Below are 115343 nucleotides of genomic sequence, written 5' to 3' on the forward strand. Positions count from 1 at the left end.
CTACACGGTTCGGAAACAGGAAACCCCCCGCGTCTGCCTACGCCGGCTACAACCCCGTCCTTGCCTGGCACGGCGGCATGGGTGGAATGGTTCCCGGGTTCGTCGGCGGCCTTTTCTGGGATGGAAGGGCCACCGGATGGACACTGGGCGACCCCTTGGCGGAACAGGCGATGGGCCCATTCCTCAACCCCCTGGAAATGAACAACCCGAACGAGCGTCTCGTATGCAATAAAGTTCAGGGATCTGAGTACGCAGGCCTCTTCATCGGAGTCTGGGGTAACGGTTCGCTCAACTGCGCCAAAGACCCGAAAGGGGTATACAGGCGCATAGCGGAGTCGATTGCAGCTTACGAGAGGTCCACCGAGGTCAACCCCTTCAGCTCCAAGTTCGACCGGTTCTGGGACGCTGCTAAATCGGTGCGCCCGCCTGTGACGATGATCAACATGATGAACAAAAACAGGTTCAGGAACCTTGGCCTGGACGACATGGAACTGATGGGGCTTGCGGTATTCAACAGCAAAGGGAACTGCTCCAGGTGCCACCTGCTGCAACCGATGCATGGCAGCCCCTATCCACTTTTCACCGACTTCAGATACCACAACCTTGGAATCCCCAAGAACCCGCAGAACCCCTTCTACGACATGCCCAGGAAATGGAATCCCGACGGCGATGCGTGGGTGGATCCGGGTCTTGCGGGTTTCCTCGCAAAAGTGCCCCAGTATGCGGACAAGGCGGAAGAAAGTCTCGGAAAGCATCGAACGCCATCACTCAGAAACGTGGACAAGCGGCCGGAGGAGGGTTTTGTCAAAGCCTATGCACATAACGGATACTTCAAGAGCCTGATGCATATCATCCACTTCTACAACGTGCGTGACGTCGATCAGGACTGCAGCATCAGCACCAGCATGGGAATGCCCTGTGTCGATCCTCCCGAGGTGCCTCAGAACGTCAACACACAGGACCTCGGGAACCTGCAGCTGACCCAGCAGGAGGGAATGGCCCTGCTGCGCTTCCTGAAGACACTCTCCGACGAATGACAGTAACAAAGGGGGCCCCTGCGGGTCCCCTTTTTCACCTCTCCCCCGCGCTCAACTCGATCGTTCACCCCTTGCAAAACGAAGTTTTTACGGGAGAATTATAATTAACACAAAGCCCGTATCGCCGGTTTCCTGCCGTTGGCGGCAGTGTTCATTGATGCTACGGCACCAACAACAGAGAGGAGGTATGTCATGAAGAGGATTGCAATCGGAATAGCACTGAGCCTGGCTATGTCGGGAGCGGCGTTCGCGGCCGGGGAAGCGGCCAAGAACACCGGTTGCGGGTTCGGCACGTTGCTCTGGGAAAACAAGGCTGATAATTCGTCCCTGTTTCAGGCTTTCCAGGCGACAACCAACGGCAGCTCAGGCAGCCAGACCTTCGGCATTTCGTCGGGCACCCTCAACTGCGATCAACCGTCGAAGTTCGTCCGGAACGAGAAGCTGATGCACTTCGTCCAGGCGAACATGGACAATCTTGCGAAGGATGTGGCGATGGGCAGAGGGGAGACGCTGGATGCCTTCGCTGAACTGCTTGGGGTCGCTCCCGGGGAAGCTGAGGCTTTCAAGGCGAAGCTCCAGTCAAATTTCGGGAAGGTTTTCACTTCCGAACAGGTGGTACTGGCAGATGTAATCGACAACGCCGTTACCATATCCCGTAACTGACGCGAACAGGGGCGGAAGGGGGCGCAGATTTTCCTTCCGCCTTTCCTTCCTTGCCGGCACCTCCCGTCACCAGAAAATCGATGATGAAAGTATTTCGCCATTCGAACAAGCTCCCCCTGGCATTCGGGACAATCCGCCTCCTATTCATCCTGCTGCTTACGGCAATGTTTCCCCAACCTGCCTGGCCGCAGCAGGACGCACTCCTGGAACATCTCGAACAGAAGGCCGGGCAGCTCAAACTGCATGAGGAGAGGGAATGGACGGTGCTCCTGCATTACAGGAAGACCTGGTCAGGCGGCTACGTCAGCAGGATAGACGACCCGAAATTCTTCCTTTCTCCCACAGGCAGAACCGATCCTGAGGCGGAACTGCGGAGGACGTTGAGAGCTTTCTTCACCCCAAGTCCCGAAGAGGGCATGCACGCGTCATGCAGATTCCCGGCACGCTTCGATTGGCTGATTGCCCGGCTCGGCATCGACACATCGCAGTTACCCCTGTTTTCCTGCTCGGAAAGGGACAAGATACTGTCCGACGTGGAGGGCAACTCCGCCGTGATGGTATTCCCGGTCGGCCACATCAACAGCCCCGCTTCGATGTTCGGCCACACGCTGCTGCGCTTTGATGGCGAAGGTAAAAGCAGCCTCGTCTCCTTCGCCGCCAACTACGCCGCCGCCACAACCGACACCAACGGTTTCATTTACGCATACAGAGGGCTCTTCGGGAGATACAAGGGGTACTATTCGCTCCTTCCCTACTACCTCAAGGTCAAGGAATACAGCGACCTGGAACACCGGGATATGTGGGAATACCGTCTCAAACTCTCCCCTGAAGAGGTTCGGAAGATGCTCAATCACCTCTGGGAGCTGCAGAACATCCATTCCCCCTACTACTTCCTCGATGAAAACTGTTCTTTCAATCTCCTTTACCTCATCGAAGCGGCAAGGCCGGACCTGCACCTGACGGACCGGACAGGGATACTCGTCCTGCCGACCGATACGATCCGCATTCTCCGCGAAAGCGGGTTGTTGGAAGAAGCACGCTACCGTCCTTCACAAGGGTCCAGGATCCGGCGTATGCTCTCCCTGCTCGGGCCGGAGAAACAGCAGGCCGCATTCGATCTCTCCAGGCCGGGCCAGAGCATGGAAATCATCCATAATATGGATCTTCCTGATCGTGAGAGAATGGCTATTCTCGACCTGGCAGCGGAATATGTGCAGATGAAGTTTGCGCGGAAGGAACTGGAAAAGGAGGAGTACACGAAGCACTACCTGAAGCTTCTGGAGGAAAGGAGCAGCCTGGGGAAGCTACCCGAAGGGCTTTACAATGTGGAGGAGCCCTCCAGACCCGAAGAGGGGCACGAAACCTCAAGGCTGGCAGTCGGCGGGGGTGTGCGGAGGGGGAGGCCGTTCGGGGAGGTGGAAGTGCAGCCGGAGTTCCACGGGCTCCTCGATCCGGACCGGGGATATCTGAAAGGCGCACAGATCAAGTTTCTCGACACCGCCGTCAGGTACTATTTCTCCGACGAAAAGTTTGAGCTGAAGCGACTGCATATCCTCGACATCCTCAGCCTCTCCCCCCGGAACATTTTTTTTCGCCCCCTCTCCTGGAAGGTCAACACCGGACTGGATACCGAACCGCTCCGGGAAGGGAGGGACCGTCTCATATACCGGCTCAATACCGGCGGCGGCTATTCCTACTCGTCCCCCTGGAACGGGATCTGGTACGCGATGGCTGAAGTCGATGTGAATGCGGGTGAGGGCATTCGCGGAGGGATCACTGCCGGACCGGGTATCGGTATAGGGGGGCTGGAACAGCTGACGGAATGGTGGAAAGCGCATCTTTCCGCACGAGGTTTCATCTACAAGGTCGGGGATGACCGCTGGTCGCTGAAACTCTCCCTGGCCCAGAGCCTGAGCTTCGGCCGAAACGACAGCCTGAACATCCTGCTGGGACAGGAAATAGTCAACAACCACTCCATTTTCGAGGCGGGAATGCTATGGAACCACTACTTCTGATACCGTGCATGAAGCCCCTTCTCAGGAAGCATGCCGGTCCCCGAGCATTCTGTTGAGATTGAAGGCGGCGCTTATCAGGGCGAGGTGGGTAAAAGCCTGGGGGAAGTTTCCCAACGCCTCCCCCCGGTGCCCCGTTTCTTCGGCATAAAGCCCCAGGTGATTGGCATATCCCAACATCTGCTCGAATATGAGCCGAGCCTTGTTTACCCACTGCGGGTTAGCCTGTCTCCCCCGAATCAGGGCCTCCACGAGCCAGAAGGTGCACATGTTGAAGGTCCCTTCCTCCCCCGTCAGGCCGTCGAACGACTTCTCCGGATCATACCGGTAAACCAGATTGTTGGCTAGAAGGCCTCCGTTGCGCGGGCTTTTCATGACAGCCTCGATGGTTCTGATCATCCGGGGGTCCGTGGGAGACATGAAAAAGACCAGCGGCATGATCAGGTTGGAGGAATCCAGGTGGTCGCTGCCATAGTACTGGACGAATGCCTGCCGCTCCTGATTCCACCCGCGGCTCATGATGTCTTCGTAGATACGGTCGCGTATTTCCAGCCATCTCCCGCGCTGGGGGGCGGGAAATGACCGCTTCTCCGCAAGACGCAACCCCCGGTCCAGCGCCACCCAGCACATGAGCTTGGAGTAGACGAAATGCTGCCTCCCGGAGCGAACCTCCCATAGCCCCTCGTCCTCCCGATGCCAGTTTTCGCACACCCAGTCCAGGAGGACCCTCAGATGTCCCCATAACTCGTAGGAGATCGGCGTCCCGTGCTTGTTGAAGATATAAACCGAATCCATCAGCTCGCCGTATATGTCCAGCTGTAGCTGCCGGTATGCGCCGTTTCCTACCCGTACCGGCCCAGCACCCCGGTACCCCTCCAGGTGATCTAGGGTAACTTCAGTAAGGTCGTGACGGCCGTCAATCCCGTAAACTATCTGGAGAGACCCGTCCGGCTCGATCTCGTGGCAGCGATGTTCGAGCCACTCCATGAACCTTTCCGCCTCTTCCGTCAGTCCGATTCGCATCAGTCCGTAAAAGGTGAAGGCTGCATCCCTGATCCATGTGTACCGGTAATCCCAGTTGCGAACGCCTCCGAGCATCTCAGGCAGCGAGCAGGTCGGGGCGGCGACTATGGCTCCGGTGGGCTCGAAGGTCAGAAGTTTCAGGGCAAGAGCGGAACGATGCACCATGTGGCTCCACCGTCCGGAATAGGTGCATTTGGAGATCCATCGTAGCCAATAGTTAACCACCTCCGAAAGAATGGCGCCCGACTCCTCCTCCGACGGGAAAGCCCCCGCACCCGATCCCGGCTCGGTTTCCCCGAACAGGAAAGTGGCTGACTCCCCCTCCCTGATCGTGAAGTCGGCGGCAACCCCTGTCCCGAAAGCTGCAAGCGGAACGGCCGCGGCAAGTCCCATATGCGTACCGGGAGCACTGAACGACGCACCCCCGGGAGTGATGGTTACCTGATGCATGTCACGGGCGTAATTGAAGGCGGGAAGGCATTCCGCAAAGAGAGGAACTTCCCCCAGAACCCCCTGGACCCGCCTGACGAGCTTCCGGCCATACTTCCGGGCCCCGGGAGTCTGTGAGGGAAGCATGAAGTCGTATATTTCGGCGACACCGTCGGCAGAGAGGAAGCGTGTGATGAGGACGTTGGTCTCAGGCCAGTAGAGCTGCTTTTCGGTGAGGCACTCACAGGAAGGGTATATTCTGAACCGCCCACCCTTCCTGTCATCGAGAATGGCGCCGAAAACGCTCGGGGAATCGAAAAAGGGAAAGCAGAACCAGTCGATGGACCCGTTCTTACCCACCAGGGCGACCGTGTGCATGTCGCCGACTATGCCGTAATCTTCAATTGGAAGATATGCCATGGCCTCCATCCTGTCCGGTCATTTTCGAGACTTCCACCACGAGCTTGACTGCCTCACCCGCCGCGAACAGCTGCGTAATTCTCTCGAACTTTTCCAACCCTTCTATCCGGTGGGTCAGGAGCCGGGAAAGCCAACCAGGCCACTGCAACTCGCACTGGGCCAGGTCCTTCACCCCGGCCTCGAAATCTCCCCTGCCCGCGTTCACCGTTCCCACGACCACCTTGTTCCCCAGCACGATTCCACGATTGATCCTGTCCGCGGGAACAGTAACGGTTCGTCCTCCTGCGGTCAGACTTGCGAGAATCAGGACGCCGTTCTTGCCGAGGATGTTCATGGCCTCGAAAGCTACGGGAGAATATCCGGTCGCCTCGAAAATGATGTCGAACGGGCCATGCTCTCGCGAAGCCTCCTCCAGAGAAACATCTTCGGTGCTGAAATAGCGTCCGCCCAAGGCATGGATGAGGTCGGAGTTGTAGTAGGGGGGCCTTTGAAGGCCGAATGTGCAGACCTGCAGGCCACGGAGCCGGAGCGCCATGGTCGCCAGCAGCCCGATGGACCCGGCACCGAGGACGGCAGCTCTCGCGGGACGCCACACCCGCATCCGGCGCTGGATTTCGTACGCCTGCCCGACCCCTTTTTCAATCACGCCCGCCGGCTCAAGCAGCACCCCGACATGCTTCAGCCCGGAAGGCACCTTTACGAGGAACTCCGGGGCCTCGACGTAGTATTCCACCAGGTAACCATGGAGGAGGTTGATCCCGCGTTCCCGGTAGTCGTCGTCCGTCGTCATGTCGTACATGCCCAGTGCGTCGTAGACCGATCCTCCCGGCCGCCGCACCGTTGCCACCACATAATCTCCCGGGGCAAACTCGTCGACATCGGATGCAACCGCCTCGACGACTCCCAGCGACTCATGCCCGAATATCAGGTAATCGTCACCGGGAGGAGGGTTCCCATAGAGAGCGGAAATGATCTCACGGTCGGTCCCGTCGAGGCCTACCTGGAGAACCTTCACCAGCACCTGCCGGTTCGAGGAGAGGGAGGGCCGTTCGACATCCCGCAGGTGAACGGAATTTTTCCTTCCGGGAAAAACGGCGACCGCTTTCATATTCTCGCCTCCGCATGTTACGCCAGCGGCCCGGTCTGTTGCGGCGTCACTGTCACCGCACTGCCGATGGTCCCGGTCCCGCTGACGGCAATGACTCGCCGCCATGCAATCAACGGATGGTGCACATGGAAAAAAGTGTAGCAGAGGATCGGCTCAGGGAAAGAGAGCCCGTCGATCCTTGCGAGCGATTGTATTGATGAGAGATATGCAGTAAACTGAATATCGGGAAGGACAAAAAAATGCGAGTACTAGTCGTTGAAGATGAAGAACGGATCCTGAACTTCCTCCGCAAAGGTTTGAAGGAGTACGGGTACACCGTCGATACGGCGACGCTGGGGAATGAGGGGCTGCAGATGGCCCTCAACAAAGAGTACGACCTGATCATCCTCGACATCATGCTTCCTGGAATGGATGGTTACAAGGTCATGGAACGCTTGCGTGACGCCAGAAACGACACCCCTGTTCTGTTCCTCACAGCACGGGATGCCGTCCAGGACCGTATAAAGGGGCTTGAGCTGGGGGCAGATGATTACGTCATCAAGCCGTTCGCTTTTTCCGAGCTGGTCACTCGAATGAGAACAATTCTCCGGCGCGGGCCCATCAAGAGTTCAGAAATAATCCGTGTAGGGGACCTGGAAATGGATGTCACGGCACACCGGGCCACCAGAGAAGGGAAGCGCCTCGATCTCACCCCCAAGGAATTTTCCCTCCTCTCCCTGCTCGCACGCCGGTCGGGAGAGGTGCTGACCCGCATGAGGATTGCCGAGCGGATTTGGGATGTGGACCTGGACAGCGATACCAACGTGGTCGATGTGCACATGAGGCGCCTGCGGTCGAAGGTCGATGATCCGTTCCCCAGAAAGCTGATCCATACGGTAAGAGGTGTCGGATACGTCCTGGAGGAGCGGTAACTCCTGCAGAGATGTGACTTCTTCTTTTCTCCGATCATTACCGTATCGCAATGTTCCCGTAATGTTTCCGAGATGCCGGCTCACCTTTTTTGCGAAGTAACCCTGCCTTTTAACACCCACTGCCCCCTGAAGATGATCATGAACCCGTTGTATCTGCTCACGCTGCATCTCCGAAAGATGACGAGACGCGCCTCTTCGACTTTATTGCAGCCAATCACGCATTAAGAGCAGGTCTTGGCATTCTCCATGCTCCTGTAAGGGAAGGATCGAAAGGAGAAGATAGTATGTTTGCCAAGGAATTCTCATCAGACCTGGCTTTCGAAGCAGACGGAACAATGCTCGTTCTGCTCAGCAGCAAAAACGAATGTGCCGGGTACTCTCTTACCCGCTGCAGCCGGCGCGGTGATCCGATGGAGCGTCTTGAAATAAAGGATTCTCCTCCTGAATTCGAGGAGTTCCATCCAGACTCCCTGACATGCGGCCATGGCCAGATCTACCTGATAGACAGAGCGGGGATGAAGGCAGTAGTCACCGATGCGAAGGGTGGTTTCAAGGCAGGCTACTTCATCACCGCCGACAAAAAAGGAAGCAGTGAAAAATCTGCGGTAGAAAGTTTCCTCATCGACGACGATGGTAATATCTCGTTCAACCTCTCCTGCAATTCCGAGCCTGTGGTGATTTCCTTCAAAGAGGATGAACCGAGCACCGTCACCTGCGTCACCCAGCGCCCCCGGGACGGCCTGACCCTGGGTCTCATCGCATTCGTCGGCTTCTTTGTCGGCTGCTACCTCGTCGCGTAGGAGCAGAATGACTGCGGCTGAAATTTCTGCCTCGCTTTCACCTCCAGCACGCCCTTATCAGTCCCTGGGATGGCACTTGTTGCAGAGGCTCCTCTGGAACGGGGCGAAGGCACCGGGACGCCTGTCATAGTAACCCGCCCTTGTCTCCAGGGTGGTCCGCCCCTGCGCAAACCGGGAAGACTCCGGATCGTCGGTACCCGGGTACCTGCCGTTCGCGACGATGAAAGTCGCGCCAGTATTCCACCTCGTCATGCTGTCCCACCCCGAGGCGTGAGCCCGGTGACAGGTGAGGCACATGACGTTAGCCGTCGTGCCGGGGTCGGGGCCGGAGGAGGCCGCCCCGGAAGCATGCGCAGCACCCTCCATAACGGCATGTTCATCCGTTACCATCTCATAGGGGACCAGTGACGAGTAGGAAGAACTCCACGATCCGCTAAGGTCCCCGGACGCGACGTACGAGTTGTAGTTGGCGGCTATGCGTCCCCCGAGTACGGCCTCCGCTCCCGCAGGATGGCCGAATCCTGCGCCTGAATGTACGGACGTGTGGCAATTGCGACACCACTCGGACATGCCTCGGCCGTAGGCGACCCTCGTGTCCCCCGCCGCCTCGCTTCGGTTGTACACCCGAGGTGCGATCGCAGCAGGAGCATCGGCAGTGAATGCAGGGATAGACGGATCGTTTTTAGGCCGGTACCCTGCGCCCCCCAGCATACGATACGAGCCCGACGGCTGCCGTACGGACGTGAAGCCCTCCACAGCCCGACTCGCACCGTGGGGATTGTGGCAACTTACGCAGGAGAGGGCATCGACGGGGAATATACCGCCCGGAGCATGGAGATGTGTCCTGTCGCCGACATAGCCGAAGTCCCGGGCGACGATATTATGGCCGTGGCGTTCTCCGGGGCTCGCCTCCTCGCCACCAGACGCTCCATTCTCCCTGTCGGTCCACCAGTAGCTCTTTTTCAGCCAGCCGAAATCTCCACCCGGCGTCAGCTGCCTGGGCGGAATTCCCGGCCCCATGACCGCGGGGGGTGTAGAGACATGGTACTGCTCACCCGGTCCCGCAGCCGGTCCCTCGTGGCACAGGAGGCATGTTGATCCTGCATCGGAACCAATCAACATACTTCCCGTGGCAGCCTGGCCGGCACCGGTCTGCCTGCCGTGGCAACCATCGCAACTGCCCGTGCCCGTGTGAAACAGAGCCGCGCCATGACCTGCGGAAACCATGGCCGTAACTATCAGAAAGACCACCGCCCCGGCTGTCCGCACCCCATTAGACACGTGTCCCTGCTCAATCCAACCCATAAGCACCCCCCGAGCGACAACAATCTTCATAGCAAATGTGAAACCAGCGCCAATGCGCGACAAGACCTTGATATTTTTAGGTTAGATCATTGGAAACAGCTGATCGCATGATCAACGGCTGCGCAGCACTGTAATAAAAATGAATCGCTACAGCTTCATGATCGGCACATGTTCATTACAATTGAATGACATTTACAGCAGAAGACTCTAATCTTCAAGGGTTAAATGGGAGCGGCTTGTTTTACAGGTAGAATGACTTGCAGGGAGGAAAATGTTTATCGCCGGAAAAACAGGGGAGAGGATGCAAATATTATAGTGCACTTGTGGTGGCCGGGAGGACGGCACTTTACACTGCGAAGGCTTTCTGGTGGAGAGACGTAGCTGCCAGGTTACCGGGAGCTGCGGGAATTCGAGCCCCCGATGGAATCGCATCCGGAGGAGCCGTTGATGTTTGCAGGCGCTTTGCGGGGGTAGCTGCCTGATTCTGTTTCAACTGGTGCAAAGGTAGCCCTGGAGTGGCACCCGCCACAGTTGCCCGTGCCGTCGTCAGGCAGGAATGCTCCGCCGCTGCATATCCCGGCACCCAGGAAGGTGGCCATCACCAGGATGACCACCTTCCGCCGGTTTTTTGCCGCGCGTGCAGCTGCGTTGAGCCGATTGAAGTATGCGTCGTCTAGAAATTTCTCTTTCATGATGTAACTGTGCCGTTCAACCGCCGTACCTGATGTCCGGCGGCTATCGTATCATCTTGAACATCTGGACACGGCTGTTGTCGCGGTCCGTCAGAAAGAAGTCCCCATTGTCGCCGATGCATGCCTGGGAAGGGTAGTGTACGAGGCCGGACTTCCTTCCCATGGCGAGCTGGCGCCCTTGGAAGGAACCATCCTGCCCGAGGATGATGATGGCGCTGCCATTCTGGTCGGTAACGTAGATACGCCCCTGGTTGTCGGTGGTGATCGCCGCAGCAAAATCGAGGTACTCCCTCAGGGATCCGCCGAGAGGCTTGAATTCCTTCGCCTCGCGTCCTGCGACATAAAGCACCGATTTGGTGCTGTCGAGCAGCAGGATGTTTCCTTTGGAATCAACGGCTATATCGGACAGAAAGCCGTAACCTCCAGGAAAAGGAATTTCCCCTGTCTTCTTCCCAGCCGGATCCAGGACGGTTACCCGCTCCTGGCGGACGTCCAGGATATAGATCGCATCGTTTCCATCGATGGCGAAGCTCTTGGGAGCTGCGTTAGCCCCCGCATCGACATACCCTGCGAAAGCACCATCCGGGCTGATCCGTCCCACCCGGCGCTGCTTTCCGTCCAGCACAAGTATCTCCCCCTTGCTGCTCAGGTGCACCCGTGTGGGATAGGGGAGTTGGGAAACCTTAAGCTCGGCTCCCGGCTTCAGGCTATCGTTCTGTACTGAATAGCGGACAAGTCGGCCATTGCCGGTGTCGGCTACTACGATCCCCCCTTTGGAGCAGGCGACCCCTTCAGGGAACTTCAGGTAGCGCCCCTTGTCGTCGAGGAACTCGCTCGCCGCCGGCTTCAGCTTCAGATTCTCGGCCGCTTTTGCCGCAACGGGACAGGATACGGCGGCAATTCCCGCTATAGCCAGGCAAAGGAGTTGTTTCCGTGTCATTTTGTCACCTCTTGAAGTTGTCATGGCATTGCGTGCAAAGTTCCGTCGTAGTCGGAGCGGTGAGCATCTTCTTGTATTCGGTGCCATGGGACTTGTGGCAGCTGAGGCAGCTCAGGGAAGTGCTCTTGTTCCTCGGGTCCTTGAACTTCTCGCCGATGGGGTGCGTCGAGTGCTTGCCCCAGTCGTGGCACGACGCGCTGCACATATCGAAGTCGGCAGGTTTCACCGTCAGGAAAACGTTATCGGACGCATGAGGATTGTGGCAGTCCGTGCACCTGCCGCCCGCTACCGGTTCATGCTTCGACATCAGTTTCCCCTGCCGCTTCATGGTGTCCTGGTGGCAGCTGCCGCAAAGGTTCTGCATGGAATCCTTGAGTATCCCCTTCTGCTTTCCGGCATGGGGGTTGTGACAGGAGAGGCACCCCTCCTTCCCGATCAGGGGCGCATGGACCCGGTTTTTACCGAAGGTGACATTGACCATGTCGTTATGGCAGCCCCTGCACAGCTCGGACCCGCTCTTCTTGGTCTTCAGCGGGTTGGCGGAGGTCGCTTCCTCATGACACTGGTTGCACATCTTGTTCGCAATCGGCTTGTGCACGTTGTTGTAGAGGATTCCCGGCATGTTGGAGCCGTGAGGGTCATGACAGCCGGTGCAGCGGGCCGAAGCTACGGGATAATTCATGTGCTTCTTCACGAAGAGGGGCTTGTCGGTCTTATGGCACCCGATACAGAGCCCGTTGATGTCGTTCTTGAGAAGATACGGGAACTTTCCCGAAGCATGCGGATCATGACAGGTAAGACAGCTCTTCGCCACGGGGCTATGCTTGAACTTCATCTTTCCAGCCGCTTCCCCCATCTCCTTGTGGCAGGCGAAGCAGAGCTGATTCCCTGCGCCGAGAAGATTGAATTTATTGGCGGCTGCATGGGGGTCATGGCACTTCATGCACTCCCCATCCGCTACCACCTTGTGGGTGCTGGCCGCCTTTGCAGGAATGACGGTGTCGTGGCAGGTAAGACATACCAGCTTCACATCTGCTGCGAGCATCTTGCCGTGATTGGAGGTGTGGGGGTTATGGCAGCCGTTGCACTCCCCGTTTTTAAGGGGTGTATGGACGAAAGGCCGGGCCATGGTGTCCTGGAACGTCGGGTGGCATCCGAGGCACAGCTTCCCCTTCGATCCGGGCTTCAGTTTGTACACAAGGTCGTTGTCCCTGGCGTGGACCGGCTGTACCAGGAACATCCCGGCTGCGGCCAATATTAACATCACTGCTCTCTTACGTATCTTCATGGTGATGGCTCCCTGTTTACTTTGCCACGATATGGCATTCATCACACGACCGTCCGGCGAACGGCGCATGCACCTTGCTCTTGAAGAACTTCGGGTCGTTGGAGGCATGCGGGTCGTGGCAGTTCATACAGCGAAGCTCGGCCGGTGAGATGTCGAGATGTGCTTTGCCGAAAGAAGGTTTCCCGTAGTCGTGGCACTGCTCGCACAGCCCCGAAAGCGGCTGCGCCGCCAGAGAGGGCTCAGCCGAAAAATGGGGCTTGTGGCACGTCTGGCAATCCTGCTGTGCCGGTGAATGAGGCTTCTCCTTGGTAACCTTCTCGTTCACGTTCTTATGGCAGGTGAAGCAGAGGTCCGGACTCTGGGCAAAGAGCAGTTTGTTCAGCTTCGCCTTATGCGGGTTGTGGCACTTGGTGCATTCCCCGCCGGTGAAGGGCCCATGGCTGCTTTTTGCCTCCTTCATCCCTTTCTGTACGTCGGTATGGCAGGTTGCACACAGGACATCCTGAGGCGATTCAAGCATCCCCTTGACGCTGCTCCCGTGGGAAGCGTGGCAGGTAAGGCAGTCCCCATCCATAAAGGGCTTGTGGTTCGTCCCCGGCTTCTCTTCCTTCATGAGGTCTGCATGGCAGGGAGTGCACAGCTCGGGCACCTTCGCCTTGAGCAGTTTTCCCATATCGGAGCCATGGGCCTTGTGGCATGAGGCACAGTCGGCGGTCATCACCGGCTGGTGCGTGTAGGTCTTCTTGAACTTGGTTTCCGCATCGGAGTGGCAACTGTAGCATACGGTGTCCATGCGGTCCTTCAACATCCCGCTGAAGTTCGATCCGTGCGGATTGTGGCAGTTGCCGCATTGCCCGGAACCGAAGGGGAAATGCACGTTCTTGCTCTTCTCACCCTCCTTCGTCTTCGCATGGCATGGGTAGCAGAGATCGGCGCCTTCCGCGACAAGGAGACGTTTAAAGGGAGCCGCATGGGGTTTGTGGCAGGAAAGGCAGCCTTTACCGGTGGTGACAGCACCGTGTCCTGCGACCATCTTCCCCGACTTGTCCTGATGGCAGCTGAAACAGAGCTGGTTTCCTTCCTCCAGCTGCAGTTTCACATGCTCCGACGCATGAGGATTGTGGCAGGAGAGACATTCAGCCGCCTTGAACGGAGAATGCTCCACAGTGCCGTTCCCTTTCATGGTCTTGGCGTCATGGCAGTTGGCGCAGAGCTCCCCCCCCTTCTGCGTGACGCCGAAAGGCTTGGCATCGGTAGGAGCGTTGTGGCATCCATCGCACCCAGCAGTGGCAACAGGGTTGTGGACGCTCTGCTTCAGAAGCTTTCCCTGGACCGAGGAATGTGGATTGTGGCATCCGGTACAGCGCTGGCCTTCGACAGGGTAGTTCCCGTGGGCCTTTTTGAAGGAGGCTTTGGAGCTGTCGTGACAGCCCAGGCAAAGCGCGGGCTCGGCCTTCTTCAGGAGCCTTTTTTCATCGGAGCTGTGGGAAGCATGGCACGCTCCGCATCCCTCCTTCAGCAGGACCTGATGGACATTTTTCTTTTCGTAGTCCTCTTTCTTGTGGCACTGGTAACAGACTGCGCTCCCCTCTGCTTTCAGGAGGTGAGGGTATTGCGAGGCGTGCGAATTGTGGCAGGTGGAACATTTTCCGACCTTGAGGGGAGCATGCACGTTTGCCTTGTTCAGGCCGATCTTCTCTTTGGCATGGCAGGTATAGCAGACCTGGTTCCCCTCCTTCTTGAGGAGAAGCTTGGCCACGATACCATGGCGCAGGTGGCACTCCTCGCATTTCTTCTCCTTCACGCTGGTATGGATGTACTTCATCGAGGAGTACTTGTCCGCAAACTTCGTATGACAGTCCATGCAGTCTTTGCGCGCGAATTTCTTCGCGGCATGGGCATCGGTTCCCGTCACAAAAAGAAGGCCGATCAGCACAGCCAGTGACCAGACACTCCTCTGCAGGTAGTTATGAATACGCATGAATCTCTCCTAGCTGTTGAAGACTGAGGTTGTTCACTTTCAACAACCTCCCTAGTTCTTGAGGTCGACGTAGATCTCGATGTCCGACGCTTCCCGCAGTTTCGCCGCCCACCCCTCGACGATCTTGTTCAATTTCTGGAAGTACAGCGTCTTCTTGATGTCTTCCTCCACGTCCTGCAGCGGCTGCTCCCTGGCCGGGACCATATCTAGAATATTCAGCACGTAATACTCGCGCTCTTCGTCGTAACGCCGGTATTCGCCCGCCTTGACACCCGTCAGCGCCTTCTGGACCCCTTCAGGCAACTGTGTCTTGACGATGAGGCTTCCATCGAAGTTGAGCTTGGGTGCGGTCAGGAGACGGCCTTCGGCATTGGACTTGAACCATTTGAAGTCCATCCCTTTTCTCAGCTTCTCGACGGCCGCTTCGGCATCCTTGGCCGATGAAAAAACCATCGCGTCGATCTTGAACATCTCGGGATATGTGTACTCCGCCAGGTGCTCCTTGTAATAGGCCTGCACGTCGTCGGCATTCAACCTGACCTCCGGCCGGGCAACCTTCTCCACGAAGGCGCCGAAAAGAACGGAAGCCTCGAAGTCGGCCACCTTCTTCACAACATCCGGGCTCTTGTCCAGCCCCTGCTGGAGTGCCTCTTTCTCAAGGACCCTGTCGGAATAGATCTTCAGCAGCAGTTCCTGCTTCGCTTTGTTCACCTTCTTTTCAGTGACGGCGGATTCAACTCCGTGAAAGAACTTCTCCTGGATGGCAGCGGCTAGATCACTCACCGTCACTGCTTTCATCCCCTCTATCTCCGCTATGGTGCGGGTATCCTTCAGAAGCATCTCGAAGCCCGGCTCCTTCGCCTCGAAATCAAGACCGTCCAGAAGTTTCCTGTCCTCCTTGACGTGCTTTTTAATCAACTCCTCACGATAGGCTTTGAGGGACTTTAGCCGTGCTTCCGTGAGGACCTGGCTCCGTGCCTTCTCCTTCATCTGCGGGTCCTCTTTGGAACGGACATCGTCGATCTTGAAGATCAGGTAACCCGCCTCCAGTGGAATCACGGGGGTAACCTTACCCGACTTCATGCCGAGCAGCACCTTCAGGATGCCGGGGGAGAAGCTGGCGCGGGTGACGTACGTCGGGTCCTTGGTCCCCTCGGCATGCTTCCCGTTTACCGCCTTATCGTAAACGGCTCCGAAATCCTTGCCCGCCTTCAGCTCTTTCGCCGCTTTCTTCGCCTGGGCCTCATCCTTGAATACTAGCGACCTCAGCTTCCACTCTATGATGCTCGCCTTGTATTCCTTTTCAATTTCCGCTTCATCAGCCTTCACGTCCTTGACCCGCTCCGCCATCAGTTTTTCACGGATGGTCTTCCGGGTATTCTTATCAATAAGCTCCTGTATCTCCGGGAGCTGGTCCAGTCCCATGTTCCTGGCTTCCTGGATGATCACCCTGGAATTGATGAGCCGGTTGAGGACCTCGGAGAAATCCTGCTTCTTCATGGAGCTCCCTGCGCCCTTGGCCATTCCTTCGTGGAGCATCGAGAGAGACTCGTTCAGCTCTGCGCCGGTTATGACCTCGTCGTTGACTTTTGCAACGGCAGAGGCTGCAAACTCAGGCGCGAAGAGCATATCCGCTATATTACCCTTACCCGTCTCCGCGGCACTTCTTTCCCCCACCGGCGCTGTCTCGGCCGCAAAAGCCGTGACTCCCGACAGAATACCTACGCATACGACCACTTTTGCCAGCAATCCGTTACTTTTCATGGTGCCCCGCTTTCTCGTTCGGGTTTTCGGATACTTTCGACCCGTCCCGTCTCCATTCACCTTTAAGCATGCCGTTCACGACGGCCTGCGTCATCTTCTCCGTCAGCGCTGCTGCTGTGTAAGTCCTGCCCCAGTCATAGAAGAAAACACCGTCGTCCCCTGCGTTATAGCTCTTGGAAGCCCATACGATCTTCTTCCCCGCCCCGTCAAAAAGCTGGACGGAAAAATCGACCTTCGGCTTACCCACGCCGCCGATGTAATCCTGATACTCGAATACTTTTCCGGTCAGGATGAGGTCCGCCTTCATGTCGAGGGCGATCAGGTCAACCTGGGGGAGCGCGACTCCCTCTTCCATGATGATCCTCATCCTGAGCATCTTGTTCCTGACGATCCCCGGCTCCACTACCCGGAAAGCCCCGGTGTCCACAAGCTGTTTCACGAAATGGAGGACCTGTATCTCTCCGGCATTCTTCCGCATACTCTGGTTGACGAAGGGAAGAACCACTATGACCGGCTTTTGATTCCCGGATTCATCTATGGCATTGAAAGCTACTTTCGGCAGGAATCGCCCGGATACCCCCGGTTGCTCCTTCTTTGCCGCCAGCCCCCCCGCCATCGATTGCACCAGCGCAGTCAGCGCTTTATCTCTGAGTTTTGCGGGTTCGATTATGTACCCGAGATTGAGAATGCCCGGCTCCTCGTCACCTGTCATCGGAACGCTTTTCATCCAGAGGATCTCGTTGCTTTCCCCGGTAGCCACGAGCCGCGACAGCAGGCCGATCTTGGGAGGAACATCCTCGGTGTACAGCTCCAGCGACGTCACAAGGACTGCATCGACCCCCAACTGCTCCTTCAAAGCCCGCGACATCTCTTCGTCGATCCCGCCCGTATAGCGCACCCGCTGCGAGGCGAGGAATTTCAAAAAAGAATCTTCGTTGCAGAGCGTAATGCCGCTTCGCGACATCTTGTCGAGCAATTCGCTCCGGATCTGCGGCAGCGGTACGGCAGTGCCGCTGAGGTTTTCCACGGGAAGAACCGCGACCCGCAGTGTCCCCGGAAATTCAGAAGAGCTTCCCCTCGCTCCTGCACATCCGGAAACCAGACAGATGACCGATAAAAGCAGGGTGAGGCTGAATGCCCTATTCGAAAAGTTTAGTGATAATCTCATTGAGACACTTCTCGGTCAGGTCGTTCAGTGGCCGCCCCCCCCCGCCCAGAAGGCGGTCGCTGAAACCTATTCCTCCCTTGGTGCACGATGCCGTCCAGACTACCCTCCCTGTCTGTGCTTCGATCATCTGCATGCTGACCGAAATCACGTCGGACGATGCGGTCCCCGACCGCACCTCGCCATATTCGCGTATTACCCCCGTTATCACCGCATCGACCTTGGTCATCTTCGCAAACTTGACGACTTCTTCCGGCGTGGGCGTGGCCGCGTAGGCAATGCTGGAGGCTGTGATGCCCCGCGCCACTTCGCCTTGCGGCACGACATAGAGCGCACCCGTTCCGAGAAGAAGCGTGGTGAAAACATCACGAACTCTCTCGTTGGCAAGCTGGTCCTTGGAAAGGTTCACAAAAGGCATCACCGCAACGGTCTGCACCGAACCGAAATCCATGTTGGGGTCACGGTACGTATCGGGCGATGCGGCACATCCCGCCGTGACGGCCAGAACGAGGATTAGTCCTCCCCTCCTCAGTGCCGCACCCGCTGATCGTGCGAATCGTCTTCCTGCTTCGAACATCGGTTCCTCTCGTTTCTAATGAGTGTGTTGCATATGATACCGCACTTTCAATGAAACGGTAGTGCGCCCCATCACAATGTGGGTCAGAAAGTGAATCGCGCAGCCGCATTAAGGCTGTACGAGTCGATCTGCTGCGTCGTGGAGCTGCTCCTCGTAATCAGGTACGACAGGTCGAAATAGGAGCTGCTGCGGAAATACCACCGGAGGCTGTTCACCAGCGACCGCGTTTCCTGCGAGCCTTGCGAAGCGGCACTCTCGTTGTACGAAATGTTGTACAGAAGGTTCCCTTCGCGAAATGGCGCCCATGATCCCCCCAGTGTCCTTATCAGCTGTGTCTTCTTGTCGGTTTCCGTGGTCACGGCGAGCGACCCGAAGAGATAGGCGCTCCTGAAGGGGGTCAGGGTGAAGGATATTTCGTTGTCCTGCTTGTAGGAAGTCGTATCGGGGAGGCCTCCTCCTGCCGACCACTCCTTCTTCCCGGAAACGCTGAGGTTGATGTTCGCCTTCGGATGCGGAACAAGATTCGCGCCTGCGATGAAAATGGCATTGTCCGATCTCCTGTCGATGGCTGAGATCCCCCGGCTCACCCCACCGTTGAGAAAGACATTTATCCCCCGGTATAGCTCCGCCGTGTTGTTGAGAAACAGCGAATAACTGCTGGTGGTCGCCCCCTCCGAGTCTTCGTTTCGACCGCTGAACAGGAGAGAACTCGTAAGTGCCGGGACGGGTACGGCCGTCAGCGAGGCGCTGTATACCCAAGCCGACCGTACTGCGGACGGGTCGAAAGAGTCTTCCCGGGTGATCCGCCCGCTCGTCGAATAGATACTGCTGAACTGGTGAGTGAGCGATAGTGAGTTCGTCACGAAGTATCTCTGGGAAGAGCCGGTATCGGCATTGAAATGATCCAGTGTGAAGTTCAGATCGTAGAAAACCGAAGGCTTGTCGAAGATCCTCACCCTGCTGTTCATCTCGTAGTGCCCGGAAATGCTGCTGTTCTCTCTCGCAGACGCGGGAGCAAAAGCCTGCAGCCGAACTACGTTGGCGGCAGCCACGCCGGGGCTGCCGGCAAGAGGCTCCGGAAGCGATACCGGGGTAGTCACTATCTTCAGGAAAAGCCTGCCGCTCCCAGGGGTCGTTATGGTGGGAAACCTGAACTCGAATCCCCTCGTACCGTCACCGAAATCCTTGTTGAAAACTCCGGGAACCACCCGCTCGAAGGTCCAGTCGATCCCGTTTTCGCTGGTGTACAGGCTCCAGGTGAAGCCGGCGGGGATGTTCTGCCCCGAGATATCCTGGTCCACCAGCAACCTGATGACGTTAACCGAAGATCGCGGAGGAAGCTCGATGCCGAAGTTGCGGGTTCTCGTGTCGGGTAGCCCCGCCACGTTGAAGAAGGCGATAGGGGTGTTGGCGCTCCCTGAGACGAGGGGATCGAAGAGATCGAGGGCACCCGAGTTTAAGGGATCTACGGACGATACGACACTCGTATCGATTATCTTGAAATATCCATGCACCGGGACCACGGGAATCATTACCTGGGCAAGGTCGGCGGCGTGAATGCGGGTCGACTGTGATGAAATGTTGTAGGTGGAGTATAGTGAGACCCTGCTTCTCCAGAACGTGTCGTTGTAAGCGATCCGTGCGTTCTGGTTCAGCGAGGTGATCTCCTGATCCCGCAGCTTGTCCTGCAGGTTGCTGAAAAGCACCTGGTAGGTGAGGTCCAGGTTCTTCAACAGGCTGTATCGGGCCGTAACGGTGACGGAATCGTTGGCCGAGTTCTGGAACGATCTGTCGGCATCATAGAGGTCGATATGTGTGTAGAAGGTGTCGATGGCCGGAAGGCCCTGCGGCCTGAAACCGAGCTGCGCATTGTAGGTGTCGTTGATGGAGGTGAAGGATGGAGCCCCTGCCGTCCTCGTTATTTCCTGCCTCCTGGAATACCCCGTCCCCGCCGAGACAATCCCGTTGTTGAAACGAAGGTTGGCGAAGGGAGAAAGCCTGGTCTGCCTGCTCGCGAGGGAGTTGGAAAGGCTGCCTGTCTCCATCTCGAAGTCGCTCCTGTTAAGCTCGATGTTTCCTCCGGCGGAAAAGGTGAGGTGGGGATAGAGCGTGCGGTCCAGCGAAAGGTTGTACCGCTGCATGAGCGCCGTTCCTGCCGTCTTCCCCGAAGTCCCCGCCGCATCCTCGGTTTTCGATTCTGACTGGGAGAAGCTGTACTCCATGAAGCCGGAAATCCCGTCCGCCTGCACGAGCCGCGGCAGCGACAGACACATGAGCTGAAGCAGGATTCCCCGGATCAGGTGCAAAAGCTTTTTTTTCGCAGCCATACCCATCCCGCCCTACTTCTCTCCGAAGAGAGCCGCCAAATACGGCTCCTCTCCCACGTCTATCTGCCCTACCACTTTCTTGCTCACCAGGTTCACCAACTGCACCGTCGCCGAGCCAAGGCGCACCCCGACCAGGTTGTTTTCGTCACCATCGATGGTGAGATATGAAATACCCTCCTCGGCCGGAATTGAATCCACAGGTATGTAGGAATAGGAATCGAAGATCTCCGTCTTCCCGCCGATCCGGTAACCAGCGTAGATAAAATCGGTGGAAGGATTGATCTTCAGTGCGGCAATACCCATCCCTGCATAAACCCTTTTCTCTGCGGAAAAGGAGGCCGGGTTGATCACAAGGAGGTAGGGAGACATGCTGTGGCTGACCACCAGCCTGTCCCCTTTCCGGTTGAACTGTCCCCGCATCGGTCCCGACTCGGTGGGGATGGTCGCGGAAACCAACCTGGTCGCCACGTCGATCACGGAAATGCTGTTGGAGAGAGTGTTGAAGACGTAGATCTTGCGCCCTTCTCTGTCCATCACGAGCGTAGAGGGACGGTTTCCGACATTGACCCTGGCAGCTTCGGTTTGAGAGAGGGGATCGAGAAAGCTGACGGTATTGGAACCTGAATTGACAGTAATCAGAATACGGCCGTCGGAGGCCAGGGCGATTTCGCGGGGAGCGTCACCGGGGTGCAGGCGGATCCTGGAAATGACCTCGTTTGTGTTAGTATCGATAACCTCTACGGCATCGTCACCGGAAACGGCCACATATGCCTTTCGCTGAAGCTGGTCTATGGCGATTCCAGCGGGAGCCCTCCCCGTCCCGATAACACGGGCGACCCTGGCAGCACGTTTGTCGAACACCGTGACGGTGTCGGACCCTTCGTTGGACACGTAGCCTGTAACGGAGGGGAGCGGATTTTCAGGAATGGAGAGACTGAAAACCGGATCGAATCCTATCCCCCCTTTCAGCGATTCCCGCCCCTTCAAGACTGCGGATACGACCGTCGCTTCCCGCTTTTCGACCTGAAAGGCAAGCTCCTTCCTTGCCGGTTTTTCGGGGAGAAGAAGTGCCGCGTCCCCATCCTCGTTGTGCAGATGTGCCTTGGCGATCTTGAAAATAAAGCCGGAATATTCCCCCGCCGGGAGTTCACCCACTGCAAGCAGGCGCTGCCTCCGTACCGCACCCCCCTGAAGCTCCGACATCCTCAGGGCTAGCGGCACCTCCACCCCGTCGGCCTTCACTGCGGAAATCCCGGCGAGGGAGAAAGTTATCCGGTCGGCATCCTGTGGAAGCGGCTCCATGTACAGGTAGAGCGCACCGCTCTGCGGGTCGGAAAATGGTTTCCTGATCGTCCCGGTACTTCCGGCACATCCGGCGACCATGATGACGGCTATCCCTGCTGCCAGCATCCTGACCACTCCCGCCATTCCGGGCATACGTTTTTCAGCTGATGTCTTAGTCATTGCGGCACCGTCGAATGGCATTTCTCACACAGCCCGGGCTGCATGGGGGAGAATCTGGTAACGGGTGTATTGTAATTTGCGGCGGCAGCTTCAAGTTCCGTTCTCCCCTGCCCGTATGGCTGGAACGGCTCCCCCGCCTGTGAATACTTACCGTCGTACACGATGTAGCTGCTCCTGGTGTTCCACCTGGTCGCGCCACCCCACCCCGACGCATGGGCGCGGTGGCAGGTGAGACACATTACCTGCGGAGTTCCGTTGCCGGTATTCGGCCCGGCGGTGGGCGTACCGGTCACAGCCTGCTTCAGGGCAGAGTAATTTGCACTTCCGATCTCGAAGGGAACAAGGGAAGAGTAGGAAGAGCCCTCGATGCCGGTCAGATCCCCCTGCTTCACATACTGATTGTAGTAGGAGACTATCTGCGAACCGAGAATACCTGAACCGCTTCCGGATGGATGCCGCAGACCGGCGGCACTGCCGTTATGAATGTTCGGATGGCAGTTCCTGCACCACTCGGACATTCCGGCCCCGTAGGCCACCCGGGTAATGCCTGTCTCTTCGGAACGATTGTAGTTGGTCGGTGCTACGGCAGCCGGTGGGTTACTCGTGAAGGCAAATCCGGCGGTGACGGGTTTAGGGTGATAGCCGGCACCCCCCAGCAGCCGGTAGACACCAACCGAAGCTGCAGAGTCAGGGTTGGGACTGCTTTCATAGGAGCCTGAGCTTTTGATCGGTTTACCGGTCCTGGAAATGGACCCGTCGGAGTCTCTGCGGTATATGCCGTGTGGATCGTGACAGCTGATGCAGGAAAGATTTGCCGCGGGATAGCTCCCGCCTGGAGCCGTGGTCTTTGTGCTGTCGGCGAAGTAGCCGTAGTCGCCGGCTACGATATTGTGGCCGTGGCTGTCGCCGTTGCTGGAACCGAGCGGGGCTCCGAAGGAAGGAATCCAGGTGTAGGTTTTTTTCAGCCACCCGAAATCGCCGCCGGGGGTGAACTGCTGCGGGGGAACACCGGCCGGCATATCTGTGGGCGCAGTGCTTATTTGGTGCGGGGTTGTGCCGGCGGCAAATGAGCGTTGATGGCAGTTGAGGCAGACTGAGCTGGAGTCGCTCCCCTTGAGCAGGTATTGCCCCGACTGAAACTGCGGCAACGTGCTTACGACTGGCATTCCTTCGGAGGAATTATGTATGGTGTGGCACCCCTCGCATTCGCCGGCGCCACCGTCGTGAAAGGCGCTTGCCTTCTCCATGGCCAGCACGGAGGCAAAGGCAGACAAAGCTATGATGAACACAGATGATGCTTTCAAAAGCGGTCCCTTTGGCGTCCAGCACACGGACACCTCAACCTCCTCGGACATCACATTACATTTCCACTCCGTTATTCATCTCATATTTGCTGCCGAATAGCTGTGCCTCCGGTCACAACTGGCGGCTGGATTTGGTCGGAAAAGAAGATCCGGGGCCGGCTTAAGCCGGCCCCGGAGATGGCATTGCACTTCAGCAATTAGTCTTTAGCATGGCACTTGTTGCATAGCGCTCTCTGGTAGGGAGCGAACTTGTCTGCCGTACGGTCGTACAGTGCTGCGGACTGCTCAGCAGGAGTACGGCCAAGGGCGGACTTGTCATTCGGATCGCTGGAGAAAATCGGGTTTCCGCTCGCATCGGCAACGGTGAAGTATTCGCCATTCTCGAGTGCGCCGAACCTGGTCATGCTGTCGAAGCCGGAAGCATGGGCGCGATGGCAGGAGAGGCAGTTGACGTTGGCGGTTGCTTCAGGACCATTGAGGTATGCGTCGGTGTTGCTGGCGTGCGCCTTGAGGGTAGCGTAGTCGGCAGTCCCCTCCTCGAACGGAACAAGCGAGCTGAAGGACTTGGTGTTGTCGGTGTTGGTCAGGTCGCCGGACTTGACATACTTGTTGTAGTTACCAGCAATTGTGGCACCGAGCTTGGCGCCGTTACCGGCAGGGTGGGAAAGCGAGCCCATGCCGCTGGTGAAGGAAGAACGGATGATGCCGGTGTGGCAGTTGGCGCACCACTCGGACATACCCTGGCCGTAGGCTACACGGACCTGCTTGGCAGCTTCGGACTGGTTGTAGGTGCTCGGTGCGACAGCCGCGGGAACCGTGTTGGCGAAGCCGAAGGAACCCTGGAGCGACTTCGGCTGGTAGCCTTCGCCGCCGAGGATGCGGAACACGCCTACAGCACCTTTACCTGCGACCGGATCCTTGCTGTTGTGGTAAGAACCGCTGTTGAAGATCGGAAGACCGGTCTGGGTGATGGCGCCGGTCGCATCACGACGGTAGGTTCCGTGCGGATCGTGGCAGCTGGAGCAGGCGAGGTTGGCGGCAGGGTACTCACCACCAGGTGCCTTGGTCAGTTTGCTGTCGGCGCTGTAGCCGTAATCTGCAGCAACTATGTTGTGGCCTTTGCGCTCGCCGAGGCTGGTACCGGGCTCACCCCTCATGACCCAGTTGTAGGTCTTCTTGAGCCAGCCGAAGTCGCCGCCCGGAGTCCTCTGGAGCGGGGCGGTGCCTGTGGGCATGTCGGCCGGAGCGGTCGAGATGTGGTAGCTGCTGGGGCCGGTGTCGCCTGCATGCTGGTGACAGTTGAGACATGCGGAGCTCTGGTCGGAACCCTTCAGCAGGTAGGGTCCGGTCTGGAACTGCGAGAAGGAGGTAGTGACCTGCTTCCCTTCGAGAGAGTTATGCATCGTGTGACAGCCTTCGCACTCGGCGACGCCGCCGGCGTGGAATGCCATTGCAGGGGTACTGAGCAGCAATGCGGTGGCAGCTGCAGCGAGTGATACGTTAAGAGCTTTCATTCGGGTAAATCCTCCCAGATTTTCTTTCTCCGGCAGCCCAGCCATCCTGTTCTTCGGAAACGCAGGATCTGTGGCTTTGTGTCCCCGCCTTACAGCGGGTTTACGTTCGGAGGATGGTGTGTGATAGCTTCTGTTCAATACAATAACGGTGCTGCCTCTGGTCCTTCCTTTTCCGCTCGTCCACCTCCTTTTCCTCCCTGTACTTGTTCAGCCATTGCTGATTTGAAAAACACTGACCCCCCTGTTGCGGATCTGGCTCACGTACACCTTGTTAGTTGTGTCTACTGCTATTTCGCTGGGGCCAATCAGGTTCCCCGGCTTGAACCCCCGGAACCCGAATTCTTTCAGAAGCTTGAAGTCCTTGTCGAAAACCATCACCAGGCAGCGCAGGGTATCGGTAACAAGCAGATTGCCCTCCTTGTCCGCTGCGACACCGGTTACGACCCCGAATTTGCCGGGACCGCTGCCGCGCTTGCCGAAGGAGCTGATCTGGCCATCCTTCGCCATGCGGTAAACTTTTGCCATCGTAGGCATGGTGAAATAGAAGTTCCCCTGCCGGTCGAGAGTTATGCTGCCGATGCCCGAATCGAGACGCTCCTGCTCCAGGAGTCCGATCTTGGTCGCAAGATCGATGGTATCCAGATAATTCCCATATTGATCCACCATCACGAATCGCATCGAATTCAGGCTTGCCAGGTAGAGAGTGCCGTCGACAAGGAAAATACGATCCGGTAGAAACTGGGCCAGCTCCTCCGGCAGATTTTTCAACTCCACCGGCGAAATCGGCTCAGCCCTGAAGTTGCAGCGGACAACCTGCGCCTTCCTCTCCTTCAGGGTAAGAAGAAAAAGATCTCCGCCCGGATCGATCGCTACGTCATACACGACTCCCATGGTGGGGTCATAATCGACCCGGAAAATCTCCATGCCACTGCTGTTGAAAATAGCTACCGACTCACCTGAGAGGGCGTAAATTTCGTTCTTTGTGTCGTCCAGCTTGATCTTTGCCGATGAATAGGGCTTCGAACCTGTGAAATCCGAGAGATTGTAGAGGTAGGAAGCCTTCAGCTCCCCTGCCCTCGATGGGTCAGCCAGGATCATCAGAAGCAAGGCTGCAATCATCATATGTCGTACGGTCTTCACCTTCATAACCTGCGCTCTGTCTTAATAAGAGTAATTTGCCCGTCCGTTATTATTACCGCCGCTATTTGACTCTCTATTGAGCATAACCAGTGCCATGCCAGAAACTTTTTTGTTACCCGGTTGTAACATGTTGTTATTGCAAGCCTTGCATATTTCTTGAAAACCGCAGGTACTTCCCTCCCAACGCAAATTAGCGGCACATGCCGATGAATACCCACATTTACACTTTCGCTCCGGTTACAGCAGCATTACGATTTCGTCATCTTAAAAACTGCGGTCAGAGCGGCAGGAGTTTGGTGCCGGTCGCCTCGGCAAGCAAGCGCCAAGAGAGGTTCCGTATGTGATATAGTTGTAGCGGAAGGAGATAACTGCGGTGCGAGGAGGAAGGTATGATCAATGGCACAAAACTGGCGGCTCTCCTGCTAACAGCGACACTCGCCTCACCGGCCTGGGGTGATTTCGATGCTGGCCTGAAAGCGTACAAGGCGGGGAATTACAAAAAGGCGCTAAAGGAGTTCAAGGCGGATGGAAAAGGGGCTGCATCTTTCAATGTGGGGATAATGTACCTGAAGGGACAGGGGGTAAGCCGGGACGGCAACGAGGCTGCGAAATGGATGAAGAAAGGAGCTGAGCAGGGGGATATGAATGCCCAGTTTTCGCTGGGAGCCATGTACGACAAAGGGGAATTCCTGCCCAAGGATCTATCGGAGGCCGCTAAATGGTACCGGAAAGCGGCAGAACAGGGCCACGTTCAGGCTCAGTACAACCTCGGACTCATGTATACGAATGGCGAGGGGGTGGAGAAGAGCCAGGACGAAGCGGTGAACTGGCTGCGTAAGGCCGCCGGGAAAGGACACCCAAATGCGAAAAAGCTCCTGAAGGTGATGGGGCGGGAATAAGTCCGTTCATCGCAACCCCTCCAGGGGTTCTTCCCCTGCACAGAAAAAAGGCCCCGCAGTCGCGAGGCCTTTGCCGGTCGTCGCTCTACCGAATGGCAGAATCAGGTCGGAAAACATAGCTCCCCCGCATCGTCACATCGGCTTGGAGAGGCCATAGCGCTCAGTTCATGCTGCATCTGGGCCACCAGAGCAAGGGCGGCAAGGATAAGCCCTTCCGTGGTTGCCTGCCGGCATTCCACAAGCGCAAGCTGTAAGGCTTCGACGGCATTTTCCGTCAGGTCGTGCAGCTTGGGTGCTTTCTGCATATTGTATCCTCCTCGTTCGGATTAGTAAGTTATGGAGATGTTGGATCTACTGCTAGTGCGGATTCGGCCAAACATCATTCAGCAAAAACAAAAGGCCCCGGGGCAGCCCGGAGCCTGCAATGTGTATGACCAGCTGCCGGTTAAAGCTTGGAGACGCTCGTTGCCTGCAACCCTTTAGGCCCCCGGGTTATCTCGAAGCTGACCCGCTCGCCTTCCGCAAGGGTCTTGAATCCCTGACCGTTTATCGCTGAGAAGTGCACGAAGACGTCTTCTCCCGATTCCTGCTCCAGAAATCCGAACCCCTTGGTGTCGTTGAACCATTTTACCGTACCAGTAATCATTGTAACTCTCCCTCAAGATCAGTTGATTTTGCCGGACCTGCCCGACAAGTAAAAAATTCTAACAGAGAAGGGAGACGAGTCAAGTGCAGTGGAAAATTTTGGAGCTTGCTCTTGGGTAAGAATTTCATATTCCATAGGAGCTGAGGAGAGTATGCTTTATGCCGACCCCGCTTCGAAGCGTTGACATGCCTACTCCAGCCCATCTGGTATAATCGCTCTGATGAACGATCAATGCTGAAAAAGGAGGAGTGGTGAGGCTTCTCTATTTCACTCTTGCATTTGTCATGGCTGCAACAGGCGCTTTTGCCTCTAGCCCTGATAACATACTGGGAGTATGGCTCACCGCGGGAGGAGACTCCAAGGTGGAGTTGTTCCGTTGTGGAGACAATGACAATATCTGCGGAAGGATCGTCTGGCTTAAGGAGCCCAGATACCGTGACAACAGGATAGGACCCATCGGGACCGTCAAGACGGACCGCAGGAATCCAGAGCAGGACTTACGGAACCGCTCTTTATTGGGGCTACAGGTGATGAACGGACTTGTCCAGACCGGGGAGAAACAGTGGGAACACGGATCCTGCTATGATCCGCATAGCGGGAAAACATACAACTGCAAGATGAAGCTCACAGCCCCGGACATGCTGGAGTTGCGGGGGTATGTCGGCATTTCGCTATTCGGGCGCACCTTTCAGCTGACACGGTCGGGAAAAGATGGATGACACTATGCTATGGCCGTGAGGTACTGGAGTCCATCTCTTTTATCACGCCATCGGTAACATCCTCGGAAACAACCCCCGCCCCCGTATAAAGGATATCCTTTTCCGTTATGATGGCGGCATAGTCGTGAGCCTCGCCGTATGCGGCAGCGGCAGCTTTTATGTCCTTCAGGAATGAGCGGACGGCTTCTTCCTGGAGAGGCTTCATCTCGTTGTCAGCCTTCTGCAACAGCTTGCGGTATTCCTCTACCTTTTTCTCGAACTCCTTTGCCTTCGCTACCCGTTCTTGCTGGGACATTGTCGACAGCTTCGCCTGTAAAGCCGCCTGTTGCTTCTCAAGCTGCTTCTGTTTGGATTCGAGCTGTGACTTGAGTTTGTCCGCCTTCCCTTTCACTCGTGTCTGGGCAGCCTTCCCCTGCTTTGACTCACGGCTGACCCGTGAAATATCCACGTATCCGATTCTTCCCCCAGGAGAGACAGATTCAGCAGGGACGGGGCTGGAAGCAGCCGACGGCGTTTCAATAGCGGGTTCGGTGGCAGCAACTGATGTTGGAAGTGTAAGGATCGCTGCGAGAACACCCGCAATATATTTGGTGGAAATCTGCATGTAACCTCCGAGATGGAATTGGCCTAGAAAACATCTGTCATGAGAATAGCGTGTCTTGATTACTCCACAAGATGTGAGCGAAAAGCCTTGGCTGAGGCTGAAGTGTATTCGCATGTACAGATCGGAGTCAAGCACCAGAGTTCACTTTAAATATCGTTTGACAGCCACCTCGGCCTGTGCTAAAAGATACAGGTCTTGCACCATGGGGGTATTTCCCTGTTGCCGCGTAACGACCGGCTTCGCGAGGCTTACCAACTTTTCCCCAGTAGCTCAGTCGGTAGAGCGGGTGGCTGTTAACCACCATGTCCGTGGTTCGAGTCCGCGCTGGGGAGCCAACCAATTATAGGTCGCTAATTTTATTAGCGACCTTTTTCTTTTGTGACGGGTGACTCTGTTTTTTGTAGAGGGTGAGGTTGAGGAGACAGCAAACACTCTGTCTCCTCGTGATAAACTTTACTTACCCTTCGTGCCGGAATTACATCCACATCCACAAGATCCTTTTGCGTCCTTCTTTTCGGAAGGCTGTTCTGCCTTGACCGAGCCTTTGATTTCTTCGGCGACTTTTACCATGGTGTCACCTCCTTTCCTTTTCAGAATATGCGCAGTAACTTAAATACTGGGCAAAAAATATATTACCCTTTCGTCGAGCAGTCTCCGTGGCTTTTCACGGCAGTCTGCCCGCCTGAACATCCACAGGTGCATATGCGATTCAGCCGCTTTCGGCACTCTTCCAAAGCCTCCTTGTTCAAGGAGTAATATATCCAGTACCCTTGTCTCTCGTCCCTTACAAGATCCGCGGACTTTAGTACCCGAAGATGCTGCGATACCGCTGACTGGGTTATCCCCAGCTTCTCTGCAATTGCATTGACACTCATCGCTTCTTTTTTCAAAAGTTCAATTATTTCGATACGTTTGTCAACAGCGAGTAGTTTGAAAAGTTCTGCTGAGTTCTTCAAGGCGGTTCCTTATAAGTAGTTGCTAAAATACTTATAGGTGCTTCTTGCTCCGCTGTCAACGAAATTTTTTAAAGCGACAGTTTTTTGTAAAAGTATTTGAACAATAGCAGGAGATGGTATTCGAATATTCGAATATGAATCCGTGGGGGGAGCTATGGATATCGAAACAGCGAATGAGTGGGCAAAGGCAATGAAGGCCCTTGCGCATCAGACCCGTCTCCAGATCGTGGGCGAGCTGCTGAAGGAGACTAAATGTGTGACCGATATCCAAGATATTTTCCCGGCATCTCAGGCGAACATCTCCCAGCACTTGACTGTCCTTCGTAAAGCAAACCTGGTGGATTTTGTACAGGAAGGTTCACAGCGTTGCTACTACCTGTGCCGCCCGAGACTGGTGAAAGAAATCATTGCCCTGCTGGGCGAGAATGAGGCCGTGGCCAGGAAGAGTAAGAAGGATATTGATCGGGAGAAGCAGTCGACCGTGGTGTCCTGCTGCGTCGGAAAGTGATGAAACGAAGTGCCAAAAGACAAAAGGAGGAATGGTTGAAAGTTCGTGATAGCGGCATGCCTGAAGAAGAAATGTGGCAAGATTTTTTCGAGCCGGAAAAGATGCTCAGGACGTTCGGTCTGGACAAAGGAGTGCAAGACATAGCGGAGTTCGGCTGCGGTTATGGGACCTTTACCCTGGCGGCAGCAAAGCTTGTGACGGGAGTCGTACACACCTTCGATATCGAACCTGAGATGGTTGATGCGGTAAATCAGAAATGTCGGGAATCTGGAGTTGAAAACATTCGCGCGATCATTCGCGATTTTGTTGCAGAGGGGACAGGACTCCCGTCCGATTCCATCGATGCGACGCTGCTTTTCAATATTCTGCATCATGAAGAGCCGGTAGCGTTGATGCAGGAATCGCTGCGCATTCTGAAGCCGGGAGGACGCCTGGCGGTCACTGGAACTATGACCCGGCGACGCCACGAGGCCCGGCCATGGACATCCGTCCTCGACCGGAACAGTGTATAACATGGGCGCAATCGGCAGGCTTTACGGGGCGGGGGCGCTTTGATCTGCCCCCCTATCACTACGGGCTCCTTTTCAGAAAGCCTTTTACCTGAGGGCCCGCTTTTAACTGTCCGTGAGACAGCGAGATTTGCAGTTCCAGCGTTACCAGAATAGGAGTGACAGGAATGAAGGTAGGAATAATAAGATGCCAGTTGACTGAAGATATGTGCCCCGGCACTACCGATTTCAATGCAGCCAAAGAAGGTTCCAGTAGATTTATTTAAAAAATTTTTTAAATACATTGACCGGGCCACTATAACCCTGATAAGGTGGGCCAATGTCCGGTTGTTACCGGAAAAAAAACAGAAGAATCGGAAAAGGAAAGTAAATGGTAAACGGAACAGTGAAGTGGTTTAATGACGCAAAAGGTTTTGGTTTTCTAGAGCAGGAGAATGGTGAAGATGTCTTCTGCCACTTCTCTGCCATCAGCGGCGACGGGTTCAAGTCACTGGCTGAAGGAGACAGCGTCAGATTCGAGGTAACCAAAGGGCCGAAAGGGCTTCAGGCAGCAAACGTAACGAGAATCTAACAGAGTACGAAAAACACAAGGTATAGAAACTGAAAGCCTCGGAGGAATCCGCGGCTTTCTTTTTTGAAAAAGGAATATGGGTTAAGGTTATCAATTTTTATTCAATGCCGCGAAGTATAACCTCCTCCTTCTTAACCTCAACCTCCTTCACTAACAACTTCTAGTAATATTCCTCTGGTGGGGTTTCTGCCGACGTCCCCCACCTTCCACCGCAGGTACATCTCTTCGACCTTGTCCCGAGCCCACGGGTACGCCGCACAAATTTCAGGCTGGAGGAGATGTCGGGATCATGGGTAAAGCAGTCATGCATGGTCCCTGATGCTCCTTTTCCACCGCACCACCGCTCATCGGACATCTTCAGTACTTTTGTGACCTGCCTCGGATTCGTGCTATATTGAACCGCCCGGTAATGGGCAGCCTTCCGGGAAGCATCCAACAAGGTGAGGAGAAAAGGTATGGGGAACCGACTGTACGTCAGCAATATCCAATTCAATGCATCGGAAGAAGGTATCAGAGCGCTCTTCTCGGAAATCGGTGCAGTAGAATCATTGAATCTGGTAAAGGATTCGCGCACGGGGAAGCCGAAAGGTTTCGCATTTGTCGTAATGGCTTCCGAAGGAGAGGCTGAAAAGGCGATAGAAGCGCTGAACGGAACCCTGTTTCTCGGCAGGCCCTTGAGCGTGAGCGTGGCCAATACGCAGCAACCCAGAGAGAGGCGCGACCTAGAGCCTGATGGAAACAAAAAGCGGAATAAATAAATCCCAGGGAAGACATAAACATGACGATAGAATGGTACCCCGGGCACATGGGGAAAGCCAAACAACAGATTTCCGAACTCATCCGGGATGTTAACGTGGTTATCGAAGTACTCGACGCCCGACTCCCCTCCTCCAGCTCAAACAGGCTCCTGCAGGAACTGCGCAGGAGCAAGCCGTGCATCAAGGTTCTGAATAAGAGCGATCTCGCCGACCCCTCCGTGACCAAAGCATGGGTGCGAACCCTGGAGAAGCAAAGCGGCGTCCGCGCACTCCCACTGTCGGCAAAACATTATCGCGAAACGAGCCAGATAACCAAACTCTGCAAGCTCCTCGCTCCCAACCGCGGGAAGCCGGGCAACTCGTTACGTATCATGGTGGTCGGAATTCCCAATGTGGGCAAATCAACGCTCATCAACACTCTTGCAGGAAAATCCATGGCGAAGGTCGGAGACAGGCCTGCCATCACCACCTGTCCGCAGCGGATCGATCTGGGAAACAATATCATCCTTTCAGACACGCCGGGGCTGCTCTGGCCCGACATGAAGGACCAGACTGCCGCATACCGCCTGGCCAGCAGCGGGGCCATCGGAGAAGGTGCCTTCGACTACACCGATGTCGGTCTCTTCGCCGCACTGTTCATGATGCAGCGCTATCGGGAACTCCTTATGACACGGTACCGCTTTACGGAGGTGCCCGACAACCCCACAGGCCTTCTGGAGCACATCGGCCGCCGCCTCGGTTGCCTCGTCTCCGGCGGGCAGGTGGATCTTAACCGTGCAGCCGAAGCTTTTCTCCGCGAACTGCGGGCGGGGAAAATAGGCAGGATCAGCTTTGAAGAACCCACAGAATTTCCCGATGCGGCAGATACCATTGCATCCCCATCCTCTGCGCTCACTTCAACGAACCCACAATGATTGCCTGGAAGCTTCTCGACAGTGCCAGGATCCCCGGTGGCAACACCGACCTGCATTTCTATAAACGGGGCGGAGAATACTCCATCCGGATTAACGGCAACGAACTCATGAACAGTCGCGCCCATGCCTCGGAAGATGCCCTCGCAAAGTATGCCTGTGCCCGAACCGGCAACCGCCTCTCCCGTCGGATTCTTATTGGCGGCTTGGGGATGGGATTTACCACCGCGGCGGCGTTGCAGCAATTGGATGGGGAAAGCAGAGTCGTAGTGGCCGAACTCGTGCCGTCGGTCGTAGAGTGGAACCGGAGGTTCCTCGGGGAACTGAATGGTCATCCCCTTGAAGACTCCCGCGTAACTGTAGTTGTGACGGACGTTGCCAATATTATGCGGCAAGAACAGCAGGCGTTCGATGCCGTCCTGCTTGACGTGGACAACGGCCCGGAGGGCATGACATCCAAAGGGAACAACTGGCTCTACTCGGAGGCGGGAATCAAGGCTGCCTTCGCAGCGCTTCACCCCGGAGGGGTTTTGGCGGTATGGTCCGCAGGGGCAGACCCGGCATTTGTTAGGCGATTGGGAGGAGCAGGGTTTGCAGTGGAGGAAGTACAAGTCCGGGCACGCGGCCCGGCAGGTGGGGGCCGGCACACGATCTGGCTCGCCAGGCGACCAAGATGAGCTAGAAGCAACACAGGATAATCAGTATCATCTCCTCCTACCGCTCACCCCGGCACAATTGAGGTTTGAATCAGACGACACGCTGAAAAATGTCTAAAGATCGTCCGCGCTGGGAGCCATAATATCAGGGCACTTGCAAACTTCTTGCGAGTGCCTTTTTTGTGGCTAGCACTGGATCCAAAGATTAGCCGGGACAACATTCATAAAAAAACATCATAATGTGCTGCTATCAGGCACGGGCATTTGTTTAAAATGCTTGACAGAGCGGTTTGGAGAAGATAGTTTAATATCAAACAATATGATGTTGAACCAAGGGCCTGGAAATGAAACCTAAAACCAACGAAAAAACAGCCAGGGCTTTAAGCACCTATACGAAGCTCATGCGCGCTGCTGAAAGCGTAACGGCCGGGGTTACCCGCAATCTTGCAGCCAGTGGACTGACCATAAGCCAGTTTGGGGTGCTTGAGGCCCTCCTCCACAAGGGGCCACTGTTTCAACGAGACCTTGCGAAAAAGATACTCAAAAGTACAGGCAACATCACCATGGTCATAGACAACCTTGAGAAGAATGGGCTGGTTCGGCGGGAACGTTCGGAAGAAGACCGGAGGTACTTTGCCATACACCTGACGGACCAGGGAAGGGAATTGGTGTCACAGGTTTTTCCGGATGTAGCACGATCAATCGTGGAAGACATGTCCTTCCTCCTCGATTCTGAGCAGGAAGAACTTGGTCGTCTGTGCCGGATACTTGGCCTGAAAGAAAGGAGACCGAAAGCTTAGTAAAAAAATTTCGAACAATAGCTTAATGTCAAACTACTTGAACCAAGCAACCAAAAGGAGAATGAAAAATGAAAACGATAGCAACTGCCGCAGCGCTACTTGCCCTCACTATTCCGGGGCTGGCTTCCGCCAGTTTGTGGAACATCGACCCTGACCACTCGAATATAGGCTTCCAGGTCAAGCATATGATGGTGGCGAATGTTCGAGGTACTTTTGAGAAACCGGCAGGGACGCTGGAACTGAACGATAAGGACATTACCAAGTCAAAGGTACAGGTCACCATACCCACCGCCTCGATTAATACCAACGTGGCAAAGCGTGATGAACACCTCCGGAGCGCTGACTTCTTCGACGTGGAGAAGTACCCGACAATGACCTTCGTTTCTACAAAGGTGGCCAAGGCCGGGAATGACAAACTCAAGGTCACCGGCCTTCTGACGTTGCACGGCATCACGAAGGAGGTTGTGCTTCTCGTTGAAGGACCAACGAAAGAGAGCAGGGACCCGTGGGGGAACATCCGCCGTGGAGCAACAGCTACGACCAAGATCAACCGGAAAGATTTCGGGCTGGTATGGAATGCCGCACTTGAGACTGGCGGAGTTGCCGTAGGGGAAGAAGTGACCATCACGCTGGACATCTCACTCATAAGGAAAGTGTAACTGTATTATAGCCAAGGGCGGTGGAGAGGTGCACTTCTCCACCGCTTTCAACTAGTGGGTCAGGTATCAAACGGAAGGACAGGTTGCCGAAAAGGGGATGGAGCGACGGAGACCGGTATTGGTGTTACAGCGAGAGAGAAAGCCGGGTAGACTTTCTATTTGGGGTGGTGTGTCAGCATCAGCAACTGGCTCCAAAATGGCACCTAATAGGCTGAACCCGGGGGAATGATGTGCAAAATAGATCAACTAGAGGCAGCTCTGACGCAACGAGAAGTACGGATTGCAGCACCGATGGGCCGCGCACATGCAGCGGTTGCCCTGATGGTGACCGAAGGCGCCGACGGCGACTTGAACGTTCTGCTTATAGAGCGCGCCACTAACGAGGATGATTTCTGGTCCGGTCAAATTGGATTGCCGGGAGGGAGAATGGAAACAAGCGACAATAATTCCAAGCATACCGCTGAGCGGGAAGTCAGAGAGGAACTGGGGGTAGATCTTTCCTGCGCACGTCATCTTGGGCGTCTCAGCGACCTTGTTCCGGACGGCCTGAACATAATCATTTCCCCTTTCGTTTATGCAGTACCGGAGGATATGAACATGGCGCCGGACAGGGAAGAAGTGGCAGATATCTTATGGTTTCCGCTGGAGGAGCTAAAAAACCCGAGGCGCTGTTCAAACGTAATGTTCCATTCACACGGGAGGGTGAAAAAGTTCCCCTCCTTACTGATAAAGGATGAGAAAGAGCGTCACTTGTGGGGGATCACCTACCGGCTGCTGCGCAATCTGAACAAGATCATTCCAAAAGTCCTAATGTAACTCCTCGAACCCTAACAGCTTCTCCAGTGTCTTTTGCAAGACGACATTATTAACCCCCATTCCAAGGTAGCCCGTTTGGCCGTAGGTATCATACATAATGACCTTTTCGACCAGCTCATTCAGTTCATTTTCCCGCCCCTCAAATTCTTTCTGCCGTAGCAAAATAGCTGAAATATCCCGCGCCAGGCAGTCCGGCAAATCCTGTTCGGCCTGTGCTGTTTCCATTGCTTCCCGCAGACGATCGAAAACTGTCATTATTCCTCCAGCCACCGTAATGTTCTGGCGATGTCCTCGTGGTCATATGCCCATTTGCAGCACCCGGCCTCGGCATACACATCATATTCCCTGACCTGCGCCAGAAGGATTTCAACCAGATACTCCTTTTCCTGAAACAGCTCCGGAGACCGGGCAACGGAGAGAACCGGGTCCGCAAGCCATTTCGGCAGATCGCCATGAAAGTACTGCAGCGTGGTAGCCTCTTCGAGTTCCTTGAACAGATCCATGATCAACTCCCTTTAGTCAGCGCAGTTTCTGTAACACCTCAACAACCGACTCCCAGTCGACATCGGGCGTCATATGGCACCAGGAAAGCCGCAGGGAACTCTCGACCTGTGAGGAAGATAGTCCCATAGCGTTCAGGACATGGCTCGGAGTACGGGTATGGGAGGTGCAGGCAGATGTGCTCGATACGGCAATCACGTTTTTCAGCGCACGTATCGCCTGATCTGAAGAAATACCTGGAATGGAAACGTTGATGCAATGCGGCAGGGTCCAGGTTTCGTCACCGTTCTGCTCAGCACCAAGTGTGGCGAGCGCTTCACGTACGTCATGCCGAAAGGCCTGGCACTTCGCTTGGCGCTCCCTGTTGTCCCGCAATGCCAATTTTGCCGCCTCTCCAAATCCCGCTATTAAAGGCACCGGTAGAGTCCCCGGTCTTAGCCCCTGCTCCTGCCCGCCCCCGAAGATAAGCGGCTGCAATGGGGGGAACCGGCCATCACGCTTCCTGACGATGAGCGCCCCAATTCCTTTGGGTCCATATATCTTGTGCCCGCTGACGGATATCATGTCGATGCGTCGGCTGGAGAGTCGATCAAGATCCTTTCCATACCCCTGTGCAGCATCGACATGCCACAGCGCGTCATGCTCTTTGAGGAGGTCCGCGACTTCAACCAGCGGTTGCAGGACTCCGGTTTCGTTGTTGACATGCATGGTCGAAACAAGCAGCGTATCGGGCCGGAGAGCTTCGGCCAGCCGTTCCAGGCTGAAGCGTCCGTCGGGTAGGGCAGGCAGAAGCTCCACCTCGAATCCCTTGCGTGAAAGTTCCTCGAAAGGTTCAAGAACCGCCTTATGTTCGATGGCAGTCGTGATCACATGTCGCCGACCGCTGTTAAGTCCTGCGTCAATCAAACCAAGAATCGCCATATTGTTGCTTTCAGTGGCGCCGCTGGAAAAGATGACTTCATCCGGCCGTGCCCCGACGACCTTTCCCACCAACATCCGCGCATGCTCCACGGCAGCACGGGCGAACAAGCCATAGTCGTGTATAGGGCTGGCGGCGTTACCGAAGTCCTTCTCAAGAAATCTCAGCACCAGAGAAGCCACGGATGGCTCGGCAGGCGTGGTCGCATTGCAATCCAGATAAACTGCCATCACCTCTCCTCCATAGTTTCGAGGCAACTATACCAGAGCAGCTTCAATATATAAAATATATTGTTTTTATTGCCTCTATCACTATTATAGATGGATAGGGGGTCGGAATGGATCTGAAGCAATTGAACTTTTTCCTTGAAGTGGCAGATTCCGGAGGTTTCACCAAGGCGGCGGAAAAGCTTAACATAGCCCAATCCGCGCTCAGCATCGCCATCAAGAAGCTTGAGGAGGAACTGGAGGTTAAGCTCTTCGTCCGACGAGACCGAAAGGTCACCCTCACCGCCGAAGGAGAATCTCTGGCGCTGAACGCAAAGGACATTTTCAAGGTAGTTGCCAGAGCACGGCAGGAAGTCGCAGACCTGAGGGGCCTTGTAAGGGGCGAGGTACGAGTCGGACTGACGCCAATGCTGAGCAGTTTCTTCTTTCCAAAGATTCTCTCGGCGTTCAAGCGGCGGTATCCGGCGCTACAGATATCCATCTACGGTGACAGCGCATGGAACATTCAGCGGAAGATTGAATCCGGCGACATCGACATGGGCATCATCACCGGCAGGGTCCCGGACGGGCTCGATTCGCATCACATGCTTCGGGAAGAGGTGGTAGCGTGCGTGCATCGTTTTCATCCATTTGCCGTGAAGAAGAAGTGCAAGATTAGCGATTTGCTGGCCGAACCACTGGTGCAGTTCAAAAAGGGTTATTATCTTCGGGAATTAATAGACGAAATCGCTGCCAGGGAAGGAATCCTCCCTGTAGTAATGGCGGAATCCAACCTTTTCTCTCTCGTCAGAAGCCTCGTGAAGGAGGAACTAGGGGTGGCATTCCTGCTGAAGATGGCCGTTGACAAAGATCCGGGCGTAGCGACTATTTCGTGCGATCCGCCGCTCTTCCTGGACCTTGCAATAGCCTGGAAAAAAGATGTTCCCCTGTCACCGGCAAACAGGGCATTCGTAAATTTCCTGATCCAGGAAGTTGATGACTATTACATGCTGACGCAGGCGGCAACAACGTTCCCACTGCCATGAACAGATAGCGGCTGAAGAGCTGTCTCTTAGACCCCTGTCCGGTTACTCGGCTTTGAGTGACGCCATATCGATGGAGAACCTGTACTTGACGTCCGATTTCGCCAGCCGCTCGTAGGCCTCATTCACCTTCTGGATCGGGATGACTTCTACGTCAGCGGTAATGTTGTGCTGACTGCAGAAATCCAGCATCTCCTGAGTCTCGGCAATGCCGCCGATGAGAGAGCCGGAAAGGCTGCGGCGCCCGAATATCAGTGCGAAGGCAGATACCGCCAGCGGTTTCTCCGGTGCGCCGACCAGCGTAATAGTACCGTCCCGGCCGAGCATTTTGATGTAGGCGTCGATGTCATGATCGGCGGCGATGGTGTCGAGGATGAAGTCGAAGCTCCAGGCATGCTTTTTCATATCTTCAGCGTTGGTCGAGATGATGACTTCATCGGCACCCAACCGAAGTGCGTCCTCCCTTTTCGCCGGCGAGGTGGTGAAGACGGCCACGTGGGCACCGAAGGCGCGGGCAAATTTCACCCCCATGTGACCCAGACCACCGAGACCGACAATGCCTATTTTCTTACCCTCGATGTCCCCCCAGCGGCGGATGGGAGAGTAGGTAGTGATCCCGGCGCAGAGCAGAGGTGCGACACCGGCAGGATCAAGATTGGCGGGAACACGCAATACGAAGTGTTCATCCACTACGATGCTCTCGGAGTACCCGCCATAGGTAACGCCACCGAGGTCTTTGTCCGGCCCACCGTAGGTTAGAACCTGCTTCGGACATAATTGTTCAAGGCCTTCCCGGCAATTCGGGCAGGTCCGGTCCGAATCGACGAGGCAGCCGACGCCTGCCAGGTCGCCGGGCTTGAACTTCGTGACTGCGGAACCGACCTTTGTGACCCGTCCTACGATCTCGTGTCCCGGCACGCAGGGGTAGACGGTGGGCATGACGCTGTGCCATTCGTCGCGGGCATAGTGGAGATCGGAGTGGCAGATGCCGCAGAAGAGAATTTCGATCTGGACGTCCCTCTCCTTCGTATCCCTGCGGGGGATGGTGAGAGGGGCAAGCCCCGATGTGGCACCGGCAGCGGCGTAAGCTTTGATGTTGTACATACGCATGCTCTCCTTTTCCTGTTCTGAAATAAGGCCCTTCGTTTGTCAGTTTTCTCCGTGTGACGATATCCACTACAGCGGGCTGTGCGACGGCGTCGTGCCAGAGCTATCTGAGCCGGAGTGGCATCTTTTGCGCTGCCATTTACCGAGCATGTTCCTAAAGTATATCGTATCGATGAAGTGCAAGTGGTGCAGGATCACCAGAAGTAGGGATTCATTTGTGAATTAAGACGTTTCAAAATCAAAAGGCACCTACAAGATTCTTGCAGATGCCTTTTTCGGTTGTGCAACCTCCTGATGACGGCAAATCTGGCGCCGCCATCACCCTCCACAGAACCGGATAATAACCTCCTGCAACTGCGAAAATTTGAGCGGCTTCGACAGATAGCCATCCATCCCCGCCTCAAGAAACCGCTCCTCATCTCCTGCCATGGCATAAGCTGTCAGAGCGACCATCGGAACCTTAACTTCCGGATTGCGTTCACGGAACATTCTTGCCGCGGTTAATCCATCCATTTCCGGCATCTGGATGTCCATAAGCACTAGATCGAACCTTTCTGCGGCAAGTGCCGCCAAAGCCTCGCGACCATTTTGCACAACACGAGCGGTGTGGCCAAGCCGTTTCAGCATCTCCAGTACAAGCTTCTGGTTGATCAGGTTGTCCTCGGCTACCAGAATGTGACACGGAACGCATGCGACAGATTCCGCTTGTCCGGCATCCACCCGACCTGCACGGGAAGCTGTAGGAATTCTGCACGTAACCGTACAGATAAAGGAGCTTCCTTCTCCCAGTGTGCTGGTGACGGAAATGGTTCCTCCCATCATCTCCGCAAGGCTGCGTGAGACGGCGAGTCCGAGACCGGTCCCCCCGAACCTGCGGGTCGTGGAAAAATCCTCCTGCATGAAAGGCTCGAATATCCTGTCCAGATTTTCACGAGCTATGCCGACTCCCGTGTCTGTCACCTGCAGCGACAGGAGAATAGTTTCCTCGCCAAGCGGCACAGCGTCCATTTTGACAGTGACAGATCCCTCGGCAGTGAACTTCAATGCGTTGCCGATGAGGTTCACGGCGATCTGCCTGATCCGGGTAACATCCCCGAGCAGCCAGTCAGGCACCGACGGTGAACGTTCGATCGTGACATTGGTGGTCGAAGGTTGCGAGACGGAAAACATCTTGCCGAGCTGGATGAGCAGATCCGCCGTCGAAAACGGGGCTTCTTCCAGTTCCACTTTACCGGCGTCGATCTTCGACAGGTCTAGAATGTCGTTGATGATGGCAAGAAGAGATGAGCCTGACGAAGAAATCATTTCAGCATATTCCAGCTGCTTCTCGTTCAATCCCGATTCCGCGAGCAGCTCCGCAAACCCTATAATGCCGTTCATCGGAGTGCGGATCTCATGGCTCATGTTGGCGAGAAACGCGGCCTTTGCCTTGTTGGCAGATTCCGCGGCTGTCTTTGCTAGGCTCAGCTCCTCGATCATCTGAAATCTGTCTGTAACGTCACGAAGAAGTTCGAGGCACCCGGCAATATTGCCCGCTGCATCACGCACCGGCGATACCGTCCCCTCAATCTGAACTGTTCTGCCGTCAATATTCCAGGTCCTGTGCGTGTGGTGGATACGGCCGTCATTAAAGGTTTCGTCCAACGTACAGTCTACACACCTGGAAGTGCGGTGCTCATAAAGTTCGTAGCAGTGGCGCCCTGCAGCATCACCGAAAATCTCCTGCAGCGGCCTGTTCTGAAAGACGATGCGGTAATCGGCATCTATTATCCTGAGACCGTCTTCTATGGCGGAAATTATCGCCCCGTTCTTCGCCCGTTCCGCTTCCACCCCTTCCAGGGCCTCCTGAAGTGCTGCCGCGGTTTTCTTGTGACTCGCCGCCTCCAGCTTCAGGGACTCATTGAGTGACTGAAGTTCATTTGTTCGCTGTGTGACCCGGCTCTCCAGCTCATTCCAGCTTCTGCATAGGCTGGCAGACATGGCGTTAAAGGCCAGGGCCGTTTCCCGAAGCTCCCTTCCCGAAGGGACCGGGATCTCCTCCCCCAGGTGCCTCTCGTCGCCGGACACGAGAACCGCCTGCGTCCGCAGCCGTTCAAGGGGGCGCAGAACCAGTCGGCGGACGAGCAGGTAGTTGATGCCGAATAGCGTGAAGAGGATGCTGAGAATGATAAGGGAGAGCTGAAGAGCGAACCGGTCGGCATGCCGCAGGGGGGAAGCCAGAGGGACCCGTATCGATATAGCGGAGACCACCTGCCCCTCATGCCTGCCGAAACTCCGGGTGCCGCCGTACCGGCTGACGAGACCCGACGGCGCCTGCTCGGGCCTGTTGTGGCATACCAGGCAGTTCCTCTCCATCGTCTCGCCGCGATGCATGATGGTGAAGTAGGGCTTTCCGTCGAAGACACGGATCCCCCTCGTCATCATCAGGCTGCCGTCCCGGTTCAGGCTCTCGATGAAGGCACGTTCCTCCGCGTCCGCCTCATTGGAGGGGCTCCGCGCGTTGATGGCGCATTCCTTGTAATAGTAGCCGCTCTTGCTGATCTTTTGATAGAGGCTGTCGATGGAGCGGACCGCAAATGTGGAGGACATCCATGTCGGGTCAAAAAAGTCTTCGTTGGGGTTCTGCTTGAGAAGGTGCATGACCTGCGGCTTGAGATGATCCGCGAAGTACCGGTGAATGGCAAGGTTTCTCTCCAGGAGAAGCCGGCCTTGTTGTAGCGCCTCGTCCAGGGCCTGTCTGCGCTCTACCTGCTGGACGGTGAGAAAAACTGCGGCTGCCGCAATCACGAAGAGGATTGCATTAGCATAGAGCAGGGTGCGTGCAATCGGTTGCTTTTCCAACAGACGCATGAAATCCTCCAAGCTGGACCTGAGCAAGCTCTTTCTTCTATCGGCACGATCCGGTAGAAGTTCTGAATTTTCAGCGGCAGCCGTACCCTGGCTGTACGCGGGCACTAATAAAAGGGGGGGCACAGTTGCCCGGTAGGGAACTAAAGAATTGCCACTACACCTCCGAAAAGAAGTCAAAAATCATGAGGAGGTTGACATGGTAAGGAAATTTTTGTGGTCGGTCGGCGTCATCGCAATCGGTGCCGGGCTTTTCTTCACAACGACCGGCGTTCTCAGGGCAGGAGAGCGTGAAGAGTCTATCTCTACAGCTGTAGTGGAGTACCTGATAGCCGGCAGGGGAGTGATTGCCCGAAACCAGCCTCTTATAAATGACGCCTCCAAGGGCAACAAAGGGTTCACTGCGGAAGTCTACGAAAACCAACTCAAGGCCGACTTCTTCAAGCGGACGGGAATTGACATTACCGCACTGACGGCAAGCGATCCTTTCAACAAGGCACTGCTGGACGTCCATAACTCGGCAAAAGAGGTAGTGACTGCCGCTCAGTCACAGATCAATGAACCCAACAAAGGGTTCAAGGGGTTCAACCCTGCAGTTTTCGGTGCCCGTGTAGGTGCAAATCTCTCAAATCGTTCAGGCATACAGTTGAAGCAGACAAGCATTAAATTCAGGGGTGACTACAACAGGCCGGATGAATTCGAAACAGCAGTTCTAAAAGGCTTCGAAGGAAAAAAGGATCCTTCCCATTATGAGGAAGTCACTGTTGCAGGAAGGAAATTCGCCCGCTATATGGTGCCGGTCTACATCGAGAAGTCATGCCTGACATGCCACGGCGATCCCGCAGGAAGCCTCGACATCTCCGGAAGAGTGAAAGAGGGTTACAGGGAAGGTGACCTCCGCGGAGCCATAAGCGTTATGATTCCTTTCGATTAATTTCTGTTCGGATTTACCCGCAAGCCGTTTTCTGTCGAGGCCGTTTCCGCAAGGGGCGGCCTTTATTATATCAGCCCCACCGACACTCACTCGCCATACCATCATTAACCAAATGTTTTAAACTAGTTAGTCTTGCATCCTCGAAACCGACCTTTAGACTTTACGTAAAGCCAACGGGAAACTTGATGGCAAAAGAGCGGTCCTCTATTCAACCAGCTCATCCAAAGGAGCGCAGGCAATGGAAAAGGGAAAGTCGACAAAAAGGTCCCTCGAAGAAAGAGTAGTACTTCCGGTGATAGAGGAGGAGCTGCGGGTTGAAAAGCGGCCAGTCGAAACCGGCATCACCCGGATCAGTAAAAAAGTGCGGCACTTTGAGCAGGAAATAGAAGAACCGCTCGTAAAAGAACAGGTGGATGTTGAACGTGTCGCCATCAACCGGTTCATCGACCAACCCGTAGGAGTGCGGACAGAAGGGGAGGTGACGATAATACCGGTGCTGGAAGAGGTTCTTGTAATTGAGAAGAAGCTGCGCTTGAAGGAGGAATTGCATATCAGGCGTCGCAAAGAGACGATTACTCACAGACAGAAAGAGGTTGTTCGCAAAGAGGAGGCGGTCGTGGAACATACGGACCGGCATCACTGACTCCGGATACACATGGCCGCCCCGACTGCCGGCATAAGCCGATAGTGAATAGCCTGGAAAGGGGACTTTATGGCAAAAACAGTCGTCGGTTTGATGGACACTTCGCAGGACGCACAAAAAGTTCTTCAGGAACTTGTGAGCAGTGGTTTCGAGCGTGAAAAAATCAGCATTATGGCTGAGGAGGGCCCCCGGCAGGGGCTCAAAGGGGCAGAGAAACTCCGGAGGGTAGAGGGAGCCGATGCCGGTGTCGGAGCTGTCCCCGGGGGGGCCATCGGTGCTCTGACAAGACTGGGAATGCCGGAGCAGGATGCTCATAAGTATGCGGAAGGGGTACGGCGTGGCGGCCTGTTGATCACCGTCACCACCGATAACGACAGTGCCGACAACGCGGCTTCCATAATGCGCAGAAACGGAGCCATCGACATCGACAGGCGAGCCGAAACGTGGCGCAAAGAAGGATGGATCAGATTCGATGAGAAAGCGGCACCGCAGGCGGCCGCCGCCCCACGGGAGCGTGAAGGCGTTATCCCGGTTACAGAGGAACAGCTCCAGGTCGGGAAACGGCAAGTGGAGACAGGGGAAGTTCGCGTTTACAGCCATGTCACAGAAACACCAGTGGAAGAACAGGTGCGCCTTAGAGAGGAACGGGCGAAAGTAGAGCGGCGGCCTGTTGACCGCCCTGCAACGGAGGCGGAGCAAGCCGCATTCAGGGAACAATCATTCGAGGTCACGGAAACGACCGAAGAGCCGGTTGTCTCGAAGCAGGCTCGTGTCAAAGAAGAAGTAGTCGTAGGCAAGGAAGCTACCGAGCGCGTAGAGCAGGTTCGGGATACGGTGCGGCGTACAGAGGTGGAGGTGGAGAAGACGGGACAACCCCGTTATGGCCAACAGCCGCAGACTTCCAGGGAGGATTCGGATTTCATCACCCACTTCAGCTCCAACTATGCAACAAGAGGGGAACGTTTCGAGACATATAGATCCGCCTACCACTATGCCGAAAGCAGATCCAGTGATCCCAAACTCCAAGGAAAGGAGTGGCTGCAGGTGGAAGAAGATATCCATCAGGATTGGGAAAGGTCGCACCCGGGGACATGGGCACGGTTCAAGGAAGCCATTCATTATGGCTGGGACAAGACACGCCGGCACTGATCTCTGCGACTCCCTGATCACGTCAGGAGGCATCATGCCAAAAATTTATCAAAAGCCAGAGTCCAAGCATGAGCAAGGCAGAGACCCCCAAGGGCGAAGAACCACGGGCGAATATGACAGACCGGTACGAACGGGCCTTTCACGCGAAGTAATCATAGCAATTGCGGTTATCGTGGCATTACTCGTCATATTCTTGGTCTATCGTCTCGCACAGGGTGCAATCCTTCCGGTAATACTCTGACCTGAAGACAGATCTTTCGACAGTGAAGCCGGGGCGCCAGTCGTTCCGGCTTCTCTTGTACCCGGAATCGAAACAATCAGGAGACGACAACGACTGGAGAGATGGTATTCTATAGGAGAACCTCCAGTCTATGTCTCAGGGTTGAGAGGGAGAGCAGGAATCACCAATTTCTCCTTGTGACGCACCGGGGGAACCGGAACTGGAATAACTGAAAGGAGGCTCGAATGGATCTCACAACGATCACCCAGGGCGATGCACCAATTTCAGGCGGCAGCACGACAGCAATGGATGACCGTCCGCTCAACTACTACCCCGACCAGGCGGTGGACATCGATCAGGAGCTTCGACAGGTAAACAGGGAATCCGTTTTGGAGCGTGCTCTGGAGATGATAACCGCGCCCTCCTCAGTGCTGCTGCTGAGTGCAGGAATAGGTCTAGTACTGAGACGCAGGATCGGACTCGGCTCAGTCCTGCTCGCCGGATTCCTGCTCCGGAACGCTCTCGTGACGAAAAACCCCCCGAGGTCACTGTTGCGACGGCTCGGGATGCGGGAGAAGGACGAACTTGACGTGGAGCGCTACGCACTGAAGGCCCAGCGGGGGGACTACGGTAAACTGGAAGTTATACCTTTCAGGTAGCAGACCCACGAATGAAGAAGCCGGAACAGACACCCGCCCCGCTGATTCCGGAGCATGCGACCCTTGAACATCTGAAGTCTGCCGCTGCCGGGTGTCGTGCATGTGCACTATGGGAGCGGAACGCAAACGGTCTTCGGGGAAGGCTCGCACGTTTCACGGCTGATACTGGTGGGCGAACGTGGTGGAGACGCCGAAGACCGTCAGGGATTCCCATTTGTAGGGCCTGCAGGGCGCATTCTGGACGAAGGGGCTGGCCCGTGTGCAGGCACCGAACGACCGGATGCTTATGTCACTAATGTAGTGAAGCGCACGTGCCCCCACGACTCGCCACGATACATCCCTCTGCAATTCTGCGGGCACAAACGGAACAGGATCGCCGTAGAGCAATGGGGGGCTTCGTGAGCGACCTTGCAGCGGCAGCGCTTTAGAGCAAGGATTCGGAAAGCCATTGTTTTAGAGGACTAAATGACAAAAAGTATGACTGGCAAGGTTGCCATCGTCACCGGCGGCGCGCAAGGCATCGGGAAAGGTATCGTGAAGCGGCTCCTTCAGGAAGGTATGTCTGCGCTCATCGCCGATATGGACGGGGAAGCCGCCGAAGAAGCAGCCGCTGAATATGTACGCCTCGGAGAGGTCGCCGGCGCACAGGCCGACGTGGGAAATGAAGCAGATGTGGAGCGTATGGTGCGTGAAGCTGTCTCGCGTTTCGGGCGGCTCGACCTGCTCGTTAACAACGCCGGCATCGCCAGCCATGACTGGGGGCCTGTGGAAAGACTCGATCTTGTTACCTGGAACCGCGTCATAACAGTTAACCTGACGGGTGTTTTCCTGTGCAGCAAGTATTCGATTCCGCATCTGAGGAAGACAAAGGGTTCCATCGTCAACATCGCATCCACGCGCGCATTACAGTCGGAACCGGATACTGAACCCTATTCGGCCAGCAAGGGTGGCGTAGTCGCACTGACACATGCTCTTGCGATGAGCCTCGGACCTGAAATCCGGGTCAACTGCATCAGTCCCGGCTGGATCGACGTCGGCGATTGGAAGAAGGGTGGCCGACGGGATACCGCTATGCTCCGCCCCGAGGACCACGCCCAGCACCCGGCAGGGCGAGCGGGAAGTCCCGAAGACGTCGCTGAAATGGTACTGTACCTGGCATCGCCGGGAGCCGCCTTCGTCACCGGGCAAAACCTCATAATCGACGGCGGGATGACGCGCAGAATGATCTACATCGAGTAAACTTAAACAAGCTGGACCTCCCACCCTCATAGGTCTGGTACGCCGCATCCTCCGCCTGTCCCACTTGTCGGCACACCCACTTTTCATCCCACTCCCTTTCCAATTACTACAGTATTCCCCCTGCCCGACCACGTCACGTCCCCTCTCCATAAACACTACTAACAGTTTTCCGGTATTCTTTCGCACTGTTTCGGCACCGGCTCTTTGCGCCTTGGCGTCATTATTAATGAGCAGTGCTTGCATTCTGTCAAAGGCTGGTAAAATGGAAGGTGAATTAATAATTCCCGTCCCCGCTGGTAGGAAAAGGGGTTGACTCTACGAAAGGAGGATGCGCCACCTGCAATGCTGCTATTCAATGCATAAAGAAAAGGAGAAGACCATGATACGATCAGCTAAGGGGCTGAAGAAGGCTCTGTCCCTCGGGACGGCCATTTCTGTTTTATCCTTCACAGCGGTGGGCATCGATGCTGCGCCACTTCCGGGGGGAACCCTCGATCCCCTGAGCATCACCAAGTATGTCACCCCACTCGTTATACCGCCAGTCATGCCAAATGATGGAACGGGACCCAACAACTACGACATAGCAATCCGCCAATTCACCCAGCAGATTCTTCCGACGGGACTCCCCCCGACTACCGTCTGGAGTTACGGGTCGGCACTCGATCCGGCTACGTTCAATTACCCGGCGTTCACCATTGAGACAACTGCGAATAATCCGGTCAATGTACGGTGGATAAACGACCTCAAGGACCCGGTGACAGGCAACTTCCTGCCCCACCTCCTGCCGATAGATCAGACACTGCACTGGGCGAATCCCCCCGCCACGGGGTGCATTCACGGCCCGGTCAACTCCACGGACTGCACTACAGCGAACCCGGGGCCGTACACCGGACCTGTGCCTCTCATTACGCACGTTCACGGGGCGCACGTGGACCCGCACAGCGACGGCTATCCTGAGGCGTGGTACCTGCCGGCCGCGACGAACATCCCGGCTGGATATGCGATGAAGGGGAAGCTCTTTGACGACGCAACGGGATCGAACTTGGGGGACACCGGCTACGCCGATTTCCTTTACCGCAACGACCAGCCTGCCGCGACCCTCTGGTACCATGACCACACTCTCGGCATGACACGAAGCAATGTCTACGCAGGACCGGCAGGTTTCTGGCTCATCCGCGGCGGCGCGTTCGACGGAGCAACCAACAGCGCGACAGGACTTCCGGCGGTCCTTCCGGGGCCCGCTCCCGTCGCCGGGAATACGGTGGCAGCACTCAACACTCCGGGCGATCCGGTTCGAAACGCCGTGCGGGAGATCCCGCTCGCCATTCAGGACCGATCCTTCAACCTGAACGGCTCGCTCTTCTATCCCGCTTCCCGCGCCTTCTTCGACGGCTACCTCGGCCCCTACGCTCCCGCCTCCGACATTTCCCCCACGTGGAACCCGGAAGCCTTTTTCAACACAATGGTCCTCAACGGCAAGACATGGCCTGTTCTCGAAGTCGCCCCGGCCAGGTACCGGCTGCGCCTGCTCAACGGCTGCAACTCCCGTTTCCTCAACCTGGCCCTGTTCGAAGTGCTGAAGGACCCCGGCAACGGAAAGAAACAGAAGAACAACGCCAAACTCGGCAGGGAGTTCCCCTTTTTCCAGATCGGTGCGGAACAGGGATTCCTTCCCAAGGTGGTAATGGTGCAGACAGGATTCGCCACCGAGCTGCCCGGCAATGGGACTATCCCCGCGCTCACCCCCGCGGCTAACCCGCAGCAGGCGCTCCTCATGGGACTTGCCGAGCGGGCCGACGTCATCGTCGACTTCACCGGCCTTCCTGCCGGCACCCGGATACGCATGATCAACACCGCACCGGACGCTCCCTTCGGCGGGTTCCCCGCTCCACCCGCCGATCCATCAACAACTGGGCAGGTGATGGAATTCGTGGTCAATGCGGCTCTTCTAGGCGCCCCCGGGTCCACCGACCTTACCGCCACAGCTCCCCAGAACCTTGTCCTCAACGCAGAGCCTGTCCTCGGCGCTCCGGAAGCCGTGCGTCAGGTCTCGCTGAACGAGGAGATGTCGGGGCAGGTCTGCGTTACTGCTACACCCGCCGGGCGGATCAAGGTAATCGCAGTATCCCCGGCACCGATGAACGACGTGCAGATCGCAACGTTCTGCGCTGCGACGAACCCACCTTCGGTACCGATGGCTCCCAAGGCGGCAAAACTCGGCACCGTCGACCTTACGAACCCCGTCCTTCCCGTCGGGACTCCCCTCGCATGGGACGACATGACGGGAGCCAGCACGCCGAAGATGGTAACCCTGCAGAATGGCGTGCAGGTTATGGTAAACGTTACAGAGAACCCGGAACTGGGCTCGGTGGAAGAGTGGGAAATCTACAACTTCACGGTCGACGCTCACCCGATCCATCTCCACCTGGTCCGTTTCGAGGTGACGGGGCGGACTCCTATTCCCGGCGTTGTACCGGCACCAGTTCCAGTAGGCGTCCTGCCTTGGGAAAAGGGCTTCAAGGACACGGTCATCGCCTATCCCGGGGAAATCACCAAAGTTAAGGCACAGTTCGACATTCCAGGCCTCTATGTCTGGCACTGTCACATTGTCGAACATGAAGACAACGAGATGATGCGTCCGTACATTGTAGGGATGTAATGTAATGGCAGAAAGGGCCGCTCCGGGAGCGGCCCTTTCTTTTTCTGCTTTCCGAAGAGATGATCTGTATGGAAACGCGGGTTTGATGAGAAGCTGGCAAGGAAAAGGTGAGGGCAAATTACATTGTCAGGTTATAGAAGATTGAACGTATCGCCGTGAATGCGACTCCCAAAAACGAACTACTCCTGTATTGAGCCGCTTGACCCCTGCGATATGAACCTGTCTATTATCGTAAAGGTCTCCACCGGCTTTTCCTCCTGCGGGTTGTGCCCGCATTCCTCGATCACCTCCAGCTTCGCTCCCGGAATAGCATCCTGTAGTCTCTCCCCCTGGGATAGAGGGACGATCCGGTCGTGCCGCCCCCAAAGGAGGAGAACGGGAAGCCGGAGGCTTGCATAGAGGGGGATGATATCATCGGCATCCGGCGGAATGAGTCTGCGGCACGTCTGAACCAGCGCTCTCTTTGCATCCCGGTCACGGTAGCAGGGGGCATACCGCGATACGTGCTCACGATCCACGAGCCGCTCATCGTAATAAGCGGCCCGAAGGCCGATCCTTACCCAGGCATCGGGAGCGTAGAGCAGAACGAAAAGGGTCGCGGCCAGTCGTGACCTGAACACTTCCGCCATGAGGGGCAGACGCTGGATGAAGCCCGGTCCGGCTATGATTATGATGGACCGGAGCAGGTGCTCTTTCACCATCCGCCGAGCCTCGATGGCCGCCATGAGAACGACGGCTCCCCCCAGCGAATGCCCGGCCACCGTAGCCGCAGAAGGAAGCTCCCGCTCGATGAATTCGAGAAGTCTGACGGCGTGCGCCCGGATGGAATAATCGGCCCCTTTGGGCTTCGACGATTCGCCGGAACCGAGAAGATCCACTAGATAAACCGTGTACCTGTCGGGAGGAAGGAGAGGGACGAGGTCGGTCCATGATTCTGCCCGCGCTGCCAGCCCGTGGACAAGCACAAGCCTGATAGGGCCGCTCCCGCAGGTGCGGTAGCGGATTATTTCGGTGTCCGACAATTGGAATTCCCGGAGAGGGTAGTTCATGCTGAGATTGTACCAGAAAGAAGGAATGCGGAGGAGCAGTACGGGTCAGCGCCCTCGCTTCCCTCTCCCACCGGAAACATTTTCATAAACCATCCAGCATGCGGAGGCAGCGAAAGCGCCTGTGAGCGTGCCTGCAACCACGTCGAGCGGGTAGTGGGCGCCGACATAGATCCTCGACCAGCAGACGAGGGAGACAAAGGACCATAGCGGAAGCTTCCACTTCCACCCCCGTCGCCACCCTACCGACGTAGCAAGCAGTGCCGCGAAGGTCGCGTGTCCCGATGGAAGAGCGTTCCTAAGCTTAACCTCTCCCAGGACCCTCACCTGATCTAGGCCGAGCGCAGCCGCGGGACGCGGCACATGGAAATAATCCTTCAGCCCCGCCTGCAGCAGCATCCCAACGGCAGTCGCAAAGGCGAACAGGAACACATGTGACAGCGGCATCATTTTCCTGTTCGATAATGCTGCAACGGCAAGTATTCCAAGGTAGAGGTACACCATCCTCGACGATCCCAGCGTGATCAGTGCCTGCATCACCGGGTCGAGGAGCGGATGGTGGGCATGGTTGATCGCAAGAAACAGCTTTGTGTTCAGTGAACCGGGACCGTAGAGCAGATTGTGAAGAGAGGGGGGCATTGACTCCTCGTAAAGTGTGTATTTTTTGGCGAGGTGCTTTCCGGTACCGGTTGACCGGCTCTTGATAAAAGGGGTACGCAGCGAGCGTCGGGAACAGCGGTTCAGCACAAGGGAGTGGCGGCGGCAATTGTAGAGGAGGGGCCGGCGTTTCGTCAACCGCGTCAGTTCTCTCCCCTCTCTGCCGGATGATCAAATTGCACGCCCACTGCCTGCTGTAGGGGTTTCACCCTCCCCATCGATCCTTTGAACGGTTCCCCGCTCTCGCCGAGCCTGCCATGCGACCCCCTTCCCCGACTGCTTTTTGATTGTTCCGCGGATCGATTCGCCTGCGATCTTCCCGGTAAACGAGGCAGTAACCGGTTTTTTTCCGGCTGCATACTGAACATTGAACGAAAGCCTGTCCCCCGAGAGCCTGACATTTTTCATGGGAAAGCTGACCCCGTTACGGGTGACGGTCCCTTCTGCCTGCTGAAACTTCTGGCGCAGCTGCATCTCGAATTTTTCCTTCCCGTTCTTCCATTTCCAGCGACCGGAAGCATTGGCAGGCACAACCCAATAGTAGACGGACTGGCTCAGCGTGGAGGAGTCATCGGGCCGCCATTCCCCCATGTCGAAGGAATGGGAGACGATGCGGGTGCCGGGCCTGAGCTGGCTCAGAAGCAGTGGCCGCATCTTCAGGTTGACCGAATTCAGCAGATACATCGTCACCACCGTGGCTTCCCTTACATTCGCCTTGAACAGGTCCTGCTGAAGAAACCGCACCTTCTCCGTCACGCCGGCGGCACGGGCATTCTCCTTACTCTCCTTTATTCTTTCCGGATCGATGTCGATACCCACTCCTCGGGCACCATGCTTTTTTGCAGCGGTAATAACGATCCGGCCGTCACCGCATCCAAGATCGTACACAATATCCCTCCCCGTAACTTTTGCCATCGAAAGCATCCGTTCAACCACTTCGGTCGGTGTCGGTACGAAGGGAACATCTTTCTTCACCCCCGCTGAAGGAGCTGATGGAGAGAATATCGATTCTGCTGCCGCGTAACGTGCCGGTACCGAGGCAATGAGGAACGCCAACACATATCCGATATACCTTTTACTGATCATTTAGCTTCCTCCCTCTCTGATTTTTTATTCCTGAGCAGGAGCAGCGGCACCCCCGCCAACAGGATTGCGATGCCGACAACCGCTCCCTTCCCAGTGTGAATCAAGCTCGACCAGAGCATGTACAGACACACGAGGCAAAAGAGGATCGGGGTCGCTGGGTAGAAGGGCACAACGAAAGGACGCGGGACATGGGGATCCCGGCGCCGCAGAACGAAAAGCGAAATTCCCACAAGCAGGAGAAAGAGCCAGAATACCGGCGCCGTATATTCCACCATGGTTGCGAACCCGCTCCGGGACCTGGTACCCACGGCCACCAGAGCAAGGGAAATGGCTCCCTGAACCAGAAGTGCGTTAACCGGTGTCCCCCCTCCGGCGCTCCAGTTGCCGAGAAACCGGAACACGCGAAAGTCCCTGCCGAGAGCGTAGCTCGTTCGCGCACCGGTAATGATGGAGCCGTTGATGGTGCTGAGGGCGGCCAGAGAGACGAGGAGGGTAATGAAGTAGACACCCTCCACCCCCAGCACGCGGCGCATCACGTCTGCCGCAACGGCATCGGAGCCCGACATGCCGGTAAGGCCCAGGCTCTTCACGAATGCGATGTTCGCCATGACGTAGACGAGGGTAATCATGGCTATGCTGTACAGAAGCGCCTTCACGATGTTGCGGCGCTCCCCCCTCACCTCCGCCGAGAGGTATGCCGCTTCGTTCCACCCGCCGTAGGTAAGAAGGACGAATATCATCGCTTTGCCTATGGCACCATGGGTTTCATCCGCTCCTTGGTGGACGGAGGGAGTTGCAACACCGAAGGCAACAGAGAAAAGGACACCGAAACCGAGCGCTATGACGACGACAAACATCTTCTGGACCCAGCTCCCCATCCGGATGCCGAAGACATTGATAACAGTCAACAGCACGATGACGGCAGCTGCGTACCATGAGGAGGAGTACTCCCCCAGCCTTACGACCTGGGAGACGTAATCACCTATGAGAAACGCGAGCATGGCAATGGAACCTGACTGGATAACAGTCATCCTGGCCCAGGCGAAGAGAAAGCCGGGGGCACGACCGAATGCCCGGACGAGGTAGTGGTAGTCCCCCCCGGCGTCGGGATAGGCTGAACCTAGTTCGGCATAGCAGAGAGCACCGATGAACGAAATCACGCCCCCGGCCACCCAGAGCAGGAGAAGGACCTGCTCGCTGCCGGCATTAGCCGCCACCACCGATGGAGTCTTGAAGATACCGGCCCCGATAACGATGCCGATTATTATGGAGACTGCATCTCCGATCGATATAGTTTGCCCCGGCGCTGCAGGAGCCTGTTGTTGCTTCATGATTCCCCCTCGGCTGGGGATGGCATTAGGACAAGTGTAACTGCTTTTCCCGGGGTGTCCATGCAGTGTGGGGACTGGCGGGGCTGCCCCCATACGTTCTTCAAGCATTAGAATAGTTGCATAAATGGCTTGACTTGTCGTGGGAACAGGTGCTACACCGTAACAGCTGCGTAACACGAGCGGAGGAAGCGTGACGCATTCAGGAAGCATAGATGTTACCATGGCCGTCCTGTCAGCCTGAGCTGATGAGACGGCCTTTTTATTTCCTGCAGATCTTGTGGCTAATGCCGAAGTGGGGGAAGTATGGGCATATCTGTCGGAACCGATGAGGCGGCCTGCAGCACTGAGATTGCAGCATCTTGATGTAAAAGACCTATCGCAGGGAGCACTCAATGACCAGAATCGGAATCGGCTATGGAAATCAGGCGGACGGCTTTGCACTTGGGCAACAGGTTGTACGGGCGGCACTGGATTCCGGCGGAATCAGCACCCCCGACCTTCTTCTCGCCTTTTGCAGCGGCAATACCGATCTCCACCGCTTTTACGATGGGCTTCGAAGTCTGGTTGGAGATACGGTTCCCATTATCGGTGGTTCAAGCATCGGTGTTATCACCTGGGACGACCTCTCCTACCATGGCTGCCCAGCAGCCGCAGCTGCCATAGAATCCAGTTCCATTCGGTTCTCCATAGCATCGGCAGATGGTGTCGACATCGACGAAGCTTCTGCGGCCGCACGAATGGCGGATGGTCTCCAGTCCACAGATCTGGACAAGGCGCTCCTCCTTTTCTACGACTCGGTACGGGTGCCGGCAGGGCAATCCGGCCCCCCTGTTCTCAACTCTTCCGCGCCACTGCTGGAAGGAATCGTCAAGAAGCTCCCCTGCCACCTACCAATCATAGGCGCGGGCCTACTCGGGGACTACATGTTCCGGCACACCTGGCAGTATTGCGGAAACAAAGTCGGTACGCAGCAGGTAGTAGGCTGTATGGTTTCCGGCAATGTCTCGGCCTACCACGCGATCATGCACGGCTGCATCCCACTCGACGGGGTCTACCGCCGGATAACCCGGATTCAGGATGACGTCATCTACGAACTGGACGGCAGGCCGGTAGTTCCACTTCTCGATGAGCTCTTCGGAAACAGGGAGTGGCAGAACGAAAGGCCGATCATCAGCAACCTGACGATCGGCATAAACCACGGCGAGCGGTACGGCGCACCCATCGAGAGTAGTTACGTCAACCGACTCATAACGGGAGTGATCCCTGACGGGACCGGCATCGGTATGTTCGAGACCGACCTGGAAGCGGGGCAGGAAATCCAGTTCATGGTTCGGGACAACCGCATGATGCTCAAATCGGTCGCCGACAATGCACCGGATATTATCGAGAGGATCAGATCCGAAGGGAAAAAACCACTCTTCGCCCTTTACATAAGTTGTGGCGGGAGGACGGCGGAACAGTCTTTGACCGATGAGGAAGAAGCTGCCGAAATCCAACGGGTCATGAAGGATGCGAACGTCCCTCTTCTAGGATTTTATTCAGGGGTGGAAATCGCTCCAATGCTCGGGAGAAGCCGCGGGCTGGACTGGACAGGGGTGCTCCTGATCCTTGCGGAGGATCGCTAGTTTTGCGGGAAGACTGTTCAGAAATAAATGCGTTAAGGAAAATGCTTCTTGAAGCCCACGCCGAACGCGATTACTACCGTCACGTTGCCGAGAGGCTCGGCCAGAAGTCGCTGAGCGATACTCAGGATTTCACCCGCCTCATCCACAATCTACGGCAGACGGAAGAGAAGCTGCGCCTGATACAGGAGGAGCTCGAAAAGACGATAGCCGAGCGGACAGCCGAGCTGCTCAGAAGCAACGAGGACCTTCGGGAAAGCACCTCGCGTTACGACGAGCTGGTCCGCCGCATTCCCAATGGTGTTTACACACTGCGCTTCAGCCGTGACGGGTCAATGCAGTTCGACTACCTCAGCCCGCAGATCTGCGAAATTCTCGCTCTAGACTGCGAAGAACTTATGCGTGACGCCGGACTGGCCTTTGCCATCGCACATCCCGAAGATCGGGATAATCTCGAAAAGGCATCGCTTGAAGCCACCAGGACCCGGACGCCCTTCCGGTGGGAAGGGCGCTTCATCATCAGAAACGAGATCCGTTGGGTCCGCCTCGAAGCAGATCCGACTACCAACCCGCAGGATGACGTGATCTGGAACGGAGTTCTCAGCGACGTCACCCACCGCAAGCTCACCGAAGAGAAGCTTAGGGAGAGCGAAGAGCTTTACCGACTCCTGACTGAAGTCGCACCGAATGCAATCACAGTCGCAGATCCGACCGGAGAAATTCTGATGGCTAATCGCAAAGCCCTGGAACTCTTCGGGCATGCCGATGAGTCGGAGGCGGTTGGAAAGCCGATTTTTCAGTGGATACCTGCACACAGTGTAGATACCGCCTGCGCCGCCCTCGACGAGTTGTTTAGAAAGGGCACCTTATCCGACCTGGAGCTTAAGTTCGTACGCAGGGACGGAACGGAATTCACGGGAGAAGCTAATGCTTCGCTGCTGCGCGACTCCCACGGAGAGCCGAAGCTGATCGTTATCGTAACCTCCGACACCACGCAGAAAAAGCAGGCGGAAGCCGAACGGCTCAAACTGCAGAAACTTGAGGCGATCGGCACTCTGGCTGGTGGTATCGCCCATGATTTCAACAACCTGTTGCAGGGGGTTTTCGGCTACATAACCATGGCAAGAATGGAAATCGACCATCGAGAGGGAGCGCTTGCATTGCTGGATCAGGCAGAGCAGGCGATGAGCCAGGCAGTGAATCTGACATCACAGCTATTAACCTTCGCAAAAGGAGGAACACCGGTGAAAAAGAAGGTATCGTTGCGGCAGGCAATCGAGAATGCGACACGGTTTGCCCTAAGCGGATCAAGCAGCACCTGCACGATAACCATCGCCGACGACCTCTGGGCCGCTGATGCGGACGAAGGGCAGATCGGCCAGGTCATCCAGAACATCGTCCTCAATGCCAGCCAGGCAATGGGTCAGTCGGGGACAGTGGAAATTTCGGCCGACAATGTCGATCTCAAAGCAGGAAGCAATCAGGCGCTGCCGGAAGGGGGAAGATTCATAAGAATACAGATCAGGGATACCGGCATCGGCATGCCCCCACACTACCTTTCCAAGATCTTCGACCCCTATTTCACTACCAAGCAGAAGGGTAGCGGACTAGGCCTGGCGACCTCACACTCCATAGTGAAAAGGCATGGTGGAGCTATTTCCGTTCTTTCGGAGCCGGATAAAGGAACCATCTTCTCCGTCCATCTCCCTGCCACAGCACTGGAATCATCGGATATTGAAGAAGCAGCGCCCGCTCCGCAAGCCATCTCGGCACGAAAGGGAAGAATTCTGGTCATGGATGACGAGGAGATGGTGCGGGATGTTTCCCGGGAAATGATCGAGATGTCCGGTTACGAGGTAGAATGCGCGGCGGAAGGAGAAGAGGCTATTGAAAAAATAGGACTTGCCTGTAGTTCCGGAACTCCGTTCGACGTCGTAATCCTCGATCTGACGGTTAAGGGGGGCATGGGGGGAGAGGAGGCTATCGGGCGGATCCGGGAAATTGCTCCCGGCATCAGAGCCATCGTTTCCAGCGGCTATGCTGACAACGCGATAGTGGCCGACTACCGTGGTTACGGTTTCGATGCGTATCTCAACAAACCGTACACCCTGTCCGCCCTGAGAGAGATGCTGTCAACGCTGCTCCCGTGTCAGTGATCATCCCCTGAACTGCAGTTCGTAAAGCCGGTAGTAGAGTCCGCGCTTCGCAAGAAGCTCCTGGTGTGTTCCCTCCTCCGCTTTTTCTCCACGATGCACAACTACGATGCGGTCCGCGTCCTGGATGGTGGAAAGGCGGTGGGCGACAATAAGGGAAGTACGCCCGGCCATGAGCCCTTTCAGTCCCTCCTGAATCAGTTTTTCACTGGCTGAATCCACGCTTGCCGTTGCTTCATCGAGCACGAGTATTTCCGGATCATAGGCAACGGCCCGTGCGAACGAGATGAGCTGGCGTTCTCCGGCAGAAAAGTTCTTGCCCCGCTCCCGGACCTCTTCATCGAAGCCCTTTGGAAGATCTTTGATGAAGCGGTCGGCCCCGACGAGTGCCGCGGCTAACTCCATCCTGGCGCGAGCCCGCTCATCTCCCAGCGTGATATTGTCCGCAACGGTGCCGGTAAAGAGGTATGGCTCCTGGAGCACGATTCCTATGCGGCGGCGTAGATCCGAAAGGGAGTATCCACGGATGTCGGTACCGTTTAGAGCTATTTTCCCCTCATGCACTTCGTAGAGCCGCGTGAGAAGACGCGTCACTGTTGTTTTGCCTCCGCCCGTTTCTCCGACTAGCGCTATGCGCTCACCTCTGCGCAACTTCAGGTTGAATCCCTTGAGTACGTACTCATTGCCACTGTAGGCAAACCAGACATTGTCAAAGACCACGCTATCGAGAGGGTGCTGATCCCTATCCTCCGCGTATCCGCCTGGACTCTGCAGGCCGATACTCAGTGAGTTCCGTCCGGCGTCGACTTCTGTGTCTAGCAGGTGGAATATCCGTTCAAGTGCAGCCATTGCTCCTTGCATGACCGAATACTTGGCCGAGAGATCCCTGATCGGAGCAAAGAACTTGTCGATGTAGTAAATGAAGGCCACCAGGGCACCGAAGCTGAGCGCCCCGCCGAGGATCTCGTTGCCGCCGTACCAGATTATGAGTCCGACGGCGACCGACGAGAGTGCCTCGACGAGGGCATAGAGAGAGGCATCCCAGGTGATGACCGGTAGATTTGAGTCGCGATACGCGGCGTTTAGGCGGCAGAATTCGTTACGCTCGATTTCCTGCCGGTTGAAGAGCTGCACCGTGGCGATGCCGCCGATGCTTTCGGCAAGAAAGGAGTTCAGGTTGGCCAGCCGTGAGCGCACCTCGCGGAAGGCTTGCCGCATGAGCCGGCGAAAGGTAAAGGCAACCCAGAAAAGCAGGGGGAGGACCGAGAAGGTGACGAGGGAGAGCTTCAGGTTCATCCACACCATGATGCCGATGATCCCCGCCAGAAGAACGACATCCCCGATTATAGTTATGATCCCGGCGGCGAACATCTCACCGAGTGCTTCTATGTCGCTTGTCAGCCTGGTTACCAGCCCCCCCGTGGGTGTACGGTCGAAAAATGAAGCGGGAAGGCGCTGAACATGGGAAAAAAGCTCCATGCGCAGGTCGCGCATCACACGCTGCCCTATCAGTTGCAGAAGATATACCTGCAGGTAAGTGAATAGTGATTCCACGAGAAGCAGGATAAAGAACCAGAGCGCCAGAACCGGCAACCCATCGAACACCCCGGTTACCAGGTGCCTGTCCACGGTGATCTTGAGCAGATAGGGCTGTGCAAGGCGGGCTGCAGCCAGCAGGGGTAGCAGGAGCAGAGCCAGCACGACCATGCTGCGGTACGGACGAAGGTAACTGAGAAACCGCGCCACCAGCTTCCTGTCGTAAGCTTTTCCGACTATTTCCTCCTCATATAGCCCGCCAAAATGCATCAGAGTTCCTCTATCTCCGCTCGCAGCTGCTGTTCCCGATGCATTGCCGCGTATTTCCCCCCCTGCTGAACAAGCTGGTCGTGAGTACCCTGCTCAACGATCCTTCCCTCTTCGAGAACGACGATAAGGTCGCAGTCGCGCACCGCCGATAGTCGATGTGAAACGATGATTACGGTACGTCGGCCATAATATGAGGCTAGCCCCTGAAGAATGTTTTGCTCGGTGGCGGCATCCACTGCGGATAGGGGGTCGTCGAGTATGAGTATAGCCGGGTCCTTGAGCAGCGCCCGGGCAATTGCCGTCCGCTGCTTTTGTCCCCCGGACAGGGTAACGCCCCTTTCCCCCACCAACGTGTCATAGCCATTGGGAAAGCGTTCTATGTCACCATCGATGCAGGCAAGACGAGCAGCCTTTTCCACGGCAGAACGGTCAGCCCCTTCCCGCCCGTAGGCGATGTTGTCGGCGATGGTTCGCGAAAAGAGGAAACTTTCCTGAGGAATGAAACCGATGGCTTCGCGTAGCTGATGCAGGGGGATTCTGTTGATGTCCGTCCCGTCGATGAATATCTTCCCCTCCTCCACCGGGAAGAGGCGAGGGATGAGCCTTACCAGGCTCGTCTTGCTGCTTCCGACAGGACCGACTATCCCTAACTTCATACCCTTCCGGATGTGGAGAGATATACCCCGGAGAAGCGGCTTCTCTTCATACCCGAAAAACAGGTTTCGCACCTCGATCGTCCCCTCTATCCGAGGGACCTCCGCCGATTCTCGGTCATCCTTCACGATGGGACTTGCGTCGAGAATATGGCTGAGGCGTGACAGGGAAGCGGCTCCCCGCTGCATCAGGTTCAAGATCCAACCCAGCACGAGCGTAGGCCAGATGAGCATCGAAAGATATCCGTTGAACGCCACGAAATCACCAAGAGTCATGGCACCGGAGATAACCCGGCTTCCCCCGATGAAGAGGACAAGGAGGGTACCGATCCCGCCAGTTGCCGCCATCACCGGGATCATTACCCCCCTCAGTCTGGCCATGGCCATGTTGCTGGCAAAATACCTCTCACTCACTTCCTGAAAAGTTTGTACCTGGAAATTCTCCCGGCAGTATGCCCTGACCACCACTGCCGCGGAGGCATTTTCTTCGATATGGCTCGACATGCGAGCCAGATCCTCCTGGGCCTGCTTCGATCTCCTGAACATGGAAGCCGTGATTCGTTTCACGACGAAAATCATCAGGGGGAACGGGATCACGGCGAAAAATGTCAGCAGCGGGTTGATGCGGAGCATGAGGTACACCGCCGATAGATATACGACCACCGTGTTGATGATATTGAGGATGCCGAACCCCAAGAGCATCCTCACGTTTGTAAGATCATTCGCGAAGCGTGAAAGGATATCGCCGGTACGTTGCTGTGCGAAATAAGGAAGGTCGAGTGTTATGAGGCGCGCGTAAAGATCTTCGCGAATACGGTACTCTATTGTACGGCCGGCATGGAGAAGGGTGGTCCGTGAAAAGATTCGAATTACGCCCTGCGCGGCAGCCGCAGCGATAATTGCTGCCGCGTACCACGCGGGAGAGCACCCAGAAGCCACAGGTGCACGAAGGCTGTCGATGGCGAGCTTGAGAAGCCAGGGAATAAGGAGGGCGAACCCGTTCGTGCCGAGCAGGAGCAGCGCTCCCCGCATGTATGTGTAGCGGCAAGAATGAAGATACCGGTATAGTTTTTTCAGCTCGTGAATCCGAAAACTCCTTCCGGCAACCCGGTGCGAATGGTTTTCAATTTTGTAATGGAATTTCTCTTCTCTGTCAAACGCCTGAAGCAGCTCCACCGTAACCTCCAGCTCTCCGAACTACCCGATTTTAATAAATATCCTTGACAACACAAGTGGCAGTGTGATATTCACTTTTTTACTGTTGTTAAAAATATTCTTCTAACTACCCGGCACAATGAGTATGACCGGTTTCTAATTTTTTACTTTTACTAAAAACCCTGCTTGCTGCCCTTCCCTCCTCATTGATTCCCTCCACGAGAAGTGCCGCCCCTCCTCTGCCGTAGCAGGAAAGGATCAGACCGTGAAATATTCGAAAATGACGCTTTCGACCGAGACCATGAACCTCGGATTCGTACGGAAAGTGGAGTCGCTGTCAGGCTCCTCCGTCCGGCGTTGCTTTCAGTGCGGGAAATGCTCGGCCGGATGCCCCATGCGCTCTTTCATGGAGCACCCGCCGAACCGGATCGTGCGCCTTCTTCAACTGGGGCAGTACGAGCGGGTGCTCGCCGGGCGAAGCATATGGTACTGCGCCTCGTGCGAGACTTGTTCGACCAGGTGTCCCAATAAGGTGGATCTCGCTGCCATAATGGATGCGCTCAGGAAGCTGTCATGGGATGCCCAGGGGCCATCCAAGGAAAGCTACGTCCAGCTGGCGAATCGTCTATTCATCGAGAACATCCGCAGCTACGGGCGGCAGTACGAGATGAGGCTTGCGGCGGTATTCAACATGAAGAGCGGCCAGTTTCTCAAAGACCTGATGCTTGGCCCGAAATTGATCACGAAGGGCAAACTGAAGATGTTCCACCAGAAGAACAGGAATCAGCGAGAGGTGGAAAAGATATTCAGCCGCATCGAGGAGATGCGGCGTAAAGGTGATGCACCGTGAGTCCCAACCGAAAATACGACCTGACCTACTCCTACTACCCCGGGTGTTCGCTCCACGCCTCGGCCAAAGAATACGACGTCTCTACAAGGGGACTCTTCGCGGCATTGCGCATCGGGCTGAAGGAGGTTCCGGACTGGATCTGCTGCGGTGCGACCCCCGCACATAATGTCGACGAGCTGCTGTCGCTGGCGCTCTGCGGCAAGAACCTTGCTCTTGCGGAAGAAGTGGATGGCGACCTCGCCGTTTCCTGCGCCGCATGCTTCTCGCGTCTCAAGACAACACAGCATCGCCTCAAGCAAAACGACATTAAGCGCAAGCAGGTGGAAACAGCCCTTGACGGCAATGTCCCTCTCGACAAGCCGGTCAAGCACCTGCTCGACATCCTGGCCCACGACCTGGGGCTCGACCGCCTGAAGCAGAACGTATCGAGACCTCTTGAAGGGCTCAAGGTTGCCTGCTACTACGGGTGCCTACTCACCCGGCCACCGGAAGTCCCCAACCTGGACGACTGCGAGTCGCCACGAATTATGGAAGACGTCATCAGTGCGGCGGGCGCAGAGCCTGTTCTTTTCAGCCACCGGCTGGAATGCTGCGGCGCCAATTTCACGTTGTCGCGCCCCGGTGTCGTGCTCAAGCTGTCCAATGAGATACTGGCATCCGCCAAGGCAGCCGGTGCGGACTGCATCATGGTGGCTTGCCCCCTGTGCCACGGAAACCTGGACATTCGGCAACAGGAAATAGAACAGGCGGCAGGAACGCGGTACGGCATGCCGGTATTCTACATGACGCAGCTTCTTGCGCTGGCTGTGGGCGTGTCTCCGGTGCGACTCGGCCTCGACAACATGATCGTCGACCCGAAACCGTTGTTGAGGGAAAAGGGCCTGATCTAAAACGCAGCAGCGCATGGTAATTCGAAGAACCATTAAGACACCAGAGCATCAAGAAGGGCAGAAACCTCATGATTCGGCAGTAGCGAAAATGAGGTTTTTTCACCGACTTCTGCTTTAGCCTTGGTGCCTGTGGTGAAAAAGCATTTCAAGAGGATATGAATGTCCCGAATTGGCGTATTCGTCTGTCATTGCGGCGAGAACATATCGAGAACGGTAGATGTGGAGAAGGTAGCCGAGGCTGCATCCATGATCCCCGGAGTTGCGTTCGCCACCGATTACAAGTACATGTGCTCCGACCCCGGGCAAGGGCTTCTGAAAAAGGCCATTGCCGAACACAGGCTGGACGGTATCGTGGTCGCAGCGTGTTCTCCCCGTATGCACGAGAAGACGTTCCGGAATGCAGTGAAGCAGGCAGGGTTGAATCCCTTCCTGTGCGAGATGGCGAACATCCGCGAACACTGCTCCTGGGTTCACGAGAACAAGGAAGAGGCCACCGCCAAGGCGATCGACATCGTCTCCTTCATGACTGCACGGGTTAAACGTGCGAAATCCCTCGCCCCGATTACCGTCCCTGTTACCAAGCGCGCACTTGTGATCGGCGGCGGAATCGCCGGCATACAGGCCGCCCTGGACATAGCAGACGCTGGGCAACAAGTCATCCTGGTCGAAAGGGAGCCATCCATCGGCGGGCACATGGCGCAGCTCTCCGAGACCTTTCCCACCCTCGACTGCTCGCAATGCATCATGACTCCCAAGATGGTTGACGTCGCCAACCATCCCAACATCAAGCTCTACACATACTCCGAGATAGAAGAAGTTGGCGGGTTCATCGGCAACTTTCAGGTCACGATCCGCAAGAAGGCCCGCTCCGTCGATGAAAGCAAATGCACCGGCTGCGGCGTTTGCACGGCCAAGTGCCCCAAGAAGAACATTCCCAATTCTTTCGACTGCAACCGCGGAATGCGGCCTGCGATCTACGTCCCTTTCCCCCAGGCGGTGCCCAACACCCCGGTCATCGACCGCGAAAACTGCACCCGGTTCCTGACTGGCAAGTGCGGCGTCTGCCAGAAGGTATGCGGACCCGGCGCTGTCGACTACGAACAGCAGGACGAATTGGTTACCGAACCGGTCGGCGCCATTGTCGTCGCCACCGGCTTCGACCTCTACGATATCGGCCCGAAACCCGAAGACTCGATTTACGAAGGGTATGGTGAATTCGGCTACGGCACCATTCCCGACGTGATCGACGGCCTCACTTTCGAGCGTCTCGCGTCGGCCAGCGGCCCTACCGGCGGTAAGATACTCCGCCCCTCCGACGGCAACGAGCCGAAGCAGGTAGTCTTCATACAGTGCGTTGGCTCCCGCGCTAGGGAAAAAGGCATCAGTTACTGCTCCAAGATCTGCTGCATGTACACTGCCAAGCACACCATGCTCTACCATCACAAGGTCCACGACGGCCAGGCCTACGTCTTCTTCATGGATGCCAGAACCCCTGGAAAGAACTACGACGAGTTCTGGCGCAGGGCTGTCGAGGAAGAAGAGGCGGTCTACATCCGCGGGATGGTCTCCCGCCTGTACCAGAAGGGGGACAAGATCGTCGTCATGGGTAGCGACGTTCTCGTAGGGGTCCAGGTGGAGATCGAAGCAGACCTGGTCGTACTGGCCACGGCGGTACAGGCGCGTGAAGGTGCCGATTCGCTGGCACAGAAGCTCGGCATCTCCTACGACAAGTACAACTTCTATTCCGAGGCCCACGCAAAGCTTCGGCCCGTAGAATGCGCCACCGCTGGGATCTACCTTGCCGGAGCCTGCCAGGGCCCGAAAGACATACCTGAAACGGTCTCCCAGGCCTCTGCTGCCGCCGCCAAGGTGATCACTCTCTTTGCCAAGGATCAGCTGGAGCGGGAACCGATCGTTGCACGAGTTAATGAACGGTTCTGCGTCGGCTGCCTCGCCTGCAAGAAGGTATGTGCCTACGGCGCAGTCGAGGAGAAGGAGATCCGGGACCGCCATGGGCGGCTTGTCAAGGTCGTCGCATCGGTGAATCCCGGTGTCTGCGGCGGATGCGGCACCTGTCAGGCGACGTGCCCGTCGAAGAGCGTCGAGCTTGACGGATATACTGACGAGCAGGTCATCGCAATGATAGAAGCGCTTTAGGAAACCTGCCACAAAGGCACAGAGACGCGGAAAAGACTTTTACCTCGGTATTTTCTGAGTCGATTTGAGGGTTGCATGCAAGCTGAAAAAACCAAGCACGATTTCGAACCGAAGATAGTCGCCTTCGTCTGCACGTGGTGCACCTATGCCGGCGCTGATCTGGCAGGGACGAGCCGTCTGCAGTACCCTGCCAACGTGCGGGTCCTCAAATTCCCCTGCACCGGCCGCATCGATCCGGTTTTTATCCTTCGGGCCTTTCAGAAAGGCGCAGACGGCGTTCTCGTCTCGGGGTGCCACCCCGGCGACTGCCACTACATGGCCGGCAACTTCCATGCTCGCAGGCGCTTTGCCGTGTTCCGGAAGCTTCTGGAATTCACCGGCGTCGATCTTGCGCGTCTTCAGTTCTCCTGGGTCTCCGCTGCAGAAGGTGGAAAATGGGTTGAGGTGGTGACCGAGCTGACCGAGCGGGTAAGGACAATGGGCCCCCTCACCCAGTTCACCCAACTGGAAGCTGAGGAGCACTGGTCGGGGGAGCTCGATACGCCTGAGCTCAAGGAAGCATTCAAAAGCATCTGAGAAGGGTTTATGAACAATACAGCAAAGAATGTGGGGGCAGCCACCATAGACCCGGCAGTCTACGAGGCCGCAACGGCTGCCATCAGGGCCGAAGCCAAGAGAATTCTCGAAGCGGGGACGGTAGTGGCGGTGGTAGGCTATGCTGCAGGGCGCAGGGCCGGCACTGCCATGCCGGTCGTCATCTCGGATCCCGCTTGTGCGGAGAGGCTCATCTTCTCCCCAGCTTGCGTGAACAACCTAGCCCTCTACCTCACCAAGGCGAAGAAAGAGGTGTCCGGTCGGGGAAAACTTGCCATAATCGCAAAGGGATGCGACATGAGGGCTTTGGCAGGCCTCATGACAGAATCGCAGATCCGCAGGGACGATCTCTTCATCATCGGTGTTACCTGCCCGGGAGTCATGGGGGAGACCAATGAGGGGCTCGCCCGCAAGTGCCACGAATGTACCGTGCACGAGCCGCAAGGTGCCGATGTGCGGGCGGGAAGCCTGCCTCCCCTTCCACCGCTTTCACCGGTGGAAGCAGAAGAGCTTGCACGCCTGGAAGCGATGACCCCTGAAGAGCGGTGGGCCTTCTGGAAGAAGCATTTCTCCCGTTGTGTCCGCTGCCTTGCCTGTCGGCAGGTCTGTCCCTTTTGCTACTGCGAGCAGTGCCTGTGTGACAGGAACCGTCCTCAGGCTGTGGAGAGCACGCCTCGTCCGGCAGGAAACATGGCGTGGCACATAGTGCGTGCAATGCATTTGGCGGGAAGATGCGCCGGGTGCGCGGAATGCGAACGTGTCTGCCCGATGGACATTCCGCTTAACCTGCTCAACCGGAAGATGGCAAAGGAAATGAAGGAGCTCTACGATTTTGAGACGGGGCTGACTCCTCAAGAGAAGGCGCCGCTCACGGATTATAGTGAACAGGACGACCAATCCTTCATCAAATAACACCCCACATTTTCCGCGCTCTCTGCCTAGCCGAAAGGCGCAATGAATTCTCGTCCTTGGTGTATCAAAGGGAACAAAATGGCCAAAATCATCACCAAACAAAACCTCCAGGCACTGATCGACGCTTTGATAAAAGAAGGAACGAGAGTAGTCGGCCCGAAAATCGCGGGCTCCCTGACCCTCTACGAGCCCCTGGCCGGAGGCGACGAACTCGACCTCTCCAAGCTCCCCCGGCGATCGGCCAAGGAGAGCTTCTTTCCCCTGTGCGAGACGATCCTAACCTTCCAGAAAGACAAGGCAGGCACTACCGTCACCGATATCGATCCGACAGCGTTCCCGGCTAGTGTGCTCATCGGAGCGCGCCCCTGCGACGCCGCAGCTCCTGAGATTCTCGATGCTGTGTTCTCGTGGGACTACCGCGACGATTTCTTCCTCAGTAGAAGAGAGAGAACCACCATCATCGGCCTCGCCTGCACCGAAGCGGACGACGCCTGCTTCTGCACCGCTGTCGGCCTCTCCCCCGGAGATACGAAGGGAAGCGACCTGTTTCTAGTTCCGCTCAAGGGTGGAGACTACAGGTGCGATGTCATTACCGACAAAGGCGAAAAACTCGTCGCCTCCCATGCAGGGCTCTTCACTGAAGCCCCTGCCACAGAGCCGGAGCCTCTTGCAAAGCCTGACATTGCGGCACTCGATCTAAATAAGATCAAGGAATGGCTCGATCAGCACTTCGAAGACGAGCTATGGAACGAGACAGCGGAGCGATGCGCCGGCTGCGGCGCCTGTGCCTTCCTCTGTCCTGCATGCCACTGCTTCGACATCAGCGATGAGGGAACGGAGGCAAAAGGAGCGCGTCGCAAACACTGGGATGCCTGCGGCTTCGGCAAGTTCACCAACCACGCCTCCGGCCACAACCCGCGCGATGTGCAGCCGGCCCGCTACCGAAACCGCATCATGCACAAGTTCAAGTACTACCAAGACAAGTTCAGACAGACCCTCTGCACCGGCTGCGGCAGATGCATCCGCTCTTGTCCCGTCGGAATCGACATTGCGGCGGTTTTGCAGGAAATCGAGAAACAGTAGAGGTAAAGGTAGAGTGACAGCTTGAGGCCTTTTTTTTCTTTACCTTTACCTCTACCTATACCTGAGGTTTTACCATGTGCGATCACAGCAAGAACATCTATCTTCCCCATCTCGCTACCATCGATTCCATTGTCGATGAAACCCCGGATATCCGGACCCTGAGACTCGTCTTTCAGGATGAGCAGGTGCGGGAGAACTTCACCTTCCGTGCAGGGCAGTTCGCCGAGTATTCAGCCTTCGGAGCCGGCGAGGCTACCTTCTGCATTGCATCCTCACCTACGCGCAAAGGCTACATCGAGTGCTGCTTCAGAACCGTAGGTCGTGTCACGGAGGCACTTCGCCGCCTTGAGCCGGGGGAGAGCATCGGAGTCCGTGGCCCCTACGGTAATTCCTTTCCCATTGAGAGCTTTTTCGGAAAAAATCTGGTCTTCGTCGCCGGCGGCATCGCGCTGCCCCCCCTTCGCACCGTGATCTGGAACTGCCTAGACTTACGGGACAAGTTCAAGGACATAACCATCGTTTATGGTGCCCGTACGGAGGCAGACCTTGTTTACAAGCGAGAGCTCAAGGAGTGGGAGGAGCGAGCAGATGTGAGGCTCGTGAAGACGGTGGACCCCGGCGGAAACGGACCAGATTGGGACGGCAAGGTCGGATTTGTTCCAAGTGTCCTCGAAGAGGCGGCACCTTCGGCTGAAAATACCATAGCTCTTGTCTGCGGGCCGCCGATAATGATCAAGTTTACGCTGCCCGTTCTGGAGAAGCTCGGGTTTTCGGACGAGCAGATATATACCACGCTTGAGAACCGGATGAAGTGCGGTCTAGGCAAGTGCGGCCGTTGCAATGTGGGAAACGTCTATGTCTGCAAGGACGGCCCTGTGTTTACGGCGGCACAGGTGAAGGCCATGCCGCAGGAGTTCTAGACGCAGGCGGCGCGAGATTCGCGCCCTTCCGCCGCCGGCTCCTCCTCAGGCTCCTCGACGTAGCGCTGCTACGCCTGCGGGCCATCAATCGTCGCCGACGACGGAATCATCGCGAATCTCGCGCCGCCAATAACCGTTCACAACAAAAAAGGGAGCTCTTTCGAGCTCCCTTTTTCATTTCTGAGGGGAAGAATCTCATCCGTTGTCGTTGATGTACTGGAGGGCGTACTTCACGTAGTTCTGCGGTGATTTCTTGAGCCACTCGATCTCCTGGGGTGTCAGCTCCCGCTTGCACTTTGCAGGCGAGCCGATCCAGAGGGTGTACGGCGGGATCACTGTTCCTTCAGTTACGAGAGCCCTGGCTCCTATCAAAGCCCCCTCCCCTACCTCAACGTTGTCCATCACAATCGCTTGCATTCCGATAAAGGCCCCGTTGCCTATTGTGCATCCGTGAAGGGTCACACTGTGGCCGACAGTTACATCATCACCGATGATGAGGGGAGCTCCCGGGTCTTCTGCATGTTTTCTGTGGGTAACATGGAGCATGCTGAGATCCTGGATGTTAGTTCGGTTGCCGATACGGATGAAGTTCACGTCCCCGCGCGCCACGACGTTGTACCACACACTGCTTTGCGCTCCGATTTCAACATCTCCGATGATCACTGCTGTTTCGGCAATGAAGGCTGCTGGATCGATCTTGGGTTGTATACCCTGAAATGGACGTATCATTTACGGTACCCTCGATGATGAGTATTGGATAAGCTCAGGACAATTATTTTATTTCGCAGACGGCTGCTTTCAATCCCTCGGGACAGCGAGCATTCTGTCGAGGGCACTCTTCGCAGGTTTCCGTATCTCTTCGGGAACCTTAACTACCGGGTTCATCGTCTTGAGGGCATCCAGGACATCCTCAAGGGAGGTCAGCTTCATGTTAGGGCAGAAGAGCGCGGGTGATGCGAGGATAAACTCCTTGTCAGGGTTCTCCTGGCGAAGCCTGTAGAGGATTCCTGCCTCGGTGCCTATGATGAACCGCCTGGCCGGGCTCTTGCGACAATACTCGTACATTCCGGTTGTCGAGCAAACGTGGTCGGCAAGCGAAGTCACGTCCGGATGGCATTCGGGATGGCATACGAAAAGAGCATCAGGATGCTGCTCTTTAAGAGCAAGTACATGGTCGGCCCGGAGCCTTTCATGGGTAGGACAGTATCCGTCCCAAAAATGAAAGATCTTGTCGGATTGCCGGGCAACATAGCGGCCAAGGTTCCGGTCGGGAACGAATATGATTTCCGTGTCGGAAAGAGAATTTACAACCTTGACGGCATTGGCGGAGGTGCAGCAGACGTCGCTGATAGCTTTAACGGCGGCGGATGAATTCACATACGTGACGACAGGGACCCCTGGGTGTTCTGCCTTGAGCTGCTCAAGCCCCTCCACAGTCACCATGTCTGCCATCGGACAGCCTGCGTCGAGTCGCGGAAGGAGGACCGTTTTTTCAGGAGCAAGAATGGAGGCGGATTCGGCCATGAAGTGGACTCCGCAAAAGACGATGACTTCCGCATCTGTTTTCGAAGCCTCCATCGAGAGAGCAAGGGAATCCCCCGTGATATCGGCTATCTCCTGAACTTCGTCCCGCATGTAGTTGTGTGCGAGGAGCACGGCATTTCTTTGGTGAAGGAGCGCCTTTATTTCCTGTCGTATGTCATCGTTGTGCATGTAGACCTCTTGGGCAGCAATTCGGAAGACCAATGATAGTAGATCAATGTTGAGCCCTCTGTCAAACCCTCTTTGCACTGGAATGGTCGGGAGAACCGGGCTTGACACCCCCTGGCAAAACATCTATTATTTTCCAGACTCTGCGGTGCTTATGAATGGCGCAGAGGGATTTGACATAACAGAAACGACGAGGTGCCAATGTTCGGAATAGGGATGCCAGAGCTGATCGTTATCTTTGTGATCGCTCTGATTGTGATAGGACCCAAAAAATTGCCCGATCTTGCTCGGTCGCTCGGGAAGGGGCTTGCGGAATTCAAACGTGCGTCCGAGGACTTCAAGCAGAGCATCAGCGAAGAAATCAAACCCGGTGATGAAAAACCGGCAGAGGTGGCAGCGGCTTCCGAAGCAACAACGGAGCCCGCGAAAGAAGCGACAGGGGATGGCGGTAAAGAGACAGCTAAAGAGAAGGCAGGGGCCTGAACTCTTTAATAGTTGAAACTACGGCGGGCTTTTTGCCCGCCGTTCTTATTTCAGCTCCTTTAGCCTGTCCTTTGCCTTTTGCGCCTCTTCCGAAAATGGATAGTCCTCCTGGAGCTTCTTAAGAACATACCGGGCGCTTTTCACGTCCCCCAGCTCCTTGAAGGCCATGGCCTGCTTGAGCATGGCCGCAGGCACTTTTTCTTTGTTCGGGTACTTTTTGATGATCTGTTGAAACTCAAGGATTGCCTGGTCGTACTTTTTCTCTGCATAGAGCGTTTCACCCAGCCAATACTGGGCATTTGGAACAAGGTCGTGGGAGGGATAGCTCTGCATGAAGTTTCCGAACATCTCCCGCGACTTTACAAGGTCCCCCGCACGAAAGGAATCTAGCGCCTTCTGATAGAGTCCCTCAGGGGTCTGTTGCGGCTCTCTCGGCTTAGATTCTTCAATTTTTTTATTGAACTCCTCGAGGCCGGCCTCCAACTTCACCATACGATCACTCACAACCTTAAGCCGCCGCTCCATGTCTTCACGAAGGAGGGCAATGTCGTCAGCCGGCTTTTTCGCCAGCAGCGCCACATCATCAAGTTTTCCGCTCAGTACCTGATTATCCACCTTCGTCGACTCTATCGTGGCTTGGATGTCGGCCGCACTTCGTCGCAAGGTTTCGATATCCTTCTGGTAGGCCCGGAGTGACTTGTCCAGGTCCTCGCGTGCCGAGCTCTTCACTCCCGCTACGTCACGATCCACCTGCAGCAGCCTTGCCTTCATCTCATCCATATCTCTCTGCAGGTTAGCCATGTCCGTCTGGCTGGCGCAGCCCGCCAGTGCACAGACAACAAGCGCAACGAGACATCTGCTCTTAGCTGTCATTATTGCATTTCCTCCCAAAGTCTACTGCTGTCACAATAAAAAAGGAGCCGAGACCGGCTCCTAACGAAGTACTTTGGTATTTCCTACCTCACAACTATGAACTCCGCGCGCCGGTTCTTCGCCCAGGCAGCTTCGTCATGACCGGGATCGAGCGGCTTTTCTTTTCCGTAGCTGATTATCGAAAGGCGATCGGCAGAAACGCCCAACGTTACCATGTACTTCTGGGCCGACTGCGCACGCTTTTCGCCCAAAGCGAGGTTGTACTCGTCGGAGCCCCGCTCGTCGCAGTGCCCTTCAATCTGAATCTTTGCGTTCGTGTTATTCTGCAGCCATTGAGCGTTTTTTGTCAGGATGTCCCGAGCGGTCTGGGAGAGGATATAGGAGTCGAAGTCGAAGAAGACGCGCTCCAGGGCGAATTCTGCCTGGGCCTGCTGGTCGGGGGCGGCCTGCTTGGAACCCAAGTCGGCAGAGGCGACCGGCGTTTCGGAAATAGGCTGTTCCTTGACAGGTTGTTCCTTTACAGGCTGCTGAGCCTTGGATGTCTGATCTGCTGGAGCCGTCGTGGGGGGGGCAATAGTCTCCTCGCCTCCGACCATTCCCTTTTTGGCACAGCCGGTGACAAGCATACAGCTCCACAGCACTATCAACATCCCTGCCATTCCCTTACGCATGGTACGTCTCCTTTTGTCATTAGTACGAGCTTCAGTAGCTCATAAGTTCATGAACATAAAACACATTATACATAACTTAGGTGGCAATACAATTTATTACAGGTCAATTCGAGGTCCAGCAACCCCTCACCGAGGGGACCAGGTCGGGTGGGAATCTGCCCCCTTGCCACGCGAGACCCTTGTCTCACCGGTACCGTCCGCTCGCATTACATATATAGCTTCAGTTCCACCTCTTCTGGAGCTGAATGTGATGAATCGGCCGTCCGGAGACCAACGGGGATGTTCGTTGTTTCCTTCGCTGGTGAGCCTCAGATCTCCCGTCCCGTCCGGCCTGATAGTGTAGATCTGGAAGCCGTTTCCCTCCTGTCGGCAGTATGCGATACGGTCACCTTTGGGTGACCATCGCGGGCTGACGTTGTAAGAGCCGGTCGTAGTGAGACGACGTACTGAAGAGCCATCGGCATTCATGACGAATACTTGAGGGGAACCGAGCCGGTCAGAAACAAACGTAATCCGGCTCCCGTCAGGCGACCATGCAGGGGAAACGTCAATAGCGCTCCCGTGAGTAAGGCGGGCAAGCTCTTTACCTTCTTTGGAAATGAGGTAAATCTGGGAGTGCCCGTCCTTGCTCATTGCGAGTGCGATCCGGTTACCGTCCGGGGCATATGCGGCTGTAATGTTGATCCCCCTGCTAGATGAGATTCTCGCTTCAGACCCGGTGTACAACTCCCGCCGGTAGAGATCGGGGTTCCGCTTCTGGTACGATGTGAAGATTATTTCTCGACCAGAAGGAGAAAACTCGGGGTTGAGGTTGATGGAGCGGTTCTTAGTAATCGGGATCACGTTGTAACCGTCATAGTCCATCAACGCGATTTCCTTATTCCCTGTCGCCTTCGATACGAATGCGATTTTACCGGTGAATGGCCCCCGCTCTCCGGTAACCGCTTCCAAAGCATCGTCGGAGAAGGTATGGACAATTTTGCGCACATCCTGGCGACGCCCGGTGTAGCGCTTTGCGGCCACTTCCTTTTCCCGGGTTACGTCGTAGAGCCGGAACTCGATAGTGCATGAATCTCCGTTCAGTTGGAAGCCGGACTTGATGAGGATGTCCGCCCCTGCCCTTTTCCATGGCGCCAGCGAGAATTCACCGGGTCGGATGCCCATCTCTTCAGCAACTGGAGGAGAAACTACAGAGAACCCAGCGAGGGTCATGTCGAAGCCGAGCACCTGCGAGATGTCGGCTGACATAGCTGAATCGGATTCCCCCCCCAGGTTGACCGCAGGTGCTATGTGAAGTTGAAGCTGGCGATTGGCGGGCGCCGAAACCTCGATATGCTCCTGCTGCGCGCCCAATAATGGTGTGAGGAGAACCATTAGGAATAAGAGGGGAGGAAAAAATCCTTTTATCTTTATCATTGCCTTGCCACACCTTGCGGGCTGAACCTTACGCTCACCTCGAACTGCTGCCCATTCGGCGGCGGACGCAGGTTTTGCTGCGCCTTGAAAATCGCCCTGTTTACTGAATCTTCGAACAGCTTGTCTCTGGAGCTTTTTTCCATCAGGTTACCTACGATGCGGCCATTGCGGTCAATCACAAGACGTACGAAGACCTCGGGATTTTGAGTCTGGAGTGCTATGGTAGCGCGAAATTCTTGATCAAGACGAGACTTCAGGTAACTGATGTAGTTGGTGCCGGTTTCAGTGCCCTTCCCCGAAGGTATTCCCGCCTGATCACTTCCGGCAGCCATTTTTTTACGCAGCGATTCAAGTGCTGCTGCCTGATGGCGACTTTCGGCTTCCCGCTCCAGTCGTGCCATGCGCTCCTCAAACTCGCTTGCGGAAGAAACGGAGGGGGCGGCCGGCGTCGGCCGGGCCTTGGCAGAAGACTGTTTCGGCGAAGGTTGAATAGCGGCCTTCACCGGAAATTTCATTTCACTAGGAGCAGGCGGTTCCGACAGTAAGGACAGCGGCGGGGCTGGTGCTGCGGGGACTCCTGCACGGGGATTGGCCACGGGTAGCGACACCATGTCGACATAGTAAGTCTGATCTTCAGAATGTGGTGTGTCGAAACTGAAGCGGGCAGCTAGTAGCGTGTATAGGGCAACGTGGAGAATGGTCGAAAAGGAAAGGACCATTACCAGGCCCGGATCTTTTCGTGCCAAGATGGTTTTCATTTTTTCTGGGCAGGTTCCGTTACCATGCCGAGGCGCTCTATTCCTGCCGCCTTGATTTCGGCCATGGTTCTCACGACATCACCATAAGGAACATCCTTGTCCGCTTTGAGAAAGACCTCTTTTTTGCTGCGGTTGGCGAACATGGCGGAAAGCCTCTGCCCTAGGTCGCCGGGAACAACCTCGCTCTTGTCGATAAATATTCTACCCGATTTCTCGACTGAGACCACCACCGTTTCTTCCTGCGGGTTCAGTGCTTTGGTTTCCGCCTTAGGCAGATTTACCTGTACCCCCTGCTGCATCATAGGTGCCGTTATCATGAAGATGACGAGCAAAACAAGCATGACGTCCACGAGAGGAGTGACGTTGATCTCCGACATTGTGTTCCGGTCGCCCCGGTTCCCTCTGCTTCCCATTGCCATATAAGTGACCTATTTGTTCAGTACGGTCCGGTGGACGATATTGAGAAATTCAGTTGAGAAATTGTCCATTTCCGCGATCAACACCTTGATCCTGTTCTGGAAGTGATTATACCCCATGACAGCCGGGATGGCGGCAACAAGACCGATGGCTGTTGCAATAAGTGCTTCGGCTATTCCAGGCGCAACCACAGCAAGGGAAGCCGATCCGGTCTGAGCAATTCCGGTGAAAGAATCTTTGATTCCCCAGACTGTTCCGAATAAGCCGATGAAAGGAGCGGTCGATCCGGTGGTAGCGAGGAAGGTAGTGTATTTCTCCAACCTTGTGATTTCCTGGGTCGTCGCACGTCGCAGAGCGCGGTCGATATTCTCAATTCCGCCGAGGTCGGTACTTACGACTCCCGGTTCGCGCTTTGCTTCACCCGAATCCATGAGCCGCTTCAGTTCGGCGTAACCCTCGTTGAAGAGCAGGGTAAGCGGGGAGTTCCCGAATCTGTCAAGCTGCGTAGCAATGGTATCGAACCGCTTTGTCTTCCAGAAAAAATCTAGGAAACGCTCCGAGTCCTTGTTGGCCCTGTGAACCTGGAGCAGCTTGTAGAAGATTATCGCCCACGAAACGACCGAGAAGTAAATAAGGATAAACAGTACCAGCTTGACGACCAAGCCGGTTCCCATTAGCAGACTCAATGGAATACCTCCGAAAGGGTTTGACAGCCTACTGAAAATATCGTCTTCCCATGGAGCAAGTCAACACGATTTTTAGAAGGCGAAATCTGAAATTTTCCCTTGGACAAGGGGCGTCATGTCAGTAGTACTGTGGCTTGCGGTCCTGGAAACAGGTAATCTGCTGACGCCATGCTTCCATCGTCGAGAAGTCGATGTCGGCCACAAGCTCGCAGTTCTCGTACCCACCTTGGGCAAGAATCTCCCCTTTCGGTCCTATGATGAAGCTTTCTCCGAAAAAGTCGAGCTTGCCCTGGATTCCACAGCAGTTGGCTGACACGATGAATAGCTGGTTTTCAATCGCCCGGGCTTTCAACAGTGTTCGCCAGTGCTCTTCCCGCGGTTTGGGCCATTCGGCAGGGACTGCGATTATCTCGGCCCCTTCTACCGCAAGACGGCGGGCCAATTCGGGGAACCTGAGGTCGTAACAGATGAAAACACCCAGGCGGCCCACCTGCGTGTCGACCACTATCCATGAATCACCTCCGTCCAGCGAACGGTCCTCACCCATGAGTGAGAAGAGATGAATTTTCCGGTAGGTGCCGATCAGCTTTCCATTATCGAGGATAAAGGCCGTGTTATATACACGTTCTCCGTGCGGTTCCGGAAGGCTGCCGACAAGGACCATTGAATGCACTGCAGAAAGGCGCGCCAGCTCTTCAACTACCTCAGGAGTGCGAAGTGCCAGCTCGTTCAGTCGGCGGTAATCGTAGCCCGATGACCACATCTCCGGCATTACCGCCAGCCGGCAACCCTGGGCTGCCACCCGGGTTACCGCATCCCGTACATATGCGACATTGGCGTCTACATCGCCGAGCTGAACGTTGAACTGGATGGCCGCAGCCTTAACAGGAGTCTTCACGATACGCGCCCCCTTATCTCACACCGGATTAATGCGCGGTAGTGTACCGGCAGTGCTTGCCCATTTCTATAGAATTTACCCGTGATTTTCGGCTGCAGTCTATGTTTAAATGTTAAACATGGACCTGGCTCTTTACGTGCACTTTCCTTTCTGCCGGCAGAAATGCTTTTACTGCGATTTCAACTCTGTTCCGGGGCTTCCCGTATCACCGGAGGATTACGCAGAGGCCCTCCTCCGGGAGCTTGAGCTGCGAAGCAGCGTCCTGTCGGAGCGCGCAGCTGCCACCACTCTCTACTTCGGAGGGGGAACCCCCTCTCTCATGCCCCCGGCAGTGGTAGAATCCCTAGTCGATGCAGCAGTGCGCCTGTTCGGACTATCGTCGGAAGCTGAAATAACCATTGAGGCTAACCCCGGCACGGTAACCCCTGAAACCTTGGCAGGGTACAGCGCTGCTGGAGTAACGCGACTATCTCTCGGCATCCAGTCCTTTAATGACCACCTGCTTTCCGCTATCGGCCGCATTCATACCGGACAGGAAGCAGTCGATGCCTTTCGCTCGGCACGAAAGGCCGGGTTCGACAATATCGCCATCGACCTCATTCACGGACTCCCGGGTCAGACGCTGCCGTTATTGCGACAGGATCTCGAATCCGCAGCCCGGCTGGCCGCGGAGCATGTAGCAGTGTATGCCCTTTCGGTCGAGGAGGGGACACCATTCCATCGGATGGCCGCGGTGGGCGACATTGTTCTTCCCGATGAGAATACGGCGGTGCGCATGCTTGAGGAGGTTCAAACCTTCTTGGAAGTAGCCGGATATGAGCATTACGAAATCTCAAATTATTCCCTGCCGGTAAGGCGCTCACGGCACAACCAGGTGTACTGGCGGCGAAAAAGCTATTTAGGGTTCGGCGCGGGTGCACACTCATTCATGGAGTTGCCCGGCTTCGGCTGCCGGTGGCGTAACTCGGACAATTTGGAAACATACCTCGCTACCCCTGTGGATGACCTTCTTGCAGGTGTGGACCATGCTGTGCTTACGAAACGAGAAGCTATGGGGGAATGGTTTTTTCTGGGACTTCGGATGCTCGAAGGGGTGGACTTGGACCGCTTCGAGACTTTATTCGGTGATACGGTTGAGAGTGTGTATGGAGCAGAGCTGGCACGGCTTCGGCAGGCCGGGCTTGTACAACAGCAGGACAAAAGCCTTAAACTTTCACGACGGGGCCTTCTTTTCTACAATCAGGTGGCGGCGAACTTCCTTTAGCTGTTCCAGCACTTTCTGCAGTTGCCCCATTTCACCTATTGATTCCCTTGACAACCCGGATGATTGTTATTAAGTTAATCTTAGCACTCCGTATTCGTGAGTGCTAATTTTTTGAGGCCGCTATGCATGACAACCTGACCGACAGAAGCAAAAAAATCCTTGAGGCAATCATTGAGGATTATATAGCAACCGCGGAGCCGGTTGGAAGCCGAAGTGTGACGCGGCGCCACGGGCTTGATCTTTCCCCGGCAACGGTGCGAAACGTCATGGCCGATCTGGAAGAGATGGGATTTCTCATGTCGCCCCACACGTCGGCGGGACGCATTCCCACCGATAAAGCTTATAGACTCTACGTGGACGCGCTCCTTGAGGTGCGCAAGGTTGCCCGGGACGAACGGGAGGAAATCCGTCGGCATTGCAGCGTAGCGGGTAAAGATATCGGCCAGGTACTCAAGGAGACGAGCCGTATGCTCTCGTCCCTCTCACATTACATGGGAGTGGTGATGGCACCTCAGTTCGTAGCGAATGTCTTCCGCCACATCGAGTTCCTGAAACTGGGGGGGACGCGCCTTCTGGCAATCCTCGTGTCTCAAAACGGAACGGTACAGAACAAGATCATCGATTCGCACGAGGAAGTGGAAGAAAACGACCTGGTGAAGATGTCGAACTACCTGAACGGAATCCTTCAGGGCCTCTCGATAGCGGAAGTGAAGAACAAACTGCTGGAAGAGATGCACAACGAACGCACCCAGTACGATGCGCTTCTCGCAAAGGCGGTTCAGCTTTCACAGGAAACCCTTGCTGAGGCCTCGTCGGAGGTTTTCGTCGAAGGAAGGGCGAACATACTCGATCAGCCGGAATTTGCCGATGTTGCAAAGATGAAGGAAATATTCAGGGCGTTCGAGGAGAAAAGCAAGCTGGTGATGTTGCTCGACCGGTGCCAAAAGGCGGAAGGTGTAAATATCTTCATAGGGGCTGAATCTCCATTGCGGGAAATGGGTGGAATGAGCCTGATAACCTCCACATACCGCACCGGAAAGCACACATTGGGTGTCCTCGGAGTCATCGGACCAACACGCATGGGATACGCCAAGGTCATTCCCATAGTGGATTACACAGCGAGACTCGTAAGCAATCTGCTGGCGGAGCAGGAAAAATGAAAAGCCTGAATCCATTTACGAAAAGGAGACGTAACGCCGTGGATAATACGAACGATACGAAGCAGCAGGCCCCCGGGAGCGAACAGCCGCAAACCGGTCAACCTGTGGAGACTGGTGCTGCCGGAGAGGACAGGGTGAAGGAGCTTGAAGCGGCTCTTGAGGCAAAGGAAGCCGAGGCCAAGGAGAACTGGAACAAGTTCCTGCGGGAACGCGCTGATCTCGAAAACTATCGAAAGCGGGCCCAGAGGGAAAAGGAAGAGATCCTCAAGTACGGAAACGAGGGGTTGATTACCGAAATTCTCCCCGTGATCGACAGCATGGACCGTGCCCTTGCACATGCCGGAGATGAAGCCCAAGGAGCTCTTCTTGAGGGGGTCAAGCTCACCCACGGAATGCTCCTTTCGGCGCTGAAAAAGTACGGGGTTGAGCCCGTAGATGCCGGACCTGGGACTCCCTTCGATCCTGCGATTCATCATGCCATGTCGCAGGTGGAGACTTCCGACATTTCCCCCAACACCGTCGCGGCTGAACTCCAGAAAGGATACACCATCCAGGGGCGACTTCTTCGCGCAGCCATGGTCGCCGTAGCGGTAGCTCCTCGGACTGCTGAGTAAATTATTATTTCCCAGCCCCTTGTTTTTTGGAGGGGGGATGGTTAGGTTCTTACAAAGAATAGCTAAAGGAGGATTAATTCATGAGCAAGGTTATAGGTATCGACCTGGGAACCACCAACTCCTGCGTCGCCGTTATGGAAGGTGGGGAACCGGTTGTCATAGCAAATGCGGAAGGAAGCCGCACCACCCCCTCGATGATCGCCTTCGCCGAAAGCGGAGAACGGCTCGTGGGGCAGCAGGCGAAGCGCCAGGCGGTCACCAATCCCGAGAACACCCTCTTCGCCATCAAACGGCTCATCGGACGCAAGTTCGACACAGACGTGGTTAAGCGGGACATCGCGATCTCCCCCTTCAAGATAGTGAAGGCTGACAATGGTGATGCGTGGGTCGAAGTTCGCGGGAAAAAGTACTCCTCTCCCGAAATTTCGGCGATGGTGCTCCAGAAGATGAAGAAGACTGCTGAGGATTACCTCGGAGAAACAGTAACCGACGCCGTAATTACGGTGCCAGCCTACTTCGACGACTCGCAGCGCCAGGCTACAAAGGATGCCGGTAAGATAGCCGGTCTCAACGTCCTTCGCATCATCAACGAGCCGACTGCTGCTGCGCTGGCATATGGGCTCGACAAGAAAAAGGAAGAAAAGATTGCTGTCTTCGACCTGGGGGGGGGTACCTTCGACATCTCCATCCTCGAGCTCGGTGAAGGAGTATTCGAAGTCAAATCGACCAACGGCGACACGTTTCTCGGTGGCGAAGACTTCGACCAGAAAGTAATCGACTGGATCGCTGACGAATTCAAACGTGAGCAGGGAATCGATCTGCGCAGCGACAAAATGGCACTACAGCGCCTCAAAGAAGCGGCGGAGAAGGCAAAGTGCGAACTGTCGAGCTCTCTCGAAACTGATATCAATCTCCCCTTCATCACCGCAGATGCTACCGGTCCGAAACACCTGACTTTGAAGCTTAGCCGCGCAAAACTGGAGTCGCTCTGCGCGGACCTGATCGCAAAACTGGAAGGTCCCTGCCGCACCGCCCTCAAGGATGCCGGCCTGTCCGCCTCCGAAGTGGACGAAGTAATCCTGGTGGGTGGTATGACACGCATGCCTATCGTACAAAAAAAGGTCCAGGAGATCTTCGGCAAGACCCCGAACCGGGGTGTTAACCCGGACGAGGTAGTCGCCATAGGTGCTGCCATTCAGGCAGGTGTTCTCCGCGGGGAGGTCAAGGATGTTCTGCTTCTCGACGTGACCCCGCTTTCACTGGGTATCGAAACCCTTGGCAGCGTCATGACGAAGCTGATCGAGAAGAACACAACGATCCCATGCCGCAAGAGCCAGGTATTCTCCACTGCCTCCGACAATCAGCCAGCGGTGACGATCCACGTCCTGCAGGGTGAGCGGGAAATGGCCGGAGACAACAAGACGCTTGGCCAGTTCGAGTTGGTTGGAATTCCGCCGGCACCCCGAGGCGTTCCGCAGATCGAGGTAACATTCGACATTGACGCCAACGGCATCGTTCATGTCTCCGCCAAAGATCTCGGCACGGGAAAAGAGCAGTCGATACGCATCACCGCGTCTTCAGGCCTCTCAAAAGATGAGATCGATAAGATGGTCCGCGATGCCGAGTCCCACGCGGAGGAGGACAAGAAGAAACGCGAACTCATCGAGGCTCGCAACCAGGCCGATAGCCTGGTCTACTCCACCGAGAAATCCCTGAGCGAATTCGGCGACAAAATCGATGCCGCCGAAAAGAGCAAGATAGAAAGCGGCATTGCAGCCCTCAAGAAGGCCATGGAAGGGAACGAAGCCGAAGCCATCAAGAAAGCAAGCGACGAACTGGCACAGGCATCGCACAAACTTGCGGAGGCGGTCTACGCCAAAGCTCAAGCTGGTGGAGCAGAACAGGCGGAACCGACCGGAGAAACTGCCGATAAGGGAGAAAAGGTCGTCGAAGCTGAGTTCGAGGAAGTTAAGGACGACAAGAAGTAAAAGATAGTGTAGGATAAAGTGTCGAGCTGGGGCGCCGGAAGCGCCCTTGTCACATAACAACTATCAGCATTGAGCAGCGGCTCTCTAAAGGCCGCTGCTCTTTGCGTTGCAAAGGACCCACTTTGGCAAACGGCGAAAAACAGGATTACTACGAGCTTCTCGGCGTTCACAGGAACGCGTCGGAAACCGAAATCAAAAAAGCTTACCGCAAGCTGGCAATCCAGTTCCACCCCGACAAGAACCCGGGAGACAAGGAAGCGGAGGAAAAGTTCAAAGAGGTCTCCGAAGCCTATGAGGTGCTCTCAGATGCCCAGAAGCGGGCGCAGTATGACCAGTTCGGGCACGCAGGCTTATCGGGAGCCGGCTTCTCCGGCGGCGGCTTCGGGTTTGGTGCCGGGTCTCCATTCGGTGACATTTTCGGTGATATTTTCGGTGACATTTTCGGCGGTGCCCGCCAACGAGGGCGGGGCAAGCGAGGAGACGACCTCCAGTACAATCTGGAGATCAGTTTCGAGGAGGCCGCCTTCGGAATTGAAAAAAGCATCGACGTCCCCTATGCAAAGCGGTGCGACACGTGTGGCGGCAGCGGGGCGAAGCCGGGCACCGACGCCACAACTTGCCCGACCTGCCGCGGCGCCGGGCAGGTAAGGTTCCAGCAAGGGTTCTTCAGCGTCAGCAAGACATGCCACCATTGTCAGGGCGAAGGCAGGATCATCGAGACTCCGTGCGGTTCCTGCCGCGGCACAGGCAGCATCAGAGACAAGAAGACGCTGTCCGTCAAGGTCCCCGGAGGAGTGGAGACCGGCAACCGCCTGAAACTCTCCGGAGAAGGAGGACAGGGGACCAAGGGCGGAGGAAACGGCGACCTTTACGTCTATATTACGGTAAAGGAACATCCGATCTTCACTCGGGAAAACAACGACGTGATCTGCGAGATTCCCGTGAGCTTCACCCAGGCCGCACTGGGGAGCGAAGTTGAAATTCCAACACTGGACGGCAAGGTGAACATGAAGATACCCGACGGGACCCAGTCCGGGCGGATATTCAGGCTTCGCGGAAAAGGAATACCTTCACTTCAGGGGCGGGGACGGGGGGATCAGCTCGTCATCGTGCGTATCGAAACACCCGTGAACCTGAACAAGAAGCAGCGTGACCTGCTTGAGGAGTTCGCTCGAATCAGCGGCGAGGAAGCCCACCCCATGCGTAAAAACTTTTTCGACAAGGTCATGGGGATCTTCAGCTGATGGACCGCCGGGGTCTCGGTTGCCGGCGGCGGCTGGCTCCGTTTCTGGCGCCACTCTCTCTTCTGCTGTGCCTGTCGGGAGCCGGAGAAGCCGGGGCAGGGCTGACAACCACCGCCAAGTTGACTCTCCTTCGGAACCAGGAATATGCAGCAGCGCTTCTTGAGAGCATCCGGAGCGCGAAGAGCAGCATCGTCTTCTCCTTCTACCTGTTCAAGGCAACCAACACACCCGGAAACCTGCCCGGCAAGATCGTTGACGAACTGATCGCAGCCCGCAAGCGCGGCGTAGATGTAACCGTCTATCTCGAGAAGAAGGCAGGAAAAGACCCGCTAATTGCAGACAACCGCCGTACCGCGGAGCTCCTCCTTCGCGGCGGAGTAAGGGTTCTCTTCGATTCTCCCAACGTAACCAGCCATGCAAAGGCCGGCATCATAGACAGGCGCTTCGTCTTCCTCGGAAGCCATAACCTGACCGACGGTGCGCTGCGCCGCAATAACGAGCTTTCGGTGCTCATCGACTCGCCGGAGCTTGCGGCGGAGATACGCTCGTACCTGGATCGCCTCTGAAGAATATTACTTCCTAGCACTCCCTCGGCCTGAAGCTTCCGCAACCGCTTCATCACTAGCCAAAACAATTTTTCGACTAGTTCTCCCTTTTCAACTCCCCCAGTTTCAGCCGTTACAGGCACTTCGCGGAGGGGCTCTCTCTGCTGAGAATCTGCTTTTCTTTGGCGGATCGCGTGGTATACTTTTTCTCCCCGTCCAACATTAGACAAGAGAAGGTGACATGAATCCCGACGAACTCAAATCATTGCTTCACAGCCTGAAGGAAGGAACTATCGAAGTCGGTGAGGCGCTCGACCGCTTGCGGAGCCTTCCTTTCGAAGACCTTGGGCATACCAACGTGGATCACCACAGAGGACTTCGCCACGGGTTTCCCGAAGTGATATTCGGTGCAGGAAAGAGTGTGGGGCAGATCGAAGGAATCATTGCAGCCCTCCTGGACAAGGGAAACAATGTCCTGGTTACCCGGGTTGAAGGGGAGAAAGCGCTCGCGGTCAAGAAGGCTTTTCCCGCCGCCATTTATCATTCCGACAGCCGCTGCCTCACGATCGAGCAGAGGCCGGTGAAGATTGTCGGCAAGGGCAAGATACTCGTCGTTTCCGCCGGAACCTCCGACCTACCCGTCGCTTCCGAAGCTGCCCTTACCGCACGTTTCATGGGAAACGACGTCGAGCAGCTTTTCGATGTGGGTGTAGCTGGTATCCACAGGCTTCTTGCACGAACGAAGCTTCTGTATTCCGCAGCAGTCATAATTGTCGTAGCCGGCATGGAAGGTGCCCTTCCTTCGGTCGTGGCCGGTCTTGCCGGAAAACCCGTAATCGGGGTCCCCACATCCGTAGGCTACGGCGCCTCCTTCGGCGGCCTCTCCGCACTCCTCGGGATGCTGAATTCCTGCGCCGGAGGTGTGACGGTGGTCAATATCGATAACGGGTTCGGCGCGGGGTACGCAGCCAGCCTCATGAACCGATCATGAACCTCGTTCACCTCAACCTTAAACTGTCTCCTGGAGTACGATGAACATCCTCTACTTCGATTGCCTTGCCGGCATCGCCGGCGACATGACCATAGCGGCCCTCGTAGACCTGGGAGTGCCCTTCCCCCTTCTCCGGGAGCAACTTGCCCTCCTCCCCCTGGATGCATCGTCCTATCGTCTGCACATAAAGCAGGTCGAGCGGCGGCATGTGACAGCCCTCCACTTCGACGTTGAAGTGTCTGAACGCCAGCACCACCGCCATTACTCCGACATAGACGGCATGATCCGGAAGTCGCTGCTGCCGGAGAACGTAAAGTATGTTTCGCTGAAAATTTTCAGGCGTCTCGCCGAAGCTGAGGCCAAGGTGCACGGAGTAGGCATCGAGGACGTGCATTTTCACGAAGTGGGCGCGATAGATTCGATCATCGACGTGGTCGGAACGGCCATCTGTCTCGACCATCTCGGCGCCGAACGCATCTACACCTCCCCCCTCCCCTACGGCAGCGGCTTCGTGGAAACTGCCCACGGACGGCTTCCGGTGCCTGCCCCTGCCACGGCCGAACTCCTTCGGGGCATGGCGGTTCATTTCGACATAGGCGCAGGGGAGCGCGTGACCCCCACCGGTGCTGCAATCCTCGCCGAACTGGCTGAATCCGTCCCCCCCCCTGCCATGCACATAAAGAGGGTCGGATGCGGTGCAGGCACAAAGGATTTTTCTGATGTCCCGAACGTGCTGCGGGTGGTTTCCGGTGAGGTCAGAGATGTATCCGATGATGTCTTCGTCATGGAAACACACATTGACGATATGAACCCCGAGGTGCTGGGTTTCCTCATGGAGCATCTGCTTGCCTCCGGCGCCCTGGACGTTGCCTTCTCTCCGCTGCAGATGAAAAAGAACCGCCCGGGAGTGCGTCTCACGATTATCTGCGGGCGCGATAAACGTGATGAGCTGGCCCGGGAGATATTGCACCATTCCACGGCCATCGGCGTACGGTATTATCCGGTGGAACGGGCTGTTCTGGAACGGGCGTCGGAAGAACGGGAGACATCGCTGGGACCGGTTCGGGTAAAGGTGACGACTGAAGCTGGCACAGTAGTCCGGATAGCGCCCGAATTCGAGGAATGCCGCCGCATAGCCGAAGAGCGGGGGATGCCGCTGATCGACGTTTACCGGATCATAGAACGGGAAACGGGGGGACAATGAGGCGGGCTGTCATTCTTCTTGCCACCTGGGGAGGCACCGGCTACAGCCCCGTAGCTTCGGGAACCGTGGGGACAATTGCCGCGATCCCGCTCTACCTGCTGCTTTCAAGGCTTTCTCTTCCCCTGTACGTGCTCACGGTAGTCACTTTCATCTTCCTTTCCTGCCGGATTGCAGGAGAAGCGGAAGAAGTTTTCGACGAGAAGGATTCGGGTAAGATCGTGATCGACGAGGTTGCGGGATTCCTGGTCACCATGACCGGAGTTTCTCCCTCCCTCGTTGCCATAGGTGCAGGCTTCGCGCTGTTCCGCCTCTTCGACATCATTAAAATCGAACCTGCGCGCTATTTCGACCGATGCGGGAAAGGGGGCTATGGCGTCGTTCTTGACGATGTTGCAGCGGGATGCTATGCACTGATCTCATTGCACCTGCTATTGAACCTGATTTCCTAACAGTGCAGGAACATGCACGCCGTATCCATGAGCCGGGCTTATACATGATGAAGAACGTGGACGACCGCATTTACAAAAACAGGTGGTTTCAGCTGCTGGCAGTTTTACTGGTAGTGGTGCCGGTAACTGTAAAAATCGCAAGTCCCATATGGGATATCGATGTATGGTGGCACCTGGCTACCGGGAGGGAAATTGTTCATACGGGCAGTTTCCTCAAGACCGATCCTTTCAACTCCATCCCCCCCTCGTATCTGGATCCTAACCGAATGTTCCTGCTTAACGGGTACTGGCTGGCGCAGGTTCTGTTCTACGCCAGTCATGCCTTGGGCGGACCGGCAGGACTTATCCTGTGCAAGGTTGCAATTTTTCTTGCAGTTCCTCTCCTGGTGTTTTCACATGGAGTGCGAAAGGGATGGGATTTTCGCTGCACTCTTCTCCTGATGGTTCTATGCGGATGGGTCTCCACCTACTTTTCCGCTGAACGACCTCAGATATTGTCGATGCTCCTTTTCGCAATGCTCATGCTTCTGCTTTCGCGAATCGGATACATCGGCAGCAAGGAAGACTCCGGCACCGTCGATCATAACTTAAAACCTGCTTTACTCCTCCCCCCCCTCATGGTTCTGTGGGCGAACAGCCATCCAGGATATACTCTCGGAGCAGCGGTCCTTGTACTCTATGCATTGTCCGAAACCACCCAGCATTTCATTCATTCCAAACCGCCGGCAAACAGAACTTCCCTGCTCAAAGTCGTCATTCTGATACTTGTTGCTCTCGCAGCAACGGGAATAAATCCCAACGGGTTCGACGCTTTCCTGGGACTACTAAAGAATGAAGGTTCCGATCTGCAGAGCCGAAGTTCGGAATACATGTCACCGTTTGCCGCATGGAAAGATCATGGCATCCTGGTTACTCCATTTTTCATTTATGTGGCGCTGTATCTGGTGACCTGTGGCTCCCGGGTTAAAAAGCTCGATCCAACTTTCCTCCTAATATCCCTTTCTTTACTGGTAATCAGCTTCAGAAGTTACCGCTACATCCCCTTCTTTGTTTTCGGAACCACCTTCGGGTTGGGAGCAGCTCTTAACTCAGCAGTATTCGGAAGCAGCAGGTTGAAGCGTGGGTGCACCATCCTGGCTATGTGCAGTCTTATACTGCTGTGGTACAGCTCTGCCAGATTTTTTCCCCGCGCCTACGCCTCCCTGGCTTCACCCGTAAACACATATCGTTTCCCTGTTGCGGCGTCCGATTTCCTGAAGAAGGAGAAGCCTTCAGGCCGAATCTTCAATTACTTCAACTGGGGAGGCTACCTTATCTGGAGTCTCTATCCGGAACATCAGGTTTTTATTGACGGAAGGTCCTTAAGCCTGAAAGCGTTCGATGAGTACACACGCGTTCTGTGGACACCGGAATGGAAGGACATCCTCCATCGGCACAACATGAACATGATCATCCTGTCCACAGTGGATGATTTTACCGGGGAGCTGTATCAAGTCGTCAACCATATCGCGGCAGATCCATCCTGGCACCTTGTGTATTGCGACGACACTACGTTTGTTGCATTGGAGGGAACCAGCAACCAGCCCTTGATCGCAGCAGGAGAGCTGCCGAAGCTAATGCTGTATCAGCAGGCCGCGTCCAAGGCCGAGCTGCTGTTGAGGAGGGGCATGAACAACCCGGCGGTATGGCAGACGCTTGCGACTGCATACAGCCGGACGGGGCATCTGGAAAAGGCTGCAGAAGCACGCAGAAGGGCATCAGGGAAGTAGACCGTTTCCGCTAAAGGTAAGCTGATTGGAATGAAAATAGCCCTCCTCTCAATAGGTGATGAGCTGCTCTTCGGTGAAGTCGTGGACACCAACGCTCCCTTCATCGCCCGGAAACTGTACGATCTGGGGTTCGGTAATGGCGCCCGTCTAACTGCCGGGGATGCGGAGGCCGAGATCGTGGATGCTCTGCAATACCTCTCGGAGCGAAGTGCCGCAGTCATAGTTACGGGAGGGCTTGGCCCCACGATTGACGACGTGACCGCGCGTGCCGCAGCGACCTTGGCGGGGGCACCCCTCGTCATAAATGAGCAGGCGCTCGATCATACGCGAAGAATGACGTGCAAACTGGGCGGAGATGCGGCCCTTGGTGAAAAGCAGGCACTGTTGCCGGAGCCGGCGGAAGTCATTCCCAATCCTGAAGGGACAGCCTGTGGGTTTCGCCTGGTATACGGGCGGTGCACCCTCTTCTTTCTTCCGGGTGTTCCGAAAGAGATGATGCGGATGCTCGAAGAAAACGTTCTCCCCTATCTCTCGAGGATGAGACAGAGCTCATCCACCCTGCAGACAAAGGTCCTCAAGGTGTTCGGGATCGCCGAAGCGGAAGTCGATCCGCTGCTGCTCGACGTGGCTGAACCGGGGGTAACCGTGGCGTTCGGCGTGGAGTTCCCGGAGATACTGATCAAGCTGCGGGGAGAAGGAAAATGCGAGGCGGAAGTGTCCGACCGGCTTGCGCGGGTCGCCGAAAGGGTAAGGGTTCGGCTCCGGGATTATCTGTTCGCCGAAGACGAGGAAACTATCGACACAACAGTGGCGAACCTCTTCCGCCGTACCGGCCTTACCCTTTCTCTTGCGGAATCGTGCACAGGAGGTCTCCTGGCAAAGCGGATCACTGACCTTGCGGGAAGCTCCGCCTATTTCCTCGAAGGAGCGGTCACCTATTCAAATGCGGCAAAGATAAGGGCGCTTCAGGTCCCCACAGAGCTTGTCGAGCAGGAAGGGGCAGTAAGCGAGTCGGTAGCCGCAGCAATGGCGGAAGGAATGAGGCGTGCTTCAGGGAGCGACATCGCACTTTCCATAACCGGCATTGCCGGCCCGGAAGGGGGAAGTGCGGAGAAGCCGGCTGGGACTGTCTACATAGCCTTGGCCGACTCCTCAGACTGTAGGGTGGTACGCTGCAATTTCCGCGGGAATCGCAACGAGATACGGCTCATCACGTCGTTCAAGGCTCTCGACCTGCTACGGCGGCATCTGTTGCAAAAGCTCGTGTAAAGAACGGTGGAGAGATCATGAACTCTTCCACATACCGGATTATGCACAAACTTGCCGTAGCGGCCGTAGCGGCCGCTCTCTGCCTGCTCGTGGCCGGGATATCATTTTCTTTCTTGATCCCGACCACACATCCCATACCTCAGTTCATCCAACTGGTTGGGCTGCTGCTACTTGCAGCGTCTCTCCTCTCCCTCAGAAACCTCACGAGAACTCACGCTCTGTCGCTCGATGACGCCAGGGACCAATATCGTCACCTGAAGCGTGAGGTGGAAAAGTGCGCCCTGAGGTACAGCAGCCTTCTGGAAGGTGCCGGAACCGCCATTTTCCTCTTGGACGTCGAGAAGGGAAGCCTGGAAGAGGTGAACAATATCGCTTTGGAGCTCTTCGGTTACAGCAAGGAGGAGATGCAGGCGCTGCAGGGAAGGGATCTGGTGGCTGAAGAGGAAAACGGTCGGTACACCTCGCTGATGGCGGCGCTCCTGCGCCGCGGCAGAGCTCGTGCCGAGGGGTTCAGGTTCAGGCGAAAAGACGGGCTCCAATTCATGGGAGACATTGACGCCCGCACGATCGAACTGGACGGAGAACGGGTGATTCGCATAATGATCCGGGATGTAACCCAAAAGCGGAAAGCCCAGCAGGAGGCACGGCAGCGCAACCGTGAACTTTCGACCCTCATGAACTTCATGACGAGAATAAACGAAAGCCTCGACCTGCAGTCGGTGCTTGACGCAACCCTGCGGGAAACGATAGAGGTGCTTGAAGGTGATGCAGGCATCATCCATCTGGCGGAAGAAGGGCGAGAGCATCTCCTGCTCGCTGCGACTCACGGAATATCATGTGGACTCAGGGAGAAGATAGGCAACTGCAGTTTCGGCACAACCACTCCCTGTTTCATAGCGACAACAAGCCACCGACACTCGGTCGAGGAACTGGATGGTGCATCATGCTCTCTCGGTCGCCTGGCTTCCTCCGATGGATGGCTATCCTCCGCGGCGGCTCCTCTTCTCGCCCAGGGCCGCCTGATCGGTGTCATGCACATCCTTAGTCGTAGTCGGCGCGAATTTTCAGAATCGGAACTCAGCCTCTTTGCCACCATTGGAAGCCAGATTGGGATCGTGATCGAGCATGCTCGCCTCTACGCCAAGTTGAGTGCCCAGACGGAGGAGCTCTCCCGCTCATATCGACTCCTGGAAAAGGAAAGCCATTACCTTGCCGTATCACAGCGCAAGCTGAGCCATAATTTCGCTGTTGTGGAGCACGCCAACAGGGAACTTGGTCGCCTCGACAAAATGAAGAGCCACTTCCTCGGGATGATTTCCCACGAGTTCCGGACACCGCTAACGGGCATCATGAGCGGCACTGAATATTTGCTGGGCCGGCTGCACTCCATTGACCAGGACGAACTGACGGTCCTCCGGACGGTTCACGAAGCCGGTGTGAGGCTCAACGAAATAGTTAATGATCTGATGCGCGTCGCTCGGATCGAGGCCAGGACCATGAGCGTAAATGCAGACGTGCTGCATCTCGGTGAAATTGTGGAAGTAATGCAGGAACGGTTCGGTCCACTCCTCCGGGATCGGGGACAGAGGCTGGTGGCTCCGGACCTGGACCACCTCCCTTACTTTTCCGCCGACCGCGAGTACCTGGAGGAGATATTCACCAAGCTGATCGAGAACGCCGTCAAATTCAGCTCGGACCGGGGGGAGATAGTTATCCGCGGGCGCCTTGTCGACCGTCATGCCCTGCAGGAAAAGGAAAAGCGCCTGGCTGCATTCTGCAGCACCTTTGTCGAACGAATCGGAGAAGCGTCGTACCTGGAAGTGGAGGTCCGGGACAACGGCGTCGGCATCCCTCCTGAGGAACAGACAAAGATTTTCGAAAAATTTTATGAAGTAGGAGACATTCGTCACCACTCCAGCGGCAGGCACAAGTTCCAGGGAAAGGGAACCGGAGTAGGTCTCGCCATCGTCAAGGGAATGGTTGAGGCCCACGGCGGCATGGCGTGGGTTGAAAGCCCGTCATGCACCGGATGCGGAAGCTCCTTTTTCCTTCTACTCCCCCTTGAGGAGGGGGTACAGCAACCCTCCTTCCCTTTCATGCCTTCTGCTGAGTCACTCCTCGACGGCTCCCGGTAACTTCCCACCCATACTCGCTGGCTTCCCAAGGGCTGCTCAAAAAGATAAGCATTGAAAATTCTGCGAAAAATATGCTATGTGTGGGCTCTTCATACGTGACGGAAATGGCCGTGGAACCGCGCCAAATGGCGGCAAGGAGACGATATGCTGGAACGGGACAAAGCAATAGACTTAGCGGTAACTCAGATCGAGAAACAATTCGGCAAAGGGGCCATCATGCGCCTTGGCCATGACGAAGCCCTGCCTGACATAGCTGCGATCCCTACAGGCGCCCTTTCGCTCGATGCTGCGCTTGGAGTCGGAGGCGTTCCAAGAGGCCGCGTCATAGAAGTCTTCGGACCGGAATCCTCCGGCAAGACGACACTTGCCCTCCACGTGGTTGCCGAAGCTCAGAAGCTGGGAGGAATTGCGGCTTTCGTCGATGCTGAACACGCCCTCGATATCGGGTACGCGCGCAAACTCGGTGTGAAGACAGACGATCTGCTCGTATCCCAGCCGGACACGGGGGAGCAGGCTCTCGAAATTGCCGAAATGCTGGTGCGCAGCGGCGCAATCGATGTCCTGGTCATCGACTCGGTTGCCGCACTGGTGCCCAAAGCGGAAATAGAGGGGGAGATGGGAGACTCCCACATGGGGCTGCAGGCGCGGCTAATGTCCCAGGCGCTGCGCAAACTCACCGCCATCATCTCCAAGTCCAACTGCTGCGTCATTTTCATCAACCAGATCCGGATGAAGATCGGCGTGATGTTCGGCAACCCGGAAACGACAACAGGCGGAAACGCTCTCAAGTTCTACGCTTCGATCCGGATGGACATCCGGAAAATCGCTTCCCTCAAGCAGGGTAACGACGTGATAGGCTCACGCACCCGCGTGAAAGTCGTCAAGAACAAGGTGGCCCCTCCCTTCAAGGAGGTAGAGTTCGACATTCTGTACGGGGAAGGGATTTCAAAAGAGGGGGACCTTCTCGATCTCGCAGTTGAACGCGGCATCGTCGAAAAGAGCGGCTCCTGGTTCTCCTACGGAAAAGACCGGATCGGGCAGGGGCGCGAGAACGCACGGCTCTATCTCAAGGAGAACCCTTCGAGCGCGGTTAAGATCAGGGAAAAGCTCCTCTCCGTCCTCGGCCTGAAAAATGTCGGAACCGCTGCCGGTGCCGACGCCGGAGCATAGGCGATGGAGCTGAACGAAATACTGACCATTGCCGTAAAGGCGAGAGGGTCCGACATCCACGTAAAGTCGGGGCTTCCGCCGGTGGTACGGATAAACGGCAAGCTTCATCCCATCCCCAACGCTCCCCGTCTCGGTGCGGAAGCTGTCGAGGCCATGGCCTTCGGGATGATGAACAGCCGTCAGAAGCAGCAGTTCCAGGACCAGTACGAAGTGGATCTTGCTTACGGAATCCCGGGCCTCGGCCGTTTCCGCGTCAGCGTCTACCGGCAGCGCGGCAGCATCTCGATGGTGTTCAGGGCGATTCCCATTACCATCCCCACCCTGGAAACCCTGAACCTGCCGCCGGTGCTCACCAAGATCTGTTCGGAGGAGCGAGGTCTCATCCTCGTCACCGGGACCACCGGCAGCGGAAAATCCACTACCCTCGCGGGGATGATCGAGTACATCAACGAACGCCGATCCTGCAACATCATCACGATCGAAGATCCGGTGGAGTACCTCCACAGGGACAAGAAGAGCATCATAAGCCAGCGCGAGGTCGGGCTTGATACCCTCTCCTTCGGAAGCGCATTGAGGAGCGCCCTCCGTCAGGACCCGGATGTCATTCTCGTCGGCGAGATGCGAGACCTGGAAACCATCGAAACCGCGCTTAACGCGGCGGAAACGGGCCACCTGGTCATGTCCACCCTTCACACCCTCGATGCCGCCGAGACCATAAACCGGATAATTTCAGTCTTCCCCCCCTATCACCAGCGGCAGGTGCGGATGCAATTGGCAGGTGTCATCAGAGGGGTCGTTTCCCAGAGGCTCGTCCCGAGGATAGATGGGAAGGGAAGGGTGCCGGCGGTGGAAGTGATGCTCGGAACTGCCCGCATCCGTGACTGCATCGACGACAAGGAGAAGACAAAGCAGCTTCCTGAAGCTATAGCACAGGGATATGTCTCCTACGGAATGCAGACCTTCGACCAGTCGCTCATGCAACTCTTCACGAAGAAGCTCATCTCATATGAAGAAGCGCTGCGTCAGTCCTCCAACCCGGACGACTTTGCACTGAAAGTCTCGGGAATCTCCTCCACCTCCGATAATACGTGGGACCAGTTCGTCAAGGAGGAGGAATCCTCCGAGGGGGAATCTCTCCCTCTTGAAAGGTAGTAATGGAGGACGAAGCAGCGGTTTTCGCATCGGCGCTGCGGCTGCTTGCCCGCCGGGACCACAGCTGCCATGAGTTGGAACGTAAGCTGCGCAGCAAGGGAACACCTTCCGGGGTTATAGCATCCGTCCTCGAACGGCTCGCCGGATTAGGGTATCTTGATGACCGGCGGTTTGCAGAGCGGTGGGCGGAGTCTGCCGTAGCCGGCATGAGGTGCGTCGGACCCCGGCTGCGTCTGGAGCTGGTCCGCCGCGGCATCTCGGAGCAGATAGTTTCCGAGGTGACCGCAGAGCTTCTGGCCGTGCATGAGGAATCGGATATCCTGACGGAGCTTCTGAATCGCAGGTTTCCCGATTATTCTGCATCAAGGGCAACGCAGAAGGAAACACGAAGGATCATCCACTACCTGCAGCGGCGCGGGTTCTCAATCCAGGCCATCATGCAGGCGCTACGTGCAACCGAAGGCTCTTGAAGCCTTTTTATTTTACTCCTCGGGGTTTTCATGACAGGGAAGCAGATCAGAGCCAGATTCTTGCAGTACTTCGCCGAGCGGGGCCACACCGTGGTCGCCAGCTCGAGCCTCATCCCCCACAACGATCCCACGCTCCTCTTTGCCAATGCCGGCATGAACCAGTTCAAGGACCTCTTTCTCGGACTTGAGAAACGGGATTACATTCGGGCTTGCAGCTCGCAGAAGTGCGTTCGGGCTGGGGGAAAGCATAACGATCTGGAGCAGGTGGGAAGGACAGCTCGGCACCACACCTTCTTCGAGATGCTCGGCAATTTCTCATTCGGCGACTACTTCAAAAAAGAAGCGATAGCGTTTGCCTGGGAATTTCTCACCAAGGAATTGCAGCTCGATAAGGAGCGGCTTTACGTAACTGTCTACAAGGATGACGACGAAGCGGCCGAAATATGGCACCGGCAGGAGGGAGTACCCATCGAGCGAATCTACCGCTTCGGGGAAAAGGATAACTTCTGGTCCATGGGCGATACCGGCCCCTGCGGGCCCTGCACAGAAATATTCTGGGACCATGGCCCCGGCGTCGGTTGCGGCAAGCCCGACTGCGCCGTCGGCTGCGACTGCGACCGGTACATGGAGATCTGGAACAACGTCTTCATGCAGTTCAACCGCGACGCATCCGGGACTCTCACTCCGCTTCCCAAGCCGTCTGTGGATACAGGCATGGGTCTCGAACGGATCGCGACGGTTCTCCAGGGGGTGAAGTCGAACTACGACACCGATCTACTTCAGGGGATCATACAGTTCACCGCCAAGCTGGGCGGCAAGGAGTACGGCGCCGATACAAGAGACGACGTATCCTTGCGCGTCATAGCGGATCACGCCCGGGCTACCACCTTTCTCATCTGCGATGGGGTTCTCCCGAGCAACGAAGGGCGGGGATACGTGTTGCGGCGCATCATGCGACGTGCCGCGCGTCATGGAAAAATGCTCGGCTTTGCCGACCCGGTGCTCTACCGCACGGTGGACGCCGTCATAGACATAATGAGCGAGGCCTACCCCGAGCTGCTGGAACGGGAGGATTACATAAAGAAAGTGATTCGTGCGGAAGAGGATCGTTTTGCCGAAACTCTGGACCGCGGACTTGCAATCCTTAACGACGAAATGGCGGCTCTCAGGGGTCGCGGAGTTGGGACTATTCCGGGTGAAACCCTCTTCAAGCTCTATGATACGTATGGATTTCCCATAGATCTCACCGCCGATATTGTAGCCAGCGAAGCGTTCACCGTGGACGAGGCCGGGTTCAACGCCTGCATGGAACGCCAACGGGAGCAGGCGAGGGAGCACTGGAAAGGTTCAGGGGAAGAAGGAATCGCCGAGATATTCAAAACCCTCTACAACGAAGGGATGAGGACGACTTTCACCGGGTATGAAGCAGGTACCGGCTATTCAGTGGTAAAAGCGATCGTGACGGCCCGTGGAGGCCGACTTGTTGCCGAAGCTGCAGCGGGTCAGGAAGTGGAGATCATTACCGAATCAACCCCCTTTTACGGCGCCTCCGGAGGTCAGGCCGGAGACACGGGGACGATCTCTTCCGGGAATGCTCATGTACGGATCATCGATACCAAACGCCCTTATCCCGACCTCGCGGTTCATGTCGGTGTGGTGGAAGACGGAACGCTGAAAACCGGAGAAGCGGTCGATCTGAAGGTCGATTCGGAAGAGCGCTCGGCGACCGCCCGCAATCATACCGCAACCCATCTGCTGCAGTCGGCCCTCAGGGAAGTACTCGGCGATCATGTCAAGCAGGCAGGCTCACTTGTCACTCCCGACCGGCTCCGCTTTGACTTTACCCATTTTTCCCCCCTTTCCGATGAAGAGCTGCGCAGGGTGGAAACCATCGTCAACGGCTACATTCGGCACAACCATTCCGTTCACGCTCGCGAGATGAGCGTGAACGACGCCCTCGAAAGCGGCGCCACCGCTCTATTCGGCGAAAAGTACGGTGATCGCGTGCGGGTGGTACGGGTAGGGGAGGTGAGCGCGGAGCTGTGCGGCGGCACGCACGTGCATGCTGCGGGAGAAATCGGCTTCTTCAAGATAGTTACCGAAGCCGGAATCGCGGCGGGGGTGCGGCGTATCGAGGCTCTTTCCGGCGGAGGCGCCGTCACATACGCTCAGAACCTGGAAGCGGATCAGAAGAGGCTGGCAGTTCTCCTCAAGGCAGAGGGGGGAGACCCCGCCGAAAAACTGGAGAAGCTCCTCGTCCGTCAAAAGGAACTGCAGCGCGAGGTAGAAACCCTTCAGTCGCGCATCAATGCCTCCAGGTCCTCCAATCTCCTGGATCAGGTACGTGAGGTAGCCGGTGTCAAGGTTCTGGCTGCCAAAGTGGAAGCTGCCGATCCGAAGGCACTCCGAGAACTCTCCGATACCCTCAAAGACCGCCTCGGATCGGGCATTGTCGTTCTCGGCGCAGAGCAGGGGGAGAAAGCCGCTCTCCTTGTCGCGGTCAGCAAAGACCTTACCTCCCGCTACAAGGCGGGGGACCTCGTCAAGACCCTTGCACCGATCATCGGCGGAAGCGGCGGCGGCAAACCCGAGCTCGCACAGGCCGGAGGCTCGCAACCGGGAAAACTGGCCGAAGCGCTGGAACGCGTGACGGGCCTTCTGTAGGCACCACAAAGGAGCAGTGATGGACGGTAAGACCATTCATACTTCGGATCAAGCCGAGGTCCTCCACCCCAAGCACAACCAATATTACCTGAAGGACCTGATTGTAAAGGCGGAGGCAGGCCTCCTCAGCGTTCACCGGGGAAGGATCGAGCCCGGAGGAGAGATATTCCCCCACACCCATGATGTGGAAGCGGAGACTTTCTATATCCTTTCGGGAGACGCTGAATGCACCATGGGTAGCGACACCTTGGTCTTTCGCGCCGGGAACTGCGGATTTGCACCTCCGGGTGTCCTCCATGGGCTCCGTAACACCGGTTCCAGTCCGGTGGAGCTTCTTGCCATCTTCACTCCTCCTCTCAAATAGCCGCAGGAGGGCACTGGTGTCCTATCGAACCAGCTGCTGCTTCTGCCGCTCGGAAACTGCCGGATATCATTTATGCTCGAAATGAACCAAAAACCGGAAATTGGTCTTGTTCAGCAGCAGAACCTGAAGAACATCCTCATCGTCGACGACGAAGCCATAATCCGCGACCTGTGCAGCAAAGCACTGCGCGGGTACAACGTAGTCGAGGCAGGGGATGGGGAGGAGGCCCTGCGGCTGTTCAGAGGCGGGAACTTCGATCTCATCCTGACTGACGTGATGATGCCGAAGATGGGGGGGATCGAGCTTCTGACACGGCTCAAGGAGCTTGAGCCGACTCTCGTTGTGATCGTCATGACCGGCTTCGCCGACAAAGACGTCATTCTCAATGCACTGAAGGCGGATGCGGACGACTTCATAGCCAAGCCGCTCAATCTTCTGCAGTTGCGCACGACAGTGGAAAAGGCGCTCGTAAAGAAAGCGCTTAAGGAAGAGATTGCAAACCTGAAGAACCTCGACCGGTTGAAATCCAACTTCCTCTCTCTCATATCACATAAGTTTCGCACCCCCATCACGGCAATTTCGTTGTTTCTCCAGAATATGGCCGGTGGTGTGTACGACCCTGCCGACCCAGGCTTCCAGAACCACCTGAAGCTGATTTTCGAGGAATCGTGTTACCTGGAAAAGCTGGTGGCGGACCTGCTAACCTTCAGCAGCGTCATGGACGTCGAGGGCGGCCTTAAGGTCGAGCCCTGCAGCCTCAGATCCGTCATCATGCAGATTCTTGCCGAATCGAAGGAAGCCGCAGCAAAACCGGGAGTGCAGACGGTAACCGACCTGGCCGACCTCCCCCCGGTCATGATCGACCGTGAAAAGATAACATTCGCATTGCGTCAGATCACCGACAACGCCTTCAAGTTTTCGCGCGATACCGGCAAGGTCTCGGTAACCCTTGCCGGCGTCGATGATGCCTGTCATCTTATTGTTGAGGATGAGGGGATCGGAATAGCACCCGAGGATCTGCCCAAAATTTTCGAGAAGTTTTACCAGGTGGATCCTGCGCATACAGGGCAAATAAGGGGGTTCGGCCTCGGCCTTTACTACGCGCGAGAGTTCATACGGCTTCACGGCGGCACCATCAGCGTCGAAAGCGAAGCCGGCAGAGGCAGCACCTTCACCGTGACGCTCCCTATCCGGCAGAGTTGAGTAACTGCTGCCTCGTTCCCTCAGATGCTTCCCTTTCCGGTCTTTAATTATTGCGCGTAGCCCCGTATCCGGCTATAGTTACCTCTTTGGATTTATTCATCCATGACGCCATGGGAGATTCCCAGATGCAACATCTCATAGAAAAAGCGAATACCCTGATGGAGGCCCTCCCATACATCAGGCGTTTTTCCGGCAAAACCGTTGTCGTGAAGTACGGTGGACACGCCATGTCGGATGAAAGACTGAAAGAGTCCTTCGCCCTCGACGTAATCCTCCTCAAATCCCTTGGAATCAACATCGTGGTGGTCCATGGCGGGGGTCCGCAGATCAACGAAACCCTCAAGCGCTACGGGATCGTCTCCGAATTCGTCCGCGGGATGCGTGTCACAGACGCCGCCACGATGGGGGTGGTGGAGATGGTTCTGACCGGGCAGGTGAACAAAGAAGTCGTTGGGTACCTTAACCAGCACGGCGGGCGCGCCGTCGGCCTCTCGGGCAAGGATGGCAATCTCCTTCTCTGCGAAAAGCTCCTCCAGCCGGTGAAGCGGGAGGACGGGACCGTCGAGCAGATCGATATCGGCTTCGTCGGAAACGTGGTGAAGGTAAATCAGGAGCTTATCCAGACCCTCGAGCATGGAAAGTTCATCCCGGTGATCGCGCCTGTAGGGGTCGGCGAAAAGGGGGAAAGCTACAACGTCAACGCCGATCTGGTGGCGGGACGGGTGGCAGGAGCCCTCAGGGCCGAGAAGCTGATTCTGCTCACCGACGTTGAAGGGGTGAAGGACCAGGAGGGAAACCTCCTGTCGAGCATCTCCCTTGGCCAAGTGCCGGGGCTCATCGAAGGCGGAGTGATCACCGGCGGGATGATCCCGAAGGTAGACTGCTGCGTCGACGCGGTGAACGAAGGGGTGAAGAAGGCCCACATCGTCGACGGCAGGGTGCAGCACGCCCTTCTACTTGAAATTTTCACGGATACGGGCGTAGGCACCGAGATACGGGGGTAGCGGCTGCGCATCAGATAGAGGCGGCTCGTTTTTAAGAATCAAACCATTCGGGCTGACGAGGACGGCGTCGAGATGGCGCAAAAGGCGCAGCACGTTCGAGAGGCAATGATGACATCTCAGCAATGGATCGAAAAAGCCGACCGCTACATCATGAAGACCTATGGGCGGTATCCGCTCGTTCCGGTAAAAGGAGAGGGGTGCGTCGTGTGGGATGCCGACGGGAAGCGCTACCTCGACTTCCTAGCCGGGGTCGCGGTTAACAACCTCGGGCACTGTCACCCCAAGGTGGTTGCCGCGCTCCAGAAGCAGGCGGCGGAGCTGATCCACTGCTCCAACTACTACCATATTCCCCAGCAGATCGAGCTTGCGGAGCTCCTCTGCAGCCACTCCTTCGCTGACCGCGCCTTCTTCTGCAACAGCGGCGCCGAGGCCAACGAAGCTGCAATAAAGCTCGCCCGCAAGTACAGCCGGGAGAGGTACGGCGGCGACCGGTACGAGATTATAACCGCCATCTCCTCTTTCCACGGCAGGACGATGGCCACCATCTCCGCCACGGGACAGGAGAAGGTGCAGAAGTTCTTCGACCCTCTTCTCCACGGATTCAAGCATGTTCCCTTCAATGACGCGGCGGCGCTTCGCGAGGCGGTGGGGCCGAACACCTGCGCAGTGATGCTGGAGCCGATCCAGGGGGAAGGCGGCGTGGTCGTCCCTTCCGCGGAGTACTTCCGCGAGGTGCGGGAAATATGCGACGCCAACGACCTGCTCCTCATTTTCGACGAGGTCCAGGTAGGGATCGGGCGAACAGGCAAACTCTTTGCCCACGAGCACTTCGGGATCACTCCCGACCTGATGACTCTCGCCAAGGCGCTTGCCGGCGGAGCCCCCATCGGGGTGATGCTCTCCACCGAGGAGATCGCCGCGGCATTCGGCCCGGGGAGCCACGGTTCGACCTTCGGCGGCAACCCTCTAGTAACCGCTGCCGGGATAGCCTCGCTCCGGGTGATCCTGGAGGAGGGAATACTCAACAGGACGGAGGAGATCGGCGAGTACCTGCTCGGGGAACTGGAGGCGCTTAAGAGAAAATTTCCCGTGATTACCGAGGTGCGCGGGATCGGCCTCATGATCGGCCTGGAACTCTCCATCCCCGCAGGCGACATCGTGAAGAAGGGGCTCGATCGTGGTCTTCTCCTCAACGTCGCCCAGGACCGCGTGCTCCGCTTCGTCCCGCCGCTGGTGGTGACCAAGCAGGAAATAGATGAGATGATCGGCATCCTTGCCGGAATACTGGAGGAAACGAAGCAATGAAGAAGGACTTCCTCGCCCTCAACCAGTACTCGAAGGCGGAACTCGACGCGCTCTTCGCTCTTACGCGGGAGCTGAAGGAGAAGCAGAAGAAGAGGGTTTCCCACCGCCTTCTCGACGGGAGGAGCATCGCCCTCATCTTCGAGAAGTCCTCCACCCGCACTCGCGTCTCCTTCGAAGTAGGCGTCTACCAGCTCGGGGGGCAGCCCCTCTTCATCTCCTCCGCTACGTCGCAAATGGGGCGGGGGGAGCCGATCAAGGATACCGCCCGCACCATTTCCCGCTACTGTGACGGGATTATGATCCGTACCTACGGGCAGGAGATCGTCGACGAGTTTGCCCGCTACGCCTCGGTTCCCGTCATCAACGGCCTCACCGATCTCTTCCACCCGTGCCAGATCATGGCCGATCTGTTTACAGTGATCGAGCACCGGGGGAGCTACGATGGGCTTACCTTCTCCTGGGTGGGGGACGGGAACAACATGGCGAACACCTGGATCGAGGCCGCCGCCATCTTCGGGTTCACCCTCAAGCTCGCATGCCCCGAGGGGTATGACCCTGACGCCGATGTCCTCGCCTGGGCGAAGGGTAAGGGAGCCGACATCCTCCTCACCCGTGACCCCCGGGAGGCGGTGCAGGACGCCGACGTGATCAACACCGACGTCTGGGCTAGTATGGGGCAGGAGGCCGAGCAGAAGGAGCGTGAGAAGGCCTTCGCCGGCTACCAAGTTAACGAGGCCCTCCTCGACGAGGCGAAAGGGAACTGCATGGTCCTCCACTGCCTGCCGGCGCACCGTGGGGAGGAAATCACCGATGACGTCATCGAAGGCCCACACTCGGCGGTCTGGGACGAGGCGGAGAACCGGCTGCATATACAAAAAGCCATCATGGCTACGCTGATAAGGTAAGGCCGCTTTCCCGCCAAATCAGCGTTGAGCTTCGAGCAATCCTTGTGCGACGTGGCGCTGCCACGTCTCCGCGGTTCCTCTCGCTCGCCTTGATTTGACGAAAAATCGACCTTTCCGAACTGTATCCTGAAATAAAAAGGAGAATTGTAAATGGCCAAAAAAGAAGTTAAGAAAATCGTCCTCGCCTATTCGGGCGGACTCGACACCTCTATCATCCTGAAGTGGCTGAAGAACGAGTACGGCTGCGAGGTTGTCGCCTTTTCCGCAGACCTGGGGCAGGGGGACGAACTGGCACCGGTTCGGGAGAAGGCGTTCGCCACCGGGGCATCCAAGGTCTACATCGACGACCTGAGGGAGGAGTTCGTACGCGATTTCGTCTTCCCGATGTTCCGCGCCAATGCCATCTACGAGGGGCACTACCTCCTCGGCACCTCCATCGCCCGTCCACTTATCGCAAAGCGGCAGATGGAGATCGCGAAGATCGAGGGGGCCGACGCGGTTTCCCACGGCGCCACCGGCAAGGGAAACGATCAGGTCCGTTTCGAGCTCGCTTACTATCACTTCGATCCTTCCATCACCGTAGTCGCCCCGTGGCGGGACTGGAAACTCAACAGCCGCCAGGCTCTCGTCAACTACGCCAAGAAGAACGGCATTCCGATCCCGGTTACCAAGAAGCGCCCCTGGTCCTCCGACCGCAACCTCCTCCACATCTCTTTCGAGGGTGGAATTCTTGAGGATACCTGGGCCGAGCCGCCCGAGAACATGTTCGTCCTTACAAAGGCCCCGGAAAAGGCCCCTAACAAGCCCCAGTACATAGAGATCCAGTTCGAGAAGGGGAATGCCGTTGCCATCGACGGCGTTCGTATGACGCCGGCCGAGCTCCTCGCCAAGCTGAACGAGATCGGCGGCGAGCACGGCATCGGCAGGGTCGACCTCCTCGAAAACCGCTCCGTAGGGATGAAATCCCGCGGCGTCTACGAGACTCCGGGGGGCACGATCCTCCGGGAGGCGCACATGGCAGTGGAGCAGATTACAATGGACCGCGAGGTCATGCGCGTGCGCGACTCCCTCATCCCCGAATATGCGCGGCTCATCTACGCCGGGTACTGGTTCTCGCCTGAGCGGGAGATGCTCCAGACCCTCATCGACGAGTCACAGAAGTGCGTGAACGGCGTCGCCCGCATCAAGCTCTACAAGGGGCACTGCCGAACCGTCGGCCGCAAGTCGGAGACCGACTCCCTCTTCAACCTCGACTTCGCCACCTTCGAAAAGGATCAGGTATACAACCAGGCCGACGCCACCGGGTTCATCAAGATCAACTCGCTGCGCCTGCGGATCAGGTCGCTAATGCAAAACGCGAAGAAAAAGTAGAGCCAGCTTCACCACTGCTGCCGAACAAGGAGGGGGCACGGCTAGCCGTGTCCCCTATGAATTTTATGCCTGGACTCAAATTCAAGAAGCAACACATCGTTACCTCGGTTGTGGCAGTGATCGTCGATGACGAACAGAGGGTTCTGCTGACCAGGAGAAATATCCCGCCGTTCCAGGGGCTCTGGGTTATGCCGGGAGGCAAGATAGATCTTGGCGAACCGATATTGAAAGCCCTGCACCGGGAGGTGAGGGAAGAGGTGGGCCTTGAAGTGGAGGTTGAGGACCTGATCGATGTCTTCGAGCACCTGACGCCGGGGGAGGAGAATAGTCACTTCATCATTCTCTACTACCTATGCCGCGCGACGGTCTGCGATATCTGCCACAATCCTTTCGAAATAGAGGAGGCCCGGTGGGTGCCGAAAAACGAGCTTGCAGGCTTTCCCATGCCGGAAGGGGCCAAGTTCATCCTCGGCAAGATCTTCCCGGAAGCATTCAGCGCCGGGCAGAAAGAAGAGACGGCATCCCTCAAGCGGAAGGTCAAAAAGCTGAAAAAACTGTAGCTTCGTGAAGGGCACATGGTCCGTATCCTCGAAAAAAGGGTTAACCTAGAATTTTCCCTCGGCCATCATCTCCACTGCCTGATTGCCCAGATACCCAACCATCTGCGCCGATCCGACTACGGTTTCGTGCTTGTAGACCCGGAGAAGAAGTGGGAACAGGTAAAGGCTCTCCTCGACATGATTGCCGCCGGGGAAGGAAACCTGAAGAAGCTTCATTTTCTCATGCTCCCGGAAGCATCGATTCCATTCGCAAGGTTCGATGAGATGATTGCCGCCACCGACGCCGGGTTCCGCAACAACACCGTCGTAATGTTCGGGATGGAACACGTGCGGCTCAAGACGTACCGGGAACTCCTCGAACGATACCGTGCCGACAACGAGGAAGCCGTAGAACTGGTGGACCGGGACATCGATTCGGGCGACGTGCTTGATATGCCCGTCAACTGGTGCTGCATCGCCATCAAGGAAGCGGACGGAAACCTGCGGGTGTTTCTGGAAGCGAAGTCTCATCCCTTCCACGGCGAAGAATACATGGACACGTTCCACGATCTCTACCGGGGGCGCCACTTCTACCTGTTCCGAAGCAGGCCGGCGTGCTTCAACTTCATGACGTTGATATGCCTCGACTACCTTTACCGCGACCTCTACGCCTCAAACATCCGGCAGATCATCGACCATGCAAACCAGCTCTTTTTCAACACGCGACAGGGGCTCGATGCCCTGTTCGTTATCGAGTGCAATCCTAAGCCGGAGCACCGGGCTTACTGGGAAGTGCTGACCGGCTTCTACGGGGAATATCTGGAAGACACCCCCGGGATACGGGAAACTGTGACGATTTTCGGCAACACCTCGGACGAAACGAAGCTCGACGATCTGACAGCATCGAAGGGCTTCGGTCACTCGTTCGTTGTGATCAACCGCCATCACCGTCTTGCGAAGGAAAAATTCCCTGAATTTTCCACCGACGACTTCAATGGCGCTCCGGTTTGCCGCCTCCGCTTCGGCAACGGCACACGGCTCTATTACTTCAACCTGCCGCTCCACCACGAGCTCGATCCGCGCACCAGCAGGATGCCTCTGAAAGTTCACTCAATCATGCGGTGGAGTGACGGACGATGGATCAAGGTCACGGGGGAAGAGATGGTGGGAGGGGTCGAGCTACCGCGGGAGGCGGATTCCTGAGCCTCGTGCCGGTAAGACTTCAACGGCATAGTCCGACAACTTTACGAGGAGAATAACCAGCATGGCACAAGAAAAGCTTTGGGGGGGGCGCTTTTCCCAGCCCACGGACAAGTTCGTCGAAGAGTTCACCGCATCCATCCAGTTCGACAAGCGGCTGTACAGTCAGGACATCAGGGGCTCCATCGCCCATGCGGAAATGCTCGGCAGGCAAGGGATCATTTCGGCGGCCGATGTGGAGGCGATTGTCGGAGGGCTTCGGGAGATTCTCGACCAGATCGAGCAGGGCACATTTGACTTTTCCGTCTCCCTCGAGGACATCCATATGAACATCGAGGCGCGGCTTTCGGAAAAGATCGGAGAGGCGGGGAAGCGGCTCCACACCGGACGGTCGCGAAACGACCAGGTCGCCCTGGACATACGTCTCTATCTGAGGGACGAGATTGCGGAAATCACCTCCTATCTCGACCTGCTCGTCGATAGCCTCCTCTTCCAGGCGGAAAAGAACATAAATGTGATGATGCCGGGGTTTACCCATCTCCAGACCGCCCAGCCGATCCTCTTCGCCCACCACATGCTCGCCTACGTGGAGATGTTCAAGCGGGACAAGGGCAGGATGGAGGATTGCCTGAAGCGGGTGAACGTACTGCCGCTCGGGGCTGGCGCCCTCGCCGGCACCACCTTCCCGATAGACCGGGAATTCGTTGCGGATCGGCTCGGCTTCCCCGAAGTGACGAGGAACTCACTCGACTCCGTTTCCGATCGGGATTTCGCTCTTGAGTTCATATCCGCCGCGTCAATCCTGATGATGCACCTTTCCCGCTTCTCCGAGGAACTCATCCTCTGGTCCACAAGCGAATTCCGTTTCGTCGAACTCTCCGACTCCTTCTGCACCGGCTCTTCCATCATGCCCCAGAAGAAGAACCCGGACGTCCCCGAGCTAGTACGGGGGAAGACCGGCCGGGTCTACGGGAACCTGATGGCGCTCCTCACTGTAATGAAGTCACTCCCCCTGGCCTACAACAAGGACATGCAGGAGGACAAGGAGCCTCTCTTCGACACCATCGACACCGTTAAGGGCTCCCTCAAGATATTCGCCGACATGATCAGGGAGATGCGGGTCAACGCCGACCGGATGCTGCAGGCCGCAGGCGGGGGATTCTCAACCGCCACCGACGTCGCAGACTACCTTGTCCGCAAAGGGGTGCCGTTCCGCGATGCTCATGAGGTGGTGGGGAAGGTGGTCCGGTACTGCATCGACGAGGATATGACACTGGAGGAGCTGTCGCTGGCGGAATGGCAGCTTTTTTCGATGCAGATACAGGAGGATATCTTTGCGGCGATTACCCTGGAGGCAAGCGTCAACGCCCGCAGCGCCACAGGCGGGACGGCGCTGGAGAGAGTGCGTCAGGAAATCGAAAGAGCCAGATCCGGCAAGTGATCGGTTGTGCCTCCTGGTCAACCTCGCAGGTTTATCATGAACAAACTCATCATTGTCCTACTCATCTCTCTCGTACTCTCCGGATGCGGCCGGAAGGGTCAGCTGATCCCGCCGGAAGCACTCGTGCCTGCACCGATTTCTGATCTGCGTGTGGCCCAGCAGGGTGAGAAATTCCTGGTCTCCTGGTCCCCCCCCTTACGCGACGAGGGGGGGCGCAAGCTGGGGGAACTGGGCGGATTCCTGATCCTTCGCCGGGTAGTGCTTCCTCCGAAGGAGGATTGCGAACAGTGCCCCAACGCATACCACCTCCTGAAGCGGGTCGACCTCGATTACCTGCAGGATGTCACTCGACTCGGCGCCCTCTATTTCCTCAGCGACCCTTCAGCTGCCACCGGCACCACGTATCAGTACAAAGCTCTTTCCGTGAAGGCTGACGGTACAGTAAGCCGGGATTCGAATAAAGCGAGGAGAAAGAAGGTTTCACCACCACCCCCGCCGCGCATTCAGGTGCGCTTTACTCCAGTAGCAGCCGTTCTTCAGTGGGAACCGGTAACGCTTCATGGCGAGGGCACGACCGTAGGGTACAACGTCTATCGGCGAAAAGCTGCCGGCTCTCACTTTCCTGTCCCGCTGAACGATACACCCATTACCGAACCGCGATTTGAGGATACCGCAATTTCAGCTGACGATGAGTACGTCTACCTCGTTCGAACCGTCGCCAGGATTGATGGAGAAATTGTAGAGAGCGAATCATCCGGCGAGGTGACAGGGCGCCTCCTTCCAACAGAATCCGAAGAATAAGGTAACCTCCCGCCGCTCCAACCAAAAATTGACATTTGCCAGTCCGTATGTTAGAAATACCCACTTTTGTTTACGCTACACCTATCCTGGTGATTTTTTTACAGTCATTACTATAGATTCGGAGGGTCCAATGCATCACTTTCAGTACAAGGGGAACGAACTCTTCGCCGAAGAGGTGCCGGTCCGCGAAATCGTCGCAAAGGTGGGAAGCCCGGTCTACGTCTATTCCCACGCCACCCTTGAACGGCACTACCGCGCCTTCGACGACGCCTTTGCCGGCGTCCCCCACACCATCTGTTACTCGGTCAAGGCAAACTCCACTATGGCTGTCCTCAAGACATTCATCAACCTCGGTGGCGGGGTCGATATCGTGTCGGGCGGAGAACTGTACCGTGCGCTCAAGGCTGGGGCAGATCCGCAGAAGGTGGTCTACTCGGGTGTCGGCAAGAAGGACGACGAGATCGAGTACGCCCTCAACAGCAATATACTGATGTTCAACGTGGAGTCGGAACAGGAGCTTGATCGGATCAACCAGATTGCAACCCGCATGGGGAAGAAGGCTGGTATCGCTATCCGCGTCAATCCGGACGTCGATCCTCAGACACACCCCTACATCACGACGGGTCTAAAGAACGCCAAGTTCGGGATCACAATAGAGCGTGCAATCGAAGAGTACAAGCGCGCCAAGGGGATGGCAGGAATCGAGATCCTCGGCATCGATTGCCACATCGGTAGCCAGCTGACGAAGGTCAACCCCTTCGTGGACTCGATCATCAAGCTCAAGAAGGTGATCGGCATTCTCAAGGAAGCCGGAATCTCCCTGAAGTACTTCGACATCGGCGGGGGTCTCGGCATAACTTACAACAACGAGGAGCCGCCACTCCCTTCCGATTACGGCAAGGAAATCATCTCCGCCACCAAGGATCTGGGTATGCACCTGGTGTTCGAGCCGGGGCGGAACATCGTCGGGAATGCCGGCGTACTCGTCGCCAAGTGCCTCTACACCAAACAGCGCGACGAGAAGAACTTCATCATGATCGACGCCGGGATGAACGACCTCGCACGTCCGGCTCTTTACGGTTCCTTCCACGGCGTGCAGCCGGTAGTGAATGACCAGGACGGGCTCGTGATGGCCGATATCGTCGGCCCCATCTGCGAGTCGGGTGACTTCCTCGTGAAGGACCGGGAAGTGCCGATGTTCCGGCAGGGGGACCTTATGGCCTTCATGTCCGCCGGCGCCTACGGCTTTGCCATGAGCAGCACCTACAACAGCCGCCCGCGTGTGGCTGAGGTGATGGTGAAGGGTAATTCCTTCGAGGTGGTGCGCGAGCGGGAAACGGTGGAGGATTTGATCAAGGGAGAACGAGTCCCATCCTTCCTCTGAAAGAACGGCCACTTTTGCGCAATCTCTGCGTTGCTCTGCGGGACTCCTTGTGCGGCGTAGCGCAGCTACGCCTCCGCGTCCTCCCTTGAGCGCCTTGACCTTGCACAAAATTGACCGTTCTTGGACGTTTGCCTTACAATGAATTAAAGACATAAGAAGGTTGGAGGTTACCATGTTCAAAGGAAGCATTGTCGCCATAGTGACGCCGTTCAGGAACGGGGCGGTGGACGAGGAGAAGCTGCGGGAGCTCGTAGAGTTCCAGATCGAGAACGGGACCGATGCCATCGTCCCGTGCGGCACCACCGGCGAGTCGTCTACGCTCGACTATGAAGAGCACGACCGGGTCATCGAGATCGTGGTGGAGCAGGTTAAGAAGCGCGTTCCCGTCATCGCCGGCACAGGTTCCAACTCGACCCGGGAAGCTATCGAGATGACCGCGCATGCCAAGGAGCTGGGCGCAGACGGCGCGCTCCTCGTCACGCCCTACTACAACAAGCCGACCCAGGAGGGTCTCTACCGGCACTACATGGCGGTGGCCGATGCGGTGGCGCTCCCCCAGATCCTCTACAACGTTCCCGGGCGCACCGGGGTGAACCTCCTGCCGGAGACGGTGGCGCGCCTGGCGTCCCACAAGAACATCGTAGCGATCAAGGAGGCGACCGGGTCGCTCCAGCAGGCTTCGGAGGTTCTTGCCCTCTGCGGTGACAAGATTGATGTCCTCTCCGGCGACGACTTCATCACCTTTCCGCTCATGGCATGCGGCGCGAAGGGGGTCATCTCCGTGCTGGCCAACATCATGCCGAAAGCGGTGGGAGACCTGACCGACGCTTTTTTTGCGGGCGACCTGGAAAAGGCCCGTCAGCTCCACCTGCAAACCCTCAAGATCAGCAACGCCATGTTCATCGAGAGCAATCCGATTCCGGTGAAGACGGCCCTGGGACTCATGGGGAAATGCTCGGATGAGCTCCGCCTGCCACTCTGCCCGATGGGGGAGGGGAACAAGGCGAAGCTTGCGGCGGTCCTGAAGGAATACAACCTAATCTAAAGTCATTGCCACAGAGACTCCGAGCACACGGAGAAGGTATCAGCTTCTTTGCCTTTCTCTGTGTCTCCGTGCCTCCGTGGCATGCTGAGGTGCTTATATGGTCAAGGTCGCGGTATGCGGCGCTGCCGGGAGAATGGGGCAGCGGATAATAGTTGCGGTGAAGGAGGCTGACGGGGTTGAGCTGTCGGGAGCGCTGGAGCGCCCGGGACATCCCCTTGTGGGGCAGGATGCAGGAATCATCGCCGGGTGCGGCGAGCTCTCCGTCAAGATCAGCGACGACATCAATGGAGTGGTTGCGGGATGCGACGTGCTCATCGACTTCACCACACCTAAAGTCTCCCTGAAGAACCTCGAAGTCTGCGCTCTCAAGAAGAAGGCAATCGTCATCGGCTCCACCGGGTTCACTCCTGACGAGCGCGCCCTTGCGGCTGAACTGGCGCGTGAGATTCCCTGCGTCCTCGCTCCCAACATGTCGGTTGGGGTCAACGTCTGCTTCAAGATCCTCAAGGACATCGCGAAGACCCTCGGGGACGACTTCGACGTGGAGATCGTGGAATCCCACCACAAGCTCAAGAAGGATTCCCCTTCGGGAACGGCCGTCCGGATGGGGGAGGTGGTTGCGGAGGCGCTCGGCCGCGACTACAACAAGGTCGCCAACTACCACAGGGAAGGGATCTGCGGAGAGCGGACAAAGGAAGAAATCGGTATGCAGACAATCCGCGGCGGCGACATCGTCGGCGAGCACACCGTCTACTTCATCGGGATGGGGGAGCGGATCGAGCTCACCCACCGCGCCCATACCCGAGACATGTTTTCCAGGGGGTCGGTCCGGGCTGCCAGGTGGATTGCCGGGAAGGCGCCGGGGATATACGACATGCAGGACGTCCTCGGCCTTAGGTAGGGGAGCTCCGCTTTTTGGCAATCTCGGCGTTGCCTGCGTCATCGCTTGTGCGACGTGGCGCTGCCACGCCTCCGCGCTCTTCCTTGGCGCCTTGACCTTGCCGAAAAATCAAAGCTCCTGATCTGTCTACACATGCCGCTGTCGCGGCATTTCTTTTAACTAAACTCTGGAGGATTTAGAACAGATGGCAAAGATCAATGACCACTATCTCAAGCTCAAGGCAGGATACCTCTTCCCCGAAATCGGGCGGCGCGTGCGCGCCTTTGCGGAGGCAAATCCGCAGGCGAAAGTGATCCGGCTCGGGATCGGCGACGTTACCAGGCCGCTGGCTCCCGCCGTGATCAAGGCGTTTCACGATGCTGTTGACGATCTGGCAACGACCGATCATTTTGCGGGGTACGGCCCGGAGCAGGGGTACGACTGGCTCATCAACGCCATCATCGAGAAGTCGTACAAGCCGCTCGGCGTTTCCCTGAAGACCGAGGAGATGTTCATATCCGACGGCTCCAAGTGCGACTGCGCGAACATCCTGGACATCTTCGCACTCGACAACAAGGTCGCCATCGGCGATCCGGTCTACCCGGTCTACAACGACACCAACGTGATGATCGGCCGCACCGGCGATGCCGACGAGAAGGGGTACTACAAGAACATAGTCTACATGCCATGCACCGAGGAGAACCACTTCATCCCGGCGCTTCCCACGGAGAAGGTGGACATCATCTACCTCTGCTTCCCCAACAATCCCACCGGCACCGTCGCCACGAGGGAAGAGCTGAAGAAATGGGTCGATTACGCAAACGCCAATGACGCGGTCATCTTCTTCGACGCCGCCTACGAAGCATTCATCACCGATCCCTCGATTCCCCATTCAATCTACGAGATCGAGGGGGCCAAGAAATGCGCCATCGAGTTCCGCTCCTTCTCCAAGACCGCCGGCTTCACCGGGGTTCGTTGCGGCCTCGTGGTGGTCCCCGAAGAGGTGATGGGCACCACCTCCACCGGCGAAAGGTACAGCTTCAACAAGCTCTGGCTCCGCCGGACCACCACCAAGTTCAACGGAGCCTCCTACCCCGTCCAGAAGGCGGCAGCCGCCGTATACTCCGACGAGGGCTGGAAGCAGAACAAGGAGATTATCGACTATTACATGGAGAATGCCCGCATCATCCGGGAGGGGCTCAAGGCTGCAGGGCTCACCGTCTACGGCGGCGTCAACGCGCCCTACATCTGGCTGAAGACCCCCGGCGGGATGAGCAGCTGGGACTTCTTCGACAAGCTCCTCACCGAGTGCAACGTGGTCGGTACCCCCGGCAGCGGCTTCGGACCGAGCGGCGAAGGGTACTTCCGCCTATCCGCCTTCGGCCACCGGGAGAACGTCATCGAAGCCGTGGAAAGGATCAAGAAAAACCTGAAGTAGGAACTTAACCGAGTCTCCGGTTTTATGGGCGCCGTCATACGGCGCCTTTTCTTTTCCCGCTTCATCCTTAGGCACGCGAGGTTTCTGTCTTATCTGTTCATTGACAGCGACGCACCTCAAAATACAATGTGTAGGTGAGGATTTCGATGGAAGGGGATGTCATGGATATACTAGTTGAGCACAACCCGGGGAAGGACCGCCTTGACTCCCTCGGTATCGGGTCGTGGCCCATCTGGAGCTGCGAAGCCTCCGAATTTCCCTGGAGGTACGAAAGCAGGGAAACCTGCTACCTGCTGGAAGGGGAGGTGCTCGTTTCGCCTGAAGTGGGAGAACCGGTCAGCATAAAAGCAGGAGACCTGGTGATATTCCCCGCCGGTATGTCATGCCGCTGGAAGGTCATCAAACCGGTCAGCAAGCACTACAGGTTCGACTGAAGCCATGCCTGCGAGACGCTCGATAACAAGAAGCTCGGGGCACTATTTCCTGACTGACAGGATAAGGGACGAGGTAGAGTGGCGTAAGACGCCGCAATCGGGGGGCTTGGCTCCTCCTCCAGCCCAGAAACCCTTGCCTGCCGGGAATCCGGTCATCATCAGACTTCCAGGGCGGGAATCGGTGGAAATTTCGGGCTGCGACCTTATGGAAGCAATAGCCCGGCGCAAAAGCCGCCGCAGGTTCAAAGTCTCACCACTGAATCTGGATGAATTGGCATTTCTTCTCTGGAGCACCCAGGGTGTCCGTGCACGACTTGGGGAAGCGGCTATTTCCCGAACCGTTCCGTCCGCAGGGTGCCGTCACCCTTTCGAAACATACCTGGCAGTAAAGCTGGTCGAAGGGCTCGCACCGGGCATCTACCGCTATCTGCCGCTCGACCACGCCCTTCTCCTGGAAAAAAGCATTGAGCAATTCGATGATGTGCTGACGGCAGCCGTCAGGGGGCAGCGGTTCGCCGCGGAGGCGGCGGTCACCTTCATCTGGGCGGCGATTCCGGCTCGGACGGAGTGGCGATATGCGGAAGCTTCCTACAAGGTGATCGCCATCGATGCGGGCCACATCTGTCAGAACCTGTACCTCGCTTGTGAAGCGATCGGGGCAGGCACCTGCGCCATCGGCGCATATGACCAGGATCTTGTCGATGAGCTGATAGGTGTGGACGGGAAGGAGGAGTTCACGGTCTATCTCGCACCGGTTGGGAAAGTAAGGTAACCCGAGCCGGCAGCTCGACACTGCGCACAACACCCCTGCCCCGTCACGTATCCGGAGCCTCAGCCTTCTTCGCCTCAGGGGAAACCTTCTCCTGCATACATTCCTCTGTACAAACAAAGAGGAAAATGCGGAGCTGAAGGTGCTATAGCCAAACATATGAATACCTGCATTAACGCCCCTGGCTGTGCTATCATGGAAATGATGAAAGGGGTGTTAACTATGAAAAAAATGTTTCTGACCCTGATCCTCGTTCTGATGACAAGCAGTTCCGCCCTTGCGCATGGTAGCCGTTTATCCTTCGGTTTCAGCTTCGGAGTCCCCCTCTACTATTCCTACGGATACCCTACTGGTCGGTACATAGCACCTCCACCTCCACCGGTATATTACTACCCGAATGGACCGGTGGTGATTATAGACAGGTACTACAACGGCTATTACGGGAATGGCCATTACGGAGACTGGAAATCGAGAGGGCATGACCACGGCAGGCATGGAGGTGACGGAGACAGGTTCGGTCACCAAAACCACAGCCCTGGCTACATCAGAAGATAAAGAACAGGGAAAAAGTGAAAGCAGGAAAAAGAACGACGGCCTTCCATCTGATGGTGGAGGGCCGCTTCCGTATCTGCTCCCGTAGGAAGATATAGTACCCCTCCTTGACATGCTGCAAAGGTGAAAGAAAATTTAAAAGGAATCTGAAAATATGATGCTGCAGGCAGCATACTCACCCATAAGAGGAGGCTTCGTTATGGAAGTTAAGAAGCTGAACGGGCGGCACATAGCGGTGCTGGCCGCCGATGGTTTCGAAAAAGTCGAGCTGGCGGTGCCCATGAAAGCATTTCAGCTTGCGGGAGCAACGGTGGATGTGATCTCGCTGAGAAAGGGGCGTATTCGGGGGGTCAACCTGCATGAGCCGGCAGGAAAGGTGCGGGTAACCAAGACCGTGCAGGACGCGGACCCCAAGGATTACGATGCGCTATTCATTCCCGGAGGGTTCATAAATCCCGATCTTCTGCGTCAGTCTGCGCAAGCCAGAGAGTTCGCCCACACCTTCAATGTCTCCGGAAAGCCCATCGCTTCGATCTGCCACGGACCCTGGGTTTTGGCATCAGCCGGTATTCTGCAGGGGAGAACGATCACCTCCTGGCCAGGAATACGGGATGACGTGGTAAATGCAGGTGCACGTTGGCTAGATCAGGAGGTGGTGAGGGATGGCAACCTGCTTACCAGCAGGGGTCCACAGGATCTTCCTGCCTTCGTGGCAGCGGTTACCGACCTTTTTTCAGGTGAGGTGCCGGTAACCGAAGCCGCTCCAGCACACGCAACGTCTGCCCCGCAACGCAACGATCCCCCGCAAGCAGTGTTGAACGCGCTAAAGTGGATCCCCAGGCCCTCTTTCAGAACAGCGCTGGGGATCGGTGCGATCGCTGTCGGAGCGGCGGCAACCATGCGGCGGCGCCATGCGCATGTCTAGGAAGATGAGATAAACAGCGGTCATCGGTGCGCGGGCAATCGTCGCCGATGATCGCTTTCAGTTCTTAGCGGCTTTGATCCGCACCCCCTCATCCGAAAGTGTAACCAACCCCTCCCGGTAGAGCCCCCCCAACGCCTTTTTGAAGGTCTTCTTACTCATGCCCAGGACGCTCCTGATTTCCTGAGGATCGCTTGCATCGGTCAGTGCCAGGAAACCATGATTTCGGACCAAGGCGGCCTTGAGTGTGTTCTTCGCTTCGGCAACCCCTTCCGCACCCACCTTCTGCAAGGTGACGTCAAGCTTCCCGTCATCCCGTACGGCCTTTACATATCCGCTCACACGGACACCGGGACTCATTCCCTCCTGCAGCTCATTCCGGTAAAGGAGCCCCGGAAAACGGTCGTTAACGATAACTTTCGCTCCAAGGTCAGTCAACTGCCAGATCGTGAGCTGAACCGGCTCTCCCGGCCTCAGTCCTGAAAGCTGATTATCGAGCAGGTGTTCGATGCGGGCGTCGGCATAGGGGCGGCCTTTTTCATCCACCAGCACCTTCACCACATACGACCTCCCCTCCTGCATACGTTGAGGCTGGAGAGAGTAGGGCACCAGGAGATCCTTCCCGAGCCCCCAGTCGAGGAAGGCACCGTGAGTGCCGACGGTGCGGACCGTAAGCAGGCCGAATTCCCCCGCCTGGGCCAGCGGCTGCTTCAGCGTAGCCTGCAGCTGGCCCGATGCGTCGCGATAGACGAACGCGGTGACGGAGTCGCCCGGTTCCGCGTGTGGCGCTTCACGCAGAGGAAGATGGGCTTCCTCCTCCTCTCCGGCTTCTAGCCAGACGCCTCGCTTGTCGATAGCGGCGATGCGAA

107 protein-coding genes, 1 tRNA gene, 2 pseudogenes and 1 riboswitch (1 of these 111 only partly in view) are annotated in these 115343 nt (G+C 56.5%); of the genes and pseudogenes, 70 read left to right on the plus strand and 40 right to left on the minus strand.

Going from position 1 to position 115343, the window contains the following annotated elements; translation table 11 throughout:
- From CFB04_RS12715 to CFB04_RS12725, 3 genes are all read left to right on the plus strand, one after another.
- Nucleotides 1-1037 (plus strand): cytochrome-c peroxidase (locus CFB04_RS12715; protein ID WP_088536827.1); only part of this gene is annotated, 1037 nt, incomplete at its 5' end.
- A 192-nt stretch (nucleotides 1038-1229) separates the two neighbouring features.
- On the plus strand, nucleotides 1230-1700 hold the full coding sequence (locus CFB04_RS12720) for a DUF3015 family protein (protein ID WP_088535618.1): 471 nt from the start codon (nucleotides 1230-1232) through the stop codon (nucleotides 1698-1700).
- Nucleotides 1701-1780: 80 nt separating this feature from the next.
- Nucleotides 1781-3715: a DUF4105 domain-containing protein gene (locus CFB04_RS12725; protein ID WP_231934178.1), complete on the plus strand. Its 1935-nt coding sequence runs from the start codon at nucleotides 1781-1783 to the stop codon at nucleotides 3713-3715.
- A gap of 21 nt (nucleotides 3716-3736) precedes the next feature.
- Here the strand turns inward: CFB04_RS12725 and CFB04_RS12730 are convergent, their stop codons facing one another.
- Nucleotides 3737-5584 (minus strand): glycoside hydrolase family 15 protein, encoded by a 1848-nt coding sequence (locus CFB04_RS12730; protein ID WP_088535619.1) that lies wholly within the window; start codon nucleotides 5582-5584, stop codon nucleotides 3737-3739.
- Complete coding sequence (locus tag CFB04_RS12735) at nucleotides 5565-6692, minus strand: glucose 1-dehydrogenase (protein ID WP_088535620.1); 1128 nt, start codon at nucleotides 6690-6692, stop codon at nucleotides 5565-5567. Before CFB04_RS12735 ends, CFB04_RS12730 begins: the two co-directional genes overlap by 20 nt.
- A gap of 239 nt (nucleotides 6693-6931) precedes the next feature.
- On the opposite strand from CFB04_RS12735, the gene CFB04_RS12740 reads away from it, so the two are divergent.
- Together CFB04_RS12740 and CFB04_RS12745 are read left to right on the plus strand one after the other, a co-directional pair.
- A complete protein-coding gene (locus CFB04_RS12740) occupies nucleotides 6932-7603 on the plus strand; it encodes a heavy metal response regulator transcription factor (protein ID WP_088535621.1) in 672 nt (223 codons plus the stop codon).
- 284 nt (nucleotides 7604-7887) lie between these two features.
- A complete protein-coding gene (locus CFB04_RS12745) occupies nucleotides 7888-8403 on the plus strand; it encodes a hypothetical protein (protein WP_088535622.1) in 516 nt (171 codons plus the stop codon).
- 57 nt (nucleotides 8404-8460) lie between these two features.
- On the opposite strand, the gene CFB04_RS12750 is transcribed toward CFB04_RS12745, so the two are convergent.
- The 13 genes from CFB04_RS12750 to CFB04_RS12810 all read right to left on the minus strand — a co-directional run bounded on the left by CFB04_RS12750 (nucleotide 8461) and on the right by CFB04_RS12810 (nucleotide 25870).
- Nucleotides 8461-9684 (minus strand): cytochrome C, encoded by a 1224-nt coding sequence (locus CFB04_RS12750; RefSeq protein WP_157698791.1) that lies wholly within the window; start codon nucleotides 9682-9684, stop codon nucleotides 8461-8463.
- Nucleotides 9685-10097: 413 nt separating this feature from the next.
- Nucleotides 10098-10400 carry a hypothetical protein gene (locus CFB04_RS12755; protein WP_088535624.1) on the minus strand — a complete coding sequence of 101 codons (303 nt, stop codon included), beginning with the start codon at nucleotides 10398-10400 and terminating at the stop codon, nucleotides 10098-10100.
- Between the two features lie 43 nt (nucleotides 10401-10443).
- On the minus strand, nucleotides 10444-11340 hold the full coding sequence (locus CFB04_RS12760) for an NHL repeat-containing protein (RefSeq protein WP_088535625.1): 897 nt from the start codon (nucleotides 11338-11340) through the stop codon (nucleotides 10444-10446).
- A gap of 4 nt (nucleotides 11341-11344) precedes the next feature.
- On the minus strand, nucleotides 11345-12628 hold the full coding sequence (locus CFB04_RS12765) for a cytochrome c3 family protein (RefSeq protein WP_088535626.1): 1284 nt from the start codon (nucleotides 12626-12628) through the stop codon (nucleotides 11345-11347).
- Nucleotides 12629-12644: 16 nt separating this feature from the next.
- Nucleotides 12645-14609 carry a cytochrome c3 family protein gene (locus CFB04_RS12770; RefSeq protein WP_231934179.1) on the minus strand — a complete coding sequence of 655 codons (1965 nt, stop codon included), beginning with the start codon at nucleotides 14607-14609 and terminating at the stop codon, nucleotides 12645-12647.
- A 51-nt stretch (nucleotides 14610-14660) separates the two neighbouring features.
- Nucleotides 14661-16373, minus strand: coding sequence for a peptidyl-prolyl cis-trans isomerase (locus tag CFB04_RS12775; RefSeq protein WP_088535627.1), 1713 nt, complete (start codon nucleotides 16371-16373; stop codon nucleotides 14661-14663).
- On the minus strand, nucleotides 16363-17541 hold the full coding sequence (locus CFB04_RS12780; protein ID WP_088535628.1) for a hypothetical protein: 1179 nt from the start codon (nucleotides 17539-17541) through the stop codon (nucleotides 16363-16365). Before CFB04_RS12780 ends, CFB04_RS12775 begins: the two co-directional genes overlap by 11 nt.
- A complete protein-coding gene (locus CFB04_RS12785) occupies nucleotides 17513-18115 on the minus strand; it encodes a GNA1162 family protein (RefSeq protein WP_088535629.1) in 603 nt (200 codons plus the stop codon). The genes CFB04_RS12780 and CFB04_RS12785 overlap by 29 nt, the downstream gene beginning before the upstream one ends.
- A gap of 83 nt (nucleotides 18116-18198) precedes the next feature.
- The gene (locus CFB04_RS12790; RefSeq protein ID WP_157698792.1) at nucleotides 18199-20442 is read right to left on the minus strand and encodes a hypothetical protein; all 2244 of its coding nucleotides are present in this window, start codon (nucleotides 20440-20442) and stop codon (nucleotides 18199-18201) included.
- A 12-nt stretch (nucleotides 20443-20454) separates the two neighbouring features.
- Entirely contained in the window at nucleotides 20455-21906 is a 1452-nt protein-coding gene (locus CFB04_RS12795) for a YncE family protein (protein WP_172825503.1), read from the minus strand.
- Entirely contained in the window at nucleotides 21903-23243 is a 1341-nt protein-coding gene (locus CFB04_RS12800) for a cytochrome C (protein WP_304441137.1), read from the minus strand. The genes CFB04_RS12795 and CFB04_RS12800 overlap by 4 nt, the downstream gene beginning before the upstream one ends.
- A gap of 164 nt (nucleotides 23244-23407) precedes the next feature.
- The gene (locus tag CFB04_RS12805; protein ID WP_088536831.1) at nucleotides 23408-24724 is read right to left on the minus strand and encodes a cytochrome C; all 1317 of its coding nucleotides are present in this window, start codon (nucleotides 24722-24724) and stop codon (nucleotides 23408-23410) included.
- Between the two features lie 28 nt (nucleotides 24725-24752).
- Nucleotides 24753-24839: riboswitch (cyclic di-GMP riboswitch) on the minus strand.
- Nucleotides 24840-24931: 92 nt separating this feature from the next.
- A complete protein-coding gene (locus CFB04_RS12810; RefSeq protein ID WP_088535632.1) occupies nucleotides 24932-25870 on the minus strand; it encodes a hypothetical protein in 939 nt (312 codons plus the stop codon).
- A 383-nt stretch (nucleotides 25871-26253) separates the two neighbouring features.
- Between CFB04_RS12810 and CFB04_RS12815 the strand changes: the two genes are divergently transcribed.
- Nucleotides 26254-26763 carry a tetratricopeptide repeat protein gene (locus CFB04_RS12815; RefSeq protein WP_088535633.1) on the plus strand — a complete coding sequence of 170 codons (510 nt, stop codon included), beginning with the start codon at nucleotides 26254-26256 and terminating at the stop codon, nucleotides 26761-26763.
- Nucleotides 26764-26864: 101 nt separating this feature from the next.
- Here the strand turns inward: CFB04_RS12815 and CFB04_RS12820 are convergent, their stop codons facing one another.
- Both CFB04_RS12820 and CFB04_RS12825 read right to left on the minus strand, forming a co-directional pair.
- On the minus strand, nucleotides 26865-27068 hold the full coding sequence (locus tag CFB04_RS12820; RefSeq protein ID WP_088535634.1) for a hypothetical protein: 204 nt from the start codon (nucleotides 27066-27068) through the stop codon (nucleotides 26865-26867).
- A 140-nt stretch (nucleotides 27069-27208) separates the two neighbouring features.
- Nucleotides 27209-27409 (minus strand): cold-shock protein, encoded by a 201-nt coding sequence (locus CFB04_RS12825; protein WP_088535635.1) that lies wholly within the window; start codon nucleotides 27407-27409, stop codon nucleotides 27209-27211.
- Between the two features lie 251 nt (nucleotides 27410-27660).
- Between CFB04_RS12825 and CFB04_RS12830 the strand changes: the two genes are divergently transcribed.
- Complete coding sequence (locus CFB04_RS12830; protein WP_088535636.1) at nucleotides 27661-28128, plus strand: DUF2147 domain-containing protein; 468 nt, start codon at nucleotides 27661-27663, stop codon at nucleotides 28126-28128.
- A 7-nt stretch (nucleotides 28129-28135) separates the two neighbouring features.
- On the opposite strand, the gene CFB04_RS12835 is transcribed toward CFB04_RS12830, so the two are convergent.
- Nucleotides 28136-28732 (minus strand): OmpH family outer membrane protein, encoded by a 597-nt coding sequence (locus CFB04_RS12835; RefSeq protein WP_157698793.1) that lies wholly within the window; start codon nucleotides 28730-28732, stop codon nucleotides 28136-28138.
- A 259-nt stretch (nucleotides 28733-28991) separates the two neighbouring features.
- Here CFB04_RS12835 and CFB04_RS12840 point away from each other — a divergent pair.
- Nucleotides 28992-29067, plus strand: a tRNA-Asn gene (locus CFB04_RS12840).
- 297 nt (nucleotides 29068-29364) lie between these two features.
- On the opposite strand, the gene CFB04_RS12845 is transcribed toward CFB04_RS12840, so the two are convergent.
- Nucleotides 29365-29688 carry a helix-turn-helix transcriptional regulator gene (locus tag CFB04_RS12845; protein WP_088535638.1) on the minus strand — a complete coding sequence of 108 codons (324 nt, stop codon included), beginning with the start codon at nucleotides 29686-29688 and terminating at the stop codon, nucleotides 29365-29367.
- A 154-nt stretch (nucleotides 29689-29842) separates the two neighbouring features.
- Between CFB04_RS12845 and CFB04_RS12850 the strand changes: the two genes are divergently transcribed.
- From CFB04_RS12850 to CFB04_RS12895, 10 genes and pseudogenes are all read left to right on the plus strand, one after another.
- Nucleotides 29843-30196 carry a helix-turn-helix transcriptional regulator gene (locus CFB04_RS12850; RefSeq protein ID WP_088535639.1) on the plus strand — a complete coding sequence of 118 codons (354 nt, stop codon included), beginning with the start codon at nucleotides 29843-29845 and terminating at the stop codon, nucleotides 30194-30196.
- Between the two features lie 35 nt (nucleotides 30197-30231).
- Nucleotides 30232-30800, plus strand: a pseudogene (locus tag CFB04_RS12855) (methyltransferase domain-containing protein).
- 72 nt (nucleotides 30801-30872) lie between these two features.
- Nucleotides 30873-30965, plus strand: a pseudogene (locus CFB04_RS18405) (CGGC domain-containing protein); the annotation flags it as partial.
- A 110-nt stretch (nucleotides 30966-31075) separates the two neighbouring features.
- Nucleotides 31076-31276, plus strand: a complete 201-nt coding sequence (locus CFB04_RS12865; protein ID WP_088535640.1) for a cold-shock protein — start codon at nucleotides 31076-31078, stop codon at nucleotides 31274-31276.
- A gap of 455 nt (nucleotides 31277-31731) precedes the next feature.
- The gene (locus tag CFB04_RS12870) at nucleotides 31732-32034 is read left to right on the plus strand and encodes an RNA-binding protein (protein ID WP_088535641.1); all 303 of its coding nucleotides are present in this window, start codon (nucleotides 31732-31734) and stop codon (nucleotides 32032-32034) included.
- Nucleotides 32035-32054: 20 nt separating this feature from the next.
- A complete protein-coding gene (ylqF, locus tag CFB04_RS12875; RefSeq protein WP_088535642.1) occupies nucleotides 32055-32948 on the plus strand; it encodes a ribosome biogenesis GTPase YlqF in 894 nt (297 codons plus the stop codon).
- Nucleotides 32945-33622, plus strand: coding sequence for a hypothetical protein (locus CFB04_RS12880; protein WP_088535643.1), 678 nt, complete (start codon nucleotides 32945-32947; stop codon nucleotides 33620-33622). Before ylqF ends, CFB04_RS12880 begins: the two co-directional genes overlap by 4 nt.
- A gap of 323 nt (nucleotides 33623-33945) precedes the next feature.
- On the plus strand, nucleotides 33946-34401 hold the full coding sequence (locus CFB04_RS12885) for a MarR family winged helix-turn-helix transcriptional regulator (RefSeq protein WP_088535644.1): 456 nt from the start codon (nucleotides 33946-33948) through the stop codon (nucleotides 34399-34401).
- Between the two features lie 68 nt (nucleotides 34402-34469).
- Complete coding sequence (locus CFB04_RS12890) at nucleotides 34470-35060, plus strand: YceI family protein (RefSeq protein WP_088535645.1); 591 nt, start codon at nucleotides 34470-34472, stop codon at nucleotides 35058-35060.
- A 225-nt stretch (nucleotides 35061-35285) separates the two neighbouring features.
- Nucleotides 35286-35876: a CoA pyrophosphatase gene (locus CFB04_RS12895; RefSeq protein ID WP_231934181.1), complete on the plus strand. Its 591-nt coding sequence runs from the start codon at nucleotides 35286-35288 to the stop codon at nucleotides 35874-35876.
- Here CFB04_RS12895 and CFB04_RS12900 read toward each other — a convergent pair.
- From CFB04_RS12900 to CFB04_RS12910, 3 genes are read right to left on the minus strand one after another with little or no spacing between them, the layout of a single operon-like run.
- Complete coding sequence (locus tag CFB04_RS12900) at nucleotides 35868-36131, minus strand: GSU3529 family protein (protein WP_088535647.1); 264 nt, start codon at nucleotides 36129-36131, stop codon at nucleotides 35868-35870. The genes CFB04_RS12895 and CFB04_RS12900 overlap by 9 nt on opposite strands.
- Nucleotides 36131-36379: a GSU3529 family protein gene (locus CFB04_RS12905; protein ID WP_088535648.1), complete on the minus strand. Its 249-nt coding sequence runs from the start codon at nucleotides 36377-36379 to the stop codon at nucleotides 36131-36133. The genes CFB04_RS12900 and CFB04_RS12905 overlap by 1 nt, the downstream gene beginning before the upstream one ends.
- 16 nt (nucleotides 36380-36395) lie before the next feature.
- Complete coding sequence (locus CFB04_RS12910) at nucleotides 36396-37526, minus strand: cysteine desulfurase family protein (protein ID WP_088535649.1); 1131 nt, start codon at nucleotides 37524-37526, stop codon at nucleotides 36396-36398.
- Between the two features lie 107 nt (nucleotides 37527-37633).
- Here CFB04_RS12910 and CFB04_RS12915 point away from each other — a divergent pair, with 107 nt between their 5' ends.
- On the plus strand, nucleotides 37634-38548 hold the full coding sequence (locus CFB04_RS12915; protein WP_088535650.1) for a LysR family transcriptional regulator: 915 nt from the start codon (nucleotides 37634-37636) through the stop codon (nucleotides 38546-38548).
- A gap of 42 nt (nucleotides 38549-38590) precedes the next feature.
- Here CFB04_RS12915 and CFB04_RS12920 read toward each other — a convergent pair whose 3' ends face one another.
- Together CFB04_RS12920 and CFB04_RS12925 are read right to left on the minus strand one after the other, a co-directional pair.
- Nucleotides 38591-39649 carry an NAD(P)-dependent alcohol dehydrogenase gene (locus tag CFB04_RS12920; protein ID WP_088535651.1) on the minus strand — a complete coding sequence of 353 codons (1059 nt, stop codon included), beginning with the start codon at nucleotides 39647-39649 and terminating at the stop codon, nucleotides 38591-38593.
- 321 nt (nucleotides 39650-39970) lie between these two features.
- Nucleotides 39971-42502, minus strand: coding sequence for a DUF3365 domain-containing protein (locus tag CFB04_RS12925; RefSeq protein WP_088535652.1), 2532 nt, complete (start codon nucleotides 42500-42502; stop codon nucleotides 39971-39973).
- 196 nt (nucleotides 42503-42698) lie between these two features.
- Here CFB04_RS12925 and CFB04_RS12930 point away from each other — a divergent pair, with 196 nt between their 5' ends.
- From CFB04_RS12930 to CFB04_RS12965, 7 genes are all read left to right on the plus strand, one after another.
- Complete coding sequence (locus CFB04_RS12930; RefSeq protein ID WP_088535653.1) at nucleotides 42699-43433, plus strand: DUF3365 domain-containing protein; 735 nt, start codon at nucleotides 42699-42701, stop codon at nucleotides 43431-43433.
- Between the two features lie 238 nt (nucleotides 43434-43671).
- The gene (locus tag CFB04_RS12935; protein WP_088535654.1) at nucleotides 43672-44076 is read left to right on the plus strand and encodes a YsnF/AvaK domain-containing protein; all 405 of its coding nucleotides are present in this window, start codon (nucleotides 43672-43674) and stop codon (nucleotides 44074-44076) included.
- A gap of 69 nt (nucleotides 44077-44145) precedes the next feature.
- Complete coding sequence (locus tag CFB04_RS12940) at nucleotides 44146-45225, plus strand: YsnF/AvaK domain-containing protein (RefSeq protein WP_088535655.1); 1080 nt, start codon at nucleotides 44146-44148, stop codon at nucleotides 45223-45225.
- 465 nt (nucleotides 45226-45690) lie between these two features.
- On the plus strand, nucleotides 45691-46104 hold the full coding sequence (locus CFB04_RS12950; protein ID WP_088535657.1) for a hypothetical protein: 414 nt from the start codon (nucleotides 45691-45693) through the stop codon (nucleotides 46102-46104).
- 168 nt (nucleotides 46105-46272) lie between these two features.
- Nucleotides 46273-46506, plus strand: coding sequence for a uracil-DNA glycosylase family protein (locus tag CFB04_RS18540; RefSeq protein ID WP_369833298.1), 234 nt, complete (start codon nucleotides 46273-46275; stop codon nucleotides 46504-46506).
- Nucleotides 46507-46569: 63 nt separating this feature from the next.
- Entirely contained in the window at nucleotides 46570-47343 is a 774-nt protein-coding gene (locus CFB04_RS12960; RefSeq protein WP_088535658.1) for a glucose 1-dehydrogenase, read from the plus strand.
- A gap of 379 nt (nucleotides 47344-47722) precedes the next feature.
- On the plus strand, nucleotides 47723-50002 hold the full coding sequence (locus CFB04_RS12965) for a multicopper oxidase family protein (RefSeq protein ID WP_088536832.1): 2280 nt from the start codon (nucleotides 47723-47725) through the stop codon (nucleotides 50000-50002).
- A 179-nt stretch (nucleotides 50003-50181) separates the two neighbouring features.
- Here the strand turns inward: CFB04_RS12965 and CFB04_RS12970 are convergent, their stop codons facing one another.
- The 4 genes from CFB04_RS12970 to CFB04_RS12985 form a co-directional block, all read right to left on the minus strand.
- Nucleotides 50182-51024 carry an alpha/beta fold hydrolase gene (locus CFB04_RS12970; RefSeq protein ID WP_231934182.1) on the minus strand — a complete coding sequence of 281 codons (843 nt, stop codon included), beginning with the start codon at nucleotides 51022-51024 and terminating at the stop codon, nucleotides 50182-50184.
- A 72-nt stretch (nucleotides 51025-51096) separates the two neighbouring features.
- A complete protein-coding gene (locus CFB04_RS12975) occupies nucleotides 51097-51843 on the minus strand; it encodes a phosphatase PAP2 family protein (protein WP_157698795.1) in 747 nt (248 codons plus the stop codon).
- A 33-nt stretch (nucleotides 51844-51876) separates the two neighbouring features.
- Nucleotides 51877-52791: a cyclopropane-fatty-acyl-phospholipid synthase family protein gene (locus CFB04_RS12980; RefSeq protein ID WP_088535661.1), complete on the minus strand. Its 915-nt coding sequence runs from the start codon at nucleotides 52789-52791 to the stop codon at nucleotides 51877-51879.
- A complete protein-coding gene (locus CFB04_RS12985; protein ID WP_088535662.1) occupies nucleotides 52788-54122 on the minus strand; it encodes an APC family permease in 1335 nt (444 codons plus the stop codon). The genes CFB04_RS12980 and CFB04_RS12985 overlap by 4 nt, the downstream gene beginning before the upstream one ends.
- Nucleotides 54123-54514: 392 nt before the next feature.
- Here CFB04_RS12985 and CFB04_RS12990 point away from each other — a divergent pair, with 392 nt between their 5' ends.
- Nucleotides 54515-55747 (plus strand): FIST signal transduction protein, encoded by a 1233-nt coding sequence (locus CFB04_RS12990; protein ID WP_088535663.1) that lies wholly within the window; start codon nucleotides 54515-54517, stop codon nucleotides 55745-55747.
- 41 nt (nucleotides 55748-55788) lie between these two features.
- A complete protein-coding gene (locus CFB04_RS12995; RefSeq protein WP_088535664.1) occupies nucleotides 55789-57900 on the plus strand; it encodes a PAS domain S-box protein in 2112 nt (703 codons plus the stop codon).
- Here the strand turns inward: CFB04_RS12995 and CFB04_RS13000 are convergent, their stop codons facing one another.
- Nucleotides 57901-59703 (minus strand): ABC transporter ATP-binding protein, encoded by a 1803-nt coding sequence (locus CFB04_RS13000; RefSeq protein ID WP_088535665.1) that lies wholly within the window; start codon nucleotides 59701-59703, stop codon nucleotides 57901-57903.
- Nucleotides 59703-61388, minus strand: a complete 1686-nt coding sequence (locus CFB04_RS13005; protein ID WP_088536833.1) for an ABC transporter ATP-binding protein — start codon at nucleotides 61386-61388, stop codon at nucleotides 59703-59705. The genes CFB04_RS13000 and CFB04_RS13005 overlap by 1 nt, the downstream gene beginning before the upstream one ends.
- A 388-nt stretch (nucleotides 61389-61776) precedes the next feature.
- Here CFB04_RS13005 and CFB04_RS13010 point away from each other — a divergent pair, with 388 nt between their 5' ends.
- The 7 genes from CFB04_RS13010 (at nucleotide 61777) to CFB04_RS13040 (ending at nucleotide 68917) form a co-directional block, all read left to right on the plus strand.
- Nucleotides 61777-62361, plus strand: a complete 585-nt coding sequence (locus CFB04_RS13010; protein ID WP_088535666.1) for a 4Fe-4S dicluster domain-containing protein — start codon at nucleotides 61777-61779, stop codon at nucleotides 62359-62361.
- The gene (locus CFB04_RS13015; RefSeq protein ID WP_088535667.1) at nucleotides 62358-63251 is read left to right on the plus strand and encodes a CoB--CoM heterodisulfide reductase iron-sulfur subunit B family protein; all 894 of its coding nucleotides are present in this window, start codon (nucleotides 62358-62360) and stop codon (nucleotides 63249-63251) included. The genes CFB04_RS13010 and CFB04_RS13015 overlap by 4 nt, the downstream gene beginning before the upstream one ends.
- Nucleotides 63252-63410: 159 nt before the next feature.
- Nucleotides 63411-65408, plus strand: coding sequence for a CoB--CoM heterodisulfide reductase iron-sulfur subunit A family protein (locus CFB04_RS13020; protein ID WP_088535668.1), 1998 nt, complete (start codon nucleotides 63411-63413; stop codon nucleotides 65406-65408).
- A gap of 75 nt (nucleotides 65409-65483) precedes the next feature.
- On the plus strand, nucleotides 65484-65984 hold the full coding sequence (locus tag CFB04_RS13025; protein WP_088535669.1) for a hydrogenase iron-sulfur subunit: 501 nt from the start codon (nucleotides 65484-65486) through the stop codon (nucleotides 65982-65984).
- A gap of 9 nt (nucleotides 65985-65993) precedes the next feature.
- Nucleotides 65994-66914 (plus strand): 4Fe-4S dicluster domain-containing protein, encoded by a 921-nt coding sequence (locus CFB04_RS13030; RefSeq protein WP_088535670.1) that lies wholly within the window; start codon nucleotides 65994-65996, stop codon nucleotides 66912-66914.
- Nucleotides 66915-66992: 78 nt separating this feature from the next.
- Nucleotides 66993-67997 (plus strand): 4Fe-4S dicluster domain-containing protein, encoded by a 1005-nt coding sequence (locus CFB04_RS13035; RefSeq protein WP_088535671.1) that lies wholly within the window; start codon nucleotides 66993-66995, stop codon nucleotides 67995-67997.
- Between the two features lie 74 nt (nucleotides 67998-68071).
- Entirely contained in the window at nucleotides 68072-68917 is an 846-nt protein-coding gene (locus CFB04_RS13040) for an FAD/NAD(P)-binding protein (RefSeq protein ID WP_088535672.1), read from the plus strand.
- A 195-nt stretch (nucleotides 68918-69112) separates the two neighbouring features.
- Here the strand turns inward: CFB04_RS13040 and CFB04_RS13045 are convergent, their stop codons facing one another.
- Together CFB04_RS13045 and nadA are read right to left on the minus strand one after the other, a co-directional pair.
- Complete coding sequence (locus CFB04_RS13045; protein WP_088535673.1) at nucleotides 69113-69646, minus strand: gamma carbonic anhydrase family protein; 534 nt, start codon at nucleotides 69644-69646, stop codon at nucleotides 69113-69115.
- A gap of 69 nt (nucleotides 69647-69715) precedes the next feature.
- Nucleotides 69716-70753 (minus strand): quinolinate synthase NadA, encoded by a 1038-nt coding sequence (gene nadA / locus CFB04_RS13050; protein ID WP_255396945.1) that lies wholly within the window; start codon nucleotides 70751-70753, stop codon nucleotides 69716-69718.
- Nucleotides 70754-70828: 75 nt separating this feature from the next.
- On the opposite strand from nadA, the gene CFB04_RS13055 reads away from it, so the two are divergent.
- Nucleotides 70829-71110, plus strand: a complete 282-nt coding sequence (locus CFB04_RS13055) for a TatA/E family twin arginine-targeting protein translocase (RefSeq protein WP_088535675.1) — start codon at nucleotides 70829-70831, stop codon at nucleotides 71108-71110.
- Nucleotides 71111-71155: 45 nt separating this feature from the next.
- Here the strand turns inward: CFB04_RS13055 and ybgF are convergent, their stop codons facing one another.
- From ybgF to CFB04_RS13090, 7 genes are all read right to left on the minus strand, one after another.
- Complete coding sequence (gene ybgF, locus CFB04_RS13060; RefSeq protein ID WP_088535676.1) at nucleotides 71156-71983, minus strand: tol-pal system protein YbgF; 828 nt, start codon at nucleotides 71981-71983, stop codon at nucleotides 71156-71158.
- A gap of 83 nt (nucleotides 71984-72066) precedes the next feature.
- On the minus strand, nucleotides 72067-72654 hold the full coding sequence (pal, locus tag CFB04_RS13065) for a peptidoglycan-associated lipoprotein Pal (RefSeq protein WP_088535677.1): 588 nt from the start codon (nucleotides 72652-72654) through the stop codon (nucleotides 72067-72069).
- A gap of 126 nt (nucleotides 72655-72780) precedes the next feature.
- A complete protein-coding gene (gene tolB / locus CFB04_RS13070) occupies nucleotides 72781-74070 on the minus strand; it encodes a Tol-Pal system beta propeller repeat protein TolB (RefSeq protein ID WP_088535678.1) in 1290 nt (429 codons plus the stop codon).
- The gene (locus CFB04_RS13075; protein WP_088535679.1) at nucleotides 74067-74828 is read right to left on the minus strand and encodes a TonB family protein; all 762 of its coding nucleotides are present in this window, start codon (nucleotides 74826-74828) and stop codon (nucleotides 74067-74069) included. The genes tolB and CFB04_RS13075 overlap by 4 nt, the downstream gene beginning before the upstream one ends.
- Entirely contained in the window at nucleotides 74825-75247 is a 423-nt protein-coding gene (gene tolR / locus CFB04_RS13080; RefSeq protein ID WP_088535680.1) for a protein TolR, read from the minus strand. The genes CFB04_RS13075 and tolR overlap by 4 nt, the downstream gene beginning before the upstream one ends.
- A gap of 9 nt (nucleotides 75248-75256) precedes the next feature.
- Nucleotides 75257-75919, minus strand: a complete 663-nt coding sequence (tolQ, locus tag CFB04_RS13085) for a protein TolQ (RefSeq protein WP_369833299.1) — start codon at nucleotides 75917-75919, stop codon at nucleotides 75257-75259.
- Between the two features lie 130 nt (nucleotides 75920-76049).
- Nucleotides 76050-76829, minus strand: coding sequence for a carbon-nitrogen family hydrolase (locus CFB04_RS13090; RefSeq protein ID WP_088535682.1), 780 nt, complete (start codon nucleotides 76827-76829; stop codon nucleotides 76050-76052).
- Between the two features lie 109 nt (nucleotides 76830-76938).
- Here CFB04_RS13090 and hemW point away from each other — a divergent pair, with 109 nt between their 5' ends.
- The 34 genes from hemW to CFB04_RS13255 all read left to right on the plus strand — a co-directional run bounded on the left by hemW (nucleotide 76939) and on the right by CFB04_RS13255 (nucleotide 114477).
- A complete protein-coding gene (gene hemW / locus CFB04_RS13095; RefSeq protein WP_231934183.1) occupies nucleotides 76939-78093 on the plus strand; it encodes a radical SAM family heme chaperone HemW in 1155 nt (384 codons plus the stop codon).
- 122 nt (nucleotides 78094-78215) lie between these two features.
- Entirely contained in the window at nucleotides 78216-79253 is a 1038-nt protein-coding gene (gene hrcA, locus CFB04_RS13100) for a heat-inducible transcriptional repressor HrcA (RefSeq protein WP_088535684.1), read from the plus strand.
- On the plus strand, nucleotides 79250-79867 hold the full coding sequence (gene grpE, locus CFB04_RS13105; protein WP_088535685.1) for a nucleotide exchange factor GrpE: 618 nt from the start codon (nucleotides 79250-79252) through the stop codon (nucleotides 79865-79867). Before hrcA ends, grpE begins: the two co-directional genes overlap by 4 nt.
- A gap of 80 nt (nucleotides 79868-79947) precedes the next feature.
- Nucleotides 79948-81855: a molecular chaperone DnaK gene (dnaK, locus tag CFB04_RS13110; protein ID WP_088535686.1), complete on the plus strand. Its 1908-nt coding sequence runs from the start codon at nucleotides 79948-79950 to the stop codon at nucleotides 81853-81855.
- Between the two features lie 122 nt (nucleotides 81856-81977).
- A complete protein-coding gene (gene dnaJ, locus CFB04_RS13115) occupies nucleotides 81978-83099 on the plus strand; it encodes a molecular chaperone DnaJ (protein ID WP_088535687.1) in 1122 nt (373 codons plus the stop codon).
- Nucleotides 83099-83665: a phospholipase D-like domain-containing protein gene (locus CFB04_RS13120; protein WP_088535688.1), complete on the plus strand. Its 567-nt coding sequence runs from the start codon at nucleotides 83099-83101 to the stop codon at nucleotides 83663-83665. The genes dnaJ and CFB04_RS13120 overlap by 1 nt, the downstream gene beginning before the upstream one ends.
- A gap of 220 nt (nucleotides 83666-83885) precedes the next feature.
- Entirely contained in the window at nucleotides 83886-84635 is a 750-nt protein-coding gene (gene larB / locus CFB04_RS13125; RefSeq protein ID WP_088535689.1) for a nickel pincer cofactor biosynthesis protein LarB, read from the plus strand.
- 40 nt (nucleotides 84636-84675) lie between these two features.
- The gene (larC, locus tag CFB04_RS13130) at nucleotides 84676-85839 is read left to right on the plus strand and encodes a nickel pincer cofactor biosynthesis protein LarC (protein WP_088535690.1); all 1164 of its coding nucleotides are present in this window, start codon (nucleotides 84676-84678) and stop codon (nucleotides 85837-85839) included.
- Nucleotides 85836-86288: a phosphatidylglycerophosphatase A gene (locus CFB04_RS13135; protein WP_088535691.1), complete on the plus strand. Its 453-nt coding sequence runs from the start codon at nucleotides 85836-85838 to the stop codon at nucleotides 86286-86288. The genes larC and CFB04_RS13135 overlap by 4 nt, the downstream gene beginning before the upstream one ends.
- A 44-nt stretch (nucleotides 86289-86332) precedes the next feature.
- Nucleotides 86333-88057, plus strand: coding sequence for a hypothetical protein (locus CFB04_RS13140; RefSeq protein ID WP_088535692.1), 1725 nt, complete (start codon nucleotides 86333-86335; stop codon nucleotides 88055-88057).
- A 30-nt stretch (nucleotides 88058-88087) separates the two neighbouring features.
- Entirely contained in the window at nucleotides 88088-89326 is a 1239-nt protein-coding gene (locus CFB04_RS13145; protein ID WP_088535693.1) for a competence/damage-inducible protein A, read from the plus strand.
- 17 nt (nucleotides 89327-89343) lie between these two features.
- The gene (locus CFB04_RS13150; RefSeq protein WP_088535694.1) at nucleotides 89344-91461 is read left to right on the plus strand and encodes an ATP-binding protein; all 2118 of its coding nucleotides are present in this window, start codon (nucleotides 89344-89346) and stop codon (nucleotides 91459-91461) included.
- 144 nt (nucleotides 91462-91605) lie between these two features.
- A complete protein-coding gene (gene recA, locus CFB04_RS13155) occupies nucleotides 91606-92631 on the plus strand; it encodes a recombinase RecA (RefSeq protein WP_088535695.1) in 1026 nt (341 codons plus the stop codon).
- Nucleotides 92632-92634: 3 nt separating this feature from the next.
- The gene (locus CFB04_RS13160; RefSeq protein ID WP_088535696.1) at nucleotides 92635-93783 is read left to right on the plus strand and encodes a type IV pilus twitching motility protein PilT; all 1149 of its coding nucleotides are present in this window, start codon (nucleotides 92635-92637) and stop codon (nucleotides 93781-93783) included.
- 2 nt (nucleotides 93784-93785) lie between these two features.
- Nucleotides 93786-94253, plus strand: coding sequence for a regulatory protein RecX (locus CFB04_RS13165; protein WP_088535697.1), 468 nt, complete (start codon nucleotides 93786-93788; stop codon nucleotides 94251-94253).
- Between the two features lie 30 nt (nucleotides 94254-94283).
- Nucleotides 94284-96917 (plus strand): alanine--tRNA ligase, encoded by a 2634-nt coding sequence (gene alaS, locus CFB04_RS13170; protein ID WP_088535698.1) that lies wholly within the window; start codon nucleotides 94284-94286, stop codon nucleotides 96915-96917.
- Nucleotides 96918-96936: 19 nt separating this feature from the next.
- Nucleotides 96937-97281 carry a cupin domain-containing protein gene (locus CFB04_RS13175; RefSeq protein ID WP_088535699.1) on the plus strand — a complete coding sequence of 115 codons (345 nt, stop codon included), beginning with the start codon at nucleotides 96937-96939 and terminating at the stop codon, nucleotides 97279-97281.
- A 72-nt stretch (nucleotides 97282-97353) separates the two neighbouring features.
- On the plus strand, nucleotides 97354-98484 hold the full coding sequence (locus CFB04_RS13180; protein ID WP_088535700.1) for a cell wall metabolism sensor histidine kinase WalK: 1131 nt from the start codon (nucleotides 97354-97356) through the stop codon (nucleotides 98482-98484).
- Nucleotides 98485-98609: 125 nt separating this feature from the next.
- Nucleotides 98610-99488 carry an acetylglutamate kinase gene (gene argB, locus CFB04_RS13185; protein ID WP_088535701.1) on the plus strand — a complete coding sequence of 293 codons (879 nt, stop codon included), beginning with the start codon at nucleotides 98610-98612 and terminating at the stop codon, nucleotides 99486-99488.
- A gap of 108 nt (nucleotides 99489-99596) precedes the next feature.
- On the plus strand, nucleotides 99597-100793 hold the full coding sequence (locus tag CFB04_RS13190; protein ID WP_088536834.1) for an acetylornithine transaminase: 1197 nt from the start codon (nucleotides 99597-99599) through the stop codon (nucleotides 100791-100793).
- Nucleotides 100790-101698, plus strand: coding sequence for an ornithine carbamoyltransferase (gene argF / locus CFB04_RS13195; protein WP_088535702.1), 909 nt, complete (start codon nucleotides 100790-100792; stop codon nucleotides 101696-101698). The genes CFB04_RS13190 and argF overlap by 4 nt, the downstream gene beginning before the upstream one ends.
- 150 nt (nucleotides 101699-101848) lie before the next feature.
- Nucleotides 101849-103069 carry an argininosuccinate synthase gene (locus CFB04_RS13200; RefSeq protein ID WP_088535703.1) on the plus strand — a complete coding sequence of 407 codons (1221 nt, stop codon included), beginning with the start codon at nucleotides 101849-101851 and terminating at the stop codon, nucleotides 103067-103069.
- A 65-nt stretch (nucleotides 103070-103134) separates the two neighbouring features.
- A complete protein-coding gene (locus tag CFB04_RS13205) occupies nucleotides 103135-103629 on the plus strand; it encodes an NUDIX domain-containing protein (protein WP_088536835.1) in 495 nt (164 codons plus the stop codon).
- 15 nt (nucleotides 103630-103644) lie between these two features.
- The gene (locus CFB04_RS13210; RefSeq protein WP_088535704.1) at nucleotides 103645-104811 is read left to right on the plus strand and encodes a hypothetical protein; all 1167 of its coding nucleotides are present in this window, start codon (nucleotides 103645-103647) and stop codon (nucleotides 104809-104811) included.
- Between the two features lie 61 nt (nucleotides 104812-104872).
- Entirely contained in the window at nucleotides 104873-106249 is a 1377-nt protein-coding gene (argH, locus tag CFB04_RS13215) for an argininosuccinate lyase (RefSeq protein ID WP_088535705.1), read from the plus strand.
- A gap of 36 nt (nucleotides 106250-106285) precedes the next feature.
- A complete protein-coding gene (locus CFB04_RS13220) occupies nucleotides 106286-107050 on the plus strand; it encodes a lipoprotein (protein ID WP_088535706.1) in 765 nt (254 codons plus the stop codon).
- Between the two features lie 130 nt (nucleotides 107051-107180).
- A complete protein-coding gene (gene lysA, locus CFB04_RS13225) occupies nucleotides 107181-108434 on the plus strand; it encodes a diaminopimelate decarboxylase (protein ID WP_088535707.1) in 1254 nt (417 codons plus the stop codon).
- 172 nt (nucleotides 108435-108606) lie between these two features.
- Nucleotides 108607-109479: a 4-hydroxy-tetrahydrodipicolinate synthase gene (gene dapA / locus CFB04_RS13230; protein WP_088535708.1), complete on the plus strand. Its 873-nt coding sequence runs from the start codon at nucleotides 108607-108609 to the stop codon at nucleotides 109477-109479.
- A 97-nt stretch (nucleotides 109480-109576) separates the two neighbouring features.
- A complete protein-coding gene (gene dapB / locus CFB04_RS13235) occupies nucleotides 109577-110380 on the plus strand; it encodes a 4-hydroxy-tetrahydrodipicolinate reductase (RefSeq protein ID WP_088535709.1) in 804 nt (267 codons plus the stop codon).
- Nucleotides 110381-110564: 184 nt separating this feature from the next.
- The gene (locus tag CFB04_RS13240) at nucleotides 110565-111797 is read left to right on the plus strand and encodes an LL-diaminopimelate aminotransferase (protein ID WP_088535710.1); all 1233 of its coding nucleotides are present in this window, start codon (nucleotides 110565-110567) and stop codon (nucleotides 111795-111797) included.
- A 161-nt stretch (nucleotides 111798-111958) separates the two neighbouring features.
- Nucleotides 111959-112231, plus strand: coding sequence for a cupin domain-containing protein (locus CFB04_RS13245; protein WP_088536836.1), 273 nt, complete (start codon nucleotides 111959-111961; stop codon nucleotides 112229-112231).
- 4 nt (nucleotides 112232-112235) lie between these two features.
- Complete coding sequence (locus tag CFB04_RS13250; RefSeq protein ID WP_088535711.1) at nucleotides 112236-113003, plus strand: SagB/ThcOx family dehydrogenase; 768 nt, start codon at nucleotides 112236-112238, stop codon at nucleotides 113001-113003.
- A 219-nt stretch (nucleotides 113004-113222) separates the two neighbouring features.
- The gene (locus CFB04_RS17930) at nucleotides 113223-113555 is read left to right on the plus strand and encodes a hypothetical protein (protein WP_157698796.1); all 333 of its coding nucleotides are present in this window, start codon (nucleotides 113223-113225) and stop codon (nucleotides 113553-113555) included.
- Nucleotides 113556-113751: 196 nt separating this feature from the next.
- Complete coding sequence (locus CFB04_RS13255) at nucleotides 113752-114477, plus strand: type 1 glutamine amidotransferase domain-containing protein (protein ID WP_088536837.1); 726 nt, start codon at nucleotides 113752-113754, stop codon at nucleotides 114475-114477.
- 57 nt (nucleotides 114478-114534) lie between these two features.
- Here the strand turns inward: CFB04_RS13255 and CFB04_RS13260 are convergent, their stop codons facing one another.
- Nucleotides 114535-115343, minus strand: the 3' portion of a protein-coding gene (locus tag CFB04_RS13260) for a S1 RNA-binding domain-containing protein (RefSeq protein WP_088535712.1). It continues 28 nt past the right edge of the window; the window shows 809 of its 837 coding nt (coding positions 29-837); its start codon lies beyond the right edge, outside the window — the gene reads right to left on this strand; it ends in the stop codon at nucleotides 114535-114537.

Origin of the sequence: Geobacter sp. DSM 9736, assembly GCF_900187405.1 — a bacterium.
In the GTDB taxonomy this organism is placed as follows: Bacteria; Desulfobacterota; Desulfuromonadia; order Geobacterales; family Geobacteraceae; genus DSM-9736.

Bases quoted from the DNA above. Each gene is read 5' to 3' on its own strand.
- CFB04_RS12720 (WP_088535618.1), top strand. From the start codon at position 1,230: ATGAAGAGGATTGCAATCGGAATAGCACTGAGCCTGGCTATGTCGGGA.
- CFB04_RS12725 (WP_231934178.1), top strand. From the start codon at position 1,781: ATGATGAAAGTATTTCGCCATTCGAACAAGCTCCCCCTGGCATTCGGG.
- CFB04_RS12730 (WP_088535619.1), bottom strand. From the start codon at position 5,584: ATGGCATATCTTCCAATTGAAGATTACGGCATAGTCGGCGACATGCAC.
- CFB04_RS12735 (WP_088535620.1), bottom strand. From the start codon at position 6,692: ATGAAAGCGGTCGCCGTTTTTCCCGGAAGGAAAAATTCCGTTCACCTG.
- CFB04_RS12740 (WP_088535621.1), top strand. From the start codon at position 6,932: ATGCGAGTACTAGTCGTTGAAGATGAAGAACGGATCCTGAACTTCCTC.
- CFB04_RS12745 (WP_088535622.1), top strand. From the start codon at position 7,888: ATGTTTGCCAAGGAATTCTCATCAGACCTGGCTTTCGAAGCAGACGGA.
- CFB04_RS12755 (WP_088535624.1), bottom strand. From the start codon at position 10,400: ATGAAAGAGAAATTTCTAGACGACGCATACTTCAATCGGCTCAACGCA.
- CFB04_RS12760 (WP_088535625.1), bottom strand. From the start codon at position 11,340: ATGACACGGAAACAACTCCTTTGCCTGGCTATAGCGGGAATTGCCGCC.
- CFB04_RS12765 (WP_088535626.1), bottom strand. From the start codon at position 12,628: ATGAAGATACGTAAGAGAGCAGTGATGTTAATATTGGCCGCAGCCGGG.
- CFB04_RS12770 (WP_231934179.1), bottom strand. From the start codon at position 14,609: ATGCGTATTCATAACTACCTGCAGAGGAGTGTCTGGTCACTGGCTGTG.
- CFB04_RS12775 (WP_088535627.1), bottom strand. From the start codon at position 16,373: ATGAAAAGTAACGGATTGCTGGCAAAAGTGGTCGTATGCGTAGGTATT.
- CFB04_RS12780 (WP_088535628.1), bottom strand. From the start codon at position 17,541: ATGAGATTATCACTAAACTTTTCGAATAGGGCATTCAGCCTCACCCTG.
- CFB04_RS12785 (WP_088535629.1), bottom strand. From the start codon at position 18,115: ATGTTCGAAGCAGGAAGACGATTCGCACGATCAGCGGGTGCGGCACTG.
- CFB04_RS12790 (WP_157698792.1), bottom strand. From the start codon at position 20,442: ATGGCTGCGAAAAAAAAGCTTTTGCACCTGATCCGGGGAATCCTGCTT.
- CFB04_RS12795 (WP_172825503.1), bottom strand. From the start codon at position 21,906: ATGACTAAGACATCAGCTGAAAAACGTATGCCCGGAATGGCGGGAGTG.
- CFB04_RS12805 (WP_088536831.1), bottom strand. From the start codon at position 24,724: ATGAAAGCTCTTAACGTATCACTCGCTGCAGCTGCCACCGCATTGCTG.
- CFB04_RS12810 (WP_088535632.1), bottom strand. From the start codon at position 25,870: ATGAAGGTGAAGACCGTACGACATATGATGATTGCAGCCTTGCTTCTG.
- CFB04_RS12815 (WP_088535633.1), top strand. From the start codon at position 26,254: ATGATCAATGGCACAAAACTGGCGGCTCTCCTGCTAACAGCGACACTC.
- CFB04_RS12820 (WP_088535634.1), bottom strand. From the start codon at position 27,068: ATGCAGAAAGCACCCAAGCTGCACGACCTGACGGAAAATGCCGTCGAA.
- CFB04_RS12825 (WP_088535635.1), bottom strand. From the start codon at position 27,409: ATGATTACTGGTACGGTAAAATGGTTCAACGACACCAAGGGGTTCGGA.
- CFB04_RS12835 (WP_157698793.1), bottom strand. From the start codon at position 28,732: ATGCAGATTTCCACCAAATATATTGCGGGTGTTCTCGCAGCGATCCTT.
- CFB04_RS12850 (WP_088535639.1), top strand. From the start codon at position 29,843: ATGGATATCGAAACAGCGAATGAGTGGGCAAAGGCAATGAAGGCCCTT.
- CFB04_RS12865 (WP_088535640.1), top strand. From the start codon at position 31,076: ATGGTAAACGGAACAGTGAAGTGGTTTAATGACGCAAAAGGTTTTGGT.
- CFB04_RS12870 (WP_088535641.1), top strand. From the start codon at position 31,732: ATGGGGAACCGACTGTACGTCAGCAATATCCAATTCAATGCATCGGAA.
- ylqF (WP_088535642.1), top strand. From the start codon at position 32,055: ATGACGATAGAATGGTACCCCGGGCACATGGGGAAAGCCAAACAACAG.
- CFB04_RS12880 (WP_088535643.1), top strand. From the start codon at position 32,945: ATGATTGCCTGGAAGCTTCTCGACAGTGCCAGGATCCCCGGTGGCAAC.
- CFB04_RS12885 (WP_088535644.1), top strand. From the start codon at position 33,946: ATGAAACCTAAAACCAACGAAAAAACAGCCAGGGCTTTAAGCACCTAT.
- CFB04_RS12890 (WP_088535645.1), top strand. From the start codon at position 34,470: ATGAAAACGATAGCAACTGCCGCAGCGCTACTTGCCCTCACTATTCCG.
- CFB04_RS12895 (WP_231934181.1), top strand. From the start codon at position 35,286: ATGATGTGCAAAATAGATCAACTAGAGGCAGCTCTGACGCAACGAGAA.
- CFB04_RS12900 (WP_088535647.1), bottom strand. From the start codon at position 36,131: ATGACAGTTTTCGATCGTCTGCGGGAAGCAATGGAAACAGCACAGGCC.
- CFB04_RS12905 (WP_088535648.1), bottom strand. From the start codon at position 36,379: ATGGATCTGTTCAAGGAACTCGAAGAGGCTACCACGCTGCAGTACTTT.
- CFB04_RS12910 (WP_088535649.1), bottom strand. From the start codon at position 37,526: ATGGCAGTTTATCTGGATTGCAATGCGACCACGCCTGCCGAGCCATCC.
- CFB04_RS12915 (WP_088535650.1), top strand. From the start codon at position 37,634: ATGGATCTGAAGCAATTGAACTTTTTCCTTGAAGTGGCAGATTCCGGA.
- CFB04_RS12920 (WP_088535651.1), bottom strand. From the start codon at position 39,649: ATGTACAACATCAAAGCTTACGCCGCTGCCGGTGCCACATCGGGGCTT.
- CFB04_RS12925 (WP_088535652.1), bottom strand. From the start codon at position 42,502: ATGCGTCTGTTGGAAAAGCAACCGATTGCACGCACCCTGCTCTATGCT.
- CFB04_RS12930 (WP_088535653.1), top strand. From the start codon at position 42,699: ATGGTAAGGAAATTTTTGTGGTCGGTCGGCGTCATCGCAATCGGTGCC.
- CFB04_RS12935 (WP_088535654.1), top strand. From the start codon at position 43,672: ATGGAAAAGGGAAAGTCGACAAAAAGGTCCCTCGAAGAAAGAGTAGTA.
- CFB04_RS12940 (WP_088535655.1), top strand. From the start codon at position 44,146: ATGGCAAAAACAGTCGTCGGTTTGATGGACACTTCGCAGGACGCACAA.
- CFB04_RS12950 (WP_088535657.1), top strand. From the start codon at position 45,691: ATGGATCTCACAACGATCACCCAGGGCGATGCACCAATTTCAGGCGGC.
- CFB04_RS12960 (WP_088535658.1), top strand. From the start codon at position 46,570: ATGACAAAAAGTATGACTGGCAAGGTTGCCATCGTCACCGGCGGCGCG.
- CFB04_RS12965 (WP_088536832.1), top strand. From the start codon at position 47,723: ATGATACGATCAGCTAAGGGGCTGAAGAAGGCTCTGTCCCTCGGGACG.
- CFB04_RS12980 (WP_088535661.1), bottom strand. From the start codon at position 52,791: ATGATCAGTAAAAGGTATATCGGATATGTGTTGGCGTTCCTCATTGCC.
- CFB04_RS12985 (WP_088535662.1), bottom strand. From the start codon at position 54,122: ATGAAGCAACAACAGGCTCCTGCAGCGCCGGGGCAAACTATATCGATC.
- CFB04_RS12990 (WP_088535663.1), top strand. From the start codon at position 54,515: ATGACCAGAATCGGAATCGGCTATGGAAATCAGGCGGACGGCTTTGCA.
- CFB04_RS12995 (WP_088535664.1), top strand. From the start codon at position 55,789: ATGCTTCTTGAAGCCCACGCCGAACGCGATTACTACCGTCACGTTGCC.
- CFB04_RS13000 (WP_088535665.1), bottom strand. From the start codon at position 59,703: ATGCATTTTGGCGGGCTATATGAGGAGGAAATAGTCGGAAAAGCTTAC.
- CFB04_RS13005 (WP_088536833.1), bottom strand. From the start codon at position 61,388: ATGCGGGGAGCGCTGCTCCTGCTCGGCACGAACGGGTTCGCCCTCCTT.
- CFB04_RS13020 (WP_088535668.1), top strand. From the start codon at position 63,411: ATGTCCCGAATTGGCGTATTCGTCTGTCATTGCGGCGAGAACATATCG.
- CFB04_RS13025 (WP_088535669.1), top strand. From the start codon at position 65,484: ATGCAAGCTGAAAAAACCAAGCACGATTTCGAACCGAAGATAGTCGCC.
- CFB04_RS13030 (WP_088535670.1), top strand. From the start codon at position 65,994: ATGAACAATACAGCAAAGAATGTGGGGGCAGCCACCATAGACCCGGCA.
- CFB04_RS13035 (WP_088535671.1), top strand. From the start codon at position 66,993: ATGGCCAAAATCATCACCAAACAAAACCTCCAGGCACTGATCGACGCT.
- CFB04_RS13040 (WP_088535672.1), top strand. From the start codon at position 68,072: ATGTGCGATCACAGCAAGAACATCTATCTTCCCCATCTCGCTACCATC.
- CFB04_RS13045 (WP_088535673.1), bottom strand. From the start codon at position 69,646: ATGATACGTCCATTTCAGGGTATACAACCCAAGATCGATCCAGCAGCC.
- nadA (WP_255396945.1), bottom strand. From the start codon at position 70,753: ATGTTTTGCCAGGGGGTGTCAAGCCCGGTTCTCCCGACCATTCCAGTG.
- CFB04_RS13055 (WP_088535675.1), top strand. From the start codon at position 70,829: ATGTTCGGAATAGGGATGCCAGAGCTGATCGTTATCTTTGTGATCGCT.
- ybgF (WP_088535676.1), bottom strand. From the start codon at position 71,983: ATGACAGCTAAGAGCAGATGTCTCGTTGCGCTTGTTGTCTGTGCACTG.
- pal (WP_088535677.1), bottom strand. From the start codon at position 72,654: ATGCGTAAGGGAATGGCAGGGATGTTGATAGTGCTGTGGAGCTGTATG.
- tolB (WP_088535678.1), bottom strand. From the start codon at position 74,070: ATGATAAAGATAAAAGGATTTTTTCCTCCCCTCTTATTCCTAATGGTT.
- CFB04_RS13075 (WP_088535679.1), bottom strand. From the start codon at position 74,828: ATGAAAACCATCTTGGCACGAAAAGATCCGGGCCTGGTAATGGTCCTT.
- tolR (WP_088535680.1), bottom strand. From the start codon at position 75,247: ATGGCAATGGGAAGCAGAGGGAACCGGGGCGACCGGAACACAATGTCG.
- tolQ (WP_369833299.1), bottom strand. From the start codon at position 75,919: ATGGGAACCGGCTTGGTCGTCAAGCTGGTACTGTTTATCCTTATTTAC.
- hemW (WP_231934183.1), top strand. From the start codon at position 76,939: ATGTTAAACATGGACCTGGCTCTTTACGTGCACTTTCCTTTCTGCCGG.
- hrcA (WP_088535684.1), top strand. From the start codon at position 78,216: ATGCATGACAACCTGACCGACAGAAGCAAAAAAATCCTTGAGGCAATC.
- grpE (WP_088535685.1), top strand. From the start codon at position 79,250: ATGAAAAGCCTGAATCCATTTACGAAAAGGAGACGTAACGCCGTGGAT.
- dnaK (WP_088535686.1), top strand. From the start codon at position 79,948: ATGAGCAAGGTTATAGGTATCGACCTGGGAACCACCAACTCCTGCGTC.
- CFB04_RS13120 (WP_088535688.1), top strand. From the start codon at position 83,099: ATGGACCGCCGGGGTCTCGGTTGCCGGCGGCGGCTGGCTCCGTTTCTG.
- larB (WP_088535689.1), top strand. From the start codon at position 83,886: ATGAATCCCGACGAACTCAAATCATTGCTTCACAGCCTGAAGGAAGGA.
- larC (WP_088535690.1), top strand. From the start codon at position 84,676: ATGAACATCCTCTACTTCGATTGCCTTGCCGGCATCGCCGGCGACATG.
- CFB04_RS13135 (WP_088535691.1), top strand. From the start codon at position 85,836: ATGAGGCGGGCTGTCATTCTTCTTGCCACCTGGGGAGGCACCGGCTAC.
- CFB04_RS13140 (WP_088535692.1), top strand. From the start codon at position 86,333: ATGATGAAGAACGTGGACGACCGCATTTACAAAAACAGGTGGTTTCAG.
- CFB04_RS13145 (WP_088535693.1), top strand. From the start codon at position 88,088: ATGAAAATAGCCCTCCTCTCAATAGGTGATGAGCTGCTCTTCGGTGAA.
- CFB04_RS13150 (WP_088535694.1), top strand. From the start codon at position 89,344: ATGAACTCTTCCACATACCGGATTATGCACAAACTTGCCGTAGCGGCC.
- recA (WP_088535695.1), top strand. From the start codon at position 91,606: ATGCTGGAACGGGACAAAGCAATAGACTTAGCGGTAACTCAGATCGAG.
- CFB04_RS13160 (WP_088535696.1), top strand. From the start codon at position 92,635: ATGGAGCTGAACGAAATACTGACCATTGCCGTAAAGGCGAGAGGGTCC.
- CFB04_RS13165 (WP_088535697.1), top strand. From the start codon at position 93,786: ATGGAGGACGAAGCAGCGGTTTTCGCATCGGCGCTGCGGCTGCTTGCC.
- alaS (WP_088535698.1), top strand. From the start codon at position 94,284: ATGACAGGGAAGCAGATCAGAGCCAGATTCTTGCAGTACTTCGCCGAG.
- CFB04_RS13175 (WP_088535699.1), top strand. From the start codon at position 96,937: ATGGACGGTAAGACCATTCATACTTCGGATCAAGCCGAGGTCCTCCAC.
- CFB04_RS13180 (WP_088535700.1), top strand. From the start codon at position 97,354: ATGCTCGAAATGAACCAAAAACCGGAAATTGGTCTTGTTCAGCAGCAG.
- argB (WP_088535701.1), top strand. From the start codon at position 98,610: ATGCAACATCTCATAGAAAAAGCGAATACCCTGATGGAGGCCCTCCCA.
- CFB04_RS13190 (WP_088536834.1), top strand. From the start codon at position 99,597: ATGACATCTCAGCAATGGATCGAAAAAGCCGACCGCTACATCATGAAG.
- argF (WP_088535702.1), top strand. From the start codon at position 100,790: ATGAAGAAGGACTTCCTCGCCCTCAACCAGTACTCGAAGGCGGAACTC.
- CFB04_RS13200 (WP_088535703.1), top strand. From the start codon at position 101,849: ATGGCCAAAAAAGAAGTTAAGAAAATCGTCCTCGCCTATTCGGGCGGA.
- CFB04_RS13205 (WP_088536835.1), top strand. From the start codon at position 103,135: ATGCCTGGACTCAAATTCAAGAAGCAACACATCGTTACCTCGGTTGTG.
- CFB04_RS13210 (WP_088535704.1), top strand. From the start codon at position 103,645: ATGGTCCGTATCCTCGAAAAAAGGGTTAACCTAGAATTTTCCCTCGGC.
- argH (WP_088535705.1), top strand. From the start codon at position 104,873: ATGGCACAAGAAAAGCTTTGGGGGGGGCGCTTTTCCCAGCCCACGGAC.
- CFB04_RS13220 (WP_088535706.1), top strand. From the start codon at position 106,286: ATGAACAAACTCATCATTGTCCTACTCATCTCTCTCGTACTCTCCGGA.
- lysA (WP_088535707.1), top strand. From the start codon at position 107,181: ATGCATCACTTTCAGTACAAGGGGAACGAACTCTTCGCCGAAGAGGTG.
- dapA (WP_088535708.1), top strand. From the start codon at position 108,607: ATGTTCAAAGGAAGCATTGTCGCCATAGTGACGCCGTTCAGGAACGGG.
- dapB (WP_088535709.1), top strand. From the start codon at position 109,577: ATGGTCAAGGTCGCGGTATGCGGCGCTGCCGGGAGAATGGGGCAGCGG.
- CFB04_RS13240 (WP_088535710.1), top strand. From the start codon at position 110,565: ATGGCAAAGATCAATGACCACTATCTCAAGCTCAAGGCAGGATACCTC.
- CFB04_RS13245 (WP_088536836.1), top strand. From the start codon at position 111,959: ATGGATATACTAGTTGAGCACAACCCGGGGAAGGACCGCCTTGACTCC.
- CFB04_RS13250 (WP_088535711.1), top strand. From the start codon at position 112,236: ATGCCTGCGAGACGCTCGATAACAAGAAGCTCGGGGCACTATTTCCTG.
- CFB04_RS17930 (WP_157698796.1), top strand. From the start codon at position 113,223: ATGAAAAAAATGTTTCTGACCCTGATCCTCGTTCTGATGACAAGCAGT.
- CFB04_RS13255 (WP_088536837.1), top strand. From the start codon at position 113,752: ATGGAAGTTAAGAAGCTGAACGGGCGGCACATAGCGGTGCTGGCCGCC.